103 protein-coding genes and 2 pseudogenes (2 of these 105 only partly in view) are annotated in these 113,406 nt (G+C 72.9%); 49 read left to right on the forward strand and 56 right to left on the reverse strand.

The window, feature by feature from the left end:
* The 4 genes from ACYVDO_RS00260 to ACYVDO_RS00275 form a co-directional block, all read left to right on the forward strand.
* Positions 1-792, forward strand: partial view of a M28 family peptidase gene (locus tag ACYVDO_RS00260; RefSeq protein ID WP_460931846.1) — the 3' portion only. 906 nt of this gene lie to the left of the window's left edge; only the last 792 of its 1,698 coding nucleotides appear in the window; its start codon lies beyond the left edge, outside the window; the stop codon is at positions 790-792.
* Positions 793-832: 40 nt separating this feature from the next.
* Positions 833-1,114 carry a hypothetical protein gene (locus tag ACYVDO_RS00265; RefSeq protein WP_460931848.1) on the forward strand — a complete coding sequence of 94 codons (282 nt, stop codon included), beginning with the start codon at positions 833-835 and terminating at the stop codon, positions 1,112-1,114.
* Between the two features lie 52 nt (positions 1,115-1,166).
* On the forward strand, positions 1,167-1,370 hold the full coding sequence (locus tag ACYVDO_RS00270) for a tyrosine-type recombinase/integrase (RefSeq protein WP_460932660.1): 204 nt from the start codon (positions 1,167-1,169) through the stop codon (positions 1,368-1,370).
* Positions 1,371-1,432: 62 nt separating this feature from the next.
* Positions 1,433-1,756, forward strand: coding sequence for a hypothetical protein (locus ACYVDO_RS00275; protein WP_460931850.1), 324 nt, complete (start codon positions 1,433-1,435; stop codon positions 1,754-1,756).
* A 257-nt stretch (positions 1,757-2,013) separates the two neighbouring features.
* Here the strand turns inward: ACYVDO_RS00275 and ACYVDO_RS00280 are convergent, their stop codons facing one another.
* Positions 2,014-2,520, reverse strand: a complete 507-nt coding sequence (locus tag ACYVDO_RS00280; protein WP_460931852.1) for a DUF6933 domain-containing protein — start codon at positions 2,518-2,520, stop codon at positions 2,014-2,016.
* A 265-nt stretch (positions 2,521-2,785) separates the two neighbouring features.
* Between ACYVDO_RS00280 and ACYVDO_RS00285 the strand changes: the two genes are divergently transcribed.
* Positions 2,786-3,163 (forward strand): hypothetical protein, encoded by a 378-nt coding sequence (locus ACYVDO_RS00285; RefSeq protein ID WP_460931854.1) that lies wholly within the window; start codon positions 2,786-2,788, stop codon positions 3,161-3,163.
* A 782-nt stretch (positions 3,164-3,945) separates the two neighbouring features.
* Here the strand turns inward: ACYVDO_RS00285 and ACYVDO_RS00290 are convergent.
* Both ACYVDO_RS00290 and ACYVDO_RS00295 read right to left on the reverse strand, forming a co-directional pair.
* Positions 3,946-4,155: a DUF6582 domain-containing protein gene (locus ACYVDO_RS00290; protein ID WP_460931856.1), complete on the reverse strand. Its 210-nt coding sequence runs from the start codon at positions 4,153-4,155 to the stop codon at positions 3,946-3,948.
* An 87-nt stretch (positions 4,156-4,242) separates the two neighbouring features.
* Positions 4,243-4,725, reverse strand: a complete 483-nt coding sequence (locus ACYVDO_RS00295; RefSeq protein WP_460931858.1) for a DUF6326 family protein — start codon at positions 4,723-4,725, stop codon at positions 4,243-4,245.
* A 162-nt stretch (positions 4,726-4,887) separates the two neighbouring features.
* Here ACYVDO_RS00295 and ACYVDO_RS00300 point away from each other — a divergent pair, with 162 nt between their 5' ends.
* The 4 genes and pseudogenes from ACYVDO_RS00300 to ACYVDO_RS00315 all read left to right on the forward strand — a co-directional run.
* Complete coding sequence (locus ACYVDO_RS00300) at positions 4,888-6,033, forward strand: sensor histidine kinase (RefSeq protein ID WP_460931860.1); 1,146 nt, start codon at positions 4,888-4,890, stop codon at positions 6,031-6,033.
* Positions 6,030-6,686 (forward strand): response regulator, encoded by a 657-nt coding sequence (locus tag ACYVDO_RS00305; RefSeq protein ID WP_460931862.1) that lies wholly within the window; start codon positions 6,030-6,032, stop codon positions 6,684-6,686. The genes ACYVDO_RS00300 and ACYVDO_RS00305 overlap by 4 nt, the downstream gene beginning before the upstream one ends.
* Before the next feature lie 103 nt (positions 6,687-6,789).
* Positions 6,790-7,413 carry a class I SAM-dependent methyltransferase gene (locus tag ACYVDO_RS00310; RefSeq protein ID WP_460931864.1) on the forward strand — a complete coding sequence of 208 codons (624 nt, stop codon included), beginning with the start codon at positions 6,790-6,792 and terminating at the stop codon, positions 7,411-7,413.
* Positions 7,414-7,485: 72 nt separating this feature from the next.
* Positions 7,486-7,566, forward strand: a pseudogene (locus tag ACYVDO_RS00315) (excalibur calcium-binding domain-containing protein); the annotation flags it as partial.
* 10 nt (positions 7,567-7,576) lie between these two features.
* On the opposite strand, the gene ACYVDO_RS00320 reads toward ACYVDO_RS00315, so the two are convergent.
* The gene (locus ACYVDO_RS00320; protein ID WP_460931866.1) at positions 7,577-9,025 is read right to left on the reverse strand and encodes a wax ester/triacylglycerol synthase family O-acyltransferase; all 1,449 of its coding nucleotides are present in this window, start codon (positions 9,023-9,025) and stop codon (positions 7,577-7,579) included.
* A 274-nt stretch (positions 9,026-9,299) separates the two neighbouring features.
* Here ACYVDO_RS00320 and ACYVDO_RS00325 point away from each other — a divergent pair, with 274 nt between their 5' ends.
* Positions 9,300-9,755 carry a nuclear transport factor 2 family protein gene (locus ACYVDO_RS00325; protein WP_460931868.1) on the forward strand — a complete coding sequence of 152 codons (456 nt, stop codon included), beginning with the start codon at positions 9,300-9,302 and terminating at the stop codon, positions 9,753-9,755.
* A 16-nt stretch (positions 9,756-9,771) separates the two neighbouring features.
* On the opposite strand, the gene ACYVDO_RS00330 is transcribed toward ACYVDO_RS00325, so the two are convergent.
* Positions 9,772-10,641 (reverse strand): alpha/beta fold hydrolase, encoded by an 870-nt coding sequence (locus ACYVDO_RS00330; RefSeq protein ID WP_460931870.1) that lies wholly within the window; start codon positions 10,639-10,641, stop codon positions 9,772-9,774.
* Positions 10,642-10,858: 217 nt separating this feature from the next.
* Between ACYVDO_RS00330 and ACYVDO_RS00335 the strand changes: the two genes are divergently transcribed.
* Both ACYVDO_RS00335 and ACYVDO_RS00340 read left to right on the forward strand, forming a co-directional pair.
* Entirely contained in the window at positions 10,859-12,232 is a 1,374-nt protein-coding gene (locus ACYVDO_RS00335; protein WP_460931872.1) for a wax ester/triacylglycerol synthase domain-containing protein, read from the forward strand.
* On the forward strand, positions 12,229-13,014 hold the full coding sequence (locus ACYVDO_RS00340) for a hypothetical protein (protein ID WP_460931874.1): 786 nt from the start codon (positions 12,229-12,231) through the stop codon (positions 13,012-13,014). The genes ACYVDO_RS00335 and ACYVDO_RS00340 overlap by 4 nt, the downstream gene beginning before the upstream one ends.
* A 578-nt stretch (positions 13,015-13,592) precedes the next feature.
* Here ACYVDO_RS00340 and ACYVDO_RS00345 read toward each other — a convergent pair.
* The 15 genes from ACYVDO_RS00345 to ACYVDO_RS00415 form a co-directional block, all read right to left on the reverse strand.
* Entirely contained in the window at positions 13,593-13,985 is a 393-nt protein-coding gene (locus ACYVDO_RS00345; protein WP_460931876.1) for a hypothetical protein, read from the reverse strand.
* 163 nt (positions 13,986-14,148) lie between these two features.
* The gene (locus ACYVDO_RS00350) at positions 14,149-15,987 is read right to left on the reverse strand and encodes a SpoIIE family protein phosphatase (RefSeq protein WP_460931878.1); all 1,839 of its coding nucleotides are present in this window, start codon (positions 15,985-15,987) and stop codon (positions 14,149-14,151) included.
* A 162-nt stretch (positions 15,988-16,149) separates the two neighbouring features.
* A complete protein-coding gene (locus tag ACYVDO_RS00355) occupies positions 16,150-16,710 on the reverse strand; it encodes an NYN domain-containing protein (protein WP_460931880.1) in 561 nt (186 codons plus the stop codon).
* A 9-nt stretch (positions 16,711-16,719) separates the two neighbouring features.
* Positions 16,720-18,675 (reverse strand): hydantoinase B/oxoprolinase family protein, encoded by a 1,956-nt coding sequence (locus ACYVDO_RS00360; protein ID WP_460931882.1) that lies wholly within the window; start codon positions 18,673-18,675, stop codon positions 16,720-16,722.
* Positions 18,672-20,861 (reverse strand): hydantoinase/oxoprolinase family protein, encoded by a 2,190-nt coding sequence (locus tag ACYVDO_RS00365; RefSeq protein ID WP_460931884.1) that lies wholly within the window; start codon positions 20,859-20,861, stop codon positions 18,672-18,674. The genes ACYVDO_RS00360 and ACYVDO_RS00365 overlap by 4 nt, the downstream gene beginning before the upstream one ends.
* A 58-nt stretch (positions 20,862-20,919) precedes the next feature.
* Positions 20,920-22,401, reverse strand: coding sequence for a serine hydrolase domain-containing protein (locus tag ACYVDO_RS00370; RefSeq protein WP_460931886.1), 1,482 nt, complete (start codon positions 22,399-22,401; stop codon positions 20,920-20,922).
* A 128-nt stretch (positions 22,402-22,529) separates the two neighbouring features.
* Positions 22,530-22,964 carry a VOC family protein gene (locus ACYVDO_RS00375; protein WP_460931888.1) on the reverse strand — a complete coding sequence of 145 codons (435 nt, stop codon included), beginning with the start codon at positions 22,962-22,964 and terminating at the stop codon, positions 22,530-22,532.
* A 5-nt stretch (positions 22,965-22,969) separates the two neighbouring features.
* Positions 22,970-23,662 (reverse strand): GH25 family lysozyme, encoded by a 693-nt coding sequence (locus tag ACYVDO_RS00380; RefSeq protein ID WP_460931890.1) that lies wholly within the window; start codon positions 23,660-23,662, stop codon positions 22,970-22,972.
* Between the two features lie 441 nt (positions 23,663-24,103).
* A complete protein-coding gene (locus tag ACYVDO_RS00385) occupies positions 24,104-25,000 on the reverse strand; it encodes a carbon-nitrogen hydrolase family protein (RefSeq protein ID WP_460931892.1) in 897 nt (298 codons plus the stop codon).
* A complete protein-coding gene (locus tag ACYVDO_RS00390; protein ID WP_460931894.1) occupies positions 25,000-25,653 on the reverse strand; it encodes an SRPBCC family protein in 654 nt (217 codons plus the stop codon). The genes ACYVDO_RS00385 and ACYVDO_RS00390 overlap by 1 nt, the downstream gene beginning before the upstream one ends.
* Positions 25,650-28,151: an aerobic carbon-monoxide dehydrogenase large subunit gene (cutA, locus tag ACYVDO_RS00395; RefSeq protein WP_460931896.1), complete on the reverse strand. Its 2,502-nt coding sequence runs from the start codon at positions 28,149-28,151 to the stop codon at positions 25,650-25,652. Before cutA ends, ACYVDO_RS00390 begins: the two co-directional genes overlap by 4 nt.
* Positions 28,148-28,660, reverse strand: coding sequence for a (2Fe-2S)-binding protein (locus ACYVDO_RS00400; protein WP_460931898.1), 513 nt, complete (start codon positions 28,658-28,660; stop codon positions 28,148-28,150). The genes cutA and ACYVDO_RS00400 overlap by 4 nt, the downstream gene beginning before the upstream one ends.
* Entirely contained in the window at positions 28,657-29,586 is a 930-nt protein-coding gene (locus ACYVDO_RS00405) for an FAD binding domain-containing protein (RefSeq protein ID WP_460931900.1), read from the reverse strand. The genes ACYVDO_RS00400 and ACYVDO_RS00405 overlap by 4 nt, the downstream gene beginning before the upstream one ends.
* Positions 29,587-29,690: 104 nt before the next feature.
* On the reverse strand, positions 29,691-31,268 hold the full coding sequence (locus tag ACYVDO_RS00410; RefSeq protein ID WP_460931901.1) for a uracil-xanthine permease family protein: 1,578 nt from the start codon (positions 31,266-31,268) through the stop codon (positions 29,691-29,693).
* A 192-nt stretch (positions 31,269-31,460) separates the two neighbouring features.
* Complete coding sequence (locus ACYVDO_RS00415; protein WP_460931903.1) at positions 31,461-33,266, reverse strand: PucR family transcriptional regulator; 1,806 nt, start codon at positions 33,264-33,266, stop codon at positions 31,461-31,463.
* 67 nt (positions 33,267-33,333) lie between these two features.
* Here ACYVDO_RS00415 and ACYVDO_RS00420 point away from each other — a divergent pair, with 67 nt between their 5' ends.
* From ACYVDO_RS00420 to ACYVDO_RS00440, 5 genes are all read left to right on the forward strand, one after another.
* On the forward strand, positions 33,334-34,134 hold the full coding sequence (locus ACYVDO_RS00420; RefSeq protein ID WP_460931905.1) for an oxamate carbamoyltransferase subunit AllH family protein: 801 nt from the start codon (positions 33,334-33,336) through the stop codon (positions 34,132-34,134).
* Positions 34,131-35,738, forward strand: a complete 1,608-nt coding sequence (locus tag ACYVDO_RS00425; RefSeq protein WP_460931907.1) for an FdrA family protein — start codon at positions 34,131-34,133, stop codon at positions 35,736-35,738. Before ACYVDO_RS00420 ends, ACYVDO_RS00425 begins: the two co-directional genes overlap by 4 nt.
* A complete protein-coding gene (locus ACYVDO_RS00430) occupies positions 35,735-37,141 on the forward strand; it encodes a YlbE family protein (protein WP_460931909.1) in 1,407 nt (468 codons plus the stop codon). Before ACYVDO_RS00425 ends, ACYVDO_RS00430 begins: the two co-directional genes overlap by 4 nt.
* Positions 37,142-37,217: 76 nt before the next feature.
* On the forward strand, positions 37,218-38,108 hold the full coding sequence (locus ACYVDO_RS00435; protein WP_460931911.1) for a bifunctional methylenetetrahydrofolate dehydrogenase/methenyltetrahydrofolate cyclohydrolase: 891 nt from the start codon (positions 37,218-37,220) through the stop codon (positions 38,106-38,108).
* Between the two features lie 12 nt (positions 38,109-38,120).
* Positions 38,121-38,390, forward strand: a complete 270-nt coding sequence (locus ACYVDO_RS00440; RefSeq protein ID WP_460931913.1) for a DUF3017 domain-containing protein — start codon at positions 38,121-38,123, stop codon at positions 38,388-38,390.
* Positions 38,391-38,495: 105 nt separating this feature from the next.
* Here ACYVDO_RS00440 and ACYVDO_RS00445 read toward each other — a convergent pair whose 3' ends face one another.
* On the reverse strand, positions 38,496-39,485 hold the full coding sequence (locus tag ACYVDO_RS00445) for a malate dehydrogenase (protein ID WP_460931914.1): 990 nt from the start codon (positions 39,483-39,485) through the stop codon (positions 38,496-38,498).
* A gap of 99 nt (positions 39,486-39,584) precedes the next feature.
* On the opposite strand from ACYVDO_RS00445, the gene ACYVDO_RS00450 reads away from it, so the two are divergent.
* Positions 39,585-40,646, forward strand: coding sequence for a GNAT family N-acetyltransferase (locus ACYVDO_RS00450; RefSeq protein ID WP_460931916.1), 1,062 nt, complete (start codon positions 39,585-39,587; stop codon positions 40,644-40,646).
* 303 nt (positions 40,647-40,949) lie between these two features.
* Positions 40,950-41,222, forward strand: a complete 273-nt coding sequence (locus ACYVDO_RS00455) for a hypothetical protein (protein WP_460931918.1) — start codon at positions 40,950-40,952, stop codon at positions 41,220-41,222.
* 35 nt (positions 41,223-41,257) lie between these two features.
* Here ACYVDO_RS00455 and ACYVDO_RS00460 read toward each other — a convergent pair whose 3' ends face one another.
* Positions 41,258-41,746, reverse strand: a complete 489-nt coding sequence (locus tag ACYVDO_RS00460) for a DUF2867 domain-containing protein (protein ID WP_460931920.1) — start codon at positions 41,744-41,746, stop codon at positions 41,258-41,260.
* A 37-nt stretch (positions 41,747-41,783) separates the two neighbouring features.
* Here ACYVDO_RS00460 and ACYVDO_RS00465 point away from each other — a divergent pair, with 37 nt between their 5' ends.
* Positions 41,784-43,412, forward strand: coding sequence for a cryptochrome/photolyase family protein (locus ACYVDO_RS00465; RefSeq protein WP_460931922.1), 1,629 nt, complete (start codon positions 41,784-41,786; stop codon positions 43,410-43,412).
* Between the two features lie 155 nt (positions 43,413-43,567).
* Here the strand turns inward: ACYVDO_RS00465 and ACYVDO_RS00470 are convergent, their stop codons facing one another.
* Entirely contained in the window at positions 43,568-45,778 is a 2,211-nt protein-coding gene (locus ACYVDO_RS00470) for an NADP-dependent isocitrate dehydrogenase (protein WP_460931924.1), read from the reverse strand.
* Positions 45,779-45,952: 174 nt separating this feature from the next.
* Entirely contained in the window at positions 45,953-46,744 is a 792-nt protein-coding gene (gene aqpZ / locus ACYVDO_RS00475) for an aquaporin Z (RefSeq protein WP_460931925.1), read from the reverse strand.
* Between the two features lie 317 nt (positions 46,745-47,061).
* Between aqpZ and ACYVDO_RS00480 the strand changes: the two genes are divergently transcribed.
* The gene (locus ACYVDO_RS00480) at positions 47,062-47,523 is read left to right on the forward strand and encodes a hypothetical protein (RefSeq protein ID WP_460931927.1); all 462 of its coding nucleotides are present in this window, start codon (positions 47,062-47,064) and stop codon (positions 47,521-47,523) included.
* Here the strand turns inward: ACYVDO_RS00480 and ACYVDO_RS00485 are convergent.
* The 3 genes from ACYVDO_RS00485 to ACYVDO_RS00495 are packed head-to-tail and all read right to left on the reverse strand — an operon-like array spanning position 47,520 to position 48,911.
* Positions 47,520-47,810, reverse strand: a complete 291-nt coding sequence (locus ACYVDO_RS00485) for a PqqD family protein (protein WP_460931929.1) — start codon at positions 47,808-47,810, stop codon at positions 47,520-47,522. The genes ACYVDO_RS00480 and ACYVDO_RS00485 overlap by 4 nt on opposite strands.
* A complete protein-coding gene (locus ACYVDO_RS00490; protein ID WP_460931931.1) occupies positions 47,803-48,063 on the reverse strand; it encodes a hypothetical protein in 261 nt (86 codons plus the stop codon). Before ACYVDO_RS00490 ends, ACYVDO_RS00485 begins: the two co-directional genes overlap by 8 nt.
* Positions 48,060-48,911, reverse strand: a complete 852-nt coding sequence (locus ACYVDO_RS00495; RefSeq protein WP_460931933.1) for a hypothetical protein — start codon at positions 48,909-48,911, stop codon at positions 48,060-48,062. Before ACYVDO_RS00495 ends, ACYVDO_RS00490 begins: the two co-directional genes overlap by 4 nt.
* A gap of 41 nt (positions 48,912-48,952) precedes the next feature.
* Between ACYVDO_RS00495 and ACYVDO_RS00500 the strand changes: the two genes are divergently transcribed.
* Positions 48,953-50,554, forward strand: coding sequence for a tyrosine-protein kinase domain-containing protein (locus tag ACYVDO_RS00500; protein WP_460931935.1), 1,602 nt, complete (start codon positions 48,953-48,955; stop codon positions 50,552-50,554).
* On the opposite strand, the gene ACYVDO_RS00505 is transcribed toward ACYVDO_RS00500, so the two are convergent.
* Positions 50,551-52,110 (reverse strand): S10 family peptidase, encoded by a 1,560-nt coding sequence (locus tag ACYVDO_RS00505; protein ID WP_460931937.1) that lies wholly within the window; start codon positions 52,108-52,110, stop codon positions 50,551-50,553. The two genes, ACYVDO_RS00500 and ACYVDO_RS00505, sit on opposite strands and share 4 nt — an antisense overlap.
* 49 nt (positions 52,111-52,159) lie before the next feature.
* Here ACYVDO_RS00505 and ACYVDO_RS00510 point away from each other — a divergent pair, with 49 nt between their 5' ends.
* A complete protein-coding gene (locus ACYVDO_RS00510; RefSeq protein WP_460931939.1) occupies positions 52,160-52,963 on the forward strand; it encodes an exodeoxyribonuclease III in 804 nt (267 codons plus the stop codon).
* Positions 52,964-53,088: 125 nt separating this feature from the next.
* On the opposite strand, the gene galK is transcribed toward ACYVDO_RS00510, so the two are convergent.
* The 4 genes from galK to ACYVDO_RS00530 are packed head-to-tail and all read right to left on the reverse strand — an operon-like array spanning position 53,089 to position 58,182.
* A complete protein-coding gene (galK, locus tag ACYVDO_RS00515) occupies positions 53,089-54,264 on the reverse strand; it encodes a galactokinase (protein ID WP_460931941.1) in 1,176 nt (391 codons plus the stop codon).
* On the reverse strand, positions 54,261-55,391 hold the full coding sequence (gene galT / locus ACYVDO_RS00520; RefSeq protein ID WP_460931943.1) for a galactose-1-phosphate uridylyltransferase: 1,131 nt from the start codon (positions 55,389-55,391) through the stop codon (positions 54,261-54,263). The genes galK and galT overlap by 4 nt, the downstream gene beginning before the upstream one ends.
* The gene (locus ACYVDO_RS00525) at positions 55,388-56,194 is read right to left on the reverse strand and encodes a DeoR/GlpR family DNA-binding transcription regulator (protein ID WP_460931945.1); all 807 of its coding nucleotides are present in this window, start codon (positions 56,192-56,194) and stop codon (positions 55,388-55,390) included. The genes galT and ACYVDO_RS00525 overlap by 4 nt, the downstream gene beginning before the upstream one ends.
* A gap of 2 nt (positions 56,195-56,196) precedes the next feature.
* A complete protein-coding gene (locus tag ACYVDO_RS00530) occupies positions 56,197-58,182 on the reverse strand; it encodes a beta-galactosidase (protein WP_460931947.1) in 1,986 nt (661 codons plus the stop codon).
* A gap of 278 nt (positions 58,183-58,460) precedes the next feature.
* Here ACYVDO_RS00530 and ACYVDO_RS00535 point away from each other — a divergent pair, with 278 nt between their 5' ends.
* The 7 genes from ACYVDO_RS00535 to ACYVDO_RS00565 all read left to right on the forward strand — a co-directional run bounded on the left by ACYVDO_RS00535 (position 58,461) and on the right by ACYVDO_RS00565 (position 66,587).
* Positions 58,461-59,810: an ABC transporter substrate-binding protein gene (locus ACYVDO_RS00535; protein WP_460931949.1), complete on the forward strand. Its 1,350-nt coding sequence runs from the start codon at positions 58,461-58,463 to the stop codon at positions 59,808-59,810.
* Positions 59,811-59,878: 68 nt separating this feature from the next.
* Positions 59,879-60,772, forward strand: a complete 894-nt coding sequence (locus ACYVDO_RS00540) for a carbohydrate ABC transporter permease (protein ID WP_460931951.1) — start codon at positions 59,879-59,881, stop codon at positions 60,770-60,772.
* Positions 60,769-61,698 (forward strand): carbohydrate ABC transporter permease, encoded by a 930-nt coding sequence (locus tag ACYVDO_RS00545; protein WP_460931953.1) that lies wholly within the window; start codon positions 60,769-60,771, stop codon positions 61,696-61,698. The genes ACYVDO_RS00540 and ACYVDO_RS00545 overlap by 4 nt, the downstream gene beginning before the upstream one ends.
* Complete coding sequence (locus ACYVDO_RS00550; protein WP_460931956.1) at positions 61,695-63,893, forward strand: alpha-galactosidase; 2,199 nt, start codon at positions 61,695-61,697, stop codon at positions 63,891-63,893. Before ACYVDO_RS00545 ends, ACYVDO_RS00550 begins: the two co-directional genes overlap by 4 nt.
* Before the next feature lie 20 nt (positions 63,894-63,913).
* Positions 63,914-64,945 carry a tryptophan--tRNA ligase gene (gene trpS / locus ACYVDO_RS00555; protein WP_460931958.1) on the forward strand — a complete coding sequence of 344 codons (1,032 nt, stop codon included), beginning with the start codon at positions 63,914-63,916 and terminating at the stop codon, positions 64,943-64,945.
* A 10-nt stretch (positions 64,946-64,955) separates the two neighbouring features.
* Positions 64,956-65,498 (forward strand): 2'-5' RNA ligase family protein, encoded by a 543-nt coding sequence (locus tag ACYVDO_RS00560; protein WP_460931960.1) that lies wholly within the window; start codon positions 64,956-64,958, stop codon positions 65,496-65,498.
* Positions 65,499-65,501: 3 nt separating this feature from the next.
* Positions 65,502-66,587, forward strand: coding sequence for a YihY/virulence factor BrkB family protein (locus ACYVDO_RS00565; protein ID WP_460931963.1), 1,086 nt, complete (start codon positions 65,502-65,504; stop codon positions 66,585-66,587).
* 103 nt (positions 66,588-66,690) lie between these two features.
* On the opposite strand, the gene ACYVDO_RS00570 is transcribed toward ACYVDO_RS00565, so the two are convergent.
* The 5 genes from ACYVDO_RS00570 to sdhC are packed head-to-tail and all read right to left on the reverse strand — an operon-like array spanning position 66,691 to position 71,409.
* Positions 66,691-67,938, reverse strand: coding sequence for a D-alanyl-D-alanine carboxypeptidase family protein (locus tag ACYVDO_RS00570; RefSeq protein ID WP_460931965.1), 1,248 nt, complete (start codon positions 67,936-67,938; stop codon positions 66,691-66,693).
* Positions 67,939-67,971: 33 nt separating this feature from the next.
* Complete coding sequence (locus ACYVDO_RS00575) at positions 67,972-68,736, reverse strand: succinate dehydrogenase iron-sulfur subunit (RefSeq protein WP_460931967.1); 765 nt, start codon at positions 68,734-68,736, stop codon at positions 67,972-67,974.
* Complete coding sequence (sdhA, locus tag ACYVDO_RS00580; RefSeq protein ID WP_460931969.1) at positions 68,736-70,514, reverse strand: succinate dehydrogenase flavoprotein subunit; 1,779 nt, start codon at positions 70,512-70,514, stop codon at positions 68,736-68,738. Before sdhA ends, ACYVDO_RS00575 begins: the two co-directional genes overlap by 1 nt.
* Before the next feature lie 35 nt (positions 70,515-70,549).
* The gene (locus tag ACYVDO_RS00585) at positions 70,550-71,020 is read right to left on the reverse strand and encodes a succinate dehydrogenase hydrophobic membrane anchor subunit (protein ID WP_460931971.1); all 471 of its coding nucleotides are present in this window, start codon (positions 71,018-71,020) and stop codon (positions 70,550-70,552) included.
* An 11-nt stretch (positions 71,021-71,031) separates the two neighbouring features.
* The gene (sdhC, locus tag ACYVDO_RS00590) at positions 71,032-71,409 is read right to left on the reverse strand and encodes a succinate dehydrogenase, cytochrome b556 subunit (protein WP_460931972.1); all 378 of its coding nucleotides are present in this window, start codon (positions 71,407-71,409) and stop codon (positions 71,032-71,034) included.
* Between the two features lie 365 nt (positions 71,410-71,774).
* On the opposite strand from sdhC, the gene ACYVDO_RS00595 reads away from it, so the two are divergent.
* The gene (locus ACYVDO_RS00595; protein WP_460931974.1) at positions 71,775-72,854 is read left to right on the forward strand and encodes a mannose-1-phosphate guanylyltransferase; all 1,080 of its coding nucleotides are present in this window, start codon (positions 71,775-71,777) and stop codon (positions 72,852-72,854) included.
* Between the two features lie 89 nt (positions 72,855-72,943).
* On the opposite strand, the gene ACYVDO_RS00600 is transcribed toward ACYVDO_RS00595, so the two are convergent.
* Both ACYVDO_RS00600 and ACYVDO_RS00605 read right to left on the reverse strand, forming a co-directional pair.
* A complete protein-coding gene (locus tag ACYVDO_RS00600) occupies positions 72,944-74,530 on the reverse strand; it encodes an ABC transporter permease (RefSeq protein WP_460931976.1) in 1,587 nt (528 codons plus the stop codon).
* Positions 74,527-75,456, reverse strand: coding sequence for an ABC transporter ATP-binding protein (locus ACYVDO_RS00605; RefSeq protein ID WP_460931978.1), 930 nt, complete (start codon positions 75,454-75,456; stop codon positions 74,527-74,529). The genes ACYVDO_RS00600 and ACYVDO_RS00605 overlap by 4 nt, the downstream gene beginning before the upstream one ends.
* 53 nt (positions 75,457-75,509) lie before the next feature.
* Here ACYVDO_RS00605 and ACYVDO_RS00610 point away from each other — a divergent pair, with 53 nt between their 5' ends.
* The 10 genes and pseudogenes from ACYVDO_RS00610 (at position 75,510) to ACYVDO_RS00655 (ending at position 87,525) form a co-directional block, all read left to right on the forward strand.
* Positions 75,510-75,992, forward strand: a complete 483-nt coding sequence (locus ACYVDO_RS00610) for a GbsR/MarR family transcriptional regulator (RefSeq protein ID WP_460931981.1) — start codon at positions 75,510-75,512, stop codon at positions 75,990-75,992.
* A gap of 84 nt (positions 75,993-76,076) precedes the next feature.
* Positions 76,077-77,672: an acyl-CoA mutase large subunit family protein gene (locus ACYVDO_RS00615; protein ID WP_460931983.1), complete on the forward strand. Its 1,596-nt coding sequence runs from the start codon at positions 76,077-76,079 to the stop codon at positions 77,670-77,672.
* Positions 77,673-77,726: 54 nt separating this feature from the next.
* Positions 77,727-78,944 (forward strand): amidohydrolase, encoded by a 1,218-nt coding sequence (locus tag ACYVDO_RS00620; protein ID WP_460931985.1) that lies wholly within the window; start codon positions 77,727-77,729, stop codon positions 78,942-78,944.
* A gap of 135 nt (positions 78,945-79,079) precedes the next feature.
* Positions 79,080-80,144 carry a BMP family lipoprotein gene (locus tag ACYVDO_RS00625; protein WP_460931987.1) on the forward strand — a complete coding sequence of 355 codons (1,065 nt, stop codon included), beginning with the start codon at positions 79,080-79,082 and terminating at the stop codon, positions 80,142-80,144.
* Positions 80,145-80,235: 91 nt separating this feature from the next.
* Entirely contained in the window at positions 80,236-81,867 is a 1,632-nt protein-coding gene (locus tag ACYVDO_RS00630) for an ABC transporter ATP-binding protein (protein WP_460931989.1), read from the forward strand.
* Positions 81,864-82,979, forward strand: coding sequence for an ABC transporter permease (locus tag ACYVDO_RS00635; protein ID WP_460931991.1), 1,116 nt, complete (start codon positions 81,864-81,866; stop codon positions 82,977-82,979). The genes ACYVDO_RS00630 and ACYVDO_RS00635 overlap by 4 nt, the downstream gene beginning before the upstream one ends.
* Positions 82,976-84,244 carry an ABC transporter permease gene (locus tag ACYVDO_RS00640; RefSeq protein ID WP_460931993.1) on the forward strand — a complete coding sequence of 423 codons (1,269 nt, stop codon included), beginning with the start codon at positions 82,976-82,978 and terminating at the stop codon, positions 84,242-84,244. Before ACYVDO_RS00635 ends, ACYVDO_RS00640 begins: the two co-directional genes overlap by 4 nt.
* Before the next feature lie 179 nt (positions 84,245-84,423).
* Positions 84,424-84,831 (forward strand): annotated as a pseudogene (locus ACYVDO_RS00645) (cytidine deaminase); the annotation flags it as partial.
* Positions 84,832-85,039: 208 nt separating this feature from the next.
* Positions 85,040-85,960, forward strand: a complete 921-nt coding sequence (locus ACYVDO_RS00650; protein ID WP_460931995.1) for a DUF559 domain-containing protein — start codon at positions 85,040-85,042, stop codon at positions 85,958-85,960.
* 275 nt (positions 85,961-86,235) lie between these two features.
* Positions 86,236-87,525: a thymidine phosphorylase gene (locus ACYVDO_RS00655; RefSeq protein ID WP_460931997.1), complete on the forward strand. Its 1,290-nt coding sequence runs from the start codon at positions 86,236-86,238 to the stop codon at positions 87,523-87,525.
* Positions 87,526-87,615: 90 nt separating this feature from the next.
* On the opposite strand, the gene ACYVDO_RS00660 is transcribed toward ACYVDO_RS00655, so the two are convergent.
* A complete protein-coding gene (locus ACYVDO_RS00660) occupies positions 87,616-88,563 on the reverse strand; it encodes an alpha/beta fold hydrolase (protein ID WP_460931999.1) in 948 nt (315 codons plus the stop codon).
* 191 nt (positions 88,564-88,754) lie between these two features.
* Positions 88,755-89,354 (reverse strand): TetR/AcrR family transcriptional regulator, encoded by a 600-nt coding sequence (locus ACYVDO_RS00665; protein ID WP_460932001.1) that lies wholly within the window; start codon positions 89,352-89,354, stop codon positions 88,755-88,757.
* Positions 89,355-89,421: 67 nt separating this feature from the next.
* Between ACYVDO_RS00665 and ACYVDO_RS00670 the strand changes: the two genes are divergently transcribed.
* Positions 89,422-89,784 carry a cupin domain-containing protein gene (locus ACYVDO_RS00670; protein ID WP_460932003.1) on the forward strand — a complete coding sequence of 121 codons (363 nt, stop codon included), beginning with the start codon at positions 89,422-89,424 and terminating at the stop codon, positions 89,782-89,784.
* 92 nt (positions 89,785-89,876) lie between these two features.
* On the forward strand, positions 89,877-91,010 hold the full coding sequence (locus ACYVDO_RS00675) for an adenosine deaminase (protein WP_460932661.1): 1,134 nt from the start codon (positions 89,877-89,879) through the stop codon (positions 91,008-91,010).
* Here the strand turns inward: ACYVDO_RS00675 and ACYVDO_RS00680 are convergent.
* The gene (locus tag ACYVDO_RS00680) at positions 90,989-91,891 is read right to left on the reverse strand and encodes an RDD family protein (protein WP_460932004.1); all 903 of its coding nucleotides are present in this window, start codon (positions 91,889-91,891) and stop codon (positions 90,989-90,991) included. The two genes, ACYVDO_RS00675 and ACYVDO_RS00680, sit on opposite strands and share 22 nt — an antisense overlap.
* Before the next feature lie 41 nt (positions 91,892-91,932).
* Here ACYVDO_RS00680 and ACYVDO_RS00685 point away from each other — a divergent pair, with 41 nt between their 5' ends.
* Positions 91,933-92,928, forward strand: coding sequence for a stage II sporulation protein M (locus tag ACYVDO_RS00685; RefSeq protein ID WP_460932006.1), 996 nt, complete (start codon positions 91,933-91,935; stop codon positions 92,926-92,928).
* Between the two features lie 115 nt (positions 92,929-93,043).
* Here the strand turns inward: ACYVDO_RS00685 and ACYVDO_RS00690 are convergent, their stop codons facing one another.
* Positions 93,044-93,175 carry a hypothetical protein gene (locus ACYVDO_RS00690; RefSeq protein ID WP_460932008.1) on the reverse strand — a complete coding sequence of 44 codons (132 nt, stop codon included), beginning with the start codon at positions 93,173-93,175 and terminating at the stop codon, positions 93,044-93,046.
* A 230-nt stretch (positions 93,176-93,405) separates the two neighbouring features.
* Here ACYVDO_RS00690 and ACYVDO_RS00695 point away from each other — a divergent pair, with 230 nt between their 5' ends.
* Positions 93,406-94,302: an oxidoreductase gene (locus ACYVDO_RS00695; protein WP_460932010.1), complete on the forward strand. Its 897-nt coding sequence runs from the start codon at positions 93,406-93,408 to the stop codon at positions 94,300-94,302.
* A 337-nt stretch (positions 94,303-94,639) separates the two neighbouring features.
* Here ACYVDO_RS00695 and ACYVDO_RS00700 read toward each other — a convergent pair whose 3' ends face one another.
* From ACYVDO_RS00700 to ACYVDO_RS00755, 12 genes are all read right to left on the reverse strand, one after another.
* On the reverse strand, positions 94,640-95,932 hold the full coding sequence (locus tag ACYVDO_RS00700; protein WP_460932012.1) for a DUF58 domain-containing protein: 1,293 nt from the start codon (positions 95,930-95,932) through the stop codon (positions 94,640-94,642).
* Positions 95,933-95,934: 2 nt separating this feature from the next.
* A complete protein-coding gene (locus ACYVDO_RS00705) occupies positions 95,935-97,008 on the reverse strand; it encodes an AAA family ATPase (RefSeq protein WP_460932014.1) in 1,074 nt (357 codons plus the stop codon).
* Positions 97,005-98,240 carry a DUF4350 domain-containing protein gene (locus tag ACYVDO_RS00710; protein ID WP_460932016.1) on the reverse strand — a complete coding sequence of 412 codons (1,236 nt, stop codon included), beginning with the start codon at positions 98,238-98,240 and terminating at the stop codon, positions 97,005-97,007. The genes ACYVDO_RS00705 and ACYVDO_RS00710 overlap by 4 nt, the downstream gene beginning before the upstream one ends.
* The gene (locus ACYVDO_RS00715) at positions 98,237-98,911 is read right to left on the reverse strand and encodes a DUF4129 domain-containing protein (RefSeq protein ID WP_460932018.1); all 675 of its coding nucleotides are present in this window, start codon (positions 98,909-98,911) and stop codon (positions 98,237-98,239) included. Before ACYVDO_RS00715 ends, ACYVDO_RS00710 begins: the two co-directional genes overlap by 4 nt.
* Positions 98,908-100,011 carry a glycerophosphoryl diester phosphodiesterase membrane domain-containing protein gene (locus ACYVDO_RS00720; RefSeq protein ID WP_460932020.1) on the reverse strand — a complete coding sequence of 368 codons (1,104 nt, stop codon included), beginning with the start codon at positions 100,009-100,011 and terminating at the stop codon, positions 98,908-98,910. Before ACYVDO_RS00720 ends, ACYVDO_RS00715 begins: the two co-directional genes overlap by 4 nt.
* Before the next feature lie 116 nt (positions 100,012-100,127).
* The gene (locus ACYVDO_RS00725) at positions 100,128-100,715 is read right to left on the reverse strand and encodes a uridine kinase family protein (RefSeq protein ID WP_460932022.1); all 588 of its coding nucleotides are present in this window, start codon (positions 100,713-100,715) and stop codon (positions 100,128-100,130) included.
* A gap of 11 nt (positions 100,716-100,726) precedes the next feature.
* A complete protein-coding gene (locus ACYVDO_RS00730; protein ID WP_460932024.1) occupies positions 100,727-101,647 on the reverse strand; it encodes an aldehyde dehydrogenase family protein in 921 nt (306 codons plus the stop codon).
* The gene (locus tag ACYVDO_RS00735; protein WP_460932026.1) at positions 101,644-103,092 is read right to left on the reverse strand and encodes an aldehyde dehydrogenase family protein; all 1,449 of its coding nucleotides are present in this window, start codon (positions 103,090-103,092) and stop codon (positions 101,644-101,646) included. The genes ACYVDO_RS00730 and ACYVDO_RS00735 overlap by 4 nt, the downstream gene beginning before the upstream one ends.
* Before the next feature lie 78 nt (positions 103,093-103,170).
* A complete protein-coding gene (gene deoC / locus ACYVDO_RS00740; RefSeq protein ID WP_460932028.1) occupies positions 103,171-104,175 on the reverse strand; it encodes a deoxyribose-phosphate aldolase in 1,005 nt (334 codons plus the stop codon).
* 141 nt (positions 104,176-104,316) lie between these two features.
* Positions 104,317-105,600: a S1C family serine protease gene (locus tag ACYVDO_RS00745; protein WP_460932030.1), complete on the reverse strand. Its 1,284-nt coding sequence runs from the start codon at positions 105,598-105,600 to the stop codon at positions 104,317-104,319.
* 179 nt (positions 105,601-105,779) lie between these two features.
* A complete protein-coding gene (locus tag ACYVDO_RS00750) occupies positions 105,780-107,489 on the reverse strand; it encodes a phospho-sugar mutase (protein WP_460932032.1) in 1,710 nt (569 codons plus the stop codon).
* A gap of 13 nt (positions 107,490-107,502) precedes the next feature.
* Positions 107,503-108,354 (reverse strand): purine-nucleoside phosphorylase, encoded by an 852-nt coding sequence (locus ACYVDO_RS00755; RefSeq protein ID WP_460932034.1) that lies wholly within the window; start codon positions 108,352-108,354, stop codon positions 107,503-107,505.
* A gap of 83 nt (positions 108,355-108,437) precedes the next feature.
* Here ACYVDO_RS00755 and ACYVDO_RS00760 point away from each other — a divergent pair, with 83 nt between their 5' ends.
* The 4 genes from ACYVDO_RS00760 (at position 108,438) to ACYVDO_RS00775 (ending at position 112,935) form a co-directional block, all read left to right on the forward strand.
* The gene (locus tag ACYVDO_RS00760) at positions 108,438-109,328 is read left to right on the forward strand and encodes a polysaccharide deacetylase family protein (RefSeq protein ID WP_460932036.1); all 891 of its coding nucleotides are present in this window, start codon (positions 108,438-108,440) and stop codon (positions 109,326-109,328) included.
* Positions 109,325-110,623: a YVTN family beta-propeller repeat protein gene (locus tag ACYVDO_RS00765; RefSeq protein ID WP_460932038.1), complete on the forward strand. Its 1,299-nt coding sequence runs from the start codon at positions 109,325-109,327 to the stop codon at positions 110,621-110,623. Before ACYVDO_RS00760 ends, ACYVDO_RS00765 begins: the two co-directional genes overlap by 4 nt.
* Before the next feature lie 112 nt (positions 110,624-110,735).
* Complete coding sequence (locus ACYVDO_RS00770) at positions 110,736-112,142, forward strand: NAD(P)H-quinone dehydrogenase (RefSeq protein WP_460932040.1); 1,407 nt, start codon at positions 110,736-110,738, stop codon at positions 112,140-112,142.
* Positions 112,143-112,362: 220 nt separating this feature from the next.
* Complete coding sequence (locus tag ACYVDO_RS00775) at positions 112,363-112,935, forward strand: antitoxin (RefSeq protein ID WP_460932042.1); 573 nt, start codon at positions 112,363-112,365, stop codon at positions 112,933-112,935.
* A 76-nt stretch (positions 112,936-113,011) separates the two neighbouring features.
* Here the strand turns inward: ACYVDO_RS00775 and ACYVDO_RS00780 are convergent, their stop codons facing one another.
* Positions 113,012-113,406: the end of an acetyl/propionyl/methylcrotonyl-CoA carboxylase subunit alpha gene (locus ACYVDO_RS00780; RefSeq protein WP_460932044.1), read on the reverse strand. It continues 1,375 nt past the right edge of the window; only the last 395 of its 1,770 coding nucleotides appear in the window; its start codon lies off the right edge, out of view; it ends in the stop codon at positions 113,012-113,014.

Here is a 113,406-nt window from a genome sequence, read left to right on the forward strand (position 1 = left end):
GACCCGGACAATGTCCTCGTCGTGGACGCCCACCTCGACGCCATCTACGGCGCGGGCATGCTCGACAACGCGTCAGGCTCGGCTGCCATCCTCCAGATCGCGCAGCAGCTGGCGAACACGCCGACCCGCAACCGGCTGCGCTTCGTCTGGTTCGGGGGAGAGGAGCTCGGGCTGCTCGGGTCGGACCACTACGTCAACAGCCTGTCGCCCCAGGAGCTCGCGAAGGTCAAGTACGACCTGGACGCCGACGTCCTGGCCACCCCGAACTACGTGGCCGGGGTGATCGACCCCAGGGACGGGGTCGGGCTCTTCCGACGCCAGCCGGAAACCCCGGTGCCGCCGAGCATCCTGGGGCCGTCCGGCGTCGCGCGGGACCACGCGATCAGCTACCTGGAGTCGACCCGGAAGAACCACCTGCTGTTCTCGGCCGACGGCACGGACGCCGTCATGTTCCAGCTCGCGGGAATCCCGGCCAGTGGGGTCCTCACGGGGCAGGACTGCTGCAAGCTCGCGTCCGACGTCGCACTGTTCGGCGGCCATGAGGGCAACTACGAGGGCGCCGTGCCCGGGGTGGACGGGGGTTGCGTGGACAACCCGTTCCGCTGGTGCGACAACCTCGCCGACAACGACCCCGAGGTGCTGACGTTCATGGCGAAGACCTTCGCCGACATGGTCGGCCAGATGGCGTGGGACAAGCAGGCGTTCGCCTCGCCGTCGGGGAGCCGCGGCGACGCCCTCCCGCACTCGACCCAGCAGCCGGTGGGCAGGCTCCGGGGAGCGACGGACAGCTGACGGTGCCACGCCTTTCGGGCCGGAATCGAGGAGGACGACGATGAAGCTCTACATCTGCTGGGGGACCGGCGGTAGCGACCACCACGACTGCCACAAGGCGCACCAGGCGCTCGTCGACGCCGGCCACCACCCCGAGGTGGTCAAGGCGCGAGGCCAGGAGCACCTGCCGTCGTTCCTGCAGTTCCGGGTGAGGCGGGAGGTCCACGCCCTCACCGGCTCCTACTTCGTTCCCGTGCTCGTCCTCGACGACGGCACGGCGATCAACAAGCCCGACGACATCGTCGCCTGGGCCCGGACCCACCCTGCCCAGTCCGGCCGGTGAGCCCGTCCCACTTCGCCGCTTCGGCGCTTCGGGCGGGGGTTACCGTCGTCGCATCGGGATCCCGCGACACATCAGCCCGCACTCATTGCGGCATGCCGCGATCACAAACGTCCTTGACGCCGGCGTCCCGCTGCGCGATGCACAGATCTTGGCCCGTCATGCCGACCCCAGGACGAACGAGCACTACGACCGGGCTCGCGGCAACCTCGACCGCCACGGCGGCCATGTCCTCACCGCATACGTCGCCGGCGTGTGAGCGCCCCCTGCTCAGTCCACCATTTCGTAGTACATCGTAGGACCATGACCTACACTGTTGGAGTGGGTGAAGAGCTCTGGTGGGACGCCGACTCCATCGCCTATATCCGCTCTCGCGGCCAGCGATACGCCGACGGGGTCGGAATCGAAAGAGAATGGACTGAGGAGGTCATGTCGGACGTTGACCTCTTGGCGCTGGAACCGGACCCGAAATCCCGGATCGGAGCATCCCGGTTCATCGGCCACTCCCAATCTGCAGGGCGGGTGCTGGTCGTGATCGCCTACCGCGACCTCGACGGTGACCTGCACGGCATCAACGCATGGCCGGCCACGGGGGCAGACCTAAGGCTCTATAGGCAAGGAGACGACGATGGCAAAGACGATTGATCCAGCACTGGCTGGACGGCTCCGGCGCGAATCCGAACAAACCAAGGACGACGCCTACCCCGCGGACTCTGCGGGTAGGCGGCCAAACCGCCAGAAGGTGTACTCAGTCCGACTCAGCGCCGAGGAAGAAGCCGAGGTTCAAAGAGTCGCAGCTGCCAAGCACCTGCCTGCATCAACACTGGTCCGGTCGTGGATCCTGGAACGACTCGACCGAGAACACTCCGCCTGACCTGCACCACTCCACCGCGCGGAGCCGTCTAGCCATCCGTGGTGGCGGACTGGACCACGGCAAGAAGCTCCCGGTCGGGACTGACATGTCGCCGGTACAGCGGGCCGCATGGAACCCTCGACAGCCGCAAAGACAACTCGAGCAGGTCTAGGTCCTCCTGGTCCGCACGGTAGGCACGTGCCAGGTGCGTGAACTCATTCATCGACCCGATCACGCTCCTGCTCTGGGTGACACCCACGCGATAGTCGACCATTTCGCTGCACTCCATCGCGATCACGGTCTCATCGACACGGTGTCGGCGAAGGACGGCAGCCAGCGAGGTCGGGAAGCGTTCCAGCAGTGTCGACGCCGGCGCCATCGGCACGATCACCGGCAGCAACGTGGTCTCGCTCACCAGCAGCGCGATCTGACGTGGGCGCCAGGGCAGCACGGTGGCGTACCAATCGCCCAGCATGGTTGTGGACCTTCCCGCCTCGCCTGCCACTGGTCCAGAGACACGCATCAAGAACTTGCGGGTGCCCCGGACGATGACCACGCGAGCCATCATCCACGGCTTTGCCGACGGGGGCACAAGCGCGTCTATCCGCCGCCTGCCAGCGCACCCGCCGCAGCCAAAGTGGCGGCAAACCTGCAAGCGTTCTGGGTGTCATGGGTGGACGGGTCACCGCCGCCGCCCCCACAAAAGGTGTGAAAACGCGTGCCAGAGTGCTCGGGCGTGCACCTCGCGAGCGCACTGTCGTGGTCGATGAGGTGCGCGTGCCAACGGCGTCCTGTCCATCGGGTGATCTACGTTGAGCGGCATGACGACTCCGAACCGCCAATCGTGGCCGCCGCGCACTCTTGCGATCGGCGTTCTCGTGCTGGTGCTTGCGGTCGCCGTGGGGGGCTATGCCGGTCTGCGAGCGCCGTGGGGCACCAAGCATCCGCAGGTGAAGCAAGGCATCGCTGTGCGAGCCAACAGCGAGAACGATCTCGTGATGTTCGACGCTGAGGACGGCACCCAGCTCACGCTCCACGCCGACAACCTGTGGTGGGAGACGGACAGCGCCGAAGGGGACGGCGATCCGCCGTGCCTCAAGGAACCCGGCAACAAGACCCCCGTCGAGGTGGGCTTCCTGTGGGTTGCCGGGGCCAACGGGGGTGCACGGCCCGTGCCACTGCGGGTCAAGTGCCTCTAGGCCATGCCCGCGAGCTTCGGTTCGATGGCTCCGGGTCGCATAGCGCGCCAGCGGTCCCAGCGCCGCAAGCAGGCGCCTGGTCCTGACGGCCATGCGCCGGGCTTCTGTTCAACTGCAGATGTGCTTGAAGTCCGTCGCGCCGGGCCGCAGCCTGAGCTCCTCCTGATGCCCCTTGGGGTCAGTGAAGATGACGAGGTCGCCGCGACGGCTGAGGCGGCCCGTCTCGTACGGGTTGTCCCATCCACGGGGGGATTGCCACTTCCGTCGTCGAGTGGACCACCCACGCGTTCGTAGAAGTGGTCACCGAGCCGGAGCTCGTCGATGCCGCAGTGCGTGTACAGCGAGAAGGGGCCGCCCGAGTCGGCCGGTCGAGTGACGACCTGGCTCGCGTCCGTATCGGCGTGGTTCACCTGGCCGCCGCTACAGGCGGTCAACGCGACCAACAACGCTGAGATGGTCGAGCCTCGTGCTGCGAGCCCCAACGTCGTCATACTGGCCGAGACGCCTCGGCACGGCCTTCGGTTCCCCGCCAGGTCGGACCAGCTCAGTTCCCGGACACCTGCAGCGAGTGTCGGCCGCGCACGCGGCCGGAGATCCGACGGGTGGCCTCGGAGACTGCCGCGACAGCGGTCACGCCCACGTGAGGGCAGCGAGGGCCAGGTCCCACGTGCTGTGGTCGCGCAGTCGCGCAGCCTTCATGTCCCCAGACCCTCCTGCCGCACCTCCATCGAACGGCCCAGCCGTCCGATGGAGGTGCGGGCCGTTGACGGGTGGTGAACCCCTCAGTCGTCGCTCTTCAGGCTCGGATACTTCTTCTCGACGGCCGCCCGGACCTTCTTCTTCTCGTCAGCGGATCCGTGTTGGGCCACCCTGGCCAGTGCGTTCCGCGCGTGCTCGATGTCAGGAATCGGGTACTTCTCCTGCTCTGGCAGCGCAAACGACGACTTCTTCAGCCTGTCGCGGTTCTTGCTGTTGCTGAGGTCCTTGGACACCATGGTCTCCCTTCCTGAGGATCTGGTCGTGTGTTACCCACTTGGCGCACCCCCAACCACCGGTCCTGCCCTTGTCGAGGCTCGGGTTCACGCGTGCTGCCGTGCGTGAACGGCTTGGCGGCCCGGGCTGGTCGCCACGGTCGCGGTACGGGGCCAGGTCCACGCATACCGCAGGATGAGGGCGAGGAGGACGAGCTCCAGCACGACGCCGCAGCCGTAGTAGTACAGGTAGAACCCGCCTGCGACGTTGAAGACCGTGGCGGGGACGTAGAGCGAGGCAACGACGAGGTTCGTGATGCGGTTCGCCCGGGCGGCCAGCGTCGTCGACAGCACGACCATGAAGATCGGGATGGCCACGAGGGCCAGCGCTGAGATCGAGAAGGTCTGCGAGAGGTCGAACGTGTGGACCTTGCCGTCGAGGATGTCGGTGATGGTGCCGGGCGTGTAGAAGCCGAGGATGTCCACGTAGGCGTAGAGGAACATGAAGCTGGTCCACGCGGCGGCGAGTCTGACCCGCAACGGGATCCGCTGGTCCTCGAGGGTGGTTGTGGTGGGTTGGCGGGTGCTCACGACGGGCTCCGTTTCGCTGGTGGGGATCGGTGCCTCCACGATGGCCGGAGCCGGCGGCGATCTCGTCGGCCCGGAGGCCGCAGTTCGCCTGGCCGATGGCAGGGTCGCCCTCTTGTACTTTCGGCGGGTACGCCGGGTCGCGCCGATCCCTAGGCTCGAGCCGTGGTCACTGTCCGGCGCCGGCGGTCCCTCTGGGACGAGCCACGACCTGCCGACGCCCCGCCCGTCGGTCGGCTCGACTGGCTGCTGGTGGGCGGGTTCACGCTCGCCGTCCTGGTCGAGGGCATCGCTCGGCCGGGCCTGGCCTGGCGCGCCCTGGTGACGGTGCTCGCCCTGGCGCTGGTGCCTGCCCTGCTCTGGCGCCGGCACCGCCCCCTGGTGGCCGCCCTGGTCGGGTGGGGCGTCGCCGGGCTGCTCTCGGTCCTCCAGCTGGCTGCGTCCCCCGGTGACCTCGACCTCTATTCCATGCTGGCCGTCCTGGTCCTGCTCTACTCCCTGGTCCGGTGGGGTTCGGGACGGGAGATGGTCCTGGGGGCGGCGTTCGTGACGGTGGTCGTCGCGCTGGGGATGGATGCCTCCTCCGCGGGCTGGGCGGAGGTCTTCGGCGGGAGCGTCCTCGTGCTGTTGGTCGTCGCCCTCGCGGCAGTGTTCCGCTACCGCGCGGACCTCTGGCGTCGCCAGCAGCGCGAGATCCGCAACGAGGAGCGGGTGGCGCTGGCGCGGGAGCTGCACGACGTCGTCGCCCACCACGTGTCGGCCATCGCGGTGCAGGCGCAGGCTGGTGGCGTGGTGGCCGGCCTCCAGCCCGAGAAGGCTGCAGAGGTGCTGGCTGCGATCGAGTCCGAGGCGTCGCGAACCCTCGCGGAGATGCGGTCCATGGTGCGGGTGTTGCGCGAGGAGGAAGCCGTCCACTACTCGCCGCTGCCGGGCGTCGCGGACCTGCCTGCCCTGGCACGTGTCGACGGGACACCCACCGTCGAGGTCTCGCTGGACGGTCCGCTGACCCGGCTGGCACAACCCGTCGACGCCGCGCTCTACCGGCTCGCGCAGGAGTCGGTGACCAACGCCATACGCCATGCCCGGAGCGTGACCCACGTCGGCATCGACGTACGCCGCGAGGGTGACGCGGTGAGGCTGCGGGTCAGCGACGACGGACAGACCCAGCCGGGGCCGGCCCCGGAGCCCGGGTTCGGCCTGCGGGGCATGGCCGAACGCGCCCAGCTCCTCGGTGGATCGCTGTCCGCGGGCCCGGGCGCCGAGGGCGGCTGGGTGGTCGAGGCCGTGCTGCCCGTGGAGGCGCCGGCATGAGCATCCGTGTCGTCGTGGCCGACGACCAGGACCTGGTCCGGACCGGGCTGGTGATGATCCTCGGAGCGCAACCCGGCCTCCAGGTCGTGGGGGAGGCGGCGGACGGGCTCGCGGCGCTCGACCTGGCGACCCGGCTGCGTCCCGATGTCCTCCTCGTCGACATCCGGATGCCCGGGCTCGACGGCGTCGAGGTGACGCGGCGCCTGGCCGGGCCGGATGTGGCGGACCCGATGGCGGTCGTCGTGATCACCACCTTCGACCTCGACGAGTACGTCCTCGGCGCCCTGCGCGCCGGCGCCCGGGGCTTCCTGCTCAAGGACGCCGGGCCGGAGCTCCTCGTGCAGGCCATCCATGCGGCTGCCAGCGGGGACGCGCTCATCGCCCCCAACGTCACCCGCCGGCTCCTGGCGACGTTCGCCGACCAGGCCCCGGTGGTACCGGTCCAGCCCATCGACCCGCTCACCCCGCGCGAGGAGGAGGTGCTCGCGCTGGTGGCACGGGGCCGGACCAACGCCGAGATCGCCACCGAGCTCTACGTCGGCCTGAGCACGGTCAAGGCCCACGTCGCCTCGTTGATGGCCAAGCTCGGCGCCCGCAACCGCGTCGAGATCGCGATGTGGGCCTACGCCACCAGGCGCGTGAGGGCCGACTAGCCCTTCCTGCCCCCGAGGGCAGGCGAGCCCGGTCGGGACGTCGGTATGCCGGGCCGTTGCCTGCGGCGCGTGTCTCTGGGGAGGCGGCGCTAGGGTCGAGCGCATGCACGAACACGAGGGTTTCGACGAGGTCGCGGCGACGTGGGACGACGACGCCGGCCACGAGAAGCGTCAGGTCGCGGTGGCCCGGGCCATCGAGGAGACGGTCACCCTCACTCCTGGGACGCGTGCGCTCGACGTGGGCGGTGGCACCGGTCGGCTGAGCATCCTGCTCTCCGACCGCGTGGGCAGTGTGGTCGTGACCGACCCGTCCGCGGGGATGGTGCAGGTGGCGCGAGAGCGGATCGCGGCGGCGGGGCTGAGCGACCGGCTGCGCGCCGTCCAGGCAGACCTCACGACGGACCCGCTCGACGGCCCGTACGACGTGGCGTGGAGCTCCATGGCCCTGCACCACGTCCACGACCTCGACGCGCTGCTGCGGTCCGTGGCGGGACTCCTGGTCAGCGGTGGTCGACTCGCCATCGCGGACCTCGACGAGGACCCCGACGGCGCCTTCCACGCCGACAAGGCGCACTTCGACGGGCACCACGGGTTCGACAGGCGCCGTCTCGCCGACCGGCTGGCAGACGCCGGGTTCGTCGACGTCGAGTTCATCGACGCGACGACCATCCTCAAGGGCGACCGCGAGTTCGGGGTGTTCCTGTGCACGGCGACCAAGGGCGCCTGAGGCGCTCGTAGTCCGTGCCCTGGCCGCTCGTGGTCGTGGGTCGCGAGCCGAGGAGGCTCACGCGCTGCCGGCGCCGCCCCGATCATGGCCGGGGAGCCCGGGTACTCGAGGAAGCTCGACCGCGACGGCGACGGTGTCGCCTGCGAGAACTAACGGCAGCCCCTCAGTCGGCCAGTCGGACGAGGGCGGCCGCCTCGTCCTCGAACGCGGCGAGCAGGGCCTCCGGGTCCGGGACCAGCGCGGCGTCGGCCATGAGACCGACCTGGACGCTCCCGGCATACGTGAAGATGCACGTCCCGAGAGTTTGGCGACCCGACCCGGGGACCCAGCCCAGCACGCCGCCCACCGGCACCCCCGCGAGCGCGCGTCGCGAGGTCGGGCCCATGACGTTGGTCGTCACGCCGATCGCCTTGTCGGCGAAGAAGTCCACCAGCGCCCGCTCCACCGGCGGCACGGTCCGCGCGATGAGGCCCATGAGCGCGAAGGTCAGTGGCGCCTCGGGTGACTGCTTGAGCCAGTCCATCCGGCGCTTGGTCTCCGCCAGCCGGGCCAGCAGCCGCGTGGTGCCGCTGGGGTAGGTGAAGAACACCAGCGCGAACCGGTTCCCGAGCGACGGCGGCAGCGGTCGGTCCGGCCGGCGCAGGTTCACGGGCACCATCGTCACGAGGTCCACAGGCGCTCGGCCGTGCTCCTGCTGGTAGCGGCACAGCGCGCCGGCCATGGCGCCCATCAGCACGTCGTTGAGCGTCCCACCCTCGAGGTGCGCCACCTCCTTGAGCGCGTCCAGGGGCAGCGGGCGGGTCCACACCACCCGCTTGTATGCCGAGGGCTCGCCACTGAGCACGCTCGGTGGGCTGTGCGTCAGCAACAGCTGGCCCACGACCTCGACGGTGCGGATCCCGCTCTGCACCAACGCAGCTCCGCCCGCCGGCGTGCCCAGCCGCCTCATCCGGCCGAGCCCGTCTCGCACCAGGGCGGCCCCTGTGGTGACCGTGGGCACCAGTCGGAGCTGGTGCAGGGCGTGGCCGTCGGCCGGGGCCGCCTGTGCCGCATCTTCGGCGGCCGCCACGTGCAGCCGCGGTGACGTGCGGCTCCGGCCGTGGGTGCCACCCCGGCTGGCCGCCCCCTCCTCGTCGGTGAGCGAGTCGGTGAGGGACAGGAGCACGCGCGCCAGCGAGATGCCGTCCGCCATGGCGTGGTGGGTCCGGCTGAACACCACCGCGCCGTCGCCGTGGCCGTCGATGAGGTGCACTTCCCAGAGCGGGTGGTGGGGGTCGAACGACAGGTGGAGGTGGTCCTCGACGTGCGACTGCAGCGCGTGGTCGTCACCCGGCTCGGCGAGGGTGAGCCGCTTGACGTGCCGGTCGAGGTCGAAGGCGGGGTCGTCCTCCCAGAGGGGCAGGCCCAAACCCAACGGCGCAGGCGCCGGGCGCTGGTGGAAGACCGGGTACCGGTCCAGGACCCTGGCCTGCAGCAGCCGGACGACCTCGTCCCAGTCGGGCCGTGAGTCCAGGAACATCAGCGCGACGATGACCATGCGGTTGCTCGGCCGGTCCATGCTGAGCCAGATGGCGTCGACCGACTCGGTGCGCCTGCGCGTGCTTCCGGCCATGGCGGCTCCCGGGCGTCGCTGTGTCTCCGGGGTCCGATCCGCCCCGGCTCCCGTCCCAGCCAGCCTCCGGCAGTCACCCCCCGGCGACGTAGGGACGATGGTCCCCGCGTGCCGGGCCACCTCGACAGCCGTGCGGACTCGACCCCAACCGGGCGGCCTCGCCGAGCGGACGCCAGGACCGGGCGGTTCGCCGTCTCTGTCGGACAGGGCAGGGGGAGGCGGATACTCGGGGGAACGGTTCGGTGGCTCGGCCGTGCGGGAGAGGAGGTGCGCCGTGAGGTCCAGCCCTGGCGCGTCCGGCGACCCGGCGGTGGTGGGAGCGATCGAGCAGACGGTCCGGGACTATTACGAGGGCTGGTTCGACCAGGACCCGGAGCGCATGCGCCGTGCCCTCCATCCCGACCTCGTGAAGCGCAGTGTCACCGAGCCGACCGGGGCGGTGGAGACCCTGGGCTGCGCTGACATGGTCGAGGCCACCGCCCAGGGGGCCGGAACCCGACACCCGCCGGACCGCAGGTGGATCCGGATCTCCGTCAACCACGTGCACGGCGGCATCGCCGACGTCCACGTCGTCGGCGACGTGTACGTCGACTACCTGCACCTCGCGCGGTGCGAAGGCCGTTGGCGCATCGTCAACGCGCTGTGGGCTCCCGCCGACAGCGACAGCGACAGCGACAGCGACAGCGACCCCGACCCCGATGCCCGGCCCGTGAGCCGCGCGCCCGAGTGAAACTCTCGAGTGAGCCTCAGGAGGACAGGAAGGTCCTGACGACGGGCAGCACGACGTCCGGCTGCTCGTCCTGGGGGTCGTGCCCGGCACCTTCGACGAGCACGAGCTGGGAGTTGCGGATCCCCTGCGCCAGCTGCGTCTGGCACTCCGGCGGGAAGACGAAGTCGCGGTCCCCGGCGATGACGAGGGTGGGCTGGCCGATCTCCCCGAGGCGGTCGACCACCGACCAGGCGGGCATGAGCACTCTGCCGGCCTGGAGCAGCGCCTGGGGCCGGATGCGTGACCGCCACCCGCCGCCCGCCACCTCCCGGACCACGCCGCGCAGGCCGGCCGTGCCGCCGTACAGGCTGCTGATCCGCCACATGATCAAGGGGTACTCGCGCGGCCTGAAGTCCCCGGTGAACCAGCGTCGGACCAGCGCCGCCCTGTCGGGCGAGACGCCTCGCCGGACCAGCAGCTCAGGCGCGTGGTCGCGCGCCCAGCCGCTGTCCGCGCCGGTGTCCATGAGGACGAGCCGGGAGACGCGGTCGGGGTGGCGCAGGGAGTACTCGAGGGCGACGTGCCCGCCGAAGGAGTGGCCGAGGACGGCCCACGACTCGAAGCCGAGGTGCTCGCGCAGCGCCTCCGCGTCACCGACGAGGTTCGGCCAGGTCATGGTGCTGGCCGGCACCCCGACGGACCGCCCGTTGCACCGGTGGTCGTAGAAGACGAGGGTGAACCGGTCGGCGAGCCGGCGGAAAGTGGAGAGCGTCCAGAGGTCGGCGCTCGGACCGCCGTGCATCAGCAGGAGGGGGTCGCCTCGACCGACCACGTCGACGTGGAGCGACACGTCGCCGAGCCGGATCCTCCGCGGCCACTGCCCCTTCCGCCGCTTCAGGGTGGGCATGCCGTCACCCCCGCCCGGCAGCGCGGCCCTCGCCCGGGTCCTCGACATCCTCGCCATCCCTCCTCCTGTCCGGTCACGGTGCGGGCGGACAGGGGGCGGCGGCCAGAGCCGAACGTCCCAGTGTCGGGACGATCGGCCCGGGAGCCCGCCGGGGGCTGTGGCGAGGCTGGGAGGACACCGGTGAGGGGATGACACCGACGAGGCGAGGGTTGCAGCGATGCGCGTGGACAGGTTGACCGCTGACGACCGGATCGTGCTGTGGATGGACGCAACGTGGGCGCAGGACGTCGGCGTGGTCGCCGTCCTCGAGGGAGGGCCGCTCCTGGACACCGGCGGCGACATCCGCCTCGACGAGGTGCGTGCCGCCGTTGGCCGCCGACTCCACGTCCTGCCCCGGTCGCGGCAGGTCCTCCTCACCCCGCCGCGCGGCCTGGGGTGGCCGCTGTGGGTCGACGACCCGTCCTTCGACGTGCGCAGGCACGTGCGTGAGGCGCACGTCCCGGCGCCCGGCGGGTATGCCGAGCTGCTCGCGACCGTCGAGCGGCTGCGGCGGCGACGCCTCGACGCCGCGCTGCCCCTGTGGCAGGTCTGGCTCCTGCCGGGCCTCGCCGACGGCCGGGTCGGGCTGTTCCTGCGCCTCCACCACGTGGTGGCCGACGGGATGGCCGGGCTCGCCACCCTCGCCGCCCTGCTGGACCCGGGCGAGGACCGGGGCGCCGCGCCGCATCCGTGGGTGCTGCGTGACCGACCGACGCCGACCGAGCTGTTCCTGGACAACGTGCGCCGCGCGGGCGAGTCGATCCGCCGGGCGTCGACCTGGGTCCGGCGGCCCGGGAGGTCCCTCCGGTCGCTGCGGGCTGCCGGGCCGGCGACCCGCGAGCTGATGACCGGGCCGCCGGGGCCGAGGACGAGCCTGGACGGGGTCATCGGCCAGGACCGGGCACTGGCCGTGGCCGCCTGCGACCTCGCCGACGTCACGACGGTGGCCAAGGCCCACGGGGCCACGGTCAACGACGTCCTCCTGGCGATGATCGCCGGGGGCCTGCGCTCGCTGCTGCTGAGCCGCGGCGAGGACGTCCAGGGGCTGGAGCTGCCCGTCGACGTCCCGACGTCGCTTCGCCGGGGCCACGAGGACCGGCCCCAGGGCAACGACATCAGCCAGATCACCGTTCGCCTGCCGGTCGGCCTGCCGCACCCGGAAGCACGCCTGCGGCGGATCACGTCCGCGATGACCCGGCGCAAGGCGCTGACCAGGCCCTCGCTGGGCACGACCTTCCGCAGCAGGGTGGTCAGCCGATACCTGCTCAAGCTCGTCATCCGCCAGCGCGTCAACGTCACCAGCGCAGACCTGGTCGGCCCGACCTCCCGGCTGCGGCTGGCCGGCGCAGAGGTGCTCGAGCTGTTCCCGCTCGTGAACCTCGTGGGCAACGTCACGCTCGGCGTCGGTGCGATGTCGTATGCCGGCCGGTTCGACCTCCTCGTGGTGGCGGACGCCGCGCTGCAGCCCGACGTGGACGTCGTCGCCGCGGGCGCGCTCGAGGAGCTGAGGGCGCTGATGGGCGCCCATGCACAGCAGGCGGGCTCGCGGTGACGCCACGACCGCACCGTCCACACCCGGCCACCACGGTGGCGGCGGCCATCACGGCCGCGGGCACCACGGCATACCTGCTCTGGGTGCGGCCGCGGATCCTCCGGTGGGGCGCGACGCCGGCGGAGCAGGCGGCCTCCTACCCGGGTGACGAACTGGTCCCCGTCCCCACGGGAGGAGCCACCATGGCGGCCACGCTGCCGGTCAGGCCTGAGGTCCTGTGGCCCTGGCTCGTCCAGATGGGTGGTGACCGTGGTGGCTGGTACAGCCGGGACTGGCTGGACAACCACGGCAGGCCGAGCGCCGACCGGATCGTGCCCGAGTGGCAACACCTCGAGGTCGGGCAGCGCGTGGCCCGCACGTCGGCCCCCGGTCGGGCGCCCGGCACCTTCGTCGTCGCTGCCCTGGAACCGGCCCGGACCCTCGTGCTGCGTTCCACCTACGGCATGTTCACCGGCCTCGATCTCGACCCCGGCGCGAGCCTGCGGCCCCGGGCCTGGGTGGACGCGATGTGGGGCTTCCACCTCCGTCCGGTCGAGGGAGGGGCGACGCGGCTCGTCGTCCGCACCCGGAGCCGGGGCTCGCCCTGTCCGTTGGGTCGTGCGCTGAACGTCGTGCTCGGTGAGCTCCTCCACCTCTTCCTGCAGACGCGCCAGTTCCGCAACCTCGAACGGCTGGCCACCGGTCCCGGGCAGCTGGCCGCGGCACAGCCCTCGCCTACCGGAGCGTGTGGGCCCCCGCACCCGGATCGGGCGGCGCCTCGGCGTCGCTGGTCGCAGGGGTGACGTGCAGAGCGCGGTCGATCTCCGCCTGGCCCAGCGGCTGCAGGGCGGCGGCAGCGCTCGCCATGAGCTCGCCAAGGAGCTCGATCTCCTGCCGGAGGGCGGAGTCCGTCAGCTCGGCCGCTGGGGTCGTCTCGTCCGCGTCGTCCATGTGCCAGGCCACTTCCGTCGGTGCTGTCGTGCGGACCTGTGCAACGAGGGTGGCCCGGCCAGGCTCCGGCCGCGGCGTCGAAATCAGCCGAACGGCCGATCCCATAACCCCTGAATGGCGGGGAAATCGGGCCGCCGAGAGTGCGCGGGGAGAGGGGGAGGGGGCGGGGGCGGGTCTGCGAGATGGCAGCCGCGGCGGCCCGCCGAGACCGCAGGTGGGGCGCAGGGGGGAGTCCCGGCGGCAACCGGTCGGGTGCGGGGGCCAGTGCCGTCGCCGCACCGGCCATCCCTCGTTGCCGGTGCGGCGACGCGTCCCGCAGCAAGCCCCTGAGCCGGCGGGACGGACAAGGCGCCCTGCCGCACCACGAGGATCCACCCTCCGTTGCAGCAGGTGCATCCACCATCCGGGTGAGAGGTGTGCCAGCTCTGGACTAGCCCCCGCCCCCACCCCCGCCATCTCCCCCGATTCCCCCACCGGTGTAGCCGACGATCCCGTCGGCGTCCACGGGGACCTGCCGGGCGGGGTTCCAGCGCCCGCTGTCGGGGTTGAAGCCGGCCTTCGCCCACTCGCCCTCCTCCTCCGGCTCGGGATCCAGGCCGTCCCACACGGCATACCGACCGAAGAGGCCGAAGCACTCCTCGCTGTGGATGACCGCCCGCGCCAGCGCCACCAGCGCGGCGGGTTGGCAGGCACCGAGGAAGGCGTTGGGGCTGCGCCGCTCGCCGAGGACGACGAGGCGGGCCAGCTGAGCGGTGTCGTCCGGGGTCAGGCGCTGGCCGGCGACCAGGCCGCCCTGGACCGCAGCCAGGACCGCGCGGCGCACCGCCGCTGTGGCTGGTCGTGGCCGGCCCCACCCGAGGTCCGGCACGAGGCCGACCACTGTCGACTGTCCTCCGTCGCGGGGCGGTGCGCACTCCACCATCCGTCGTATGCGTATCCGCTACCCCAGGCCTGCCGAGATGCAGGGGCAGGGCCCTCCTCCGCGGTCAGGCCGGTGACGGCTTCGGTGCAGCCCGTCGGCGGAGGGCCAGGACCGCCACGTCGTCGCGGCGCTCGGTGCCGAGCATGGAGTCCGCGACGGCTGCGAGGGTCTCGCCGAGGGGTTCGCCGGCCAGCCGACCGTCAGCTGCGCGTTCGCCGATCGTGCCGGCGAGCTGCTGGAGCCTTCGCTCGATGTCCTCACCCCGCCGCTCGACGAGCCCGTCGGTGAACAGGACCAGCGTGTCGCCTGTCCCGAAGGGGAACGCCGCGGCCGAGCGCGGGGTAGGCGCGACGGCCGGGTCGATGCCCAGCAGGGGGGACCGCGCCAGGTCCATGTACGCGGTGCTGCCGTCCGCGCGGACCAGCAGCGGCGGCGGGTGGCCGGCCAGGGTGACGGTCGCCAGGTCGGCCTCCGGGTCGAGCAGCAGGTAGGCCGCGCTGGCCAGGGGGATCAGCGCCTCGCGTTCCATGTACCGGTCGACCGCGCTGGCGAGGGCTGCGGGGTCGGAGTCCTGGGTCATGAGGATGCGGGTGGCGCCGCGCAGGCGCGACCCGGCGACGGCGGCGTCGACCCCCCGGCCCATCACGTCGCCCATGACGACGCCGAGCCGACCGTCGGGCAGGACCGCGACGTCGTAGAAGTCGCCGCCTACCTCCGTCCGGCCGGACTGCTGGTAGAGGTCGGCGAACTCCCACCCCTCGAGCACCGGGAGCTCCTGCGGTGACAGGGTGGCCTGCAGTTCCGCGGTGACCCGGCGGCTCTCGGAGTACAGCTCGGAGTTGTCGATCGCCAGGCCGCCCCGACGCCCGAGGTCCTCGGCGAAGGGCACGTCGGCCGCGGTGTAGCGCCGGCCCGACTCCGCCGCGACGAAGGTCAGGACCCCGAGGACGCGCTCGTGCGCCCGCAGCGGCACGGACAGCGCACTGCGCAGCCCCAGCTCGCGGGCGACGCGCAGGTGCTCAGGGTCGAGAGTGCCGGCCACGAGCATCTCGTCGGTGACCTCCTCGACGAGCAGGCTCTCGCCGGTGCGGGCCACCACGGCCGAGCCGCTGGGGCGTTCGGGGTCCGACGGCCAGCGCGACTGGACCTCGCGGGCCAGGGCCACCTTGTCCGGGTCGACGTGGGCCACCGTCAGGTTGCGCAGCACGCCGTCCTCCAGCACCTCGACGGCGCACCAGTCGGCGTGGAAGGGCACGGCGAGGCCGGCCACCTGGGTGAGCGTCTCATAGTAGTCCATGGTCGACGCGAGCACGGTCGAGGCGTCGGCGAGGAACTGCAGCCGTGCCTGCTGGTCCGCACGCTCCGCCTCGGCGGCGAGCCGCAGCACGGTCTGGGCGCAGACGTCGGCCAGCACGGACAGGACCGCGAGCTCGTCCTCGGCGAGGTGGACGCACCGGTCGTCGAACCGGAACGCCATGGCCCCCAGGGCCTGCGTGTCGCCGGCGCGTCGCAGGAGCGGGAGGGTGACCGACGACCGCTCCACGCCGTCGTCCAGGCTGGGGTAGCGGGCGACGAGCTCGGCCCGGTCGCGGATGCGGACGACCGACCCGGTGCGGACCGCCTCGCCCAGGGGTCCCTCGAGGTCGATGTCGAAGAGCGAGTACTGCGTGATCTGCTCGGGGTTGAGCCCGACCGTGCCGTGGGCGCGGAGCTGCCGGGCCCCTTCACGCACCACGACGATGGCGGCGTCGGCCTCGAGCACCCGGCCCGCCTCACGGGTGATGACGTCGGACAGGGTTGCCAGGTCGTCGGCCTCGGCCAGGTGCGCGGTCACCGCCGAGAGCGCCACGAGGCGCGACGGACCGCTGTCGTCACCCTCCGGCGCTGCCGTCCCTAGTGCCATCCGTCGTCCCTTGCAGAAGAACGAGGCAGCTGCGCACGTTCGCGCGTGGAGGCCATCGGGTTGAGGCATCCTCGACGCCGCCAAAATACCGCCTCGCGCCCTCATCGCACCCGGTTCTGCCCGGTTCCGGTCCCTTCGGGCCGGGTCGCGGCCACACGACCGTCAGAGGAACTGCGCCGGGTCGAACTCCTCGATCGGGATGATCCGGACGCGGGGGAGCCGCTCGTTGAACGCCGAGACGTCGTACTCGAGGTCGAACATCTCTAGCCCGTCCTCGGCGAGCTCGACGAAGTCCCGGTTGCGGAACTCGGTGAAGCCCACGAGCCCGACCCGGCGCCCGTCGAGCAGGTCCTCGACCTGGTCGACGAAGTCGCCGTCGTTGCTGACGAGGAGCACGTCCGCCTCCCGCGACCGCAGCTCGCCGAGGGTCCGCTGGATGGCGATGTCGACGACCTTCTCGCCGGCTGCCCCCGACAGGGCGATCGGCCGGTAACCGATGGCGAGCAGGGCCTGCACGAACGCCATGGGCAGCTCGGTGTTGGCCGCGAGGAAGAACAGGCCGGTCGCGTCCTGGCCCCAGCGCTCGCGGGCGAACTGCAGCAGCCGCTCCCAGCGCGGCCGCTCCTCCGGCCGCGGCCGCCGGCCCAGGATCGAGTTGCCGAGCGTGGCGTCGAGGTTCTCCCCGTCGACGAGGACGTAGGTGGTGCGCGGTGCCTGGGACATGACCCGAGGCTAGAGCCAGTCGACGTCCGCCGCCGCCCTCCCCCCGGCCAGCCGCGCGTATCCCGGGCCGCGGTCGAAGAACGGCTGGCCGCTGGCCTGACCGCCCGACTCCTCGCGCTCGCCGCGCATCCGGGCGCGGAGGGCGTCGCTCGCCGTCTCGTCGAGCACCGGCTCGTCCTTGGTCCCCGACGCGACGACGCCGTAGTCCCGTCGTGCGCCCTCGAAGGACACCTTGCCCCAGCGCAGGTCCTGCTCCACCTCGGCGTACGGGCGCTCGAGCGGGTCGCCCCACCCGCCGCCGCCGGTCGTGCGGATCCGGATGACCTGCCCGGCCCGCACCGGCTCGGCATCGGCCAGCGCGTCGACCTCCCGCTCGTCCGGCCCGCCGGGGTCGATGGTGACGCTGAACGGCATACCGGCCCTCCCGCCCTTGACCCCCCAGCAGGCGAGGATCGAGCGGTCGGCGATCGACATGAAGTGCGCGTCGCGCAGCATCCGGAGGTGCTTCTCGTAGCCCAGGCCGCCGCGGTGCCGGCCGGCGCCGCCGGAGTCGACGGCCAGGCCGAGCCGCTCCACCACGAACGGGAAGCGCGACTCGGTGAACTCGGTCGGCAGGTTCCGGCTGTCGGGGACGACGTGGATCGTGTCCTCGCCGTCGGCGTAGTAGCGGCCTCCGGAGCCGCCGCCGAGGACCTCGCGCATGAGGTAGTCGTCTCCGTTGCGGTCCTTGCCGTAGACGCCGGTGTAGCGGATCGTCTCCTGGTCGGCCGGCATCCGGCCGTCGACGGCCTTGGCGACGACCCCGGCGAGCACGCCGAGCAGCCGCAGGATGACGAAGGTGCGCGCGTTGGTCGGCGCAGGGTAGATCGGCGTGAGCAGGGTGCCCTTGTCGGGGAAGCGCATCTCGATCAGCGGCACCACACCCTCGTTGACGTCGAGCTCGGCCATCCGCTCGGGCGACTCGGCGAGGTTGCGCAGGATCGGCGCGAGCCACTTCTTGAGGAAGTTGCCGCCGACGAAGTCGCCGCAGTGGTTGATCGGCCCCTTGGCCTGCGGGCTGGTTCCGGTGAAGTCGATGATGAGCCGTGGCCCGGCGGGGCGCCCGTTCTCGGGGTCGGCCGGGGCGTCGCTGACCTTGGTGAGCGTGATCCGCTGGGTGTGCAGCTGCGGCTCGTCGACGCCGTCGTGCTCGGCGTAGTCCTCCCAGACGTAGGTGCCGTCGGGGATCTGCGACAGGATCTCGCGCCGGTAGGTCTCGGTCGTGCGGTCGAGGATCGTGTCGAAGGCCGCCTCGATGTCCTCCCGGCCGTAGCGCGCGAACAGCTCGCCGAGGCGCCGCGCCCCCATGAGGCAGGCCGAGCACTCGGCGTCGAGGTCGGCGGCCAGGCTGTCGGGCATCCGGCTGTTGCGGGTCATGATCCGCAGGGCGGCGCGGTTGGGGACTCCCTTGTCCCACAACCGGATCGGGGGCACCGAGAGGCCCTCCTCGAAGACCGTCCGCGCGTTGCTGGGCATCGACCCCGGCACCGCGCCGCCGATGTCGTCGTGGTGCCCGAACGCCTGCACGAACGCCACCACCTCGCCCTCGTGGAACACCGGCACCGTCACACACAGGTCCGGCAGGTGCCCGATCCCGCCCTCGGACTCGTAGACGTCGTTGTGGAAGAACACGTCGCCCTCGGACATCTGCGCAATCGGGAAGTCTCGGACGACCGGGTGCACCAGCGCCGAGTACGACCGCCCCGTGAGCTTGCGCAGCTGCCGGTCGTGGATGCCGGCGCGGAAGTCGTGCGCGTCGCGGATCATCGGGCTGCGGCTGGTGCGCGCGATCGCGGTCTCGACCTCGAGCTCCACGCTGGCCAGGGTGCCCTGGACGATCTCGACGAGGATCGGGTCGACGTCCGTGCCCTCGGGGGTCAGTCGCTTCCCGTGCTCGTATGCCGTGGGCAGGCCGGCGGGGTTCATCGGTCGCCTCCCGTCGTGGTCGCCGTGGCGGTTGTCGTGGCGGTCGCGGTCAGGGGCGCCGCGCTGGTCGCGGTCGTGCGGGTGAGGACCAGGTTGCCGATGCGGTCGACCCGGGCGGTGAAGCCGGGGTGGACCGGGACGGTCGAGCCGAACTCCTCCACGATCGCCGGGCCGTCGAAGGTGTCGCCGACCCCCAGGTCGGGCCGCCACAGCACCGGTGTCTCGACGTACCCGGCGTCCGCGTCGAAGCAGACCGGCCGGGTCGAGGTCTGCGCGCGATCCCCGGACGGGGAAGGGCCCGGACCGGCCGGGGACTCGGGGAGGTCGCGGGACTCGGGGAGGTCGCGGAGCTCGGGACGGGTGATCGGGCCGATCCCGGTGACGCGCAGGTTGACCCACTCGACGTGCTGGCTGGGGTCACCGGCGAAGTCATAGCCGTACAGCGCGCGGTGCTCGGCGTGGAAGGCCTCGGCGACGGCACCGGCATACGCCGCGTCGACCTGTCCCGAGCCACCCTCGGGGGCCGCGACGCGCACCTCGAAGGCCTGGCCGAAGTAGCGCAGGTCGACGGTCCGCACGTACCGGTGCCGGTCGCGGGGGAAGCCCTCGGCGTCGAGGGCCCTCGCGGCCCGGTCGGTCAGCTCGTCGAAGGTCTTCTGCACGGCGGCCAGGTCGAGGGCGTCGTGGCGGGCCACCATCGTCTGCACGTAGTCGTTCTTCACGTCGACCGTGAGCAGCCCGAAGGCGCTGACGTTCCCCGGGTTCCGGGGCACGACGACCCCAGCCAGGTCGAGGATGTCGACGAGCCGGCAGGCGAGCAGCGACCCCGACCCGCCGAAGGTGGCGAGCATGAAGTCGCGGACGTCGAGGCCCCGCTTCACCGACACCTGGCGCAGGGCGTTGGCCTGGTTCCAGGCGCTGATCTCCAGGATGCCGGTGGCGCAGCGGGTCGGGTCGAGCCCGAGCCGTTGCGCCAGCGCGTCGACGCCGGTGCGGGCGGCCTCGACGTCGAGCGGGATCTCGCCGCCGAGCAGGTGCGGCGGGATCCGTCCGAGGACGACGTGCGCGTCGGTGATGGTCGGCTCGGTGCCGCCTTGGCCGTAGCAGAGCGGACCCGGGTCGGCGCCCGCGGACTGCGGCCCGACCTTGAGCGTGCCCTCGGGGGAGACCCACGCGATCGAGCCGCCACCGGCCCCCACAGTCACGACGTCGATCATCGGGATCTTGCTGGGGTAGGCGCCGACCGTGCCCTCGGTCGTCAGCGTCGGCTCACCGTCGAGCACCACCGACACGTCGGTCGAGGTGCCACCGCCGTCGCACGTGAGCACCTTCGCGAACCCGGCGCGCGCGGCGACGAGCCCGGCGCCCAGGGCCCCGGCCGCCGGCCCGGACAGGACGGTCGTGATCGGCTGGTGGACGACCTCGTCGGCCGACAGGACACCGCCGTTGGACTTCATGATCGAGAACGGCACGCCGGGCGCGATCGCGTCGAGCCGCTCGTGGATGTTGGCGACGTACCGCGAGACGCTGGGCTTCACCGCGGCGTCGACGAGGGTCGTCATCGACCGCTCGTACTCGCGGTACTCGCGCAGGACCTCGCTCGAGATCGACACGACCGCCTCGGGGTGCTCGCGCCGCAGCACCTCGCGCATCGCGAGCTCATGGCCGTCGTCGGCGTAGGAGTGGAGGAAGCACACGCCGATCGTGGTGATCCCGCGCTCGCGGAACCACCGTGCGGCGGCCACGGCGGACGCCTCGTCGAACGGGCGGATCTCGTTGCCCTGGAAGTCGATCCGACCACCGACGGTGCGCACGAGGTCCGCCGGCACGATGCGTGGCGGCTTGACCCAGAAGTAGGAGTTGCCGTACCCGTCGGGGACGGCCTGCCGGGCGATCTCGAGCATGAACTCGTAGCCCTCGGTCGTCACGAACCCCAGCCGCTCGACCTTGCCCTCGAGCAGCTTGTTGGTCGCGACGGTCGTCCCGTGGCTGACCGAGCTGATGTCGGACCCGGTGGCCCCCATGAGGCCGAGCACCTTCTCGACCCCGGTGATGAACCCGTCGGCCGGGTTCGCCGGCGTCGACGGCGTCTTGGTCGTGACGAGGTCGCCGGTCTCCTCGTCGACCGCGACCACGTCGGTGAACGTCCCGCCGGTGTCGATGCCGATCCGGATCCGTCGCGCCATGCGTGCGATTCAACCGGCCGGTCAGGGACCCCGCGTCGTCACATGTTGCCAACCGGGCCTAGAGGGAGAGGTAGGCCGCGTCTCCCGGCAGGACCAGGGACAGCGGGTCCGACCCGTGCAGCGGCACCTGGTGCCACCCGAGCCACGCGGTGCCGTCCGGACGGGTGCGCACGAGCACCCGGTGCGGGGTCTCGACCAGCCGCAGGTCGGCCTCGAACCTCCCCTCGCCGGTCCAGCCGCCCGAGGCCGCCAGGACGAGCTCCTCGTCGCCCACCGCCACTCGCGTGTCCACCCAGTGCCCGTCGCCGACGTCCATGGTCGCCGCGGTGCCGTGCCCCTCGATCGTGAGCGTGTATGCCGCGGCGCCGGCGCGCTCGACCCGCACCCCGGCATACGCCGCGGGAAGCTGGCTGTCGGGCGACCGGGTCCACGCGCCCTCGTCGGGTCCGGTGCCGGTCGAGCGCGGCGTGGGCGCGGACAGCGCCGCCAGCCGCGACGCGAGCTCGTCGTCGGCAGCGGGATCGCCCTCGCGGTCGATCGCCGGCAGCACGTGCTCCCAGACGAGGTCGAGGACGGCCTGCATGTCGACCGTCTCGGACGTGATGGCGAGGGCGACGTCGTGCTCGGGCAGCACGATGGCGTACTGACCGTAGGCGCCGTCGCCGCGGTAGCCGTGGCTGGCGCCCCAGAACGAGCAGGCGTACCCGTGGGTCCAGTCGGGGTTGGGGTCGGGCTCGCGGTTGGGCAGCCCCGTCGGCCTCGTGGCGACGGCGACCCACTCCGGCGAGAGGAGCCGGTCGCCGGCCCACTGCCCGCGGTCGAGGTAGGTCTGGGCAAGCCCGAGCACCGCGTCGGTGCCGACGTGGATGCCGGAGAAGCCGAGCTCGCGGCCCGTGGCGGTCCGGTGCCAGCGGACCCGCTCGGCGCCGGCCGGGTCGAGGACGGCGAGCACCCGGGGGCCGAGCAGGTCGAGCACGCCATCGCCGGAGACCGCACGGACGCACGACGCGGCGAGGTAGGTCGCGAGCTGGTTGTACGCCCACGCGGTGCCGGGCTCGTGCTCGGGCTCGTGCGCCAGGATCGCGCCGAGGACCGGGTCGGTGCCGTCGTCGGAGGGAGTCGTGGCCGACAGGGCGACCGGCCCGGGCCAGGCGTCGACGTCGTGCCCGGTCGCCATGGTCAGGCAGTGCCCGAGCGTCAGCCGCCGGTACCGGTCGGACACCTCGGCACCCGGGGGCAGCAGCGTGGCCGGGAGGACGTCGAAGACCCGGTCGTCGAGCGAGAGCCGGCCCTCGTCGACGAGCAGCCCCACCGCGGTGGCGGTGAACGACTTGCTCAGCGAGTAGACGAGCTGGACGCGCTCGGCGGCATACGGCGCCCACCACCCGCGCGCCACAACGGTGCCGTGCCGGGCCAGCACGAGGCTGTGCGGGTCGTGCCCGTCGGCCTCGAGGGCGTCGACGAGGGCGAGGACGCCGCGGGCGTCGATCCCCTGCGCGGACGGGGTGCTGGACGGGAGGACGGGGGAGGGGGCGGTCACGCCCCGACGCTAGCCCGGCCGCGATCAGCACGCCGAGCCGGACCGGCGGCCGTGACCATCGGGGCCCGAACGGCGGCCGGGACGACCGCGCCGGACTGGCGGTCAGGACAACCGGGCCGTACCGGCGGTCAGGAGTCGGCGCCGAACCGGCCGCGGTGGTCGTGCGGGATGAGCGGCACCTCGCCGCGCACCCGGAGCTCCTGCACGGCCCAGGTGTTGCCGTCAGGGTCGGAGAAACCGAAGAAGGTCCCGCCGTCGCGCTCGTCGAACACCTGGACCTCGCTGCACTCGACGCCGCGTCCGACCAGCTCCGCGCGGGCGGCGCGACCGTCGGGGACCACCAGCTGGAGCCCGCGCATGGACCCCGGAGCCATCTCCTGCTGGCTCGGCAGGGTGCCGATGACGACGGAGCAGCCCGAGCCGGTGGGGGTCAGCTGGGCGACGTCCATGTGCTCGTTGGTGGTGCGGTGGTCGAGGTGGAAGCCGACCTGGTCGCGATAGAACGCAATGGCGCGCTCAAGGTCCGACACGGGCAGCACGACGACTTCGAGGGTCCAGTCCATGCCGGTCAGTGTGTCGGGCGGACGACGTTGAGGTCCACGGGGCCCCGGACGCCGTCGACCCGCGCGCGGTCGCTGGCCTGCCACCAGACCCAGCTCCCGGGCGGCCGCACCACGATGCTGCGCACCCAGCGCTCGCGGTCGCGCGTGGGCGGGTAGCGCGCGTCCCAGCTGTTGAGCACGTAGTAGCGCACGAGGCGGCCGGTGCCCTGCTCGACCATGTCGACGAAGGCGTCGACCTCGCGCTGCACGTCCGCCCGAGCCGGACGGGTCGAGCAGTTGCCGCTCAGCTCGAGGTCCACGACGACGGGCAGCGACCGGTCGTCCCGCCGGGCGCCCACCTCGTCGAGGGTGCGCAGGAGGTTCGTCGCCTGGTCGGCACCGCTGCGGCAGAGGGTGAAGAAGTGGTAGGCGCCGACGTCCAGTCCCGCCGCCCGCGCCTGCTGCCAGTTGCGCACGAACTGCGGGTCACGGAACGTCGCCCCCTCCGTCGCCTTGAGGTATGCCGCCGTGACGCCGTCCGCGGCGACCGCCGGCCAGTCGATGGTGCCCTGGTGGGCGGAGACGTCGACGCCGTAGGACTCCCCGTCGCGCAGCGCCGGCCGGTGGCTGGGCAGCCACAGCTCGATCGACAGGATGGCCGCCAGGGTGAGGGCGAGCACGGCGCCCAGGAGGACGACCACTCCCCGACGCCGTCGCATGCCGGAACCCTAGCCGCGCCGCGAGGGTGGTCGGTGCGGTGGGTCAGTGAGGAAAGGAGGTCTGCGCGGTGCCCTCGAGCTCGGCCCGGTGCCGCCGGATCAGCTCGAGGTTGCGGTCGCGCAGGGCACGGCGCTCGTAGTCCAGCCGCAATCGGGCCCTCGCGGAACCCTTACCCCTCCGGGGCGCGGGGGCGGCGCACGAAAGGGCCCCGTGCGGAACCGTTTCGCGCACGGGTGGTGGGTCGGGGTCCTGCGCACAAGACCGGCCATCCAGAACACTCGTGCACCCGGGCGTGGCGTACGAAACGGGCCGGTGCGGAACCGTTTCTCGCCCGAGACGGGGGCGTGGTGTGCGAAATGGGCCCGTGCGGAACCGTTTCTCGCCCGAGACGGGGGCGTGGCGTACGAAAGGGGCCCGTGCGGAACCGTTTCGCGCCCCGGTCAGTGAGGGAAGGAGGTCTGCGCGAAGCCCTCGAGCTCGGCCCGGTGCCGCCGGATCAGCTCGAGGTTGCGGTCGCGCAGGTGGTCGAAGCCCTGGCCGATGTTGGACCCGGGCGTGAGCGACGCGAGCGCGGTGTCGGGGTCGAGCAGCGCGCTGACCCAGCCCTCGTGCGAAGCGGCCTTGGCGACGATGTGCCCGACCGGCGTGACGATGTGGGAGTTGCCGAAGTAGAGGACGCCGGCCGGGTCGGTGCCGGTGGCGTTGGCGCCGACGACGAAGACGTGGTTGTCGTACGCCCGGGCCCGCGAGGTGAGCTCCCAGACGTCGGCCGAGCGCAGCAGGGCCGAGGGGCGGACGATGACCTCCGCACCCCGGACCGCCTGGATCCGCGAGAGCTCGGGGTAGTCGCCGTCGAAGCAGATGATCATGCCGATCCGCCCGAGGTCCGTCTCCACCACGGTCACGTCGTTGCCGGGGGTGACCCAGCCCCCGCCGTCGACGTGCTCGGTGCAGAACGGGTGGGTCTTGCGGTAGACGCCGGCCACCTCGCCGTCGCGGTCGACGAACACCGACGAGTTGTACACCACGCCCCGCTCGGGCCCGCGCTCGTACGTGCCGAGCACGACGTGGACGCCGAGGTCGCGGGCGACCTGCTGCACCGGCTCGGTGACCGGGCCCGGCACCTCGGAGACGATCTCCCAGAGGTCCTCGGTCGAGCAGTCCGGGGTGAACCCGGTCGTCGCGGTCTCGGGCAGGACGACCAGCTCGGCCCCGGTCGCGTCGACGCAGCGCCGGACCAGGTCGACGCACTTGTCGAGGTTCTTGCGCACGGTCTCGGGCGACAGCGGCCCGGGAACCGGCGCGACCTGGATCGCGGCCGTGGTGAATGCGCGCATCAGCGTCCTCCGATCGCCCATCCCACGATAACCCCGGCCAGCGCGACCACCCCGCCCGTCAGCACGCCCCAGCCGAAGTCCCGGTTGCCGCGGACGCCAGCCCCGGGCGCAGCCTCGGCCGCGGGCCTCGCCCGCCGCCCGGCATACACGGGGGCACCGGCGGGGGCGCCGGGGTGACGGGTCAGGACGGGCTGCTCGATCGGGATCGGGCGCACGCCCGCGATGTCGTCGTCCACGGCCGTGAAGAACTGGCCGGCCATCTTGCGGGTGACGCCCGTGAGCATCCGCTGCCCGACGCCGCCGAGCATGCCACCGACCGTCGCGTCGGCGTCGTAGGCGAGGGCCGTGCCGCCGCCGTCGCTGGGGGCCAGCCGCACGACGACGTCGGCGTCGACGGTGCCGGGACCGCCGGCGCCGCTGGCCTTCATCGTGAAGCCCTCCGGCGGGTTCGGGTCGTGCAGGGCGACCGTGCCGTCGTAGGTGCCCCTGACGGCGGCCACGCCGGCGGTGACGGTCATGGCGTAGCGGTGCGTGCCGACCTCGGTGAGCGCCTCGCACCCGGGCAGGCAGCGAGCGAGCACCGCCGGGTCGTGGAAGGCGTCGAACACCTCCTGTGGGCTGGCCTTGAGCTCCGCGGTGCCGGAGATCCTCATCCTTGCTCCTCGGGTCGGGTGGCGGTGGTGTCCTCGTCGCGCGGTCCGCTCGGGTCGCCGTGCGTGACGGCCCGGGACGGGTCATCGGGTATGCCGTGGGGGTGCCGCAGCGAGGGCCACTCGCCGCGCTCGTGCCGCTGCCGCAGCTCCCAGAGCTCGACCGGCGAGATCGGCATCGAGCGGATCGGGAAGCCCTCGGCGTCCTCGATCGCCGAGGCGATGACGGCCGAGACCGGGATGCAACCCGCCTCGCCGGCACCCTTGATGCCCAACGGGTTCAGCGGTGACGGCGTCTCGAGGTGGTCGGTCTCGATGAACGGGACCTCCGACGCGTACGGCATGAGGAAGTCCATGAAGCTCGCGTTGAGCAGCTGGCCCGACTCGTCGTAGACCATCCGCTCGTAGAGCGCGCCGCCGACGCCCTGCGCGACCCCGCCGTGGACCTGGCCCTCCACGATCATCGGGTTGATCATCGGGCCGCAGTCGTGGACGACGCAGTAGCGCAGGATCCGGATCTCGGCCGTCACCGGGTCGGTCTCGACGATCGCCGCGTGCATGCCGTTGGCGAAAGTCGCCTGGGTGGGGGAGTAGAAGTCCTTGCCCTCCAGCCCCGGCTCCTCGTCGTCGGCGACCGGCGGCTTGTCGGGGTCGTTGCTGCCGGCGAACTGGGTGGCCGCCTTGGCCGCCTCGTCGAAGGCGTAGCGCAGGGGGTTCGACATCACCGACACCGTGCCCAGCCCCAGGTGCGTGTCGGGGGCGCCCTTGACCCGGACGTCGCCGTCGACGATCTCGAGGTCCTCGGGGCTGACCTCGAGCGCCTCGGCCGCGATCCGCAGCGCCTTGGCGCGGACCTGCCGTGCGGCGAGCGCGATCGCGTTGCCGCTCATGACCGCCGCGCGCGAGGCGAACGTGCCCACCGCATACGGCATGCGCCGGGTGTCGCCGGTCGTGACGTGCACGTCCTCGATCCGCACGCCGAGCTCGCTGGCCACCACTTGGGCGAACACGGTCTCGTGGCCCTGGCCCTGGGAGGTCAGGCCGGTCGAGACGTTGACCCGTCCGCTGGTCTCGACCTGGATGTGGCCGCCCTCGTAGGGGCCGACGCCGGTGCCCTCGACGTAGCAGCCGATGCCGAGCCCGACCCTGCGTCCCTCGGCTCGCGCCCGCTCGGCGTAGGCCGCGAAGTCGTCCCAGCCGACGAGCCGTTCCAGCGTGGCGAGCGTGGCAGGGAAGTCGCCGCTGTCGTAGCGCAGCGGGCGGCCGTCCTGGAACAGCAGGCCGTGGTCGTACGGCATGTCCTCGGGCTGGATGAAGTTGCGGCGACGGACCTCGGTGCGGTCCAGGCCGAGCTCGTCGGCGATGGCGTCCATGGTGCGCTCCATGGCGAAGCAGCCCTGCGGCCGGCCGGCGCCACGGTAGGGCGTGACCAGGACGGTGTTGGTGTAGAGCGACCAGAACTCGACCCGGTAGGCGCCGGGCTTGTACGGCCCGAGCAGCTGGGTCGAGGTGATGATCGGGACGATGATGCCGTAGGGGGTGTAGGCGCCGTTGTCGTGCCAGAACCGCACGTCGAGCGCCAGCAGCCGGCCGTCGTCGTCGAAGCCGACCGTGACCTGCTGGAGCTGGCCGCGCTCGTGCGCGCTGGAGACGAAGTGCTCGCGCCGGTCCTCGGTCCACTTCACCGGGCGGTCGAGGAGCCGTGCGGCCCAGGGGACCAGCACCTCCTCGGGCCAGGGGTGGTTGATCTTCACGCCGAACCCGCCGCCGACGTCGGGCGCGATGCACTCGACCTTGGCCAGGGGCAGGTCGAGCTTGGCCGCGACCGCGGCGCGGACGCCGGTCGAGGTCTGGGTCGAGGAGTAGATCCGCAGCTCCTCGCGCTCGGTGTCCCAGCGTGCGTAGACGCCCTTGCCCTCCAACGGCGTGCAGGCGCTGCGCTCGATGGACAGGTCGAGCTCGAGCGTGTGCGGGGCGGCGGCCATGGCGGCCTCGACGTCGCCGACCTCCTGCAGCATGTGGGCCGAGACGTTGTCGGGGACGTCCTCGTGGACGAGGTGCGTTGCGGCGCGGGCGTTCTCGATGCCGACGACCGGGGGCAGCGGCTCGTAGTCGACGCGGATGCGCTGGCAGACGTCCTCGGCGACGTAGCGGTCGCGGGCGACGACGAGGACCACGGGCTCGCCGACGTGGTTCACCTCGTCGCGCGCCAGGGCGTACTGGGTGCGGCCGTGGGTCAGCGTGGGGTGGGGGATGAGGAGCGGGAGGGGCTCGCCGACGCGGCCCGGCAGGTCCTCGTGGGTCCAGATGCCGACGAGGCCGTCGACCTCGAGGGCGTCACTGACGTCGATGTCGCGGATGCGGGCGTGCGCGTGCGGGCTGCGCACCAAGGCCGCGGCGAGCGCGTCGCGCCCGAGGTCGTCGAGGTAGCGGCCGCCGCCGGTGAGCAGCCGTGGGTCCTCGCGCCGCTGGACCGGCGCCCCGAACATCGAGGTGGTCATGCCTCGTCGCCCCCGGCGTCCTCGCGGAGCTCGGCGGCGCGCAGGACCGACTTCACGATGTTCTGGTAGCCGGTGCAGCGGCACAGGTTGCCCGAGATCGCCTCGCGCGCCTCGTCCTGCGTGGGGCGCGGGTTCTCCTCGAGGTAGGCCGTGACGGTCGTGAGGAAGCCGGGCGTGCAGAAGCCGCACTGCAGGCCGTGGCACTCGGCGAAGGCCCGCTGCACCGGGCTCATCGCCTCGCGGCTGCCGAGCCCCTCGACCGTCGTGACCTCGTGGGTCTGGGCCGTCACCGCGAAGACGAGGCAGGCGCGGACGGGCCGGCCGTCGAGCAGGATGGTGCAGGCGCCGCAGACCCCGTGCTCGCACCCCACGTGGGTGCCGGTGAGGCCGAGGTCGTGGCGCAGGAAGTCCGAGAGCAGCCGCCGGGCCGGCACCCGCGCGTGGCGCGGGTGCCCGTTGACCGTCACCGTGACGTCGAGCAGCTGCTCGACCGTGGGCACGTCGCTCACGCGGCACCCCCGCTCAGCGGCGACGGGGAGGCGCTCATGGAACGGCTGGCCGAATCCGGCTGCGCCGCACCGGATCTCGATGCTGCCTCGGACAGGGCGATCCGGGACAGCTCGACCGCGAGCATCCGGCGGTACTCGGCGGTGGCGTGGATGTCCGCCTCCGGCGAGACCCCGGCGGCCACGAGGTCAGCAGCGCCCCCCCAGTCCACCACACCCGGCTCGGCCCCCGCGAACGGCTCGGTCACGTCGAGCACGGCCGGCACGTCGGTGACGGACACGAACGTCAGCCGCGCCCTCGACACCACCCCGTCGGCGACCGTGACGGCCGCCCCCACGCCAGCCAGGGCGTAGTCGCCGTGCCGCCGGGCCCGCTCCACGAACGAGGTCCCGGTGCCCGCAGGCAGGCGGCCGAAGCGCACCGCCACCACGAGCTCCTCGGCCGCCAGCGACGTCTCCAACGGTCCGAGGAAGAAGTCGTGCCAAGCGATCTCGCGCGCACCCGCGTCGCTGACCGCCTCGACCACACCGTCACAGAGCGCCAGCACCGACGGCATCTCGCCTGCGGCGTCGGCGTGCGCGATGGAGCCGACGGTGGTGCCGCGGTTGCGGATGGCGGGGTGCGCGACCTGGCGCAACGCCTGGCGCAGCAGGGGCAGCGCGGCATACGCCTCGTCGTGCCGCTCGAGCTCCGCGTGCCGCACCAGCGCACCCACCCGAACGTGGTCCGCGGCGACCTGGACCTCGTCGAGACCGGCGACGCCGTTGACGTCGACGAGGTGGGCAGGGGTGGCCAGGCGCATGTTGAGCATCGGCACGAGGCTCTGGCCGCCGGCCAGCACCTTGCCGTCGTGCCCCACCTCGGCCAGCACGCCCGTCGCCTCGGCCACGGTGCGGGGCGCGTGGTGCACGAACGGGGCTGGCTTCACGGACTGATCCTGCCTGCTGGGTCGGGGGCGGGGAAGGGAGTCGGGGAAAGGTGGGGAACGGCGTGGGCCCCCGAGCGGCGTCGGGGGCCCAGCCGGCAGACGGGTCAGGGGTTCCCGTCGCCGGTCTGTCCCGGCAGCGAGCCGGATCGCTCGGAGTGGTCGGAGTGCTCTGACCGGGGGCCGCCGCCGGTGGCCCGGTGGGTGCCGGCGTGGCCCGTGTGGGTGTCCTGGTAGAGGTCGTCGACGTCGCTCTCGCCGTAGGTGTCGCGACCCAGGACGATCGCGGCACCGCCCGGGTGGTTGGCGTTGGCGCGGTCGCGCAGCTCGCGCGGGGCGACGGCCTTGGCCAGGTGGTAGCCGGCGACGGCGACGATGGTGCCGAGGGCGATGCCGCTCAGGGAGAAGTTGTCGGTGAACTTCAGCGACACGTTGCCGATGCCCATGATGATGCCCGCGGCGAGCGGCACGAGGTTGATCGGGTTGCCGAAGTCGACACCGTTCTCCTTCCAGATCTTGGCGCCGAGCAGGCCGATCATGCCGTAGAGGACCACCGTGATCCCGCCGAGGACGCCGCCCGGCACGGAGGCGACCAGGGCGCCGAACTTCGGGGAGAGGCCGAAGAGGATCGCCACGAGCGCTGCGACGTAGTAGGCGGCCGTGGAGTAGACGCGGGTCGCGGCCATGACGCCGATGTTCTCGGCATACGTCGTGGTGGGCGAGCCGCCCACCGAGGAGGCGAGGGCGGTGCCGAGGCCGTCAGCCGCGATGGCCCGGCCCATGTAGGGGTCGAGGTCGTGGCCGGTCATCTCGGCGACGGCCTTGACGTGCCCGGTGTTCTCCGCGATGAGGGCGATGACGGCCGGGAGGACGAGCAGGATCGCCGCCGTGGAGAACGTCGGGGCGTGCCAGCCGACGACCTCCTTGCCGTCGGCGGCGATGGTGGTCTGGGAGGGGAACCCGAACCACGCGGCGTCCCGGACCGGTCCGAAGTTCGTGCGGAAGTGGTCGGTCGCCTTCGTCGCACCGCCGAGGACCGAGTTGATCTGCCCGGCGGTCTTGTCCAGCACCCACGACAGCACCGTGCCGAAGATCAGCGCGAGGAACACGGCGATGCGCCCGATGAACCCCCGGAAGGCGACCGCGAAGACGATCGTGAACACCATGACCGCGAGCGCCACCCACTGGTCCTGCGGCCAGTAGATGCCGGCGACCACGGGCGCGAGGTTGAACCCGATGAGCATGACGACGGCCCCGGTGACCGAGGCGGGCAGCACCTTGTGCAGCAGTCCCGAGCCGAGGAAGTGGACGAGCAGGCCCACGATCCCCAGGACGACGCCGGCGACGAGGATCGCGCCGGTCACCTCCTTGGAGTCACCGCCCTGCGCGCGGATCGCGGCGACACCACCGACGAACGAGGCGGAGGTGCCCAGGTAGCTCGGCACCCGGCCCGAGACGATGAGCAGGAAGACGATCGTCGCGATGCCGCTCATCATGATCGCCAGCTGCGGGTTGAGGCCCATGACGAGGGGGAAGACGAACGTCGCCCCGAACATGGCCACGACGTGCTGGGCGCCCAGGCCCACCGTCTTGCCCCAGCCCAGGCGCTCGTCGGGGGCGACGACGTCGTCCGGTCCGGCGAGGTTCCCGTCGCCGTGCAGCTTCCATCCCAGGCCCAAGCTCATCCGGACTCCTTCTCGCCGGCCGCGCCGGAGGGGTGGCGCGGCTCGTGGTCCCTGCAGATAGGCGGCAACCTAGCGGCCCGGGTACGGGCTGCATTGGGCAATTGTTGCTATCGGCGGGTCGGGTCCTCCGGCACACCGCCACCCGTGGCCCGGGTGCTCACGCCCCGCGCCTCCGCACGCGCGTCCGGCGGGTCAGATGCCACGCATCTGGTGCACCTTGAGGGCCAGTGCGAGCTTGAGCCGCAGCTGCGGGTCGGTCGTGAACGGGCCGAGCATCCGCTCGAGCTTGGCGATGCGGTAGCGCAGGGTGTTGTAGTGGAAGAACAGCAGCCGCGCGGTCTCGGCGACGTTGAGGTTGGTGTCGATCAGGACGCTCAGGGTGGTGCGCAGGTCGGCGTGCTCGGGCAGGTCGTCGGTCGCGAGCGGGCCCAGCGCCTCGGCGACGAACCGCCGCAGGTCCGCGCTGTCGGGGACGAGCGCCAGCAGCCTGAAGATCCCCAGCTGGTCGAAGTGGGCCACCGAGCCGTCGCCGTGCAGCTGCCGCCCGACGCTCACCGCGCTGAGCGCCTCCTCGTACGCGCGGGGCAGGTCCGCGGGTGACTCGACCGGCCGTGACACCCCCGTGGAGAACGACCGTCGGCCACCGCCCCCGTCACCGCGCACGACCCGCACCACCTCGCCGACCGACCGCATCACGGAGTCCGGGTCGGCGTCACCCGGCACCGCGAAGAGAGCCACGACCTCCTGGCTGAAGCCCATCACCGGGGCCCGGGGGTCGCGGACCGCCATGGCCTGCCCCCACGCCCGGGAGAACCGCTGCTGCAGGTCGGTGACCTCCTCGCTGGTCCGGCTCGTGTGCTCGTCGTCCTCGTCGGTCTCCGCCACGACGACGACCAGCGGGCGGTCGATGTCCCACCCGAGGGCGGCCGCGTGCAGCAGCGCCTCCGCCGGGCCCCCGGCCCGACCGGCCAGGGCGTCGCGGAGGAACTCGGCGCGGTACTTGCTCTCGACGGCCGACACCGCCTGCTCCTTGGTGATGGCCAGGGCCGCGACCGTCGCCGCTCGCTCGAGCAGGTGCACGTCGTCGGGCGAGAGGCTGCGGTCCTCGACGAACGCGGCGAGCAGGCCGTGGTTGAGCTGCCCCGCCACGATGCGCACCAGGGCCCGGCCCGCACCCGGCGTCCCCGAGGGGCGGATGCCGACGGCCTCGCGCTCGGTGACCAGGCGACCGGTCCGGTCGAAGCAGTCGAGGGCGAGGGCGGACGCGAGGGCAGCGTCCGACCCGGCCTGCGCCAGCACCCGCCCGTCGGTGCTCGTGACCATGGCCGCCCCGCCGAGGAAGCCGGCCAGCCGGTCGCACAGGTCCTCGAGGCCGCCGCCGCCCAGCACGATCCCGACGAGGATCTCGTGTGCCTCGTCGACCCGGGCGAGGATCGCGGTCTGCTGGTCGAGGAGGGCGCCGAGCACCTCCGTGACGACGGTGCCGGGGTCGCCGTCGTCGAGGACGAGGAGGGGTGTGCCGTGCAGGTCCGCGGCCTGCTGCCAGCCCTCGAGCGCGCTGCCGGGCACGCCGCGCGCGCCGGTGAGGAGCACCGCGGCGGCGCCCCCCTCGGCGAGCGCCGCGACCACCGCGGGTGCCGCGGGCCCAGCGGGTGCCGCGAGCGCGGTGTGCGCCGCGGCCTTGGAGTGCGTCGTGGCGACATCGGGCCCGGCGACCCCAGCGGGTGCCGCCCCCGCCCCCGGCGCTGCCCCAAGGTCCGGGGAGACGACGACGAGCTGGCCCGCGCACGGCATACCGGGACCGGTGAGGCGGCTCGCGCGGGTCACGACCCGGCCGGCTGCCGGTGGCCCCGCGAGGACGCGCGCCCCGGCCAGGGAGGGCAGCGTGAGCAACCGCTCGAGCGGCAGGCCGGCCACGAGCTCGCGCGCGGCCGGTGCGGTCGCCACCGATGGCAACTCCGCGTCACGGACGGCCCGATCGTTGGCAACATTCACCATGAGGGGACTGTAATCGCACTGGGTACGGTCGCAGGACCTGTCCGCGAAACCCCTCGGAGGTCGGTCGGTGTCCCTCCCCGCGACGGCCTGGCCGGCGTCCGCCTCGTCGCGCTCGACCGTGCTCGACGGCGCCGACCGGTGCGCGACCGTCCTGGCGGCGTTCGCGCAGGCGCTGTACCTCGACGTGGACGGCGCGCTGCTGCCGGTCGTCACGGCCCGCGCCCTGCGCCTGCCGACGGCCCTGGTCGTATCGCGGCCGCTGCCCCCAGCCGGCTGGGGACTGCGGCCCGGTGCCGTGGTCGCCGTGGGCTGGGGGCGCGTGCGGCTTCCCGGCCGCGACCTCGTCCGGGTGCGGACGTGGACGCCCCAACCGGTCCGGGCGGCCCCCGCAGGGCGGTGGTGGCTCGGCGCTCTCGAGGGCGTCACCGGCAGCCACGAGTGGCGCGCGGCCGCGGCCGACGCTGCCCGCCGGGCCACGGCCGGCGGCGACCTCGCCGGCACGGTCGGGGCGCTCGTCGGGGCCGGCCACGGGCTGACACCCAGCGGCGACGACGTCCTGTGCGGCGTCCTGCTCGGCCTGCGGCTGGCCGGCCGGCTCGACGCGGTCGCGCGCCTCCGCGGCGCGGTGCGCCCCCTGCTCGGCGCCACCACCACCCTCTCGGCCGCGCTGCTCACCGAGGCCGGGGACGGGTATGCCGTGCCCGAGCTCGTGCGCCTCAGCGCGGCACTCGCGGGTGGGGACCCCGCCGCTGCCGCCACCGCCGCGCGGGACGTGGCAGCCATCGGGCACTCCTCCGGCCGGGACCTGCTGGCCGGGTTCCTCGGCACCCTCGAGGCCCTCAGCCCTGCCCTGGAGGTGGCCTCGTGACCGACCACGTGGAGGTGCGGCGCGGCGCGTACCACGACTCCGTCAGCCTCATGCAGGTCTCGCGGCAGGTGGCGGGCACCCCCGGCGTGAGCGCGGCCCAGGTGGCGATGGCCACGGACCTCAACCTCGACGTCATCCGCGGCATGGGGTTCGCGGTCCCGGACGACGCGCGCCCCAACGACCTGCTGCTGGCGGTCCGGGCCACCGGCCCCGAGGCGCTGGAGGCGGCCCGCGCGGCAGTGGAGTCCGCCCTGGCCGGGCTGGCCTCCGCCGGCGCCCGGGACGGCGGCTTCGGCGAGGCCCCGCCACCGCGCACCCTGGGCCGCGCGGTCGACGCGGCCGGGGTGACGCTCGCGCTCGTGTCGGTCCCCGGCCCGAACGCCGTGGTGGAGGCGCTGGACGCCCTCGCCCACGGTGTCTCGGTGATGGTGTTCTCCGACAACGTCCCGGTCGAGGACGAGGTCCGGCTCAAGGACCTCGCCGCCGAGCGCGACCTGCTGGTCATGGGCCCCGACTGTGGCACCGCGGTCGTCGGCGGGGTCGCCCTCGGCTTCGCCAACGTCGTGCGCCGCGGCCCGGTCGGCATCGTGGCCGCGTCCGGGACGGGGGCCCAGCAGGTCATGGCGCTCCTCGACGCCGCCGGGGTCGGCGTCAGCCACTGCCTCGGCGTGGGGGGCCGCGACCTGTCCGCCGAGGTCGCCGGCCGGTCCACCCGCCAGGCGCTCGCCGCGCTCGCCGCCGACGAGGGCACCGAGCACATCGTCGTCGTGTCCAAGCCGCCGGCACCCGGGGTGCTCGCCGACCTCGAGGCGTATGCCGCCGGGCTCGGCACGCCCGTGCACTGGGCGACGCTCGGCCCGGGACGTCCCGACCTGACGGCCGCCGTCGAGGAGGTCGTCGCGGCCGCGGGAGGACAGCTTCGCGAGGGCTGGGCACCGCAGTGGGGACCGGTCGTCGAGCCGGGGCCCTGGCCCCCTGTGGGCGAGGTTCCTGATCGGGAACTGGGGTCACCCACCTGGTACATGAGGGGCGGCGTCCCCGTCGAGGGCGAGAGCCGTTCGGAGACAGGGCAGGGCGAGTTCCTGCGGGGGCTGTTCTGCGGAGGGACCCTCGCCGACGAGGCGATGCTGGTCGCGGGCGAGGCGCTCGGGCCGATCCGCTCCAACACCCCGCTGTCGCCGGAGCTGGCCCTGGGTGCGGACCTGCGCGCCGACGGGCACGTCGTCATCGACTTCGGCGACGACGCCCTCACCCGGGGGCGCGCCCACCCGATGATCGACCCGAGCCTGCGGATGGAGCGGATCGCCGTGGAGGCGGCCGACCCCACCTGTGGCGTGCTCCTGCTCGACCTGGTGCTGGGGCACGGAGCCCACCCCGACCCGGCCCCCGAGCTGGCCGCGGCGATCCGCGAGGCCCGTGGGACCGCCGGCGGGGCCGGCCGGGAGCTGCCCGTCGTCGTCTCGCTGACCGGCACGTCCGGCGACCCGCAGGGCCTGCCCGACTGTGCCCGGGCGCTGGCCGCCGCCGGGGCCTACGTCCACCTCTCCAACGCCGCCGCCACCCGGCACGCGCTCGAGCTGCTCTCCGGGAGGGCCGACCGATGACCGGGCCACTGCACGGGCTGCTGTCCGAGGACCCCGTGGTCGCGACGGCCGGGGTGGGCCTGTTCGCCGACGCGCTGCGCGACCAGGCAGTCAGCGTGACCGAGGCCGACTGGCGACCACCGATGGAGGGGACGGAGCGCCACCTCGTCACCGTGCTCGCCGACCGGCGGCGGTCCGAGGCCAACGCGCTCGCCTTCGCGCGGATGACGGCGGCCGGCGCGGACCTCGTCGACGTGCGCCCGGCCCACGAGGCGCTGGGGCTGGAGCGCGGGACCTTCCTGCACGCGGGTCCGCCGATCGAGTGGGAGCGGGCCTCCGGGCCGATGCGCGGCGCCCTCATCGGCGCCGTCCTGTTCGAGGGGCTGGCCGACACCCCCGAGGAGGCGGAGCGCCAGCTCGCCGCCGCGGCATACGAGCTCGAGCCGTGCCACCACCGGGGCGCGGTGGGGCCGATGGCCGGCGTCGTCTCCCCGTCGATGTGGGTCTACGAGCTGCGCGACGAGGTGCACGACCACACGTCGTGGTGCTCGCTCAACGAGGGGCTGGGGAAGGTGCTGCGCTACGGCGCGTACGGGCCCGAGGTGGTCGACCGGCTGCACTGGATGAGCGCCGTGCTCGGGCCGCTGCTGCAGCAGGCGGTGCGGGCGCGCGGGCCGGTGGACGTCAAGGCGATCCTCGCCCAGATGCTGCAGATGGGCGACGAGGGGCACAACCGCAACCGGGCCGGGTCGCTCATGCTGCTGCGCGAGCTGCTGCCGACCCTCATCACCGCCGACGGCAGCTCGACCGACATCGCCGAGGCGGTGCGGTTCTCCGGTGCCAACGAGCACTTCTTCCTCAACCTCGGCATGCCCGCCTGCAAGCTGTCGACCCTGGCGGCCGAGGGCATCCCGGGCTCGACCGTCGTGACGACGATGGCGCGCAACGGCACCGACTTCGGCATCCGCACGGCAGGCACGGGCGACCGCTGGTTCACCGGGCCGGCCAACACCCCCGACGGGCTCTTCCTCGGTGACTACGGGCCGGGCGACGCGAACCCCGACATCGGCGACTCGGCCATCACCGAGACCGCGGGCATCGGCGGCTTCGCCATGGCCGCGGCGCCCGCGATCGTGCGGTTCGTCGGCGGCGACGTCCCGCTCGCCCTGCGGGCCACGCGCACGATGTACGAGATCACCGTCGGGGAGCACCCGGCCTACCAGGTGCCGATCCTGGAGTTCCGCGGCACGCCCACCGGCATCGACGTCGTCGCGGTCGCGCGCACCGGGATCCTGCCCCAGATCAACACCGGCATGGCCGGCCGGGTGGCCGGCACCGGGCAGGTGGGCGCCGGACTCGTGACGCCGCCGGCCGAGTGCTTCACCGCTGCGCTGGCGGCGCTCGCGGACGCCACCGGCTCCTGACCCGGCGGGGTCAGGTCGCCGTGCCCGCACGATGCGCTGCCGGGCTGCGACCGGCGCCGTGGCAGGATGGGCGTTCGTGACGGCAGGCATCCTCGACGGCAAGGCGGTCCTCGCGACCATCAAGGACGAGCTGAAGGCCCGCGTCGCGGTGCTGCGCGAGCAGGGGGTCGTGCCCGGGCTGGGCACGGTGCTGGTGGGGGACGACCCGGGCAGCCGGTGGTACGTCGGCGCCAAGCACAAGGACTGCGCCGAGATCGGGATCACCTCGATCCGCCGCGACCTGCCGGCCGGGACGCCCCAGGCCGAGGTCGAGGCCGTCATCGACGAGCTCAACGCCGACCCCGACTGCACCGGTTTCCTCGTGCAGCAGCCGACCGGGCTCGACGAGTTCGCGCTCCTGTCGCGGGTCGACCCCGTCAAGGACGTCGACGGCCTGCACCCGACCAACCTCGGCTGGCTCGTCCTCGGCAAGCCCGCCCCGCTGCCCTGCACGCCGGCCGGCTGCATCGAGCTGCTGCGCCGGTTCGACGTGCCGATCGCAGGGGCACGGGTCGCCGTGGTGGGGCGAGGCATCACGGTCGGCCGCCCGCTGGGGCTCATGCTGACCCGCCGCTCCGAGAACGCCACCGTGGTGCTCTGCCACACCGGCACCCGTGACCTGGCCGCCGAGGTGCGCCGGGCCGACATCGTCGTGGCCGCTGCGGGAGTGCCGGGGCTGGTCACCGCCGACATGGTCAAGCCCGGCGCGGCGGTGCTCGACGTGGGCGTCAGCCGGATCGTTGCCGAGGACGGCCGCTCCGTCGTCGCCGGTGACGTCGCGCCGGACGTCGCCGAGGTCGCCGGCTGGGTCAGCCCGAACCCCGGCGGGGTGGGCCCGATGACCCGGGCCATGCTGCTGTCCAACATCGTCGCCGCCGCCGAGCGCCAGGTGGCCGACGGCCGCCCCGGCGCCGGGGCTGCGGGCTGACGCGGGCCGCTCGTGATCGCGCCCAAGCTCGGCTGGTGGTGGGTGACCATCCCCGTCCTGTTGCTCGGGCTCTATGCGTTCACGCGCGGCGAGGTCCGGCTCGCGGGCTACGTCATGGCCGCCAGCGTCGGGCTGGCCGCGCTGCTGCGGCTCGTCCTCCCAGCAGGGCGGGGCGGCGGCCTGGCGGTGCGCTCCCGGTTCGCCGACGTGGCCACGCTGCTGGTGCTGGCCGGGGGGCTGGCGGTCATCACCAAGGTCCTCGACCTGCGCCCCCGCGGCTGACCACCCCCCTGCAGCCCCGGCCCCCACGCAAAACAACGGTTGCTCGACAACCCGCGGGACGACAACCCGCGGTTCGTCGAGCAACCGTTGTTTTGCTCGGGTGGGTCAGATGAGGCCGAGACCCTTGACGGCCTCGCGCTCCTCGGCCAGCTCGGCCGTCGAGGCGTCGATCCTCGCGCGCGAGAAGTCGTCGATCTCCAGGCCCTGGACGATCTCCCAGGCGCCGTCCTTGACGGTCACGGGGAACGAGGAGATGAGGCCCTCCGGGACCCCGTAGGAGCCGTCGGAGCAGACCGACATCGACACCCAGTCGCCCTCGGGGGTGCCGAGAGCCCAGTCGCGGGCGTGGTCGACGGTGGCGGACGCGGCCGACGCCGCGGACGACGCGCCGCGCGCCTCGATGATCGCCGCGCCGCGCTTGGCGACCGTCGGGATGAAGGTGTTCTCGAGCCAGTCCTGGTCGCCGACGGCCTCCGCGGCGTTCCTGCCGGAGACCTCCGCGTGGAACAGGTCGGGGTACTGGGTCGCGGAGTGGTTGCCCCAGATGGTCATCTTGTGGATCTCGGTGACCGGCACCTGCAGCTTCGCGGCGAGCTGGGAGATCGCGCGGTTGTGGTCCAGGCGGGTCAGCGCGGAGAAGCGCTCGCGGGGGATGTCGGGGGCGTTGCTCATGGCGATGAGCGCGTTGGTGTTGGCCGGGTTGCCGGTGACGGTGACGTGGATGTCGTCGGCCGCGACCTTGTTGAGGGCCTTGCCCTGCGGGGCGAAGATGCCGCCGTTGGCCTCGAGCAGGTCACCGCGCTCCATGCCGGGGCCGCGCGGGCGGGCGCCGACGAGCAGGGCGTGGTTGACGCCGTCGAAGATCGTCTCGGCGTCGTCACCGATCTCGACCTTGGCCAGCGTCGGGAACGCGCAGTCGTCGAGCTCCATGACGACACCCTCGAGCGCCTTGAGCGCGGGGGTGATCTCGAGCAGGCGCAGCTCGACCGGGGTGTCCGGGCCGAACAGCGAGCCGCTCGCGATGCGGAACAGGAGGCTGTAGCCGATCTGGCCGGCTGCGCCGGTGACGGCGACCTTGACGGGGGTTGTGCTCACGGTGGGACCCTTCGCGTCGCTGATGGTGTCTGCGGCCGACGCTAGCAGGGTGGCCGCGTGCTCCGGCCGGGTGGTTCGCGGGTGGCTAGGGTCGGTGCCATGCCCGTCCCCGAGTTCATCGTGGCCCTGCGCGAGCGGGTCGGCACCGACCTGCTCTGGCTCAGTGGCGTCAGCGCCGTCGTCCGCAACGACCGCGGCGAGATCCTGCTCGTCCGCCGCGCCGACAACGGCGAGTGGGCCCTGGTCAGCGGCATCCTCGAACCCGGCGAGCAGCCCGCCGAGGGCCTGCGGCGCGAGATCGAGGAGGAGACCGGCGTGGTCGCCACCGTCGACACCCTCACGGGCGTGTGGACGCTGCCTCCCATCGAGTACCCGAACGGTGACCTGGCGCAGTACCTCGACCTCTGCTTCCTGGCGACGCACGTCTCGGGTGAGGCCCGCGTCAACGACGACGAGTCGGTCGAGGTCGGCTGGTTCGCGGTCGAGGCCCTGCCGCCGATGATGGAACGCTCCCGCATCCGGCTCGACCGCGCGCTGGCCCACGCCGGTGACGCGTGGTTCCACGCCGAGGAGCTCGACGCTCCCGACGCCGCGCGAGAGGACCGTGCCGTCGCCGGGCACCCTGGGACGGCGGCCGCGGAGCAGGGGTATGCCGGCGGGCCGGCCCGCGAGGCCGTCCTCACCACCCTGCGCGACGGCGGCCGCGAGGTCGTCGTGCGGCGCGCCCGCGAGGACGACCTGGCCGCCATCGTGCGGCTGCTCGCCGACGACCGGCTGGGGGCGACGCGCGAGGACGAGGGCGACCTCGCGGCATACCGAAGCGGGCTCGCGGCGATCGACGCCGACCCGAACCAGCTCCTCGTCGTCCTCGACGACGGCGGCACGGTCGTCGGCACCCTCCAGCTCACGTTCATCCCCGGCATCTCGCACCGCGGCGCCTGGCGCGCCCAGGTCGAGGCGGTGCGCGTCGCGTCCGACCGGCGCGGCAGCGGGCTCGGCGGCGCGCTGATGGAGTGGGTCGCGCAGGAGAGCAGGCGACGGGGGTGCCGGGTGGTCCAGCTCACGACGAACAAGTCGCGCACCGACGCCCACCGGTTCTACGAGCGGCTCGGGTTCGTCGGCTCGCACGAGGGCTACAAGCTGGACCTGGTGCAGCGGTGAGCGACCGGTCCGCGCAGGGGGAGGCCGGGGAACAGGCCGTGGCGCGGGCCAGCCACGGTTCCGCGACTTCAGGGTGGACTTCGAGCGGATCAGCAACGCCGGTTCCCGCGCCGCCAGGGAGGCCGGGTCGGACGACCTGGCCCTGGCGCTGTTCCTGGACACGGACTGGGCGGTGCGGCTGCCGCTGCAGCGGCGGTATGCCGCGCCCGTCAGTGGAGCACCGAGCCGTGGCCCGACGAGCCCGCCAGGGAGCTGCTCGACCTGTGCGCCGACGCCGGTCGCGCCGACCTCGGCATCGAGCTCGTGCGCGGGTACGTCGACGTCATGCTGAGGCGGCTTCGCAAGGACCTGTCGAAGCGCAACCCGCGGGGGGCCGGCCCGAAGTACGACGAGGGCACCCGTCGCGTCCTCTCGGCGATGGATGCGGCCGTCGCCGCATCGATCCCGGACCGCAAGCGAGAGCTCCTGCGCGACCTCGACAGCGTCGAGCCGTGGGTTGCGGCGCACGGTGGCGACGAGGACCGGGAGTGGCTGGGGTCGGTGCGTCGCGAGGTGTGGATGGAGTGCCGGGCCTGAGCCCGCTCGGGAGAGGCCTTCCCGCGGGCTGCGCGTCAGGCGCCCTGTGCGGCGCGGAGCATGGCGGTGCGCATCCACGCGTACAGCGCCTGGTCGCCGGCCGCGGTCGTCAGCCCGTAGGCCAGCCCGGCGGGGCCCGATGGCGTGAACCCATGCCGCACGGTGAGCCTGCTGCGTCCGCGACCCTCGGCGGTGACCTCCAGGTACAGCAGCATCGCGCCGGGCAGCCTCGTCAGCGGGCTCAGCACCAGCCGGCGGCGCGAGCCCGTGGCCACCACCTCCTCGACCCGCCAGAAGTCCAGCAGGTCACCTGCGCGCGGCGGACGGTCCGGCCGGGTGCGTCGCCGGCCGGGTCCGCCGAGGAGGCGGTCGACGCCGCACCGGGCGGTCCACACCGCCTCGGGGGTGAACCAGCCGGTGTCGCCGCCGACCGAGGTGACGACCTGCCACAGCCGGTCCACGGGCACGTCCGCCGTACCGGTGTGCGTGCCACGCAACGGGGCGGTCAGGTCCGGGAGGTCCACCGCGCCCACGCTACGGCGTCGTGCACGGACGTGCCGGGTGCGCCGGCGTCGCCGAGACTGGGCCGGTGAGGACGACCCGCGCCAGGACCGCGCCAGCCAGGACCGCACCAGCCGGGACCGCACCAGCCGCGACCGCGCCAGCCGGGACCGCACCAGCCGGGACCGCACCAGCCAGGACCGCACCGTGACGCGGCGGTGGCTGTTCGCCGACCAGCTCGGCCCGCACTTCGACGTGGGCCGCGACGGGGTGCTGCTCGTCGAGAGCCGCGCCGCGCTCGGGCGCCGGACCTACCACCGGCAGAAGCTGCACCTCGTCCTGTCGGCCCTGCGCCACCGCGCCGCCGAGCTCGGCGACTCAGCGGTCCTGCTGCGCACCAAGACGTATGCCGAGGCGCTGGCCGAGCTGGGCGAGCCGGTCCGCGTGTACGAGCCGACGTCGCGGTCGGCGGAGCGGTTCGTGCGGCGGCAGGTGGAGGCGGGCACGGTCGAGGGGCTGGACCCGACGCCCGGGTTCTCGTTGCCGCGCAGCGAGTTCCGGGCCTGGGCCGGCGGCCGGCGCCAGCTGCGGATGGACGACTTCTACCGGTTCCAGCGGCGCCGGCTCGGGCTGCTGCTCGAGGGCGACGGCCCGGTCGCCGGGTCGTGGTCGTACGACGCCGAGAACCGCGAGCCACCGCCGAACGGGGCCGAGCGGCTGGCCGTGCCCGCGCCGTACCGGCCGCGCGAGGACGACATCGACGCACGGGTCCGCGACGACCTCGACCGATGGGAGCGCGACGACGGGCTGCGGACGGTCGGCCGCGACGGCCCGCGCCTGTTCGCGGTGACCCGGCGGGAGGCGCTGGCCGCCCTCGAGCGGTTCGTCACCGAGCGGCTGGCCGCCTTCGGGCCGCACGAGGACGCCATGCTGAGGGGCGACTGGGCGATGGCGCACAGCCTGCTGTCGGTGCCGATGAACCTCGGCCTGCTCGACCCCGTCGAGGTCGCCGAGCGGGCCGTGGCGGCCTATCACGACGGCAGCGCGCCGCTGGCCTCGGTGGAGGGCTTCGTGCGCCAGGTCGTCGGCTGGCGCGAGTACGTCTGGCAGCTCTACTGGCACTTCGGCCCGACCTACCGCCGGCGCAACGCGCTCGCGGCCCGCCGGTCGCTGCCGACGTGGTTCGACGAGCTGGACGCCGACGCGGTCGAGGCGGCCTGCCTGCGCGACGTGCTCGAGGGCGTGCGGGACCGGGGGTGGGTGCACCACATCCCGCGCCTCATGGTGCTGGGGAACTGGGCGGCCCAGCGCGGCTACGACCCCGACACCCTGACCGAGTGGTTCCAGACCCGCTTCGTCGACGGGTACGACTGGGTCATGCCCGCCAACGTCGTCGGCATGAGCCAGCACGCCGACGGCGGCGCGATGGCGACCAAGCCGTACGTGTCAGGTGGGGCCTACGTGAACCGCATGTCCGACTACTGCGGCGGCTGCCGGTACGACCCGAAGGTCCGCGTCGGCGAGCACGCCTGCCCGTTCACGGCCGGCTACTGGGCCTTCCTCGACCGGACGGCCGACCGGCTCGAGGGCAACCTGAGGATGGCCCGGCCGCTGCAGCAGCGGCACCGGCTGGCCGACCTCGACGACGTGGTCGAGCAGGAGCGCCGCCGCGGGGCCACCGCCCCCTGAGGCGCCGTCCCCGTTGGGGCGCCGTCCTCGCTGGGGTGCCGCCGCCCGGCATACGCCTCCCGTCACGGACTCGGGGGTGCAGGAGTGACGGATCCGTCACTCCTGCACCCCCGACGTCGTCGAGAGGTGCGGCGGCGCTGGGGCCGCCTGCGGGGTCAGCGCAGGTCGGCGAGCACCTGGTTGAACGTCGCGGACGGGCGCATCACAGCGGACGCCTTGGCCGGGTCGGGCCGGTAGTAGCCGCCGATGTCGGCCGGGTGGCCCTGGACCGCGAGCAGCTCCTCGGTGATCTTCTGCTCGTTCGAGGTCAGCGCCTCGGCGACCGGGCCGAACGCCTCGGCCAGTGCGGCGTCCTCCGTCTGGCGCGCCAGCTCCTGGGCCCAGTACATCGCCAGGTAGAAGTGGCTGCCGCGGTTGTCGATCTGGCCGACCTTGCGGGCCGGAGACCTGTTCTCCTCGAGCAGGGTGCCGGTGGCGCGGTCGAGGGTGTCGGCGAGGACCTGCGCCCGCGCGTTGCCCGTCGTGGTGGCCTCGTGCCGGAACGACTCGGCCAGGGCGAGGAACTCGCCCAGGCTGTCCCAGCGCAGGTAGTCCTCCGCCACGAGCTGCTGCACGTGCTTCGGCGCCGAGCCTCCGGCCCCGGTCTCGAACAGGCCGCCACCGTTCATCAGCGGCACGACCGACAGCATCTTGGCCGAGGTGCCGAGCTCGAGGATCGGGAAGAGGTCGGTGTTGTAGTCGCGCAGGACGTTGCCGGTCACCGAGATGGTGTCCTCGCCCTTGCGGATCCGCTGCACCGACAGCGTGGCGGCCTCGACCGGCGACAGGACCTGGATGTCCAGACCGTCCGTGTCGTGCTCGGGCAGGTAGGCGTTGACCTTGGCGATGAGGTTCGCGTCGTGGGCGCGGGCCGCGTCCAGCCAGAAGACGGCCGGCGTCCTCGACGCGCGCGCCCGGGTGACGGCCAGCTTGACCCAGTCGCGGATCGGGGCGTCCTTGGTCTGGCAGGCGCGCCAGATGTCGCCCGGCTCGACGTCGTGCGACATGAGCACCTCACCGGCACGGTTGACCACCTCGACCCGGCCGGACTCGTGGATCTCGAACGTCTTGTCGTGGCTGCCGTACTCCTCGGCCTTCTGGGCCATGAGCCCGACGTTGGGCACCGACCCCATGGTCGTCGGGTCGAACGCGCCGTTCGCGCGGCAGTCCTCGATGACGGCCTGGTAGACGCCGGCGTAGGACGAGTCCGGGATGACCGCGAGCGTGTCGTGCTCCTGGCCGTCCGGGCCCCACATGTGGCCGGAGGTGCGGATCATCGCCGGCATGGAGGCGTCGACGATGACGTCGCTGGGCACGTGGAGGTTCGTGATCCCCTTGTCGGAGTTGACCATCGCGAGCTTCGGGCCGTCGGCGAGGGCCTGGTCGAAGGCGGCCCTGATCTCCGCGCCGTTCGGCAGCGCGTCGAGGCCTGCGAGGACCGCGCCGAGCCCGGCACTGCCGTCCAGGCCCGCCGCGAGCAGCGCCTCGCCGTGCTCGGCATACACGTCGGCGAAGAACGCCCGCACCACGTGGCCGAAGATGATGGGGTCGGAGACCTTCATCATCGTGGCCTTGAGGTGGACGGAGAAGAGCACGTCCTCGGCCTTGGCCCGGGCGACCTGGTCGCGCAGGAACGCGTCCAGCGCCGCGGCGCGCATGACCGTCGCGTCGACGACCTCGCCCTCGAGGACGTCCAGGCCCTCCTTGAGGACGGTCGTCCCACCCTCGGTGACGAGCCGGATGGTCAGCGTGTCGGCGCCCGGCATCACGACGGACTGCTCGTTGGAGCGGAAGTCGTCCTTGCCCATGGTGGCGACGTTGGTCTTCGAGTCGGGCGACCAGGCCCCCATCGAGTGCGGGTGCTTCCGGGCGTAGTTCTTGACGGACTCCGGCGCACGGCGGTCCGAGTTGCCCTCGCGCAGAACGGGGTTCACCGCGCTGCCCTTGACGCTGTCGTAGCGCGCGCGGGCGTCCTTCTCGGCGTCCGTCCTCGGCTCGTCGGGGTAGGCCGGCAGGTCGTAGCCCTGCGCCTGCAGCTCGGCGATCGCGGCCTTGAGCTGCGGCACCGAGGCCGAGACGTTCGGCAGCTTGATGATGTTCGCCTCGGGGGTGGTGGCGAGCTGGCCGAGCTCGGCCAGGGCGTCCCCGATGCGCTGCTCCTGCGGCAGCCGGTCGTCGAAGGCGGCGATGATGCGCCCGGCGAGGGAGATGTCACGGGTCTCGACGTCGACCCCGGCGGTGCCGGCGAAGGCCTCGATGACCGGGAGGAACGAGTAGGTCGCCAGCATCGGCGCCTCGTCGGTGAGGGTGTAGATGATCGTGGCCATGGTGCGCGTGGACGCTCCTCGCTGTGTGGTCGTGCCGATTATCTTGATGTCAAGACAAATCCTACCGGAGCGGCCGACGTCCGGGAAGCCGTGGCCCTCCGCGTCCCCCGCCTGGAGGCCCGTGCGAGCGGAGCCGTGGCAGCCGGGCTACGGGCCGCGCCCGACCGGCCGGACTCAGGTGGCGGGGGTGAGGTCCTCGGGGTCGACCACCCCGGTGATGTCCTCGTCGCGGCGGTCGATGCCGGTCACGAGGTGGTACGTCGCCCCGGCGATGGCCGCACCGACGAGTGGCGCGACCCAGAAGGCCCACAGCTGGCCGGGCGCACCGTTGCCGTTGAAGAACGCCACGGCCGTCGAGCGGGCGGGGTTGACCGACGTGTTGCTGATCGGGATCGCGACCAGGTGGATGAGCGTGAGCGACAGCCCGATCGCGAGCGGCGCGAAACCCACCGGCGCGCGCTGGTCGGTGACGCCGAGGATGACGTAGAGGAAGAACGCCGTGAGGATCGCCTCGGCGCACAGCACCGCCACGAGCGTGTAGCCGCCGGGGGAGTGCTCGCCGTACCCGTTGGCCGCGAGGTGGCCCGTGACCTCGAAGCCGCTGACCCCGCGGGCGATGCCCCAGAGCGCCAGCCCGGCCAGCAGGCCGCCCACCAGCTGGGCCACGACGTAGCCCGGGACGTCGCGCCACGGGAACCGCCTGGCCACGGCGACGCCCAGCGTGACCGCGGGGTTGAAGTGGGCACCGGAGACGTGCCCCACGGCGTACGCCATCGTCATCACCGTCAGGCCGAAGGCGAGCGCCACGCCCAGGAAGCCGATGCCGAGCTGCACGCTCTGGCCGGCCACCACGTTGGGTGCGAGGTACTTGGCGGAGAAGACGGCGCTGCCGCAGCCGCCGAAGACGAGCCAGAACGTGCCCAGGGCCTCGGCGGCCAGGCGTGAACGCAGAGCGGGGATGCGCATGGGGGTCCCTCCCGGTGCGGCGGGACCCCCGGCGGGTCCGACCGGCACCACTGTCCCGTATGCCGGCCGGTTGCACACCCCGGCGCCGGCACGGGCCGCTCGGCGCACGACAGGGCGTCGAGCCGCGCGTTCGGCGGCTCAGCCGAAAGGACGAGGCGGGGGTCGCCGCATACGGCGGATGAATGAGCCGCAAGCGGGAGGAAAAGGACGGGCGTCCTTACTCTTTCTTTACCAAAGCAAGGCATTCCTTTGACCAAGCGGCCTACATTGCCAGCACACGACGTGGGGCCGGCGGGGTCCCGGACAAGGGGTGGAGCATGGACGAGCGACCCAGCAGGGTGGGCGCCCGCGAGATCGGACTGGTCAGTCGACGGACGGTGAACCTGGGGGCGGCGTGGTCCGTCCCCGTGGTCCTGGCGGCGGTCGCCGCGCCGGCCGACACCGGCTCGCCGAACCCGGTGGGGCCGGGGGAGCCGCCGTCGGCGGTCCTCGGCACGAAGACGGCGACCAAGGGCACGAGCGTCGACAACAACCGGGCCGTGACCTTCACCCTGACCTTCACCGGGGTGGTCGGGACGAACGCCGTCGCGATCGTGGGGATCGACAAGGGGGGCCCCTGGAAGACGGTCCCCTCTCCGGCGGTCGACGTCACGGCGAAGAGCCCGTCGGCGACGTTCATCCTCACGCGACCGGACAACAACGCCAACGTCAGCAGCGTGACGGTCACCTACAGCGTCAACGGGAAGCTGTTGACGACCATGGTCGACATCGTCCTCTAGGCCGTGGGCGCGGGAGGGGCGACGAGTCCGACGGTCACCAGCTGCTCGAGGAAGGCCGAGACGTCGGCCTCCACCTCGGCGGCGGGCACGCCGACGGAGTCGGCGACCCGGACCGCGACCTCGGCGCCCGTCCCCGGCTCGGCCAGGGCGTGCCAGACCGCGGCCGCGGGCCCCTCGAGGACCATCGGCCGGGCGGAGGTGGGGTCGGCCAGCGCCAGCAGGACGACCCGCTCCCCCCGGTCGACGACCGCGACCTCGGGTGCGCGACACCACCGACCCTCAGCCACGTTCCACCAGCCCGTGCCGCGTGAGCGTGGCGAGGGCCTCGGACACCAGGACCGCGGCGTCGCCACCCTCGGGTGGTGCGCCGAACCGGTCCACCAGCACCGTCACGAGCCGTTCCTCCTCGGTCCACTCCGAGCAGGAGTCCAGCAGCGTCGTCGCCAGCGCCGAGAGGCGCACGACCTCACGACCCACCAGCACCACGGACTCACCGTCGCGGTCCACCCGGTCCGCGACCGGCAGCCGGCGCGCCCTCACCGGGGCACCGCCAGCCAGCCGTCCACCAGCTCCGCGAGATCCGCGGACTCCCGATAGGTCACCAGATGAACTCCACCGAGGGACTCCACCAGCGCCGCGACGCGCTGGAGGGGCCGGTCGAGCGCCGGCAGGTGCGACGCGTGGTGCGTGAGCGCCACGACCGCGTCGAGCGTGCCGAGCGTCGTGACGGCCGGGGCGCCGACGTGCTCGTCGTCGCGCCGCAGGAGGGCCAGGGCGGCGATCCGCACCGGGCCGGCCGGCGGCTGCAGTCCGGCGCTGCTGGGTGCGGTCTCGTCCTTCCACAGGCTCCCCGGCGCGCGCCTCAGGGACAGCGGCTTGGGGTACGGCTCGATGCTCCCGTCGGCGCGGATGACCGCGGTCTCGTCGGTGACGTACCAACGGCCGGGCCCGAGGGTGCGCACCAGCGTGGTCTTGCCCGTCCCGCCGGGGGCGACGAAGACGCCCGCGCTTCCGGTGGCCGGGTCGGCCAGGCAGGCCGCGTGCAGCATGAGGTGGCGCCCGGCGAGCGCGTCGATGGCGGCCACGGTCACGCGCTGGGTCAGCAGCTGCAGCAGGTCCTCGAGGTCGTCCGCCGTCACGGGCTCGGTGCGCTGCCGGACGGGGCCGCGCGTCCCGGCACCATCCGCGCCGTCCGCCCGGCGCCCGTCGAAGTGCACCGGCACCACGGCCTCGGCGGCTGCACCGGGGCGGGCCGGGCACCACTCCCACAGCAGGGGGATGCGCTCCAGCACGTCCTCGGCGCGAGCGCCCGTCAGCTCGATCCGCACCACGACCCCCATGGCCGTCACCGCAGTGCACAGTGCGGCGGTCGTCGGGTGGTCGCTCACAGCAGGCAGGGTAGAGGACGGCTCGTCGCGGGGGTGAGGACATGGAGCTGACCGACTACCTGCGCGTGGTCCGGGCCTACTGGCGTGGCGTCGCGGTGCTCGTGCTCCTCGGGATCGCGGCGGCGGCGGCCGTCAGCCTGACGACACCCAAGGTGTACCAGGCCGACGCGAGCGGGTTCGTCTCCGCGGGCTCGGCCACCACGACGGGGGAGGCCTCGGTCGGTGACAGCCTGGCGAAGTCTCGCGCCGCGTCCTATGTCGACCTCGCGACCTCACGCGCGACCGCCCAGTCGGTCATCGACGACCTCGGGCTCACGGCATCCCCGGCCGCGCTCATCGGCCAGGTCAGCGTGACCCAGCCGACGGACACGGTCCTCATCAAGATCAGTGCCCGGGCCGCCTCACCGGTGCAGGCGCAGCGCCTCGCCGACGCCTGGGTGCGGGCGCTGAGCGAGCAGGTGCGCAAGGTCGAGGACCCGGGCGGGACCGCCCAGCAGGCGCTGCGGCTGGAGCCGGTCGAGTCCGCCTCCCTGCCCACCGCGCCGATCTCCCCGAACCTGACCCGCAACGTCGGGCTGGGCTTCGTGGCGGGCATGCTGCTGGGCCTGGGGTATGCCGTGCTGCGCAGCCAGCTGGACCGCAAGGTGCGACGGCCCGAGGACGTCCAGCGGATGTTCGGCGTCACCGTGGCCGCCACCATCCCGCGCAGCCCCGCGATGGTCCGCAAGGACGGCGACCTCGTGCGCCTCGTCGTGGGCCCCGGCCGTCCCGAGGACCCGGCGCACACGGCGGAGGCGTTCCTCAAGCTGCGGACCAACCTGCAGTTCATGGACATCGACAACCCGCCCCGCATCATCGTGGTGACCAGCCCGCTGCCCGGCGACGGCAAGTCCAGCGTCGCGGCCAACCTCGCGGCGGCGCTCTCGCTCTCGGACCGCAAGGTCGTCCTCATCGACGGCGACCTGCGCCGCCCGGTGGTCGCCGAGTCCTTCGGCCTCGTCGAGGGCGCCGGCCTCACCGACGTCCTCATCGGCCGGGTGCGCTTCTCCGACGTGGCGCAGGGCGTGGGCTCGCTGCCGAACCTGACCGTCCTGGCCGCCGGTGGCACGCCGCCGAACCCCAGCGAGCTGCTCGGCTCCAAGGCCATGGGGCGGCTGCTGCGCGGCCTCGCCGACCGCGGCTACACCGTGATCGTCGACGCGCCGCCCGTGCTGCCGGTGACGGACGCCGCCGTGCTCACGGCCTCCGCGGACGGTGCGCTGCTCGTCGTGACGGCCGGCCAGACGCTCGACAGCCAGCTGGGCGCGGCCCTGGCCAACCTGGACGCCGTGCAGGGCCGCACCCTGGGGGTCGTCCTGAACCGGGTGGCGCCCCGGTCCACGGACAGCGGGCACTACGGCGGCTACTACGGCCGGGGGGAGGGTGGTCGCCCCGCCGCCGTCCCGGCGCTGCAGCCCGACGAGCTGGAGCTCCCCGGCCCCCGTCCGGCCCGCGCGAGCAACCCTGTCGCTGCCGCGCAGGCCGCTCCTGACGGGCACGGCCGGCCCACGGACCGTCGCCCCTCCAAGCCGACCAGGGGCCTGGGAGGCGGCGCCCATGTCGACGCCGCCCTCGTGCAGACCGTGACCGGGCGTCGCTCCTAGGCTGGCGCGCCCCGGCCGCCGCTGGCCGCCCGGGTGACGAACGCGGCCAGGTCCGCGCTCTGGGCCAGCCGGCTCGGTTCGTGGACGTACATCATGTGGCCCGCCTCGTAGTACGCGTGCTCGATGTTGGCGCGCAGCTCCGTCGGCAGGTCCAAGTGGGCCACGGCGTCCTCGGCCGCCCAGTAGGGTGTGGCCGCGTCGTGGTAGCCGTACGACACGTGGACCCGCAGGTGCGGGTTGGCGCGCATCGCCCTCGACAGCTTGGCACTGACGTCGACCGGCTTGCCCTCGAACTCCTTGAAGGACCACTCCTTGTACGCCCGCGACGAGCTCGCGGTGTACGCCAGGTCCTGCCGGTAGCCGAGCTCCTGGCGCAGGTAGTGGTTGAGCGCGGCCGAGTAGGACCCGAGGATCGCGTCCATCGACGGGTCGGCGTCCCACGTCGCGGCGTTGCCGTGGTGCAGGGGACCGGTGAAGCGGGTGTCCAGCCGGCCGACGGCCAGTCCCCGCTCGCGCAGCAGCTCGGTGAGGAAGTGGACGTGCTCGACCCGAAGGTCGGCACGGTCGACGTACTCCGGTGACAGGCCGGTCAGGCCGGCGACCCGCTGCACGTGCTCGGCGCGCTCCGCGGCCGTGAGGCGGGACCCGCGGGCCAGGGCCCACGGGTAGTCGCGCGCGGCATACTCCTCCGCCTCGGCGAGCACGGTGCGCAGCGCCTTGCGGCCGTGCTTGCCGTGGTGGTGCGCCGTCGCGGCGTACGTCGGCAGGTAGTCGACGTACGCGCGGTCGTTGCGGTAGTCGAAGTCCACGGTGTCGAGGTCGAGCACCGAGCTGATGAGCATGACGCCGTTGAGGTAGAGACCGTGCGCGCTCTGCAGGTGCTCGGCCAGCGCGGCCGCCCGCACCGTGCCGTAGGACTCGCCCGCGACGAACTTCGGTGACAGCCAACGGTTCTCGCGGCTCGTCCACATCCGGATGAGCTCGCCGACGCTCTCGATGTCGCCCGTGAAGCCGTGGTAGTCCTTGGCCTTCCCGCCCTGGACGGCGCGGGAGAAGCCGGTCGAGACGGGGTCGATGAAGACCAGGTCCGAGACGGCCAGCAGCGACTGCGGGTTGTCGAGCAGCCCGTAGGGCGGCGGGGTCAGGGCCCCCGCGTCGCCGGAGTCCACGCGCCGCGGGCCCAACAGCCCCAGGTGCAGCCACATCGAGCTCGACCCGGGGCCGCCGTTGAACGCGAAGGTCACGGGCCGGTTCGTGCCCGCCGGCGCGTCGAGGACGTATGCCGTGATGCTCAGCTCCGCCTTGGCGCGCAGGCCCTTGAACACGTCGTCCTCGAACACCTCCTCGCGCAGCACGACGCGGCCCGTGGTGGCCGTGTAGTGGAGGCGGCGCCGGCCGACGGCCAGGGTGTGCCGGCTGGTGACGAGGTCGTCCTCGGGTGGGGCCGGGGTCGTCGTGACGGTGGTCGTGTCGGTGCTCGTCGTCGTTGACGAACCTTCGGCGCGAGCGGTCTCGGCCGGGGAGGAGGTGGGCGCGGGTGCGGTGGCGTCGGCCATGGCTGCACCCTAGTGCTGTCCGAGGGGGCCTCACCCGGACAATGGCCGGGTGCGCCTGATCTCAGCCAACGTCAACGGAGTTCGGGCGGCCGCCCGTCGAGGCGGGATGGAGTGGCTCGCCGAGCAGCAGCCCGACGTCCTGTGCCTGCAGGAGGTCCGCGCGTCGGACCAGCAGCTCGCGCAGGCGCTCGAGCTCGGTGGCTTCGGGTCCTGGCACGTCGCGCACACCGAGGCCGAGGCCAGGGGCCGTGCCGGCGTCGCGGTCGTGAGCCGTGCCCCGCTGCTGCGGGTGGCTACTTCGGTGGGTGCCCGTGACTTCGACGGGGCGGGCCGGTGGGTGGAGGCGGACGTGGCCACGCCGGCCGGGACCGTGACCGTGGCGTCGACCTACGTGCACACGGGCGAGGCGGGCACGCCGCGGCAGGCGGAGAAGTACCGGTTCCTCGACGCGGTCACGGCCAGGCTCTCCGAGTGGTCCGGGGCGGGAGCCCTGGCGGTCGTCAGCGGCGACCTCAACATCGCGCACTGCGAGGCGGACCTGAAGAACTGGAAGGGCAACCTCACCAAGTCCGGGTTCCTGGCGGACGAGCGGGCCTACCTCGACCGGTGGTTCGCCGACGGCGACTGGGTCGACGTGCACCGGCAGCTCCACGGCCCGGGGCCGGGTCCCTACACGTGGTGGTCCTGGCGGGGCAAGGCGTTCGACAACGACGCCGGCTGGCGGATCGACTACCAGGTCGCCAGCCGCAAGCTCGCGGCCCGGGCGACCGGCGCGCGGGCCGGCCGCGCCGCGGCCTACGACCAGCGCTGGTCCGACCACGCCGCGGTCGTCGTCGACTACGACCTGGGCTGACCCGCCGGCCACCTGGGCGCCCCTGCGGGGCGGCCGCAACCGCGTTCGCGGCGTGCCCCGCGCCCGGAGTGGTGGAGGGGGTGGCACTGCCCGGCCGGGCTGGACGGCCGGCCGGGCAGGCCCGTCTAGGAGTCGCGCCCGGCGGAGCCCGAGGCCGTCACCGCGAAGGCCCGCGGAGCCCGGAAGCCCTTGTCCGCGAACGCCGCCTCCACGCGCTCGGTTGTCGCGTCGACGGCGTCGGCCTGCACCAGGGCGATGGCCGACCCCCCGAACCCCCCACCGGTCATCCGGGCGCCGAGGGCCCCCGCTGCCACGGCGCTCTCCACGACCGTGTCGAGCTCCTCGACCGAGATCTCGAAGTCGTCGCGCATCGACGCGTGGCTGTCCAGGAACAGCTGTCCCAACAGCTCGAAGTCGTCGTGCCGCAGCGCCTCACGCGCCCGGACGACCCGGTCGATCTCGGTGACGACGTGCCGGGTCCGGCGCCGCAGCAGCTCCGAGGAGAGCCGTCCCAGGGACTCGTCGAGTCCCTCGACCGGCACCTCCCGCAGCGTCGGGACGCCGAGCTCGCTGGCCGCCCGCTCGCAACTGGCACGGCGCTCGGCATACTGCCCGTCCACGAGGGCGTGCTCCGCGCGGGTGTCGACGACGAGCAGGGCCAGACCCGCCCGCGTCAGGTCGAAGGGGACCTGCTCGGTGTGGTGGTCGCGGCAGTCCAGCAGCAGGGCGTGGCCGGCCTCGGCGAGCATGGCCGCCGACTGGTCCATCCCGCCCGTCGGCGCCTGGGCGATCGAGTTCTCCGCGTCGACGCAGGCGGCCGCCAGCGCCGCCCGGCCGTCGCGGTCGGCCAGCAGGCCCTGACCGAACAGGTCGGAGGCCGCGGCAGCCACCGCGCACTCCAGGGCGGCCGAGCTCGACAGGCCGGCCCCGAGCGGGACCCGGCCGTCGACGGCCACGTCCAGGCCTGCCACCTCGTGGCCCGCCCGCCGCAGCGCCCAGGGGACGCCGGCCACGTAGGCCGCCCAGCCCTCGGGGCGTCCGGGGCCGACCTCGTCGAGCGGCAGCTCGACGAGGTCGGAGCCCTGCGCGGACACCATCCGCAGCAGGCCGTCGTCGCGGCGCCGCACGGCGGCGGACGTGCGCTGGGGCAGCGCGATCGGCAGGCAGAGCCCGCCGTTGTAGTCGGTGTGCTCGCCGATGAGGTTGACCCGGCCGGGGGCCGACCAGACCCCCTCGGGCTCGCCGCCGAACGCGTCCCGGAAGACCGTGGTGGCCGCCTCGGTGCCCGACCCGGCGCTCATGCGCCGACCTCCCGCAGCCGGGCCGCGATGTCCTCGGGAGGGACGTCGTTGACCCAGCCGCCCACCCCGGACTCCGAGCCGGCGAGGTACTTGAGCTTGCTCGGCGACCGCAGCACCGACATGACCTGCAGGTGCAGCCGTGACACGTCGCGGCCCTCCTTCGCCGGGGCCTGGTGCCAGCCGGCGATGTACGGCAGTCGCACGTCGCGTCCGTCCTTCTTCAGGTAGTAGCGGTCGAGCCGCTGCAGCAGGTCGAGGTAGACCACCGCGAGCTCGTCGCGCTCGTCGTCGTCGAGCGCCGGCAGGTCGGGGACGTCGCGGTGCGGGGCGAGGTGCACCTCCACCGGCCACCGCGCGGCATACGGCACGTAGGCGGTCCAGTGCCGCCCGCTGAGGACGACCCGCCGGCCGTCGCGGCGCTCGGCCTCGAGCAGGTCCGCCCCGAGGAGCCGCCCGGTGGCGGCGTGGTGCTCGCGGGCCCGGGCGAGGATCCCGGCCGAGCGCTGGGGCACGTAGGGGTAGGCGTAGATCTGGCCGTGGGGGTGGTGCAGCGTGACCCCGATCTGCTGGCCGCGGTTCTCGAAGCAGAACACCTGCTCGACCTCCGGCAGGGCGCCGAGCTCGGCGGTCCGGTCGGCCCAGGCGTCGACCACGGTGCGGGCCCGCTCGGGCGTGAGCTCGGCGAAGGTGGAGTCGTGGTCGCTGGTGAAGCAGACGACCTCGCACCGGCCGAGGGCCGGACCGGAGCGCACCAGGTCGGAGTGGACCTCCGGGACGAAGTCGGACACCGGGGCGTAGGAGGGGAACCGGTTCTCGAAGACCACCACGTCGTAGGAGCTCTCGGGCACCTCGGACGGGACCGTCCCCGTGCCGGTCGGGCACAGCGGGCACTCGTCCTTGGGCGGCAGGAAGGTGCGGTTCGACCGGTGGCCGGCGATCGCCACCCAGTCGCCGACGAGGGCGTCGTAGCGGACCTGCCCGGCCCTGGCCCGGGGACCCAGCGGCCGCTGGTCGACGGCCTCGCGAGCCGGGGCCCCGACGCTGTCGTCGAAGTAGATGATCTCCCGCCCGTCGGCCAGGGTGCGGCTCGTGCGACGGATACGGACGCGCTCACCGTGCGTGGTCATGCGGTGCCCTCCCGGTGGTCGGTGCGGGCCGGTTCGCGGGCGACGACCAGCGTGTCGACGACGTCGGCGATGGTGGACCGGGCCCGCGGCGAGAGCTCGTCGTCGGTGACCAGGACGTCGACCTCGTCGAGGTCGAGGAAGGTGCTCAGGCCGATGACCCCGAACTTCGAGTGGTCGACGAGGACGCAGGTGCGGCGGGCGCACGCGACGAGGGCGCGGTTGGTCTCGGCCTCGACGAGGTTGGGGGTGGTCAGGCCCGCCCCCGCGTCCACCCCGTGGGCGCCGAGGAACAGCAGGTCGACGTGCAGGGAGCGCAGCGCCGCCACCGCGACCGGGCCCACGAGGGCGTCGGACGGGGTGCGCACCCCGCCGGTGAGGACGACGGTCTGGCCGGCCGTGCCGGACTCGTGCAGCAGCTGGGCCACCGGCACCGAGTTGGTCACCACGGTGATGTCGGGGATGCCGCGCACCGCCCGGGCCAGCTCGTAGGTCGTCGTCCCGGCGGAGATGCCGATCGACGAGCCGGGCTCGACCAGCGCGGCCGCCGCCTCGCCGATGGCGCGCTTCTGGGCGGTCATCAGGGCCGACTTGGCCCGGAAGCCGGGCTCCTCGCTCGTCGGCGTGCTCACCGCGACGGCCCCGCCGTGGACCCGCTCGAGCAGCCCCTGGTCGGCCAGCTGGTCGATGTCGCGCCGGATGGTCATGTCCGAGACGCCGAGCTCGGCGACGAGGTCGGAGACGCGGACGGCGCCGGCCTGCGCGACCAGGTCCGCGATCCGGCTCCGACGCTGGCTGGCGAGCACGGCTACGGCTCCCGCACGACGGCGACGCCACCGGCGGCGAGCGTCACCAGGGGTCCGACCGCCCCGCCGCTCACCAGGTCGGTGCCCGTCGCCGGCACGGACTGCTCTGCGTCGGTGTGGTTGACGAGGAACAGCCAGGAGCCGTCGGCACTGCTGCGGCGGACGGCCTCGACCCCGCGCGGCACCTCGGCGGCCGGGGTCACCCCGGCATCGGCGAGGACGCGGTCCAGCAGGCGCCCCAGCAGCTCGTCGTCCGGGAGCGTCGCGAGGTACCACGCGCTGCCCTCGCCCACGACCGCCCTCGTGACGGCGGGCCTGCCCGCGAGGGGGCCCGAGGCATACGTCTCGACGGTCTCGGCCCCGACGATCGTGAGGTCCTCGCTCCACAGGCTGCCGGTGCCGCCGCCGACGGCCACCGTCTCGCCGACGCGCAACGGGAAGAACTCCTCGCTGCGGACCTGCAGCAGCTCGCGGAACGCCCCGGGGTAGCCGCCCAGCCGGACGTGGTCGTGCTCGTCGCTGATGCCCGAGAAGAAGCTGACCACGACGTGCGCCCCGCCGGCGGCGGCGTCGGCCACCGCCTGCGCGTGCGCGTCGGTCACCGAGTACAGCGTGGGCACGACGACGACGCGGTATGCCGAGAGGTCGGCTCCCGGGTGCACGACGTCGGCCGTCACGCCACGGTCGCGCAGGACGCGGTGGACCGCGTGGGGCACGGCGGTCGGGTGCAGGGCGCTCGACGGCATGGCCGGCCCGGTGGCCGCCCAGTTGGACTGGTAGTCCCAGAGGATCGCGACCTGCGCCTCGACCGTGCTGCCCACCACCTCGCCCAGGCGCTCGGCGATCGCGCCGAGCTCGGCGACCTCCCGGAAACGGGCGCTGTCGCGGCCGGCGTGCGGCACGAGTGCCGAGTGGAACTTCTCGGCCCCGGCGCGGGACTGGCGGAACTGGAAGAAGCCGAGGGTGTCGGCACCGCGGGCGACGTGGACCAGGCTGTTGCGGGTCATCTCGCCGGGGGCCTTGGCCGGGTTGACCGGCTGCCAGTTGACCGCGCTCGTCGAGTGCTCCATGAGCAGCCACGGCCGCCCGCCCGCGAGGCCGCGGGTGAGGTCGCCGCAGAAGGACAGCTCGGCCTGGGGGTGCTCGAGGGCGTCGACGACGTAGTGGTCGGTGCTGACGACATCCTGCTCGGGGGCCCACTGGGCGTAGTCGAGGTGCTCGAAGTGCGCCAGCGTCATGAAGTTCGTCGTGACGGGCACGCCGGGGGAGGCGTCGGTGAGGACGGCCTTCTCCGCGCGGAAGAAGTCGAGCAGCTGGTCGGACTGGAAGCGGCGGTAGTCCAGGAGGTGCGTGGGGTTGTGGAACGTCGTCGTCCGGCGCGGGGGGAGGACCTGGTCCCAGTCCGTGTAGCGCTGGCTCCAGAACGCGGTGCCCCACGAGTCGTTGAGGACGTCGAGGCTGCCGTGCCGGCGGCGCAGCCAGACCCGGAAGGCGGCCGCACAGGTGTCGCAGTAGCAGGGGACGTTGTGGCAGGCGTACTCGTTCGAGACGTGCCACAGGGCCAGGGCCGGGTGGTCGTGGTAGCGCTGGGCGAGCTGGCGGGTCAGGGCGAGCGAGTACTCGCGGTAGACCGGCGAGCTGGGACACCAGGCCTGGCGGCTGCCCGGCCACAGGGTGTGGCCGTCGACGTCGACGGGGAGGATGTCGGGGTGTGCCGCGGACAGCCACGGGGGAGGGGTCGCGGTCGCGGTGGCCAGGTCGACCGCCACGCCGTTGGCGTGCAGCAGGTCCATGACCTCGTCCAGCCAGCCGAACTCGTACTCGCCCTTGGCCGGCTCGAGCCAGGACCAGGAGAAGATGCCGAGCGACACGAAGCTGACCCCCGCCTCGCGCATCAGGGCCATGTCCTCGTCCCAGACCTCGCGAGGCCACTGCTCGGGGTTGTAGTCGCCACCGAAGGCGATCCGGTCACTCGGCCATGAGCGCATGACGGCCAGTGTCGGGACTGGTCAGGCAAATGTCAACAGAAACCAACACGTGCGGCCACCCCGTTGCGCACAATGCTGACATCTTCGGCATCCGGCACGGAACTCGTTGTCGCAGCGTGGGATGGGTGCGCACGAAGAACAGGTGACGAATCGGTTCCAAGCCCTTGACAGAAATATGGCGGGGAGTCATTCTCGGTTCGGAGTTGATGGTTTCTGATCGAAAGTGTGGCTTCGATCGGGGCCGTCGGCACACCGTCGTCGCGTCAAAGGAGACCGTCATGACCCGCCCCGCTTCCGAGGCCGAGTACCTCGCCAGCCTCGTCCCACCCTCCGTCCGTGGCGTGGACCGCCGGACCCTGCTGCGCGGCGCCCTCGGCGCCGGGACCCTGCTCGCCGCCCCCTCCCTGCTCGCCGCCTGTGGCGGTGGCGGGAGCTCGAGCGGTGGCAGCGGCAAGGCCACCGGCACCGTCACGCTCGGCTCGAACCAGTCCGACGCCGTGCCGAAGGCGGCCGTCCAGTCCGTGATGGACGCGTTCCAGAAGGCCAACTCCGGCCTCACGGTCAAGATCAACACGATCGACCACAACACGTTTCAGGAGAACATCAACAACTACCTGCAGGGCTCGCCGGACGACGTCTGGACGTGGTTCTCCGGGTACCGCATGCGCTTCTTCGCCGACAAGGGCCTCGCCGGTGACATCTCCGACGTGTGGAAGAACCTGTCGGGCATGTCGGACGCGCTGAAGAAGGCCTCGACGGGCGACGACGGCAAGCAGTACTTCGTGCCGTCGACCTACTACCCGTGGGCCGTCTTCTACCGCAAGAGCGTCTTCCAGGACAAGGGCTACCAGGTGCCCAAGACGCTCGACGAGTTCAAGGCCCTCGGCGCCCAGATGAAGAAGGACGGCCTGGTCCCGATCGCGTTCGGCGACAAGGACGGCTGGCCCGCCATGGGCACCTTCGACCAGCTCAACCTGCGGGTCAACGGCTACGACTTCCACGTCAGCCTGATGGCCGGCAAGGAGGCCTGGAACGGCGACAAGGTCAAGAAGGTGTTCGACACCTGGGCCGGCCTGCTCGACCTGCACCAGCCCGACTCGCTCGGCCGCACCTGGCAGGAGGCCGCCCAGGCCCTGCAGCAGAAGAAGGCCGGCACCTACGTGCTGGGTGCCTTCGTGGCCCAGCAGTTCCAGAAGGGCGCCGAGCAGGACGACCTCGACTTCTTCAACTTCCCCGAGGTCGACTCCACCATCGGTGCGGACGCCATCGAGGCGCCGATCGACGGCTACATGATGGCCAAGCGGCCGAAGAACGAGGCCGGCGCCAAGAAGCTGCTCGCCTACCTCGGCTCCGCGGACGCCCAGAACCTCGCGGTCAAGGCGGACCCGTCCGTCATCGCGACGACCGACAAGGCCGACCAGGCGAGCTACACCGCGCTGCAGAAGAAGTCGGTGGAGTTCGTCAAGCAGGCCAAGTCGATCGCCCAGTTCATGGACCGCGACACCCGGCCCGACTTCGCGTCCACCGTGATGATCCCCGCGATCCAGACCTTCATCAAGAACCCGAAGGACATCGACGGGCTCTGCAACAGCATCGAGAACCAGAAGAAGAGCATCTTCGGCTCCTGAGCCACCGGGGTCCGGGCGGGGCTGCAACCCGCCCGGACCCCGTGCTCGCCCCCACCCAGGAGGTTCTCGTGGCGAGACGCAGTTACAAGGGCATCGACCACCTCAGCCCGGTCGACCGGGTCGTCGTGGCCCTCATGATCGTGGTCCCCACCGCGCTGGTGCTGTGGCTGGTGTGGGTCCCGGCGATCGGGTCGGTCCTGCTGTCGTTCACCGACTGGGACGGCATCGGCCCGATCTCCTCGGCCAAGGTGATCGGCCTGAAGAACTACCACGACGTCGTCAGCATCTACCCGCCGTTCTGGCCGGCCGTGCAGCACAACCTCATCTGGCTCGCGGTCATGTTCCTCGTGGCCACGCCGTTCGGGATCTTCCTGGCCGTGCTGCTCGACCGGGAGCTCAAGGGCAGCCGGGTCTACCAGACCGCGATCTACCTGCCGGTCGTGCTGTCGCTGGCGCTCGTCGGCTTCATCTGGCAGCTCATCTACAGCCGGGACCAGGGCCTGATCAACCAGGTCACCGGCAGCACCATCGACTGGTACGGCGACCAGCGCTACAACCTCTGGGCCGCGCTCGTCGCCTCCAGCTGGCGGCACGTCGGCTACATCATGCTGCTCTACCTGGCCGGGCTGAAGGGCGTCGACCCCAGCCTGCGCGAGGCCGCCAAGGTCGACGGTGCCAACGAGCGGACCACCTTCTTCAGGGTCGTCTTCCCGGTGATGGCGCCGATCAACATCATCGTCCTGGTCGTGACCGTCATCGAGTCGCTGCGCGCCTTCGACCTCGTCTGGGTCATCAACAAGGGACGCAACGGCCTGGAGCTCATCTCCACGCTCGTCACGAGCAACATCGTCGGTGAGGCCAGCCGGATCGGCTTCGGCTCGGCCCTGGCGACGATGATGCTCCTGATCTCCTCCGTCTTCATCGTGTTCTACCTGCGCATCGTCATGAGGGAGCAGCGATGACCGCCTCCAGCGATATCCCGCTCGTGGCCGTCCCGGGCGCCAACCCGCTCACGGCCAAGCGCGCCAAGCCGTCCGGCGGCACCCGTGGCCACCTGCTCGTCCAGGTCTTCCTCGGCGTGGTCGGGCTGTTGTGGATCTTCCCGGTGGCGTATGCCGTCCTGGGCAGCTTCCGCGACTACGCCTACACCTCCAAGAACGGGTACTTCTCGTTCGGCGGGTTCACCCTGCAGAACTACAAGAGCGCCTGGCAGCAGGCGAACTTCTCGCACACGATGCTCAACTCCGCGATCATCACGATCCCGGCCGTGCTGCTCACGCTGTTCCTGTCGTGCTGCATCGCGTTCGTCGTGGCCCGGTTCTCGTGGAAGTTCAACCTGGCCCTGCTGGGCCTGTTCACGGCGGCGAACCTGCTGCCCCCGCAGGCCCTGCTCATCCCGGTCTACCGGATGTTCCGGTCGATCGAGGTGCCGTTCTGGTTCAGCGAGTCCGGCACCCTGCTCAACAGCTACTGGGGCCTGATCGCCGTCAACGTCGCCTTCCAGACCGGGTTCTGCGCCTTCGTCCTGTCCAACTACATGAAGACGCTGCCGCGCGAGCTCTACGAGTCGGCCGTGGTCGACGGGGCCGGGGTGCTGCGCCAGTTCTTCCAGCTGACGCTGCCACTGTGCCGGCCGCCGCTGGCCGCGCTGGCGACGCTCGAGGTCACCTGGATCTACAACGAGTTCTTCTGGGCGACGGTGCTGCTGCAGTCCGGTGACAAGTTCCCCGTGACGAGCTCGCTGAACAACCTGCGCGGCCAGTTCTTCACCGACAACAACCTGGTCGCGGCCGGCTCGGTGGTCGTCGCCCTGCCGACCCTGATCATCTTCTTCCTCCTGCAGAAGCAGTTCGTCGCCGGCCTGACGCTGGGAGCCACCAAGGGATGAGTCCCGACCTCGAGGTCCTCCGATCCGCCGGCACCCTCGTGGTGCTCGACACCTCGGGGCCGGGCCTCCCGCGTGTCCTGCACTGGGGCGCGGACCTGCCCGACACCTCCGTCGCGGCGCTGCCCCTGCTCGCGCAGGGCCCGGTGCCACCCAACGCCCTCGACGAGCCGTGGCCGCTCACGCTGCTGCCCACCGGTGGCGACGGCTGGCTCGGGACCCCCGCGTATGCCGCCCACCGCGGCGGCGGTGGCACGGCACCGCGGTGGCGGGTCACCACGCGGCGTGAGGGGGCGGGCACCCTGCACACCGTCGCCGAGGACGGCGGGGTCCGGGTCGAGCTGGTGATCGAGCTCGACGACCACGGGGTCCTGCGGTTCGGGCGCTCGGTGACGAACGCCTCGGTGACGAACGCCTCGGTGACGAACACGGCCGGTGTCGGTGGTGGCGCCGGTGACGACGCCACGGCCCTCCTCGACCTCGCGGCGCTGCGCGCCGTGCTGCCCCTGCCGGCCCGCGCCGCCGAGGTCCTCGACCTCACCGGCCGCTGGTGCCGGGAGCGCTCGCCCCAGCGGTCGGCCCTCGACGAGGGCACGCACCTGCGGGCGTCCCGCCGCGGCCGCACCGGCCACGACGCGACGCTGCTCCTGGTGGCGGGGACACCGGGTTTCGACTTCAGCCGGGGGGAGGTGTGGGCGGCCCACGTCGCGTGGAGCGGCAACCACGAGCACCTCGTGGAGCGGCTGCCCGAGGGCGCCGGCATGCACGGCGCCGTCCTCGGCGGCGGCGAGCTGCTGGAAGCCGGTGAGGTGCGGCTCGCGCCGGGGGAGACCTACACGGCACCCGACGTGCTCTTCGTCCACGCGCCAGACGGGCTCGACGGCATCTCGCGCCGGCTGCACCGGCGCCAGCGTGCGCTGCGCTCGCGGGCCACCGGCCCCCGGCCGCTCGTGCTCAACACGTGGGAGGCCGTCTACTTCGACCACGACCTCGACCGGCTCAAGGGCCTCGCCGACACCGCGGCGTCGATCGGTGTCGAGCGGTTCGTCCTCGACGACGGCTGGTTCGGCGGCCGCCGCGACGACCACCGGGGCCTCGGTGACTGGGTGGTCTCCGACGAGGCCTGGCCGACCGGGCTCGAGCCGCTCGTGCGGCACGTCAAGGGGCTCGGCCTGGAGTTCGGCCTGTGGTTCGAGCCCGAGATGGTCAACGAGGACTCCGACCTCGTGCGCGCCCACCCCGACTGGGTGCTCGGCCCGCGCGCGGGCCGTCCCCGGGAGTCGCGGCACCAGCAGGTGCTCGACCTCGCCAACCCCGAGGCCGCCGCCCACGTCGAGCGCCAGATCAGCGCGCTTGTCGGCTCGCTCGGCATCGACTTCATCAAGTGGGACCACAACCGCGACCTGCACGAGGCCGTCCGCAGCGACGCCCGCGGCACGGACCGGCCGGCCGTCCACGAGCAGACGCTGGCGTTCTACGCGCTGCTCGACCGGCTCCGGGAGGCGCACCCCGACCTCGAGATCGAGTCGTGCTCCAGCGGGGGCGCCCGCGTCGACCTCGGGGTGCTGGCCCGCACCGACCGCGTCTGGACCAGCGACTGCAACGACGCGCTCGAGCGGGTGCAGATCCAGCGCTGGACCTCCCTGCTCGTGCCGGCCGAGACGATGGGCACCCACGTCGGCCCGGCGACGGCGCACACGACCCACCGCACCTTCGACCTGCCCTTCCGGACGCTGGTGGCCCTGCAGGGCCACGCGGGCCTGGAGTGGGACGTCAGCGCCTGCACTCCCGAGGAGCTCGACGCCCTGCGCGCCTGGTCGGGCCTCTACCGCGAGCTGCGCGGGCTGCTGCACACCGGCGACCTCGTGCGCGACGCCGTCGACGACGGGACGCTCCTGGTCACGGGCACGCTCGCCGCCGACCGCGCCCACGCGGCATACACGGTGCTGCGCACCGACAGCGCGCGCCGGGCGACCCCCGGGCTCGTGCGGCTCCCCGGCCTGGACCCCGAGCGCACGTATGCCGTGCGCGTCCGTCCCGAGGCCGGGATGCCGGCGCTCGTGCAGCACGTGGCGCCGGGGTGGTGGGAGGCGGCACTGTCCGGCGAGCTCCGCCTCGACGGCGCGCTGCTGTCACGGGTCGGGCTGCCGATGCCGGTGCTCGCACCGGCCCAGGGGTTCCTGCTCCACCTCACCTGACGCTCGAGCCACCTGACACAATGGCGCCCATGTCCGCCACGCCCACCCAGCAGGCGCTGCCCCGGATCCTCTCCGGCATGCAGCCCACCAGCGACTCGCTCCACCTCGGCAACTACCTCGGGGCGCTGGTCAACTGGGTCAAGCTGCAGGACGACTTCGACGCCTTCTACTTCGTCGCCGACCTGCACGCGCTCACCGTGCCCACCGACCCCGAGGTGCTGCGCCGGCGCACCCGGGTGACGGCCGCGCAGTTCATCGCGGGTGGCGTCGACCCCAAGCGCTCGGCGGTGTTCTGCCAGAGCCACGTCACCGAGCACGCCGAGCTCGGCTGGGTGATGAACTGCCTCACCGCGTTCGGCGAGGCCAGCCGGATGACGCAGTTCAAGGACAAGACGGCCAAGGGCCAGAACGCCAACGTCGGGCTGTTCACCTACCCGATGCTCATGGCGGCCGACATCCTCATGTACGACGCGGCCTACGTGCCGGTCGGTGAGGACCAGCGCCAGCACCTGGAGATCACCCGCGACCTCGCCGAGCGGTTCAACACCCGCTTCGGCGGCGGTCTCGTCGTGCCCGAGCCGTACATCGTCAAGGGCTCGGCGAAGATCCAGGACCTGCAGGACCCGACGGCGAAGATGAGCAAGACGGGCTCGTCGCCCAAGGGACTCATCGACCTCATGGAGGACCCGGCCCGGATCGCCAAGAACATCCGCTCGGCCGTCACCGACACCGAGGCCGAGGTGCGCTATGACCCGGAGACCAAGCCCGGCGTCTCGAACCTGCTCGTCATCCACTCGGTGCTCTCGGGTACGCCGGTCGAGCAGGTCGCGGACTCGTTCGCAGGCAAGGGCTACGGCGACCTCAAGAAGGAGGTCGCCGACGTCGTGGTCGCGGCGCTGACGCCGTTCCAGGACCGGATGCGCGAGCTGCTCGACGACCCGGCCGAGCTCGACCGGATCCTGGCCGACGGCGCCGAGCGGGCGCGCGAGGTGGCCCAGGGCACCATGGCCCGGGTCCGCGACCGGGTCGGACTCCTGCCCGCAGTTCGGTAGGGTCGCTCGGGTGCCGACCATCGGTGTGTCGATCGCCATCCCCTCCCCCCACGCGGAGATGCTGCAGGCCAAGCGGGCTTCCTTCGGCGACCCGCTGGCCGCCTCGATCCCGACCCACGTCACCCTGCTCCCGCCCACCGAGGTGGCGCCGGAGCGGATGGACGCCGTCACCGACCACCTGATGCAGGCGGCCGCGAGCCGGAAGCCCTTCCCCATGGTGCTGCGCGGCACGGGCACCTTCCGCCCGATCTCGCCGGTGGTGTTCGTCCAGGTCTCCGGCGGAATCGGCGAGTGCGAGCTGCTCGAGCGCGCGGTGCGCCGCGGCCCCCTCGAGCGGACCCTGGACTTCTACTACCACCCGCACGTGACCGTGGCGCACCACGTCCCCGACGAGAACCTCGACCGCGCGTTCCGCGACCTCTCCGACTTCGAGTGCACGTTCGAGGTGACGCAGTTCCAGCTGTACGAGCACGGTGCGGACTCCGTGTGGCGCCCTGTGACCTCCTTCCCGCTGGGCGGCTGCCCCAGCGCGCCCCGACCGAGTGGAGCCTGACCCGTGGGAACCCTCAAACAGTGGTGGGCCCGGTTCCAGGCCACGCCCGCCTGGCGCGCCTGGAAGCGGTACGGCGACGCACGAGGCAACCTGCTCGCCGGCGGCGTGGGCTACTTCGCGTTCTTCTCCGTCTTCCCGGCGGTGGTCCTCGCCTTCACGATCTTCGGCTTCGTCCTGCGCGGCCAGCCCGCCCTGCTCGAGGAGACCAAGAACGCGATTAACGACCTGCTGCCGGGCTTCGTGCAGTCCAAGGCCACCCCGGACGGCATCATCAAGGTCGAGATGCCGAGCCCGGCGACGCTGTCGGTCAGCGGGATCGTCTCCGTGGTCCTGCTCGTGCTCGCGGGGACGGGCTGGCTGAGCGCGCTGCGCGAGGGCATCCGCGCCGTCTTCGGTGTGGAGGGCTCCGTGGGGAACCCTGTCGTGGCCAAGCTGCGCGACCTGGCGGTGCTCGCCCTGCTGGGCGTCGGCATCGTGGTCTCGGCGGCCGTCGGTGGCGTCGCGGGTGCGGCCGCCCGGTGGCTCGCCGACCTCGTCGGGCTCGGCAGCCAGAGCTGGGTGCTCACGGTCGTGTCCCTGCTCGTCGGCGTCGCCCTCGACGGGGCCATCGTGCTCGTCATGCTGCGACTGCTGTCGGGGGTGGACGTGCCGTGGCACGGGCTGCGCAACGCCGCGGTCTTCGGGGGGATCTCGCTGACCCTGCTCAAGAAGTTCGGCTCGGTCCTGCTGGCGAGCACCACGAACAACAAGCTCTACTTCGGCTTCGCGCTCGTCGTCGGGCTGCTCGTGTGGCTCAACTTCATGTCGCGGGTGCTGCTCATCTCCGCGGCCTGGGCGGCCAACGACCTCGACGAGAGCGCCGGCACCGCCCGGCAGCTGTCGGCGGCCCAGCGGGAGAAGCTGCGCGAGGGTCCTGCGCCGGAGCCGCTGGACTCCGTCCGCGCCCGCACCGACGCCGGTCTGCCGACGTTCGGCCCGGTGGCCGCCGACCGCACCACCCTGGCCGCCGGACTCGTACTGGGCGCGGTCGGCGCGACCGCGCTCGGGACCGCCCGCCGCGGCCTGCGCGCCTTCCTCCGCCGCCACTGACCCGCCCCCGCGCTGCCGCAAAACAACGGTTGCTCGGCGACACTCGCGTTGACAGCCCGCGGCTTGTCGAGCAACCGTTGTTTTGCCGGGAAGGGGTGGGGAGTCAGGGGTGGGCGCGGTGGCGGCCGCGGATGGCTCGCCGGGCGCGCAGCCGCAGCCCGGCCACCGCGCCGACGAGGACGGCGAGCACCCCGAAGCCCAGCCACGGCGTCGCGGACGTGACCGGCCCGAGCTCGTTGGAGGGGACCGCTGCAGCGGCGGCCGTCCGCGGGCCCTGGGCCGCCGCCGGGTCCTCGGGTGACCCCGCCACGGCGGTGGGTGGGGCCGTCGGGGGCGTGGTGACCTCGCCCGGCTCGACGAGCCGGCCCACGGGCCTGGCCTGGGCGGCATACCGGAACGCCCAGTCGTACATCGCCGCCTGGGGGCGCCACGAGTGGTCCAGGCCGTACATCTCGGTGAGCAGGTAGGTGCGACCGCCGCGGCTCACCGCCGAGATGAAGGTGCGGTGGGCCGCCTCGGTGTAGCCGTTCTTGACGCCGATCGTGCCGGGGTAGTTGTAGAGCAGCGCGTTGTGGTTGTTGATCTTGAAGGTCTTGCGCTTCTTCGTCTGCGGGTCGACCAGGGCCGGGAAGTCGGCCTGCTTGGTGGTGACGTACGCCCGGAAGTCCGGCAGCTGCAGTGCAGCGCGGGCGATGAGGGCCAGGTCGTAGGCGCTGGACGTCTGCCCGGGCGCATCCAGCCCCGAGGGGTCCTTCGCGACCGTGTCGTGGGCGCCGAGGTGCGCGGCGTTGGCGTTCATCTCCGCCACCACTCGCTCCCGGCCGCCGGCGGCCTCGGCAAGGGCGTAGGCCGCGTCGTTGCCGGAGGACATGAGCAGGGCCTGGAAGAGCTGCCTGCCGGTGTACGTGAGCCCCGGGACGATGCCGACCCGGGTGCCGTCGGCGGCGGCGTCGGCCGGGGTCGCCCTGACGACCTCGTCGGTGGGGACCTGCGGGATGAGGGTCAGGGCAGTGAGCGTCTTGAGCGTGCTGGCTGGCAGCAGCCTGGCGTGCGGTGCCTTGGCCGCGACGACCTCACCGGTCTGCAGGTCGGCGAGCAGCCAGGAGACGTCGCGCAGCGCCGGCGGCGCGGGGACGCCCGGTGGCAGGTCGGTGACGACACCGGTGGCGGCGAGCCGCGGCCCCCCGACGGACTGCAGCGGCTGCACCGTCGCCCGGGGGACCGGCAGGGTGGGGGAGGGCTTGGGCTTCGGGGCCGCGACCGCCGGTGCGGACAGGGCGGGGACGACGACGCCGCCGACCGCCAGCAGGGCGCTGGCGGTGGCGGCGGTGAGGTGTCGTCGTCGAGCCATCGGCGACAGTGTGCCCCAGAGGGGTGGCCCTCGTCAGAACCTGCTGGTCAGGAGGGCGCGCTTGACCTCCTGGATGGCCTTGGTGACCTGGATGCCGCGCGGGCAGGCCTCGGTGCAGTTGAAGGTCGTGCGGCAGCGCCACACGCCCTCCTTGTCGTTGAGGATCTCCAGGCGCTGGGCCCCGCCCTCGTCCCGGCTGTCGAAGATGAACCGGTGCGCGTTGACGATCGCGGCCGGGCCGAAGTACTGGCCGTCGTTCCAGAACACCGGGCAGGACGTCGTGCACGCAGCGCACAGGATGCACTTGGTGGTGTCGTCGAACCGGTCGCGGTCGGCCTGGCTCTGGATCCGCTCGCGGGTCGGCTCGTTCCCGGTGGTGACGAGGAACGGCATCACCTCGCGGTACGCGTCGAAGAACGGCTCCATGTCGACGATGAGGTCCTTCTCGAGCGGAAGGCCCTTGATCGGCTCGACGGTGATCGGCTTGTCCGGGTTGACGTCCTTGATGAGCGTCTTGCAGGCGAGCCGGTTCTTGCCGTTGATCCGCATGGCGTCGGAGCCGCAGACACCGTGGGCGCAGGAGCGGCGGAACGACAGCGAGCCGTCCTGCTCCCACTTGATCTGGTGCAGGGCGTCGAGGACGCGGTCGGTGGCGTGGGACGTGACCTGGTAGGTCTCCCAGTGCGGCTCGCTGTCCACCTCCGGGTCGTACCGCTGGACCTTGAGGGTCACGGTGAAGGTCGGGACGGCCCCTGCCTTCTGCTCCTCGGTGGTCTGCTTCTCGGCAGTGGCAGTCATCAGTACTTGCGCTCCATCGGCTGGTAGCGGGTCACGGTCACGGGCTTGTAGTCGAGGCGGACCTCGTCGGCGAAGGTCGGCCCCGCGCTGACGTCGCCGTCGACGGCCGGCCGGTAGGCCATCGTGTGCCGCATGAAGTTCACGTCGTCGCGCGCGGTGTAGTCCTCGCGGAAGTGGCCGCCGCGGGACTCCTTGCGGGCGAGGGCGCCCAGCGTGATGACCTCGGCGAGCTCGATGAGGAAGCCGAGCTCCACGGCCTCGAGCAGGTCGGTGTTGTACCGCTTGCCCTTGTCCTGGACGACGATGTTGGCGTACCGCTCCTTGAGCTCGTCGATGACGCCGAGGGCCTCCTTCATCGAGGCCTCGGTGCGGAACACCTGGACGTTGCGGTCCATCGTCTCCTGCAGCTCGCGGCGCAGGTCGGCCACGCGCTCGCCGCTCTCGCGGGTGCGGATGCCCTCGACCAGGCCGGTGACCAGCGCCTCCGGCTGCGCGGGCAGGTCGACCCAGGCGGCGTCGACGGCATACTCCGCGGCAGCGATGCCGGCGCGGCGGCCGAAGACGTTGATGTCGAGGAGGCTGTTGGTGCCCAGGCGGTTCGAGCCGTGCACGGACACGCACGCGACCTCGCCGGCGGCATACAGGCCGGGGACGACGTCGGTGTTGTTGCGCAGCACCTCGGCCTCGACGTTGGTCGGGATGCCGCCCATGGCGTAGTGCGCGGTTGGGTAGACCGGGACCGGCTCGGTGTACGGCTCGACCCCGAGGTAGGTGCGCGCGAACTCGGTGATGTCGGGGAGCTTGGCGTCGATGTGCGCCGGCTCGAGGTGGGTCAGGTCGAGCAGGACGTAGTCCTTGTTCGGCCCGGCGCCGCGGCCCTCGCGCACCTCGTTCGCCATCGACCGCGCGACGATGTCGCGGGGGGCGAGGTCCTTGATGGTGGGGGCGTAGCGCTCCATGAACCGCTCGCCGTCGGCGTTGCGCAGGATGCCGCCCTCGCCGCGGGCGGCCTCGGACAGCAGGATGCCGAGCCCGGCCAGGCCTGTCGGGTGGAACTGGAAGAACTCCATGTCCTCCAGCGGGATGCCGCGGCGGAAGGCCACCCCCATGCCGTCACCGGTGAGGGTGTGCGCATTGGACGTGGTCTTGAAGACCTTGCCGGTGCCGCCGGTCGCGAAGACGACCGACTTGGCCTGGAACACGTGCAGCTCACCCGTCGCGAGCTCGTACGCCACGACGCCCGCCGCGCGCTCGACGCCGTCGGCGCCGGTGTTGAGGAGCAGGTCGAGGACGTAGAACTCGTTGTAGAACTCGACGCCCTGCTTGACGCAGTTCTGGTAGAGCGTCTGCAGGATCATGTGGCCGGTGCGGTCCGCGGCGAAGCAGGACCGGCGCACGGCGGCCTCGCCGTGGTTGCGGGTGTGCCCACCGAACCGGCGCTGGTCGATCTTGCCCTCGGGCGTGCGGTTGAACGGCAGGCCCATCTTCTCGAGGTCGATGACCGCGTCGATGGCCTCACGGCACATGACCTCGGCGGCGTCCTGGTCGACGAGGTAGTCGCCGCCCTTGACGGTGTCGAAGGTGTGCCACTCCCAGTTGTCCTCCTCGACGTTGGCGAGGGCGGCGCACATGCCGCCCTGGGCCGCGCCGGTGTGGGAGCGGGTGGGGTAGAGCTTGGTCAGCACCGCGGTGCGGGTGCGTTTGCTCGACTCGAGGGCGGCGCGCATCCCGCCGCCGCCGGCCCCGACGATGACGACGTCGTACTTGTGCGTCTGCATGGGTGGTCTGCGTCCTTACTGCGCTGCGGAACGGGTCAGCGTGCGCACACGGAGAGGGTGGAGTTCGGGTCGATGCACGGGTCGAACGTGAAGATCACGAGGGTGCCGAGGACGACGGTCAGGAACGTCGCGGTCACCAGCAGGCCCTTGAGGACCCACCGCGTGTTCGCGCGCTCGGTGTAGTCGTTGATGATCGTCCGGACGCCGTTGAAGCCGTGCAGCATCGCCAGCCACAGCATCAGCATGTCCCAGACCTGCCAGAACGGGCTGGCCCACTTGCCGGCGACGAACGCGAAGTCGATCGCGTGGATGCCCTCGCCGAGCATGAGGTTGACGAACAGGTGCCCGAACACGAGCACGAGCAGCAGCAGGCCGCTGCCGCGCATGAAGACCCAGGACCACAGCTCGAAGTTGCCGCGACCCTTCGTGACGCGCTGGTAGCGCGACTTGGTCGCGGACACCGCGTCCGGTCCGGCGTGGTAGTTGGTCTCGGTGGTGGCGCTCATCATCGGCCCCTTCAGTGCGAGAAGACGTTGGTCAGGTGCCGGACCGCGAACGGGGCGAACAGCACGACGAACCCGACGACGACGCCCCAGAACATCTGCCGCTGGTACTTGGGGCCCTTGGACCAGAAGTCGACGGCGATGATGCGCAGGCCGTTGAGCGCGTGGAAGATGACGGCGGCGACGAGGCCGGCCTCGGCGATCCCCACGACGGGGTTCTTGTAGGCCGACATGATCTCGTTGTAGGCGCTGGGCGAGACGCGGACGAGCGCGGTGTCGAGCACGTGCGCGAAGAGGAAGAGGAAGAGGAGTACGCCGCTGATGCGGTGGGCCACCCACGACCACATGCCCTCACGGCCGCGGTAGAGAGTCCCCGTGGTTGCCTGCGCCACTGCGCGTCCCTTTCGAGAAAAGTGGTGACGGCGTCGCTCGCCCGGCGAGGGCGGCGGTTGCCGTGGTTCGTCGGTCAGGTTATCTGGCCGCTGCGCGGGGCCGCGCGCCGCCCGCCTGTGAGAAAGCAGACAGGCCCGGTTACCAGCCGGTATGCCGGGTGGTGCCGGCGGGAGGACGGGCCGCCGGGGTGGGCGCCCGCCGGCTCCCCACGCTCGTCTGCGCGCAGACGAGCGTCCCACTGCGCTCGGACCCGCTCTCCGCCCAGTGACACGCGGGTCTGTGCGCAGACCTCCGGGCGCGGCCGCAGCCGGCGAACTCGCGAGCGGCAGGTGACGGGAGGGTGGGGTCGGCTAGCGTTCCGGCCATGTCGACCGACCACTTCTGGGCCGTCATCCCGGCCGGGGGAGCGGGCACCCGCCTGTGGCCGTTGTCCCGGGCCGGTTCCCCGAAGTTCCTGCACGACCTCACCGGAAGCGGGCGCACCCTGCTCCAGGCGACCTGGGACCGGCTCGTGCCACTGACCGGCGACCGCGTGCTCGTCGTCACCGGCACTGCGCACGCCGAGGCCGTCGCCGGCCAGCTGCCCGACCTCCCGGCCGACCAGCTGCTCGCCGAGCCGTCGCCGCGCGACTCGATGGCGGCGATCGGCTGGGCCGCGGCGCTGCTCGAGGCGCGGGACCCCGAGGCGGTGCTCGGCTCGTTCGCCGCCGACCACGTGATCCGGGACGAGGACGCCTTCCGCGACTGCGTGAGTGCCGCCGTCGGGGCCGCCGCGGACGGCCACGTCGTGACGATCGGCATCGAGCCCACGCACCCCGCCACCGGCTTCGGCTACATCGAGCTGGGGGACCGGCTCGGGGACGGGCCGGCCCACGCGGTGGTGCAGTTCGTCGAGAAGCCGGACCGTGAGCGCGCGCAGGCGTACCTCGCCACCGGCCGGTTCCGCTGGAACGCGGGCATGTTCGTCGTCAAGGCCCGCGTGCTGCTCGACCTGCTCGCGCAGTGGCACCCCGACCTCGCTGCAGGCCTGAGGGCGCTCGCGGCCGACCCCTCGCGCCTCGAGGAGTCGTGGCCGGGGCTGGAGAAGATCGCGATCGACCACGCGGTCGCCGAGCCCGCGGCCGCGGCAGGTCGCGTGGCCGTCGTGCCGGGCGGCTTCGGCTGGGACGACGTCGGCGACTTCGCCTCCCTGGCCGCGCTGCTGCCCGACGACGCCGGTATGCCGGGCGTGCAGGTGCTCGGCGCCGCCGACCGGGTGCGGGTGGCGGACGCCACCGGGGTCGTCGTGCCGGGGACCGGCCGGGTGGTGGCGCTCGTCGGGCTCGAGGACGTCGTCGTGGTCGACACCCCGGACGCCCTCCTCGTCGTGGCCAAGGACCGCGCGCAGGAGGTCAAGGCCGTCGTCGACGCCCTGCGGTCCGAGGGCCGCACCGACCTGCTCTGACCCCCACCCTGGGTTCCTCGAGGTCCGTGAGCGATCCCGGCGGTGATCACCGCCGGGATCGCTCAAAGACCCGAGGGTGACCGACCGGGTCAGGTGACCAGGTCGCGGCGGCGGAACCCGGCATACCCGATCGTCCCGGCGGCCAACGCCACGACGAGCAGGCCGGTGAACCCCGGGAGGTTGGCATCGCCGCCCGGCAGGCTGCCGAGGTGGTCGAACGGTGACAGCCCCATCGCCCACCCGGGCAGGTCGACGAGCGGCCCGAGCTCGCCGATGAGGACGAAGGCCGCGAGCAGCCCCCACGCGGCAGCCGTCCACCGCGGGACCGTCCCGAAGAGCAGCACGGTGAGCGCCACGCACACGAGCACTGCGGGAGCCGTCGCCAGCGCGGCAGGCAGCACCTCCGCGACGCCGACCTCGCTGACCGCGCCACCGGACAGGCCCGCGGACACGCCCATGACGACGAGCAGCCAGAGCGACCCCAGCACGGCGACCAGCACGTGGCTGGACAGCCAGCGCCACCGCCCCACGTGCGTGGCGAGCGTGACCTCGGCCCGCCCGCCGCTCTCCTCCGACCGCAGGCGCAGGGCGGTGGTGATGCCGTAGGCCGCGGCGCCGACCGCGAGGAAGCGGATCTCCGTGCCGAAGAAGACCTCGAGCAGCGTGCCCTGGCCGCCGCTCATCTTGCGGAGCATCTCCTCGATGCCGGGGCTGCTGGCGATCTCGTCGACGGACCTGGCGATGCTGCCGACGACCAGGCCGAGGACCGCGTAGCCGATCGTCCAGCCCAGCAGGGTCCCGCGCTGCAGCCGCCAGGCCAGGCCGAGCGGGGAGCCGAGCGTGGCCGACGCGTGGGACGGCCCCGGGCGGGCGTCCCAGAGGCCGGAGCCGAGGTCCCGGCGCTGGAGCAGGACGTCGGCCACGACGAGCAGTGCGGCCAGGGTGGCGACCGCGGGCAGCACCAGCCACAGCCGGTTCTCGCCGAACGGGCTCACCCGCTCGGCCCAGCCGAGGAAGGAGGCGTACGCGTAGTGCTGGCCGTCGGTCGAGGTGTCGGCGGCGGCTCGGACGACGAAGGCGACCAGCAGGGTCGTCAGGGCCAGCCCCCCCGCGCCCCGGGCGGTCGTTGTCAGCTGGCACGCCACCGCGGTGATGCCGACCATGACCAGGCCGGCCACCACCTCGACGACGCCGAGGGCCAGCGACCCGGTCGCGTCGGCGCCCGTGCCGACGAGGCTCAGCGCGGACAGTCCACCGGTCGCCAGCACCGTCGTCGTGGCCAACAGGACCGCGGCCGCCAGGGGGGCCCGGCGGCCGACCACCCCGCCGGCGACCAGCTCGAACCGGCCCTCCTCCTCCTCGGTGCGGGTGTGCCGGCGGACCAGCGCGAACGCGAGGAACGCGGTGAACACGCTGCCGAGCATGATCGTCTTGAGCACGCCGACCCCGGCGGCGGTGAGCGAGGGCAGGGGACCGTACAGCGCCGTGATCGAGGGGTTGTCGGCCATGACCTTCGCCCCGGCGGCGGCCTCGGCGTCGGTCGGGTAGAGGTCGAGGGTCGCCACCATCGAGGAGTACGCCGTCACCACCAGCGCGAGCACGCTGGCCGTGACGACCCAGCGGTCGCGCCGCCAGGCCAGGCGCAGCAGGGTCCAGGTGCCGGCGAAGGTGCTCACGCCGTGACCTCCTCGCCCTGCGCCGGCGCGGCCGACAGGTCCTCGCGGTACTGCGACAGGAACAGCTCCTCCAGGGTCGGCGGCTGGCAGGTCAGGGCCTCGATGCCGAACGCGCCCAGCCGCCCGACCACGTCGCCCACGGCGCTGGACTCGACCGACATCACCAGCCGGTCGCGGTCGAGCCGGACCCCGTCGACGCCCGGCCAGCCCTGCACGTCGGCCGGGTCCGGGGTCCGGCCGAGGGTCGCGGTGACGCTGGTGCGGGTGAGGTGGCGCAGGTCGGCCAGGGTGCCGGAGTCGACGATCCGCCCGGCCCGCACGATGCTCACCCGGTCGGCCGTGGCCTCGACCTCGGAGAGGATGTGGCTCGAGAGCAGGACCGTGCGCCCCTCCTCGCGGGCCCGGGCGACCTGCCCCTCGAACACCTTCTCCATGAGCGGGTCCAGCCCCGACGTCGGCTCGTCGAGGACGAGCAGCGGGACGTCGCTCGCGAGGGCCGCCACGAGCGCCACCTTCTGGCGGTTGCCCTTGGAGTAGGACCGGCCCTTCTTGGTCGGGTCGAGCTCGAAGAGTCCGAGCAGCTCGTCGCGCCGCCGGCGGTCCACGCCACCGCGGAGCCGGCCGAGCAGGTCGATCACCTCCCCGCCGGTGAGGTTCGGCCACAGGACGACGTCGCCCGGGACGTAGGCGAGCTGCCGGTGCAGCTCGGTGGCGTCCCGCCAGGGGTCCCGGCCCAGGAGGGTGACCGTGCCGCCGTCGGAGCGCAGCAGCCCCAGCGCGATCCGGATCGTGGTGGACTTCCCCGCGCCGTTGGGTCCGAGGAAGCCGTGGACCTCGCCGCGGTGGACGGTGAGGTCGAGGCCGTCGAGCGCGACGGTGGAACCGAAGGTCTTGCGCAGGCCGGTGGCCTGGAGCACTGCATCCATGCTGGGAGTGTACACAGTTTTCAGAAATTACTGAATGCTCTAAAGTTGTCCCCATGACTCCCCCCGTGCGCCGACCCGACCCCGCCCGGTTCGTCGAACGGTTCGGCTCGGCCCTCACCGAGGCCGGGATGCAGCGGCTGCCGTCCCGCGTGTTCGCCGCCCTGCTCGCCGACGAGGACGGCCGGATGACGGCGGCCGAGATCGGGGAGGCGCTGTCGGTGAGCGCCGCCTCCGTGTCGGGGGCGGTGCGGTCACTGCAGCAGATGCGGATGATCCACCGCGAGCGCGAGCCGGGCACCCGGCGGGACGTCTACGTCGTGGCCGACGACGCCTGGCACGACGTCATGCTCAACACGCCCCGGATCTACGAGCCCCTCACCGTCGCCCTGCGCGAGGGCGTGGAGGAGGTCGGCGGCCGCGGGTCCGGTGCGGGGGACCGGCTGGCGCTCAGCGTCCACTTCCTCGAGTTCGTCACCGAGGAGATGCAGCTGCTCTCCGCCCGGTGGGACAAGCGGCGGGCCGAGCTGGGGTACTGACCGCCCCGGCGCGTGACCGAGCCCACGGTGAGGTCGGCCACGCAGGCCGCGCCCGCGGCATACCGGCTCACTATCGTGTGCGGCATGGCCGCCGACGTCCCCGACGCACGCTCCGAGTCCGACCTGCCGATCAAGGCGGTGTACGGCCCGGACGACCTGGCCGGCTTCGACGCGGCGGACCAGCTGGGGGAGCCCGGCGCCTTCCCCTACACCCGCGGGGTCTACCCGAACATGTACACGGGGCGGCCCTGGACGATGCGGCAGTATGCCGGGTTCGGCACCGCCAAGGAGTCCAACGAGCGGTACCACGAGCTCGTCGCCAACGGCACTGGCGGCCTGTCCGTCGCCTTCGACCTGCCGACCCAGATGGGCTACGACTCCGACGAGGCCATCGCCCACGGCGAGGTCGGCAAGGTCGGCGTGGCGATCGACTCCATCGACGACATGCGGACCCTCTTCGGCGGCCTGCCCCTCGGCGAGCTCTCGACCTCGATGACGATCAACGCCCCTGCCTCGACCCTGCTGCTGATGTACCAGCTGGTCGCCGAGGAGAACGGCGCCGACCCGGCGCGGCTGGCCGGCACCATCCAGAACGACGTGCTCAAGGAGTACATCGCGCGCGGCACCTACATCTACCCGCCGAAGGAGTCGCTGCGGCTGATCAGCGACATCTTCGCCTACTGCGCCAAGGAGCTGCCGCGCTGGAACACCATCTCCATCAGCGGCTACCACATGGCCGAGGCAGGGGCGACGCCCGCGCAGGAGATCGCGTTCACCCTCGCCAACGCCAGGGAGTACGTCCGCGCGGCGCTCGCAGCCGGGCTCGACGTCGACGACTTCGCGCCCCGCCTGTCCTTCTTCTTCGTGGCGCGCACGACCCTGCTCGAGGAGGTCGCCAAGTTCCGCGCGGCCCGCCGGATCTGGGCCCGGGTGATGCGCGACGAGTTCGGGGCGCAGAACCCCAAGAGCCAGATGCTGCGGTTCCACACGCAGACGGCCGGGGTGCAGCTCACCGCCCAGCAGCCCGAGGTCAACCTCGTCCGGGTCGCGCTCCAGGGCCTCGGGGCCGTGCTCGGCGGCACGCAGTCGCTGCACACCAACTCCTTCGACGAGGCCATTGCCCTCCCGACCCAGAAGGCCGCCCGCCTCGCGCTGCGCACCCAGCAGGTCATCGCGTACGAGACCGACGTGACCAAAACGGTCGACCCGTTCGCCGGCTCCTACGTCGTGGAGTCGATGACCGACGACGTCGAGGCCGCCGCGCTCGAGCTCATGCAGGCGGTCGAGGACCGCGGGGGAGCGGTGGCCGCGATCGAGCAGGGCTTCCAGAAGTCCGAGATCGAGCGGTCGGCCTACCGGATCGCCCTCGAGATCGACAGCAAGGAGCGCACCGTCGTCGGCGTCAACCGGTTCACCCTGCAGGAGGAGGAGCCGTACGAGCCGCTGCGGGTGGACCCGCAGATCGAGGTCGACCAGCGCGAGCGGCTCGCCGCCCTTCGCGTGGACCGCGACAACGCCGCCGTCGAGGCCGCCCTCGAGGCGGTCCGGGAGGCGGCCCGCGGCACCGACAACGTGCTCTACCCGATGAAGGAGGCGCTCCGCCTTCGCGCCACCGGCGGCGAGATCAGCCACGCGCTGCGCGACGTGTGGGGCCTGTACGTCCCGCGCGAGACCTTCTGACCTCCGTCTGACCTCGGGTCGCCGCCCGCGGGGGCGCGGGTACAGTGCGCCCTGATGCCTCCGAACCCCCTGCTCGACGCGGTCTGCGCCAGTGTCGACACCCTCGCCCCCCACCTGCTCGAGGTCCAGCGCGACATCCACGCGCACCCGGAGCTGTCCCGCGGGGAGCTGCGCACCACCGGCCTCGTCGAGCGGCGGCTGCGCGAGGCCGGGGTCGCCGTCACGACCCTGCCGGTCTCCGGACTGGTCGCCGACCTCGGCGCCGAGCAGCCGGCATACCGGGTCGCGCTGCGCGCCGACCTCGACGCCCTCCCGGTGAGCGAGCGGACCGGGCTCACCTGGTCCTCCACCACGGAGGGCATCTGCCACGCGTGCGGCCACGACGTGCACGTTGCGGCCGTGCTCGGCGCGGGCCTGGCGCTCAAGGAGCACGAGGAGGGCCTGCGCGAGCGCGGCATCGGCGTGCGGCTGCTGTTCCAGCCGGCCGAGGAGGTCATCCCCGGCGGCGCGGTCGACCTCATCGCCGCCGGCGCCCTCGACGGGGTCGACGCCGTCTTCGCGGTCCACTGCGACCCCACCATCGACGCCGGCAGCGTCGGCCTGCGCGAGGGCCCGATCACCGCAGCGGCCGACCGGGTGACCGTGCACCTCAGCGGTCGCGGCGGCCACACCTCCCGCCCGCACCTCACCGAGGACCTCACCTTCGCACTCGCCAAGGTCGTCACCGAGCTGCCCGCCGTCCTGTCGCGGCGCCTGGACCCGCGCACCGCCTTCGCCCTCGTCTGGGGGGAGGTCCACGCAGGTCAGGCGGCCAACGTCATCCCGCCGAGCGGCACCGCCGCCGGCACCCTGCGCATGCTCGATGCCACCGCGTGGACCACGATCGGCCCGCTGCTGTCCGAGGCGGTCCAGCACGTGGTCGCCCCGTATGCCGTGACGGCCGTGCTCGAGCACGTCCAGGGCGTGCCGCCGGTGGTCAACGACGTCGCGGCGATCGACGTGCTGCGCCAGGCCGCCGAGGGCGGTGGCCTGACCCCGGTCGGCACGCCGCAGTCGCTCGGCGGCGAGGACTTCGCCTGGTACCTGCGCCGGGTGCCCGGCGCGATGGCCCGCCTGGGGACCCGGACCCCGGGCGGCCGCACGTACGACCTGCACCAGGGGGACCTGGTCGTGGACGAGACCTCCGTCGCCCACGGCGCCCGGCTGCTGGCGGGGGCCGTGGTGGCCGGGATGGTCAAGAGTTCGGCTGAGGGGACCGTCGCGGATCGGTAACGGTTTGCGGGAATTGCAAGATGTACGGCCAAAGGCGGTCGGAGCGCGGAGTTCTTGCGGCTATCCTGCCGCCCTAGTGGCGCACCATGGCGCCTCGTGCAGACCAAAGAACAGGAGACAGCCTTGCGTCACACGATGAAGGTTGCAGCGGTCGTGTCAGTGGCAGCACTGGCCCTGGCCGCGTGCGGTGACTCGGGCAACGGCTCGGGCGGGACCAGCTCGAGCAGCGGCAGCAGCTCGAGCTCGGGCGGGAAGAAGTCCTCGCTCAAGGTGGGCATGGCCTACGACGTGGGTGGGCGTGGTGACCAGTCGTTCAACGACGCCGCCGCCGCCGGCCTCGACAAGGCCAAGTCGGAGCTGGGTGTCGAGACCAAGGAGGCCGCGGCCGTCAACGGCGAGAACGAGGCCGCCCGCGAGGAGCGCCTGCAGCAGCTCGTCGACGCCGGCTACACGCACGTGGTCGCCGTCGGGTTCGCGTATGCCGCCTCGGTCGGCAAGGCCGCCAAGGACAACCCCGACGTCCACTTCGCCATCGTCGACGACGCCTCGGCGGACTCCAAGGGCCCGAACGTCGACCAGATCACCTTCGCCGAGAACGAGGGCTCGTTCCTCGTCGGCGCGGCAGCCGCACTGAAGACCAAGACGAACCACATCGGCTTCGTCGGCGGCGTCAACGTCCCGCTGATCAAGAAGTTCGAGGCGGGCTACATCGCCGGCGCCAAGGCGGTCAAGCCGAACATCAAGATCGACTCCCAGTACCTCACCCAGCCGCCGGACTTCAGCGGCTTCGGTGACCCGGCCAAGGGCAAGACCGCAGCCGAGGGCATGTTCCAGAAGGGCGCGGACATCGTCTACCACGCCGCGGGCGGCTCCGGCGGCGGCGTCTTCACCGCGGCCAAGGCTGCGGGCCCGAACCACTGGGCGATCGGTGTCGACTCCGACCAGGCGCTGACCGCCCCGGCCGAGGTCCGCGACATCATCCTGACCTCGATGATCAAGAAGGTCGACGTCGCGGTGTACGACTTCATCAAGTCGGCAGCCGACGGCAAGGAGCTCACCGGCAACCAGATCTACGACCTGGCCAAGGGCGGTGTGGACTACTCCACGACCGGCGGCCACCTGTCGGACATCAAGTCCAAGCTCGACGACTACAAGCAGCAGATCATCGACAAGAAGATCACGGTTCCCACGACCCCCTGATCTTCGGCTGAGGGTTGGTTGCACGGCCCGGGCGGCGCGGTAGCGTCTGACCCGGGCCGTGTGCTTCCCCGACCCGAGGCCCTCGCCGGCCATGACCCGGCGACCCACAGCGCCACCCGCTCGCGACGCCGCGGGCCCGGACCAGGAGCGTGACCCCATCACCGCCTCTCCACCCCTGCCTCGGACCGCAGCGGAGCCGTCCTCCGCGGGCGTCCCCGCCGTCGAGCTCGAGGGCATCACGAAGCGGTTCCCCGGTGTCGTGGCCAACAAGGACATCACCTTCGCCGTCCGGCGCGGCACGGTCCACGCGATCGTCGGGGAGAACGGCGCCGGCAAGTCGACGCTGATGAAGATCCTCTACGGCGTCCAGCGACCGGACGAGGGGACCATCACCGTCGACGGCAAGGTCGTCGACCTGCACTCGCCGTCGGATGCCATCGCCGCGGGCATCGGCATGGTCTTCCAGCACTTCATGCTGGCCGACAACCTCACCGTCCTGGAGAACGTCGTCCTCGGCGCCGAGAAACTGCACGGCATCGGGGACGGCGCGCGGCGGGAGATCGCGCGCATCTCCGAGGCGTACAAGCTCGGCGTCGACCCCGACGCGCTCGTCGCCGACCTGGGCGTGGGGGACCGCCAGCGCATCGAGATCCTCAAGGTCCTCTACCGCGGCGCCAAGACCCTCATCCTCGACGAGCCCACGGCCGTCCTCGTGCCGCAGGAGGTCGACGAGCTGTTCGACCAGCTGGCCGAGCTCAAGGACGAGGGCCTCACCGTCCTGTTCATCTCGCACAAGCTCGACGAGGTCCTGCGGGTCGCCGACTCGATCACCATCATCCGGCGCGGCACCACCATCGACACGGTCGAGCCGCAGTCGGTCAACGCCCGCCAGCTCGCCGAGCTCATGGTGGGCTCGGAGCTGCCCTCCCCCACGACCGAGGAGTCGACGGTCACCGACCGGGTCCTGCTGCGGGTCGAGGACCTCGTCCTCGCGGGTGGCACCGGCCGGCCGGTCCTCGACGACGTCTCGCTGACGATCCACGCGGGCGAGGTCCTCGGCATCGCCGGCGTCGAGGGCAACGGCCAGGCCGAGCTCGTCGAGGTCATCATGGGGATGCGCGAGCCCACGTCCGGCCGGGTCTTCCTCGGCGACACGGACATCTCCGACTGGGGCGTGCGCGAGATCCGCGAGGCGGGCGTGGGGTACATCCCCGAGGACCGTCACCGCCACGGACTGCTGCTCGAGGCTCCGGTGTGGGAGAACCGCGTGCTCGGCCACCAGACCGAGGAGCCCAACGTCAAGGGTGCGCTGATCGACGCCGCCGCCGCCAAGGCCGACACCGAGCGGATCGTCAAGGAGTACGACGTGCGGACGCCGTCGATCTTCGTGACCGCCGGCTCGCTGTCCGGCGGCAACCAGCAGAAGCTCATCATCGGCCGCGAGATGAGCCACCACCCCAAGGTGCTCGTCGCCGCCCACCCGACCCGCGGCGTCGACGTCGGCGCGCAGGCCAGCATCTGGGACCACATCCGCGCCGCGCGCCGCGAGGGCCTGGCCGTCCTGCTCATCTCGGCCGACCTCGAGGAGCTGATCGGCCTCTCCGACACGATCCGGGTCATCCTGCGCGGCCGGCTCTCGGGCGACTTCGACCCCGACCACGTGACCGCCGAGGACCTCGGTGCCGCCATGACCGGCGCCGGTGAGAAGGAGCAGACCGCATGAACCGGCTCAGCCCCCGCCGGGTCCTGCTCGGCCTCGCAGCCCCGGTGCTCGCGCTCGTCGTCGCCTTCGTCATCACCTCGCTCATCCTCGCCCTGTTCGGCGACCCGGTCGGTGACGTCTGGAAGACCATCCTGCACGTCCCGAAGCCGCGCCAGACGGTGCAGATCGTCAACGCCGCCACCGTGTACTACCTGTCCGCGGTCGCCGTCGCGGTCGGCTTCCGGATGAACCTGTTCAACATCGGCGTCGACGGGCAGTACCGGGTCGCGGCGTTCGCCGCCGCGGTGTTCGCCGGCCAGGCCTGGCTGCCGGGCGTCCTCAACATCCTCGTCGCCATCGTCGTCGCGATGGTGGCCGGCGGGCTCTGGGCGAGCATCGCGGCATACCTCAAGGTGAAGCGCGGTGTCTCCGAGGTGATCTCGACGATCATGCTCAACGCCATCGCCACCGGCGTGGTCAGCTGGCTGCTGCTCAAGGTCGCCGACCGGCAGGAGGGGAGCAACGCGGTCAACACCAAGCAGATCCCCGACTCCTCCCAGCTCCAGGGCCTGCAGCTGGTCCCGGGCGCGACCAACCGTGTCTACACGCTCATCGTGCTGTCGATCGTCGTCGGCGTGGCGTACTGGTTCGTGCTGGGCAAGACCCGGTTCGGGTTCGACCTGCGCGCCACCGGACGGTCCGAGACCGCGGCGGTGGCCAGCGGGGTCAGGGTGCCCCGGATGGTGATGACGGCGATGATCGCGTCGGGCGCGCTCGCCGGCCTCATCGGCATGCCGCTGCTGTTCGGGCAGGACCACAACTACGGCACGACGTTCCAGTCCGGGCTCGGGTTCGCCGGCATCGCGATCGCCCTGCTCGGGCGCAACAACGCCGTCGGGATCGCGTTCGCCTCGGTGCTGTGGGCGTTCCTCGACATCCAGTCCAACGCGCTGCAGATCACCGCGGGCGTGGCCCAGGAGATCGTCTTCATCATCCAGGGCGTCATCCTGTTCGCGGTCGTCATCGCCTACGAGCTGATCCGCCGCACCGACAAGCGGCTCGAGCAGCAGCGGGTGGCCAGGGAGCTGGCCGCCCCGACGGCGACCCCCGCGACGGAAGGAGCCGCGGCATGAGCGCCGCCGGACTCGAGGTCGGCACCAAGCCCGTCACCGACCGGGTGCCCAGGCGGCGCCGGTTCGGCCTGCGCGAGTGGGCCGTCGTCGCGGTCGGCGCGCTCGCTGTCGTGTCGGTCCTGCGCGTGGTCACCGGCGCCAACGACATCATCAGCTCCGGCGCGCTGGCTGCCGCGATCGGGCTGGCGGTGCCGATCGGCCTCGCCGGCCTCGGCGGCCTGTGGTCCGAGCGCGCGGGCGTCGTCAACATCGGCCTCGAGGGCATGATGATCCTCGGCACGTGGGGCGCCGGGTTCTTCGGCTACCACATGGGTCCGTGGATGGGCGTGGTCGGCGCGATCCTCATGGGGATGCTCGGGGGCCTCATCCACGCGATCGCGACGGTGACGTTCGGGGTCGACCACATCGTCTCCGGTGTCGCCATCAACATCGTCGGCCTCGGTGTGGCCAAGTACCTCGCGGCGCGCTTCTTCACCGGCCTGCCCGGTGGCGGCCCGACCCAGTCCCCGCCGATCAAGGACCTGCCGGCGTTCACGCTGCCCGGGGTCTCCGACGCGCTGGGCACGGTGGAGCGCAAGAACTGGTTCTTCGTCAGCGACCTCGCCGCCGTGCTGCGAGCGGTCTGCACGAACCTGTCGATCCTGACGATCATCGCCGTCCTGCTGTTCGTGGGGACGTGGTGGGTGCTGTGGCGCACGCCGTTCGGCCTGCGGCTGCGGTCCGTGGGCGAGTCGCCCGTGGCAGCGGAGTCGCTCGGCGTGCACGTCCTGCGGTACAAGTTCCTCGCGGTCCTCGTCTCGGGCGGTCTCGCCGGCCTCGGTGGCGGGTTCCTCGCCCTCGTGGCCGCGAACATCTACCGCGACGGCCAGACCGGCGGCCGCGGCTACATCGGCCTCGCGGCCATGATCTTCGGCAACTGGCGGCCCGGCGGCCTGCTCAGCGGCGCGGCCCTGTTCGGCTACACCGACGCGGTGCAGCTGCGCGGTGGCGCGACCGTGCACGCGTTCCTGCTGCTGTTCGCCGTGATCCTCGTGGCCGTCGGCGTGTGGCAGATCGTGCGCAACCGCCGCCTGGTGCAGGGCATCCTCGCCCTCGTCGTGGGCGTGCTCGTGGCCTGGTGGTACTTCGCCGCGGACGCGGTGCCCGCCGAGCTCACCGGCACGACGCCGTACGTCACGACGCTGCTGGTCCTCGCGTTCGCCTCGCAGCGACTGCGGATGCCGGCCGCCGACGGCCAGATCTACCGCAAGGGCGAGGGGGCCTAGTGCCGGGCACCGAGCCTCAGCCGTATGCCGTGGAGCCCGGCGGCGAGCAGGGCGGCGCCCCCACGCCGGATGGCGCCGCGCCCGGCAGCGACGCGGGCGGCAGCGACGCGGGCTCCAGCGACGCGGGCGGCGGGCACACGCCGGCACCGGTCCACGGCGGTCCCCACGGCGCCGAGCACGTCGACTGGGAGGTCCTGCGGGAGCAGGCGGTCGCCATCATGCGCAAGGCCTACGCGCCGTACTCCCGCTTCCCGGTGGGGGTGGCCGGCATCGTCGACGACGGCCGCGTGGTCGTGGGCTGCAACGTCGAGAACGCGGCCTACGGAGTCGGGCTCTGTGCCGAGTGCGGCATGGTCTCGTCGCTGCACGCCAGCGGCGGCGGCCGGCTCGTCGCGGTGTCGTGCGTCGGCGGTGACGGTCAGCCGCTGATGCCGTGCGGCCGGTGCCGGCAGCTGCTGTGGGAGAACGGCGGCCCGGACTGCCTGCTGCTCACCCCCGAGGGCGTCCTGCCGATGCGTGAGGTGCTGCCCCAGGCGTTCGGCCCGGACAACCTGACCGCCGCTGCCGCAGCCGACCACCCCGCCTGACCGCCGCGGCGTCGCCGAGCCAGGGGGCGATTCGTGGCGGAACCGTCGTGGATCGCCCCGGGCCTGGCGCGCGAGGGGCGATTCGCGCCAGATCGGCCACGAGCCGCCCCACCGCGCCGGTTCCGGGGACGACTCCTGCCGCGACCTACAACGGCCCGAGACTGTGGACAACGTCCGCCGACCTGTCCGGGTCCGTCACTCTGGACCGATGCCGGACGCGCTGCCCCAGGTGTTCACCACGGCTGAGGCGGTCGCGGCGGGGATGAGCGACAAGGTGCTGCGCGGACCGCAGGTGCAGCGCGTCTTCCGCGGCGTGTACGTGCGACGCGACGTGCCGCTCGACACCCGTGTCCGCACCCTGGCGGCCCTGCGACTCGCCCCCGAGGGCTCGGTTGCCGCGTCCGCGACCGCGGCGGAGCTCCTGGGCGGAACCGTCCCGCAGGAGACCCGGATCCACCTTCGCGTCCCGAGCGGTCGGCTACGGGTCCCGGGAGTCGCGGCTCAGGTGCGCTCCCGCAGCCGGCTGCGCGCCCGCGTCGGCGGGCTGCCGGTCACGACGGCGGAGGACACGTTCGTCGACCTGGCCGGCGAGCTGGGGTTGGTGGACCTCGTCGTGCTGGGGGACTCGCTCGTCGCGCGCCGTCGCACGACACCCGAGGCGCTCGTGGCGGCCGCCGGGCGGGTGCGCGGGCGCCATGCGGCCCTCGCCCGGCGCGGGGCCGGCCTGGTGCGGACCGGGGTGGACTCGCCGATGGAGTCGCGGCTGCGGATGCTGCTCGTGCTTGCCGGGCTGCCCGAGCCGGTGGTCAACCACATCGAGTACGACGAGTGGGGCGCCTGGGTGCGGCGGTACGACCTGTCGTACCCCGACCTGCGGCTGGCAGTCGAGTACGACGGCCGGCAGCACGCCGAGTCGCAGCGCCAGTGGGAGCGCGACGTCGAGCGCCGCGAGGAGCTGGAGGCCGAGGGGTGGCGGATCGTCGTGGTCCTTGCCAAGGGTGTCTACCGCGAGCCGGAGCGCACCCTCGAGCGCGTGGCCGTGGCGCTGTCCGAGCGCGGGCGCCCCGCGCGGGTCACGTCGCAGGAGTGGCGGTTGCACTTCCCCTCCCGGACCACACCCGGATCGTGACTGGCCGGTATGCCGGGGCCACGCGGCATACCGGAGAGCTCGGCTCCCACGGGCGGCTGGTGCCACGACGGGCACGAGCCGCCCCACGTCCTCTCCGCAGGGGGCGATTGGTGCCACAACGGGCACGAGCCGCCCCACGTCCTCTCCGCAGGGGGCGGCTGGTGCCGCAACGGGCACGAGCCGCCCCGGGTAATGCTCGGACAGGGCGGTTCGTGCCGGAAGGGGGACGAGTCGTCCTGTGCCGGGTGCATGCCTCGGTCTGACACGATGAGCCCATGAGCGAGTCCTTCGATGCCGTCGACGTCATCATCACCAAGCGCGCCAAGGGGGAGCTGTCGGACGCGCAGATCGACTGGGTGATCGACGCGTACACCCGCGGGGCCGTCGCGGACGAGCAGATGTCGAGCCTGGCCATGGCGATCCTGCTCAACGGCATGAACCGGCGCGAGATCTCGCGCTGGACCGCGGCGATGATCGCGTCCGGCGAGCGGATGGACTTCTCCTCGCTGTCCCGCCCCACCGCCGACAAGCACTCGACCGGTGGGGTGGGCGACAAGATCACCCTGCCGCTGGCCCCGCTCGTGGCGGCGTGCGGGGTCGCGGTGCCGCAGCTGTCCGGCCGCGGGCTCGGCCACACCGGTGGCACCCTCGACAAGCTGGAGTCCGTCCCCGGCTGGCGGGCCTCGCTGTCGAACGAGCAGATGTTGCGCCAGCTCGAGGACGTCGGTGCCGTCATCTGCGCCGCGGGCGAGGGACTGGCCCCGGCCGACAAGAAGCTCTATGCCCTGCGCGACGTGACCGGCACGGTCGAGGCGATCCCGCTCATCGCCTCCTCGATCATGAGCAAGAAGATCGCCGAGGGCACGGGCACCCTCGTGCTCGACGTCAAGGTGGGCAGCGGCGCGTTCATGAAGACCGTCGACGACGCCCGTGAGCTGGCCCGGACCATGGTCGACCTGGGCACCGATGCCGGGGTGAAGACGGTCGCGCTGCTCACCAACATGCAGGTCCCGCTGGGCCTCACGGCGGGGAATGCGCTCGAGGTCCGCGAGTCGGTCGAGGTGCTTGCCGGCGGGGGGCCCGAGGACGTCGTCGAGCTCACCCTGGCCCTGGCCCGTGAGATGCTCGCCGCGGCCGGGCGCGACGACGTGGACCCTGCTGACGCGCTGGCCGACGGGCGGGCGATGGACGCGTGGAAGGCGATGATCCGCGCGCAGGGCGGCGACCCCGACGCGGAGCTGCCGGTGGCGAAGGAGACGCACGAGGTGCTCGCCCCTGCCGACGGGGTGCTCATGGAGCTCGACGCCCTCAAGGTCGGGGTGGCCGCGTGGCGGCTCGGGGCCGGCCGGGCGCGCAAGGAGGACCCGGTGCAGGCGGGTGCCGGCGTCGAGATGCACGCCAAGCCGGGAGCGGTCGTCCGCGGTGGCGAGAGGCTGCTGACCCTGCACACCGACACGCCGGAGCGGTTCGAGCGCGCGCTCGAGTCGCTCGAGGGCGCGTTCACCATCGCCCCCGAGGGCTCCCGACCCGACCTGCTGCCGCTCGTCATCGAGAAGATCTCCTGACGGTGGGCCGGTGACCCCGAGCGCCTGACGAGCGGGGCCGGACCGGGCGGTTGGACTGGCGTACGGGCGGGCGGACGCGGCGGCGGGCCCCTACGCCGAAGCTTCCGGAACTGCGGCGAACGCCGCCACCCGGCGCACCACGGCCGGGTCCCACATCACGCGACGGTGGCCGAGGCCGTCGGTCAGCAGCAGCCGTGCGTCGTGCCAGGCCGTCGTGAGCTCGACCGATCCGGCCACGGGTACCTCCGCGTCGGACCGGTCGTGGACCACGAGCAGTCGCGGGAGCGAGGGTCGACGCGCCGCGAGCGGCACCAGGTCCAGGCCGTCCATGGGCAGTCCGACCCGTCGCTCCGCGCGCGCCAGCATGACCCGCCGCGAGCGGGGTCCTGCACCGAGGGCATTCGCGACCATGGCCGCGATCGAGGCGACCGACACCGGGGGCGCGATGAGCACCAGCGCCTCGACCGGCGCCCCCGAGTCCACCGCGAGCATGCTCGCCATGGCGCCCGCGGAGTGGGAGACGACGAGGGCCGGCCGGCCGAAGTCGCCGATGACGGCCTGCAGTGCCTCGCCCATCTCCACGAGGGTGGTCGAGCGCGGGCCGAACGAGCCCGCGCCGGACGCGCCGTGGCTCGGGGCGTCGAAGGCGACCACGCACAGGCCCGCGTCCACCAGCGGTCGTACGTGGGCGCCGAGCTGCTGCCACCACCCACCCCAGCCGTGGACGAGGTATGCCGTCGGCAGCCCCCAGTCGCCGTACGCCCGGCCGCGGACGATCCCGCCACTCCACACGGTCTCTAACGGCTCGCCGCCGTCCGGGGTGCGGCGCTCGCGGACCGCCGCCGCAGGGGTCGGGGGCAGCCGGAACCACAGCCTCTCGGCGAGCCACCCGCCGAGGGCGGGACTGCGCTGCTCGAGCTGCCGGAACACCGGTCGCAGGCGCCCGGCCGAGGCCAGCAGGCCCCCCGTGGCCGCCGGCCCCTTGGCCGGCACCGCGGGCACCGCCGGCGCCACGCCCTTGGCCGGCACCGCGGGCACCGCCGGCGCCACGGGCCTCGACGGCGCAGCCGGTTCGGCCGTGTCCGCGGACCTGTCACCCACGACGGAACCGACCCGGCCCGGGAGCGGCAGGGAAGCGGCTGGGGAGATGGCGACAAAAATACGATCGATCGTGCTTTTTTCTGCCGACATGCCAGCTCCCTACGGGGTGGGTGGGGTGGGGTGGTCGATCAGGCGCGGACGTGGTCGAGCAGGCGCTCGAACGAGGCGCGGGTGCGTGCCTCGGCGGCGCCGTCGCGCAGCAGGCGGGCGGAGAAGTTGTAGCCCAGGACGATGGCGAGCATGTCCTGGGCGAAGGCGGCGGTGTCGGTGTCGGCGCGGAACTGCTCCTCGGTGACGCCCCCCCGGACGATGGTCTCGATGGTGTCGAGCAGGTCGCGCTCGGTCTGGACCACCTTGGTGCGCACCGGGCCGTCGGGCTCGTCGTCGAACTCGCTGGCGACGGAGACGAAGATGCAGCCTCCGGGAAGGGCATAGTCGCTGTAGCCGCCCCAGCCGAGCCAGCGGTCGAACAGCATGCGCAGGCGCGGCTCGCCGCGCGGCTCGCGCAGGGCCGGCCGGATCACGAGCCGGGCGAAGTGGTCCGCAGCGAAGTCGAGGACCGCCGTCTGCAAGCCCTCCTTGGAGCCGAAGTGCGCGAAGAGCCCGCTCTTGGACATGCCCATCGACTCGGCCAGGCCCCCGATGGTGATGCCCCGCAGCCCGACCCGGCTGGACTGTGCCAGCGACTCGGCCAGGACCGCCTCGCGGGTCTGCTCACCCTTGCTCACGGAACCATAAAAGCACGATCGTTCGGATCCCGGCAAGCGGCCGAACCGCACGCACTAGGGTGGGACCGTGCCTGAGCTCATCGCGTCCCCCACCACCATCCCCGTCCCCGGCGGCAAGGTCATCGACGAACACGTGGGCCGGGTCAACACCGGCTCCGAGGGTGTCTCGATCGCCCACATGAAGGCCCCGGCCGACTGGACCGAGCCGTTCCAGGCACCCGCGTTCGACGAGTACACCCTCGTGCTCGCGGGTGCGGTGCTCGTGGACCACGACGGCGGCCGGCTGCGGGTCGAGGCCGGGCAGAGCGTGCTGACGCGCGCGGGGGAGCGGATCCGCTACTCGACCGGTTCCGAGGGCGCCGAGTACGTCGCCGTCTGCCTCCCGGCGTTCTCACCCGACACGGTGAACCGCGAGGAGGAGGGCGCGTGATCTTCGGTCGCAAGGACGGCGCCGCTGACGGCGAGCGCGACGACACGAGCGACGGCGTTGGAGACCGTGCCGACGCCGGCCCCGGGGCGCCGCTGCGCGAGTCCCTCAGCACGGGCGAGCTGATCGCCAGGGCCCCCAAGGCCCTGCTCCACGACCACCTCGACGGCGGGCTGCGGCCGCAGACGATCGTCGAGATCGCCGACGAGGTCGGCTACACCGGCCTGCCCACGACCGATGCGGGCGCCCTCGGGGACTGGTTCCGCGAGAGCGCCGACTCCGGTTCGCTCGAGCGCTACCTCGAGACCTTCGACCACACCCTCGCGGTCATGCAGACCGCCGACGGGCTGCGCCGGGTCGCGCGCGAGTGCGTCGTCGACCTCGCCGCCGACGGTGTCGTGTATGCCGAGAGCCGGTACGCCCCGGAGCAGCACCTCACGCAGGGGCTCGAGCTCGAGGACGTCGTCGAGGCCGTCAACGAGGGTTTCCGCGAAGGGGAGAAGGAGGCGGCCGAGGCCGGCAACCCCATCCGCGTCACGGCACTGCTCACCGCGATGCGGCACGCTGCCAAGAGCACCGAGATCGCCGAACTCGCCGTGCGCTACCGCGACCGTGGGGTCGCCGGGTTCGACATCGCCGGGGCCGAGGCCGGGTTCCCGCCCACCCGTCACCTCGATGCGTTCGAGTACCTGCGCCGGGAGAACGCGCACTTCACCATCCACGCCGGTGAGGCGTTCGGGCTGCCGAGCATCTGGGAGGCGATCCAGTGGTGCGGCGCCGACCGGCTCGGCCACGGCGTGCGGATCGTCGACGACCTGCTCGTCCGGGGCCGCCCTTTCGCCGACGACGTCGCGGCGGCCGTCGCCGCCGACCCCGGCGACGTGCACCTCGGCCGGCTCGCGGCATACGTCCGCGACATGCGCATCCCACTCGAGATGTGCCCGAGCAGCAACGTCCAGACGGGGGCGGCGGAATCCGTTGCGCTGCACCCGATCTCGCTCCTGAAGCGCCTGCGGTTCCGCGTCACGGTCAACACCGACAACCGGCTCATGAGCGGCACCTCCATGAGCCGGGAGATGGGGCTGCTCGTCGCGGAGGCCGGGTGGTCGCTGGAGGACCTGCGCTGGGTCACCATCAACGCGATGAAGTCCGCGTTCATCCCGTTCGACGAGCGCCTCGCCATCATCGACGGCGTCGTGAAGCCGGGTTACGCCGAGCTGCTGGGCTGACCGGCGGTCGCTCCGCCGGAGCTCGTCCCCCAGGATGGTGGCGGTCCCGGCCGCTGGGAGGCGACGCCGCCCACCGGGTCGGGCGGGAGGAGCCGCTCGCGCAGGCGCGCCTCGCGGGCGAGCCGGTCGGCGTCGCGGGTGCGTCGCTCGGCGAGCACGGCCATGAGGACGTACTCGGCGTGGTGGCCGGGCGGTGGCGCGGGCGCGACGTACGGCCGCACCTCCTCCAGCAGGCGGGCACCGAGCTGCTCGCGCGCCGAGGGGGCGAAGGTGCTCGCCCGGCCCAGGAACTGACGGACCGCCACCGCGAGCGGGTCGGGCAGCGGCGCCAGGTCGGCCGTGGACGCCCAGCCGGCGAGTTGCTGGGGCATCGGGGTCGGTGGCGTGAGCCGAATCCGCTGCCGGTCCCGGACGACGTAGGTGCCGGCGAGGAGATCGCCGAGCCGCTTGCCACGCGCCGACAGCGCTGCGCAGACCAGCGCGGGCACACCGAGGCACCCGTAGACCTCGACCACGCCGAGCATCGCCCGGGTCAGGGCCTGGCGGAAGCCGATCGGGCCGGCGTCGTCGCGCACGGTACGCAGTCCCAGCGCGAGGTGTCCGAGGGTCTTGCCGCGGGTGAGGGTCTCGAAGGTCGTGGGCAGGGCGACGAGCGCGGCGATGGTCGCGAGCGTGGTCATGGCCAGGGTGAGGGCGGTGTCGACGCCGCCGAACACCGCGTCGGCCCCGATCTGCAGCGCGATGAGGACGAGCATGCCGAGCACGTAGTCGATGAGACCGGAGACGACGCGCAACCCGATGCCCGCGCTCGGCAGGTCCAGGGCGACGGCCTCACCCGTCACCAGGTCGTCCGCACCGACCCCCACGGTGCTGCTGCTCATGTCGGCCACTGTAACGGCGGCCGGCGGCTAGGGTGGCCGATGTGGACCTGGACGCCTTCGTGGCCGCCCACCGGGGGGAATGGGAACGGCTCGACGAGCTGACCAGGCAGCGACGGCTGACCGGGGCCGACGCCGACGAGATCCTCGACCGCTACCAGCGCGTCGCGACGCACCTGTCGATGATCCGCTCGACCGCGCCCGACGCCTCGCTGGTCGGCTACCTGTCGATGCTGCTGGCCCGTGCGCGATCGCGGTCGGCCGGCACCCGGACGCTGTCGTGGTCGGACGCCGGCCGCTTCGCCGCGGTGTCGTTCCCGGCTGCGCTGTACCGGATGCGCTGGTGGTGGCTCACCGTCCTGGTGGTCAACGTCGTCCTCGCGTTCGTCATCGGCTGGTGGCTGCTCGACCACCCGCGAGTCGAGAGCTCGTTCGCGACCCCGCAGGAGATCGACCAGCTCGTCAACAACGACTTTGCCAGCTACTACAGCGAGTACGCCGCGACGTCGTTCGCGCTGCACGTGTGGACCAACAACTTCTGGCTCGCGGCCCTGTGCGTGGCCCTGGGGATCTTCTGCCTGCCGGTCGTCTACCTGCTGGTGACCAACGTGCTCAACGTCGCGGTCGTCGGTTCGATCATGGTGCGGCACGGGCGGGGTGACCTGTTCTTCGGGCTGATCCTCCCGCACGGGATGCTCGAGCTCACCTGCGTCTTCGTGGCGGCAGGGGTGGGGTTGCGGCTGTTCTGGGCGTGGGTGTCGCCGGGACCGCGCTCGCGCGTGCGGGCGCTGGCGGAGGAGGGCCGCGCCGCCCTGGGGGTGTCGCTCGGGCTCGTGGTGCTGCTGCTCGTGTCCGGGCTGATCGAGGCGTTCGTGACGCCGTCCGGCCTGCCCACCTGGTCGCGGATCGGCATCGGCCTGGTCGCCGAGGCCGCCTTCTTCGCCTACGTCTTCACCCTCGGCCGGTGGGCCCACCACCGCGGCGAGACCGGGGACCTCGCCGAGGCCGAGCGCGGCTTCGACGTGCCCGTCGCCGGCTGACGCCGCGCCGGCTCGCTGGGGACCGGCGAAGCTCGAGTGCGACCGTCCACCAGGCGCAGCGGGTATGCCGTGAGCGCGAAGCCCCAGGACTGATCGCCCGGTTCCTCGACGAGACCTATTTCTTGCGGATCTCGCCGATGTCGAGGTGGTTCTTCGCCTCCGCCTTGGCGTGCTTGTCGGCCCGCTTCTCCTTGATCGACTTGCTCGCCTTCTTGGCCATGTGCTGTCGAGGTGACTTGTCGGCCATGACTGTGCTCCCAGCGCTAGGAAGCCTGGATGGCTCCGTACCTCACAGTACGCCCTGCTGCTGCGGGCGCCCCCGCTCCCGCGTTCGGTCCGCGGATCAGGAGCCACCTTGCGTCGGGCCCCACCGGTCCTCGACGAATGCGTACCGTCCGGCGAGACCTGACCTCGCACGGCATACGCTGCCGGGGCCGGCGATCACCCGCGGGCGCCGACGACCCGCAGGAGTGGACCATGGCTTGGAAGCCCACCGAGATCGCCGACCTGAGCGGTACGACGGCCATCGTCACCGGCGCCAACTCTGGAATCGGGTTCGTGGAGGCCCGAACCCTGGCCGAACATGGCGCTCACGTCATCCTCGCGGTCCGCAACCTCGACGCGGGCCGCGCGGCCGCCGCAAGGATTGCTGGCAGCACCGCCGTCGAAGCTCTCGACCTGGCGTCCCAGGAGTCGGTGCGCGAGTTCGCAGCGCGGATCGACGGACCGGTCGACCTGCTCGTGAACAACGCCGGCGTGATGGCGCCCCCGACGTGCCGGACCACCGTTGACGGGTACGAGCTCCAGTTCGGGACGAACCATCTCGGGCACTTCGCGCTGACGGCTCGACTGCTGCCCGCACTGCTGGCGGCTCCCTCGCCGCGAGTGACGACCGTGGCCTCGCTGGCACACCGCCAGGGTGACGAGCGGGTCGTCGACGGCAATCCCCCGGAGGACTACGACCCGCGGGTCTCGTACGGTCGCACGAAGCTGGCCAACCTCCTGTTCGCCCTGGAGCTCCACCGCCGGGCCACTGCTGCGGGATCACCACTGACGTCGACAGCGGCACATCCGGGGGTGGCCGTCACCAACCTCGTCGCGAGTCGCGACGGCATGGGTGCGCGATGGATCGTGCGCACCTTTGCACCGCCCCTCATGCGTCTCGTGCTTCCGGGGTCCGAGGGCGGAGCCGAGGCGGTCCTGTATGCGGCGACTGCGGCTGCCGCGGGCTCGTACAGCGGTCCCCAAGGACCTGGTGAGGTCCGTGGCAAGGTGGGCCCAGCGAAACTCAGCTCGCTGGCGACCGACCCCGACCTCGCCCATCGACTGTGGACCGTCAGCGAGGAGCTCACGGGCGTGCCGTTCGAGATCTGAGGCGAGGACCGGCCCGAGAGCCTATGAGGCCGGGCTCCAAGCTCGAGGCGTCGCCCGTTGGGCCGCAAGGTGCAACACCGACTCGCCGCATCAGCTGCATCGACAACCCTGCCTGTCGATGCATCGAAGAGGGCCCCAGACACACCCGGCCGGCGTCAACATCGTCGGGCGGTCCTCGCAGTGCCGAAGCAGGCGGTATAGAGCCCGAGGGGCTTACCGTCGGGTGGCGTCTGTCGGTAAAGCATCGGTCCGGCTGACAGGCGGCGGAGTGGGGCGCCCCTCGTCGCCGTGACAATGGGTCCCTTTCCTGAGTCCCTTCGCAGCCGTCTATGCCCAGTCAGAGGAGGCCGCGGGACTTCAGCATCAGGTAGTGGTCGGCGAGGGCGACGGGCAGCTGCTCGGGGTCGGCGTCGAGGACGTCGACCCCCAGTCGTCCGAGGGCTGCGCCGGTGCGCTCGCGCAGCGCAATGGTGCGCGCTGCGGCTGCGGCGTCGTAGGCCGCGCGCCCGTCCTCGTGTGACTCCACCATCGTCGTCAGCGCCGGGTCGGACACCGACGCGAGCACCACGCGGTGGCGCTGCGCGAGGACGGACAGCGGCGCGAGGAGGGACTCCTCGACCGCGGACGGCTCGAGCGGCGTCAGCAGCACCACAAGACCCCGCTGGCGGCTCACCCGCGAGACCTCGGAGACCAGCAGTGACCAGTCGGCCTCGACCAGGGCCGGTTCGAGCGGGGCCATCGCGGTGACGAGGTCCGGGAGCAGCTCGGTGCGGCTGGCCCCGACGACCTTGCGGTGCACCCGGCGGTCACCCGCGACGAGGTCCACGCGGTCGCCCGCCCGCGACGCCAGGGCCGCGAGGAGCAGCGCGGCATCCATGGCCGAGTCGAGGCGCGGTACGTCACCGACCCGGCCGGCCGAGGTCCGTGACGTGTCGAGCACGAGGATGATGTGGCGGTCCTTCTCGGGTTGCCACGTGCGCACGACGGTGGTGCGGCGGCGGGCCGTCGCGCGCCAGTCGATGCTGCGCACGTCGTCGCCGTCGACGTAGTCGCGCAGCGAGTCGAACTCCGTGCCCTGACCCCGGGTCCGCACCGCGGAGCGGCCGTCGAGCTGGCGCAGCCGGGCCAGCCGCGACGGCAGGTGCTTGCGGGAGTGGAACGGCGGCAGCGCGCGGACGTGGCCGGGGACGACGACCGACGCCTGCCGCCCGACGAGGCCGAGCGGACCGAGCCGGCGGACCGTCACGCGGTCGGCGAGCCGGTCGCCGCGCCGGGTCGGCAGCAGCGAGGTGGTCACCTGCCGGCGCTCGCCGGCCGGGACCGAGAGGCGGTGGCGCGTGCCGGTGGCCCCCGCCGACGGCTGCCACGCGTCGCGCAGGGAGCCGCGGAACCGTCGGCTCCCTGGGTTGTCCACGAGCAGCGTCGTCGACGTGCCCTCGCCCAGGCGCACGGGCGCGACCGGCATACGGTCGACCCGCACCGCGCGCGGCGAGCCGGTGAGCGCGAGGTCGAGCGCGGCCGCGACCAGGCACACCCCGACCCACGCCCAGACCGTGGTGGTGTCCGGGCGCACGAGGACGGGCACGGCTCCCAGGAGCACGAGCGCGAGGAGGCGGCCGGTGACGAACACGGTCAGCGGGGGACCGGCACCGAGCCGATGGCGGCGTCGAGCACGGCCGACACGGCGACGCCCTCGAGCTCGGCCTCGGGACGCAGCGACAGGCGGTGCGCGAGCGTCGCCTGCGCCAGCGACTTCACGTCGTCTGGGGTGACGAAGGTGCGGCCGTTGAGCCAGGCCCAGGCACGGCTCGTCGCCAGCAGCGCGGTGGCGCCGCGCGGGCTCACCCCGAGGGACAGGGACGGGGAGCTCCGCGTCGCCCGGGCGATGTCGACGATGTAGGCCGCGACCTCCGGGCTCACCTGCACGTGCCGGACCCGCGCCGCACCGGCCTCGACGTCCTCGGCGCTCGCGACCGCCCGGAGCCCGGCCGCCGCCAGGTCCCTGGGGTCGAAGCCGGCCGCGTGGCGACTGATGACCGAGATCTCGTCCTCGCGCGGCGGCAGCGGCAGGACGGCCTTGAGCAGGAAGCGGTCGAGCTGGGCCTCGGGCAGCGGGTAGGTGCCCTCGTACTCGACCGGGTTCTGGGTGGCGGCCACGAGGAACGGGGTCGGCAGCCGGCGCGGGGTGCCGTCGACGGAGACCTGGCGCTCCTCCATCGCCTCGAGCAGGGAGGCCTGTGTCTTGGGGGGCGTCCGGTTGATCTCATCGGCCAGCAGGAGGTTGGTGAAGACCGGCCCCTCGCGGAACGAGAACTCCGAGGTGCCGTTGTCGTAGACCAGCGACCCGGTGACGTCGCCCGGCATGAGGTCGGGAGTGAACTGCACCCGCTTGGTCTGCACGTCCAGCGCCGCGGCGACGCTGCGGACCAGCAGGGTCTTGGCCACGCCCGGCACCCCCTCGAGCAGGATGTGTCCGCGGCACAGCAGCGCGATGAGGATGCCGGCGACGGCAGCGTCCTGACCCACGACGGCCTTGCCCACCTCGGTGCGGACCGCCATGAGCGCCGCGCGGGCGCGCTCGTCGCGCTCGTCCCGCGCACCCGTGGGCTGGGCGGCGTATGCCGCGGGGGCGCCGGCCGGGCCAGCGCCCATCGATGCGGCGCCGGTCCCGGTGGACGGGGCTGGGGTGGTCGGGTGGTCGGTCATGCGCGGCGCACATCCTTCTCGAGTTGCGACAGGTCGTGGGCGAGGTCGACGAGGGCCGACTCCGACGTGGGGGCAGGTCCGGCGAGGGTGGCGGCGACGAGGACCGGGTCCCGGCCGGTGGCCTCGGCGGCGGCCGCGGCCACCGCCGCAGGGGACGCGCCGGTGGGCAGGCCCAGCCGGGTAGCGAGCCGGCGCACGGCCCGGGCACGCAGCGCCTCCCCGGCTCGTCCGGCGTCGCCCGCCTTGCGGTAGAGCCGGCCGCGGCTCTGGGTCGTCTCGATCGCCTTGACCACGGCGGGCAGCGGCTCGGTCACCAGCGGCCCGAAACGGCGACCCCGCCAGATCATCAGCACCAGCAACGCCCACAGCGCCAGGAACGCCAAGGGACCGATCGCCCTGGGGACCTCTGAGGTGGCGGTTGTGTCGCTGCTGGTGATGTCGAGGTACGACGGGACGTACCAGACCACCGAGTCCCCGCGGGCGAGGAGCCGTACGGCCACGCCCGCTGCGTCGAACCGGGTGATCGAGTCGTTCCGCAGCAGGTCGGTGTCGCCGAGGACCACGACCTCGGGGCGTCCGCCGGATGCCGGCAGGGCCACGAGGCCCGAGCCGTCGCCGACGGTGAAGCAGGACGTGGCCCCGGGGGCATCGCTCGTGTACCGGTCGGGACCCCCGGCCAGCGTGTCGGTCGGCGACAGCCCGTCCAGGGTGCACCCGGCCGGCACGACCCGCGGACCGGTCGCCGCGGGGGCGGGCGCGACGGACAGCCCGAGCTCGCGCAACAGGAACCGGCTGGGGCCGACGAGCACGAGACGCCGGGCGCCGCGGGCGTGGTCGAGCAGCGAGCGGGCGGTCTCGGCCGACAGTGCGTCCGTGCGGGTCACGACCACGGTGGTGCCGCCGTCGATCTCGGCGCCGTCGAAGGCGCCCTCGCTCCGGACGACCCGCACGCGCGTGCCGTGGTCGTCGACGACCCGAGCCACGGCACGCGCACCCTCGGGACCGGTGTTCTGGGGGTCGAGCTCCTGGCCCCGGTGGGCCGACCGGGTGAGACCCACCTGCACGGCGATCGCGACCAGTGCAAGAGCCGCCAGGACCGCCGCGGCCCAGAGCAGCCGCCCGCGCCAGCGTCGCCGGCCGCGAGGAGGTGCCTCGCCACCACCAGGCGACCCCGAGTCGGCGTCCTGCGTCGCCTCGTGCGCCGCTGCGCGTTCCCACACCTGCAGCGTCACGGCAGCACCACCGCGCCGACGGGTTCGTGCTCCACGCGCACGGGACGGGTCGCGGACACGTCCCGCTCCAGCCGCAGCAGCTCGGCGGCCTCCTCGCGCGACGCGGGCGCCTCGCCGTACGCCACCGCGTCGAACAGGTCGGCGGCCTCCCGCAGGCCGGTCGCGTGCTGGGGGAAGACGGGCCCGAGGCGTGCGGCGATCTCGTGGGCTGTGAGCGACGGCGCGTCCTGCAGGAGGGTCCGCTCGACGGCACCGGCCGCGACCGCGCGCACGGCGTCGAGGACGCACGCGGCATACCGGCCCTCGTCCATTGCGCGGGTGGCGCCGGCGCGGTACTCCGCAGCGGTGAGCGTCTCGGTGCCGAGCACCGGCAGGGGGCTGTCGTCGGCGCGGCGCGCGGTCCGCCGCACGTACCGCAGGGCGACGAGCCCGAGCACCAGCAGCAGCACCGCCACGACGCCGGCGGCCACCGACGGCAACGGGTTCGAGGGGCCGTGGACCCCGCTGAGCAGGTCCGAGAGCCACCGGCCGAAGGCGTCGAGCGCCCGCTGGAGCGGATCGCGGGTGTCGCGGTAGACCGGGTCGGACAGCTCCCGGCTCAGCCACGCGCGGGCCTCGTCGTTGCCGGGGTCGAGCCGGGCGGGCAGCGCGGCGAGGGCCGACAGGGTCACAGACCCACCGGGGCGCCGGAGACCGCGCGGGCCAGGGCGAGGTCGAAGCCCTCGGCCCGGATGCGCGCGTCGGTGTAGAGCAGAGCGGAGACGGCCGCCGAGAACGGCTGGGTGAGCAGGGCCGCCAGACCCGCACCGAGCACCGAGGTGCCGACCGTGACCACCGCGAGGAGGGGACCGTTCGGGTCGCCGTGCGTCGTCGACACCATTCCGAACCCCAGCGCCATTCCGGCGAACTGGAAGCCGAATCCCAGCACCTGCTGGACGATCCCGACGAGGAGGCCGGTCACGATGAGCACGCCGAGGGTGCGCCAGAAGCGACCCTCGGTCAGCCGCCACGACCGCTTCAGCGACGCGACGACGCCGAGGTCCTCGAGCACGAGCGCCGGCGTGGCCAGCACCAGGCGGATCGAGAGGTACAGGGTGAGCGCCACCGCGACGAGCACCGCGAGCAGCGCCACGACCCCACCGGCGTCGGACCCGCGGCTGAACGCCAGGACGACCAGCGCGATGAGCCCGCCGAAGACGGCGACGACGGGGACCAGCAGGAGCAGGCAGAGCCCGGTGAGCCGGGGGATCATCCGCCGGGTGTGCCGCCAGACCTCGCCCGTGGTCGGCTTACGGCCGAGGACCGCCTCCCCGACGGGGTAGGACAGCATGCCGGTGAGGACGACCCCGGTGACCGCGCTGAGGGCGTAGAGCAGGGTGAGGCCGCCGACCGCGCCCACCGCGAGCACGGCGTCGCTGGCGGAGCCGCCGAGTGTGGTCGCGGCGAGGTAGCCCAGGGCGCCGAGGGCCCCGAGCAGGACGACGACGGCCAGGGTGACGAGCAGCGCCAGCCCGAAGAACGTGCGAGGGTTGCGACGCATCGCGGCGAAACCGCCCTCGATCATGTCGCCGAGCCCTAGGGGCCGCAGCGGGATGATGCCAGGCTTGTGCGCCGTGAGCGCGGTGGACCAGTGGGGCGTGCCGTATGCCGGTCCGCCGCCCTGCGGGGTGCCGGGGCCGTACGGCAGGGGTTGCGGCGGTGGAGTGGGACCCCCGGGCGCGGACCAGCCGGGCGTCGCGGCGCCACCGGCCCCGTCCGCGGGTTGTGTCATCGCGACCTGCCCCTCCTGCTCCACCTCGTGGTGTCCCCCCGTGCGTGGTGCGAACCTACCAACTGGGCGGCCGTCGGCTGGGGCATTCGGCCGTCCCGGGCCGGCACGGCGCGCGCTCAGAGGGCCAGCGCGGAGAGCAGCGGCTCGAGCTCGCTGGCCCGGGCCGGCCGGGCGCCGAGCGACTCCTGCCGGGCGACGACCCTGGGCTCGTCGCGCATCAGCGCCAGCCCGCGGCGGACCAGCGTCCACGGGGGCTTGCGCCGCTCCGACAGGTCGCGCAGCAGCCGGTAGGCGAAGGTCAGCAGCCGGTGGTGGTGCACGCAGTACGCCCCGGCGAGCAGCCCGCGCTCGCGCAGGTCCGCGATGATCTCGGCGGCGAAGATGCCCTCGGTGAGGACCAGGTCGTCCGGGCCGGCGCTCACCACCGTGGACCCGACGGCCCGGCTCAGGCCGATGTCGTAGACCGGCGTCGTGGCCGACCCGGTGGCGACGAGGGTCTCCAGCGCCGCCACGGCTGCCTCCCGGTTCCACGAGTCGGGGTGGTCCCAGTCGACGATGCCGAGCTCGGCCGAGCGCGGCATGGCCGGGTCGTCCTCGTCGCGGTAGAAGTCGTCCAGCCGGACGATCGGCCACCCGTGCGCGTCGTGCAGCCGGGCGGCCAGGCGCGACTTGCCGGCCCCGCTGGGGCCGGCAAGGACGACCACGCGGGCCGCAGTCAACGGCCCTTGGGGTGCCAGACCGTCTTGGTCTCGAGGAAGGCGGTGACGCGGGACAGGTCGGGCTCGCGGGTCCAGTCGGGTTCGACCGCCTCGGGGCCCTCACCCGCCGGGCGCACGACCCTCTTGAGGTTCTCGGCCGCGGCGAGCTCTAGGTCGCCCCAGCTCACTCCGTCGGCCTCGGCCGCCCCGGCGAGGTCGATCGCGTTGACGTCGCGGTGCGAGGCGATCCACGGAGCCACCTCGGCGGTGCGCCCGGTGACGAGGTTGACGACGCCGCCGGGGACGTCGGAGGTCGCCAGCGACTCGGACAGGGTGATCGCCGGCAGCGGCCGCAGCTCGCTGGTGAGCACCACCGCGGTGTTGCCGGAGACGATCACCGGCGCAAGGACGGACACGAGGCCGAGCAGCGAGGAGCGTTGCGGCGCAAGAACGCCCACGACGCCGGTCGGCTCGGGCGCCGAGATGTCGAAGTACGGGCCGGCCACGGGGTTGAGGCCGCCGAGGACCTGGGCGAGCTTGTCGGCCCACCCGGCATACCAGACCCAGCGGTCGATGGACGCGCTCACCAGCGCCTCCGCACGACGCTCGGTGACGCCCTCCCCGGCGCGCACCTCGGCGACGAACTGGGCGCGACGCCCTTCCATCACCTCGGCGATGCGGTAGAGCACCTGTCCGCGGTTGTAGGCCGTGGCGCCGGCCCAGCCGGCGAACGCCCCGCGTGCGGCGACGACGGCGTCACGGGCGTCCTTGCGCGAGCCCTGCGCGGCGTTCGCGAGGAACCGGCCGCGGGAGTCGACGACCTCGTAGGAGCGGCCCGACTCCGAGCGGGGGAACTTGCCGCCGATGTAGAGCTTGTAGGTCTTGCGGACGTCCAGGCGGGTGTCCGCCGCGGTGGACCTCTGGGCGGTGGGGCTCACTTGGCGTCTCCCGTCGTGACGTAGGCGGACAGGCCGTGGCGCCCGCCCTCGCGGCCGTAGCCGGACTCCTTGTAGCCGCCGAAGGGGCTGGTCGGGTCGAACTTGTTGAAGGTGTTGGCCCAGACCACACCGGCGCGGAGCTGGTCGGCCATCCAGAGGATGCGCGAGCCCTTCTCGGTCCAGATGCCGGCGGAGAGGCCGTAGGGCGTGTTGTTGGCCTTGGCGACGGCCTCGTGCGGCGTGCGGAACGTCAGCACCGACAGCACCGGCCCGAAGATCTCCTCCTGGGCGATCCGGTGCGTCTGGCTGACGCCGGTGAAGACGGTGGGGCGGAACCAGAAGCCCCGGCTCGGGAGCTCGCAGCCGTTGTCCCAGCGCTCAGCGCCCTCGGCCTCGCCGACCGCGGTCAGCTCGGTGATGCGGTCGAGCTGGGCGCGGGAGTTGATCGCGCCCACGTCGGTGTTCTTGTCGAGCGGGTCACCGACCCGCAGGGTCGCGAGGCGGCGCTTGAGCCGCTTGTCGACCTCGTCGGCGATGGACTCCTGCACGAGCAGCCGTGACCCGGCGCAGCAGACGTGGCCCTGGTTGAAGAAGATGCCGTTGACGATGCCCTCGACGGCCTGGTCGATGGGCGCGTCGTCGAAGATGATGTTCGCCGCCTTGCCCCCGAGCTCGAGGGTGGCCTTCTTGCGGGTGCCGGCGATCGAGCGCGCGATCATCTTGCCCACCCCGGTCGAGCCGGTGAACGCGAGCTTGTCGATGCCCGGGTGGTCCACGATCGCCTGACCGGTCGCGCCGGCGCCGGTGACGATGTTGACGACACCCGGGGGCAGCTCGGCCTGCTGGAGGACCTCGGCGAACAGCAGCGCCGACAGCGGCGTGGTCTCGGCGGGCTTGATGACGACGGTGTTGCCGGTGGCCAGCGCGGGGGCGATCTTCCACGACAGCATGAGCAGCGGGAAGTTCCACGGGATGACCTGGCCGACGACGCCGTGCGGTCGCGGGTTGGTGCCGAGGCCGGCGTAGTCGAGCTTGTCGGCCCAACCGGCGTGGTAGAAGAAGTGCGCCGCGGCCAGGGGGACGTCGACGTCGCGGCTCTCCTTGATCGGCTTGCCGTTGTCGAGGCTCTCGAGCACCGCGAACTCGCGGGCGCGCTCCTGCAGGATGCGCGCGATGCGGAAGAGGTACTTGCCCCGGTCCGCGCCGGACATCCGGGCCCACACGCCGTCGTACGCGCGCCGGGCCGCGGCGACCGCGCGGTCGACGTCGGCCTCGCTGGCCTCCGTCACCTCGGCGAGGACCTCCTCGGTGGCGGGGTTGGTCGACTTGAATGCCGACCCGCCCTGGGACTGCGTGAACTCGCCGTTGATGAACAGCCCGTAGGAGGGCTGCAGGTCGACGACGGCACGCGACTCGGGCGCCGGTGCGTACTCGAAGGTGGCCATCGGGTTCGTGTCCTCGGTTCGGTGCGGATGGAGGATGGACGGGTGGGGCCGCGAAGGGGTGGCGCGCGGCCGGGGAGGTCAGTAGAGGCTGGGGGAGTCGTCGGTGACGTAGTCGGAGCCCGAGTAGGCGCCGATCCGCATGCGCTGGCGCTGCAGCAGCAGGTCGTTGAGCAGGCTGGAGGCGCCGAAGCGGAACCAGTGGTTGTCGAGCCAGTCCTCGCCCGCGACCTCGTTGACGGTCACGAGGAACTTCAGGGCGTCCTTGCTCGTGCGTATGCCGCCGGCGGGCTTGACGCCGACCATCTCGCCGGTGAGGTCGCGCCAGTCGCGCACCGCCTCGAGCATGACCAGCGTGACGGGCAGGGTCGCCGCGGGGGAGACCTTGCCGGTGGAGGTCTTGATGAAGTCGCCACCGGCCAGCATCGACAGCCAGGACGCGCGACGGACGTTGTCGTACGTCACGAGCTCGCCGGTCTCCATGATGACCTTGAGGCGCGCCGACCCGCAGGCCTCCTTCACGGCCGCGATCTCGCGGAAGACCGTGAGGTAGTCGCCCGACAGGAAAGCCCCGCGGTCGATCACCATGTCGATCTCGTCGGCCCCCGCGTCGACCGCGGCGGCGGTGTCGGCCAGCTTCACCGGCATGATCGCGCGCCCGCTCGGGAACGCCGTGGCGACGGCGGCGACCTTGACGCCGCTGTCGGCACCGAGGGCCGCCTTGGCGGTGGTGACCATGTCGCCGTAGACGCACACGGCGGCCGGGCGCGGGGTCGTCAGGTCGGTGGCGTCCGGGGTGAGGGCCTTGGCCGCCAGGCCGCGCACCTTGCCGGGGGTGTCGGCGCCCTCGAGCGTCGTGAGGTCGATCATCGAGATCGCGGTGTCGATGCCCCACGCCTTGGAGGTCGTCTTGATCGAGCGGGTGCCGAGGGACGCGGCCCGGACCTCACACCCCACCTGGTCGACGCCCGGCAGGCCGTGCAGCCAGCTGGTCAGGGCGCTGTTCGAGAGGCGGGAGACGCCGAGGAGGTCACGGGCCCGAGTCGTCGCGTCGACGATGGGTGCCGCGGCGGGGGAGGTGCTCACCGACCAATCCTAGCCGTGCGGTGGGAGTGTCCCGCCCGCGTTGCGGCCGGGCGTCCCGGGTGCTCGGCCGGGAGGGGACGGGCGCAGGTGGTGGGCCGGGAGGGGACGGGCGGAGGTGGTGGGCCGCCTGGCCGCCGCTGCTCAGTCGGCGGGACCAGCCCCGAGCGTGACGGTCGCGTGGTGGGCCGCCCCACCGGCGTCGGTCCAGGAGACGGGGACCCGGTCGCCGGGCGACCGCTTCGCCAGGGCGTCGGTGAGGTCGGAGGTCGAGGAGACGGCCTTCCCGCCGACCGCGGTGATCGTGTCCCCGGCCGCCAGTCCGGCCCGCTGGGCGGCCGACCCGGCGACCACGCCGACGACCGGCGCGCCCGCGGCATACGAGCTGTCAGTGGTCTGCACGCCGAGGAAGGCGGGCAGGCCCTGGTGGTACGTCGCGTCGTCGGTGCCGGAGAGGATCCGCGCGGCGACGTCGAGGGCGTGGTCGATCGGGATGGCGTAGCCGGCGACGGTCTGGCCGCCGTACCCGCTCGTCTCGGCGGCGGTGTCGATGCCGACGACCTTCCCGGTGCGGTCGAGCAGGGGGCCCCCGGAGTCGCCGGACCGGATGGGGGCGGTCGTGCGGATCAGGCCGGTGACGGTCTCGCTCGTACCGTCGCCGTCGCTCGCGGTCACCTGCTGGTCGAGCGCGGTGACGGTCCCGGTGGCTGCCGAGGTGCCCGGGTCGTTGCCCGCGTTGCCCACGCCCGTGACGGTGTCGCCGACGGCGACCGTCGAGGACCTGCCCATGGGGGCGGTCGTGAGGCCGCCGGCCCCGACGAGCCGCAGCACGGCGAGGTCGTTGGTGGGGCTGGTGCCCACGACGCGCGCGGGGTAGGAGCGCCCGGTCGACAGGACGGTGACGGTGATGGTCGTGGCGCCGTCGACGACGTGGTTGTTGGTGAGCACCTCGCCGCCGGACGTCAGGACGATCCCGGTGCCGGCGGCCTGGGACCGGCCGTAGTCGACGGTGGTGACGATGTCGACGACGCCACGCAGCTGCCGTGCCGTGGCCTGCGCGGTCGAGCCGGTGGCCGCCGCGCTGCCCGCGCCGGCGGTGCCGGTCCCACCGGTGCCGGTCCCGCCAGTGCCGCCGTCCGGGGCCGTTCCGGCGCCCGGGCCTGCGCCGCTGCCGGTCCCGCCACTGCTGGTCCCGCCGTCCGTGGCCCCGCCGCCCGGCGCACCCTGCTGGACGTCCCAGCCGCCGTCCCACCGTCCGTGCCCCCAGCGGACCGGGGTGGCACCCTCGGCGCCGTTCGCCGCGGCCACCGTGTCGGTGGAGGACCGGACGGCCTCCTCGAGCTGGTAGCCGCCGTAGCCGACGGCGCCCAGGCCCGGGGCTCCGGCGGTGACGAGGGAGAGGGCGGCGGCACGGCTGAGGGCTGGCATCGGGGTCACCTGCGGTTCGGGTCGGGGTCGATGCACCCACGACACACCGCCTCGGTGACAGTGCCCTGTACGCCGGTTGTGACGGGGCTGTGCCTCCTCAGGGGACCGGGCGACGTCGGTCTCCCGGCCCTGCCACGGTCACGGGGCCGGGCGACGTCGGTCTCCCGGCCCTGCCGCGGTCAGGGGGCCGTCAGCGCACCCATCGCCTCGCGGATCGCTGCCAGGCGGTCCGCCGCGACGGACTTGGCCTCGGCCAGCGCGGCCTCCCCGGCCACGGGCTCGACCACCTCGAGGTAGACCTTGAGCTTGGGCTCGGTGCCGGACGGCCGCACGATGACCCGGCTGCCGTCCTGCAGGTGGTAGCGCAGGCCGTCGGTCGGCGGGAGTGCCTCGCTGCCCGCGGCGAGGTCGTCCGCCCGGGCGACGGCGGTCCCGGCGATGTCGGTCGGGGGATGCTCGCGCAGCCGCGCCATCACGGTGTCGATGAGGGAGAGGTCGGCCACCCGCACCGAGAACGAGTCGGTGGCGTGGACGCCGTGCTTCACGGCGAGCTCGTCGAGCAGGTCGGTCAGGGTGCGGCCCTCGGCCTTGAGGGTGGCCGCGAGCTCGGCCATGAGCAGGCAGGCGCTCACGCCGTCCTTGTCCCGCACCGTCGCCGGGTCGACGCAGTAGCCCAGCGCCTCCTCGTACCCGTACCGCAGCCCCCCGACCCGCGCGATCCACTTGAAGCCGGTCAGGGTCTCCTCGTGCCGGATGCCGGCCTCCCGCGCCATCGCCGCGAGCAGGCGAGACGACACGATCGAGTTCGCGAACACCGCGTCCTTCGCCACTCCCCGGGCCAGGAGGTGCGCCCCCAGCAGCGCGCCGACCTCGTCGCCGCGCAGCATGTGCCACTCGCCACCGTCGGGCACCGCGACGGCGCACCGGTCGGCGTCCGGGTCGTTGGCCAGCACGAGGTCGGGCCGCACCTCGGCGGCCAGCGCCAGGGCGGCGTCGATGGCGCCGGGCTCCTCGGGGTTGGGGAAGGACACCGTCGGGAACGCCGCGTCCGGGTGCTCCTGGCTGGCCACCGGGGTCGGCGTCGGGAAGCCGGCCCGTGCGAAGACCTGCCTGAGGGTGTCGCTGCCGACGCCGTGGAGAGCCGTGTGCACCACCGACAGGTCCCGCGGGCTGTCGGGCGACACGACCCGGGCCGTGGCGTCGAGGTACGCCTCGAGCACGTCGTCGCCGAGCGTCTCCCAGCCGTCGTCGGCCAGGGGGACGTCGGCCACGCGCGCGACGCGGGCGATGTGCCCGGCGATCCGGCTGTCGGACGGCGGGACGATCTGCGAGCCGTCGCCGAGGTAGACCTTGTACCCGTTGTCCTGCGGCGGGTTGTGGCTCGCCGTCACCATGACCCCGGCGTCGGCGCCGAGGTACCGGATCGCGAAGGCCAGCACCGGCGTGGGCAGCACGTGCGGCAGGACCGCGGCGCGGCCCCCCGCGCCGACGACGACCGCGGCGGTGTCGCGGGCGAACACGTCGGACTTGGTGCGCGCGTCGTAGCCCACCACCACGAAGGGCTGGGGCCTGGACTCCTGCAGGTATGCCGTGAGGCCGGCTGCGGCGCGGATGACCACCGCGCGGTTCATCCGGTTCGGGCCGGCGCCGAGGGCGCCGCGCAGGCCGGCGGTGCCGAACTCGAGCATCCCGGCGAAACGGTCGGACAGGTCCGCCAGGGCGGCCTCGTCACCGTCCTTGGCGCGGGCCAGGACGTCGCCGAGCTCGACCCGCGTGTCGTGGTCGGGGTCGTCGTCGATCCACTGCTGGGCGGCCTCGGCGAGCTCGTCCCCGGGGGCCTGCGGCACAGGCGCGGTCTCCTCGCGACCGTGGCGGGCGGCATACGGCATGGCGGTGCTCCTCTCAGATCCGGCCGACCACGGCGGCGAGCAGCCGGCCGCACCGCTCCGCGGCGGCCTGGCCGGCCTCGAGGACCTCGGCGTGGGAGAGGGGCTGGTCGCTGATGCCGGCGGCGAGGTTGGTGACGAGCGAGATGCCCAGCACCTCGAGTCCGCTCTGGCGGGCGGCGATCGCCTCGAGGGTGGTGGACATTCCCACGAGGTCGCCCCCGAGGACCTTGGCCATCTGCACCTCGGCCGGGGTCTCGTAGTGGGGCCCGCGGAACTGGACGTAGACGCCCTCGTCGAGCCCGGGGTCGACGGTGCGGGCGAGCTCGCGCAGCCGCGGGGAGTACAGGTCGGTGAGGTCGACGAAGTTCGCGCCCTCGATCGGGGAGTGGGCGGTGAGGTTGATGTGGTCCCGGATGAGGACGGGGGTGCCGGGGCGCCACGCCGGGTTGAGCCCGCCGCAGCCGTTGGTCAGCACGATGGTCGAGCAGCCCGCGGCGGCGGCGGTGCGCACGGCGTGGACGACGGCGCGCACGCCCCGGCCCTCGTAGAAGTGGGTGCGGGTGCCGTAGACGAGGGCCCGCCGGCCGGTGTCGCCGATGGCGACCGAGCGCATGGTGCCCGAGTGGCCGGCGACGGCGGCGCGGCCGAAGCCGGGGACGTCCTCGTTGTCGATGGTGGCGAGGGTCTCGCCGATGAGGTCGCCGGTCTGGCCCCAGCCCGAGCCGAGGACGAGGGCCACGTCGTGGCGCCCGGCTCCGGTGCGGTCGGCGATGACGGCGGCGGCCGCCCGAGCCACCTCGAAGGGGTCCACGGTCGGGTCCGACAGGTCAGGGGTGCCCACCGACGGGCGGATCTGCTCGCTCACCCGGGAAGCGTAGCGATGGGCAGCCCCACCTGCGCAGCCATGTCTTGATCGACTTCCCAACTTGACCTGCGAGCATGCCCGCCGTGAACAGCAGCGACGCAGAACAGGTCCCGCCCGACCCGAATCCCGGCGCCGGCCCCGCTCCCACCCGCCGGGCCGTGCTCGGCGCCGCAGCCGTCGCGCTGACCGCCGCTGCCTGCTCGGCCCCCGACCACCCGGCTGCGGGCGGGTCCGCGTCGGGCGGCTCCGGCGGCTCCGCTTCCTCGGCGGCCTCCGCCTCGCCGTCCGCCTCGTCGGGGACGGGCACCCCCTCGGGGACGGCCACAGGGGGAGGCGGCCTCGTCCGTCCCGGCATCGCGTCCCGGCCCGGCGACGACATCGTCCACGGGCCCCGGGACCGCTCGGAGGTGGCCCTCACGTTCCACGGGCAGGGCCCGGAGTCGCTCACGCGCCAGGTCCTCGACGCCTGCCGCGCGGCGGACGCCCACATCACCGTCTTCGCGGTGGGGACCTGGGTCCAGGCCTCGCCGGACCTGGCCCGTGCCGTCCTGGCGGCCGGCCACGAGCTCGGCAACCACACGTGGAGCCACCAGCAGATGAAGACGCTCGACGCCGCCACCGCCGACGCCGAGGTCGCGCGCGGCGCCAAGGCCCTGGCGAAGGCCGTCGGCACGGCCGGCTGGTGGTTCCGGCCGAGCGGCACGCTGCACAGCACCGCGCGGATCCGTGCCGCGGCCCGTCGGGCTGGCTACGCTCGGTGCGTGTCCTACGACGTCGACCCCCAGGACTTCCTCGACCCCGGCGCAGCCGCGGTCCGCCAGCGCACCCGCGCCCAGGTGCGGGCCGGCTCCATCGTGAGCCTGCACCTCGGCCACGCGGGGACGGTGGAGGCGCTGCCGGGCATCCTCGGCGACCTGTCCCGGATGGGGCTGCGCCCGGTCGGGCTGAGCACCCTGATGCGGGACGTGGCGTGACGGCACCCCGACGCGCCCCGGCCCCCCGACGCGCCCCGGCCCGCACGCGCCACACGCTCCTCCGGCGCCCCGGCCTCGCTGCCGTCGCCGCGGTCGTGGCCGCCGGCTGCCTGCTCAGCGCGTGCAGCCCCTCGATGGGGGAGACGTCCGGCACGCCGACGAGCAGCGGCACCGCGCGCTCGGCGACCTCGTCCTCGCCCGGCACGACCACGACCGCCACGACCAACGTCTACGAGCACGACGGCGCGGGCATGCTCTCGCCGGAGGCGGCGAAGGCCAAGCCGCTCGTCTACGTGCCCAACACCATGTCCGACACCGTGCAGGTCATCGACCCGAAGACCTACAAGGTCATCCGCCGGTTCAGCACCGGGCGCGAGCCGCAGCACGTCGTGCCGTCCTGGGACCTCAAGACCCTGTGGGTCAACGACGACCTCGGCAACGACCTCATCCCGATCGACCCGACGACGGGGCGCCAGGGCAAGCCGGTGCCCGTCACCGACCCCTACAACCTGTACTTCACGCCGAACGGCAAGCACGCCCTCGTCATGGCGGAGCGGCTGCGGCGGATCGACGTGCGCGACCCGCAGACCATGAAGCTCCAGCGGTCCCTCCCGGTGCCGTGCCACGGTGTCAACCACGCCGACTTCAGCGCCGACGAGAGCTTCTTCGTGGCCAGCTGCGAGTTCAGTGGCAAGCTCCTCGTCATCGACGCGGATGCCACCAAGGTCCGCAAGGTCATCGACCTCAACAAGGTCAAGACCCCGGGCGCGACGTCACCGCACGAGGCCATGAACATGCCGGGCAGCCCCAAGCAGGGCCTGATGCCCGGCGCCTCCGCGATGCCGCAGGACGTCCGCCTCACCCCCGACGGCCGCTGGTTCCTCGCCGCCGACATGCTGCGCAACGGCGTGTGGGTGATCGACGCCAGGACGCTGAAGATCTCACGCTTCATCCGCACCGAGATGGGCGCGCACGGCATCTACCCTTCACGCGATGCCAAGCGGCTGTTCATCTCCAACCGTGACGCAGGCTCCATCACCGTGCTCGACAGCCGCACCCTCGCGAAGCTGGCGCTGTGGAAGATCCCCGGCGGGGGCTCGCCCGACATGGGAGGGGTCACGGCTGACGGGTCCGAGCTGTGGCTCGCCGGGCGGTACGACCACGTCGTCTACGTCTTCGACACCACGACCGGCAAGGTCACCCACAAGATCAAGGTCGACAGCGGCCCGCACGGCCTGGCGGTCTGGCCGCAACCGGGTCGGTTCTCCCTGGGCCACACCGGCAACATGCGCTGACCGGTGCCCTGACGCGGTGGCGGACGCTCCGACGCGGGGCGACCGCTCCGACGCGGGGCGACCGCTCCGACGCGCTGACGGCCGCCGACGGCCCCAGTGGTTGGATGGGGCCGTGAACACGCCCCAGCCCTCGGTCGTGATCCTCGGTGGCGGTCCCGGCGGCTACGAGGCCGCCCTCGTCGCCGCCCAGCTCGGTGCCGCCGTGACGGTGGTGGACCGCGACGGCCTCGGGGGCGCGGCCGTGCTCACCGACTGCGTCCCGTCCAAGGCGCTCATCTCGACGGCCGACTTCCGGTCCCAGTTCGAGACGGCCTCGGAGCTCGGTCTGCACCTCGAGGACCACGAGGGCGACGAGGTGTCCGACTCGGTGGCCGAGCTCGTGGCCGTCAACCGTCGCGTGCTCGCACTCGCCGCTGCCCAGTCGCGTGACATCGGCGAGCGGCTCGCGAACGACGGCGTCGAGGTGCTCCGCGGCACCGGCCGCCTGTTGTCGGCCGGGCAGGTGGAGGCCACCCTGGAGGACGGCTCGACCCGCACCCTGGCCGCGGACGTGGTGCTCGTCGCCACGGGTGCCACGCCGCGCGTCATGGCCAGCGCCCGCCCCGACGGTGAGCGGATCCTCACCTGGCAGCAGATCTACGAGCTGCCCGAGCGGCCCGAGCACCTCGTCGTCGTCGGGTCCGGCGTCACCGGCGCGGAGCTCGCCCAGGCGTACCTCGGCCTCGGCGCGCGCGTCACCCTCGTGTCGTCGCGCGAGCGCGTCCTGCCCGGGGAGGATGCCGACGCGGCCACGGTGATCGAGGACGTCTTCCGCAAGCGCGGGATGCAGGTCCTCGGCCGCTCCCGGATGGAGTCGGTCCGGCGCACCGACGCGGGCGTCGTCGTCCGCCTCGTCGACGGGCGCGAGGTCGAGGGGTCGCACGCCCTGCTCGCCGTCGGCTCGGTGCCGCAGACCTCCGGGCTCGGCCTGGAGGAGGCGGGGGTGGCCCTCAGCGAGTCCGGGCACGTCGTCACCGATCGGGTCTCCCGGACCTCCGTGCGAGGTGTGTATGCCGCGGGCGACTGCACCGGGGTGCTGCCCCTGGCGTCCGTGGCCGCCATGCAGGGGCGGATCGCCATGGCGCACGCGCTCGGCGATGCCGTCGCCCCGCTCAACCTGCGCGGCGTCTCCGCCAACATCTTCACCGACCCGGAGATCGCCACCGTCGGCTACTCGCAGAAGGACGTCGACGAGGACGTCGTCGACGCGACCTGCGTGCTGCTGCCCCTCGCGACGAACCCCCGGGCCAAGATGCAGGGGATCACCGACGGCTTCGTCAAGCTGTTCGCCCGGCGCGGGGTCGGCACGGTGGTCGGCGGGGTCGTCGTGGCGCCGCGGGCCTCCGAGCTCATCTACCCCGTCACCATCGCGGTGCAGCACGGGCTGACCGTCGACCAGCTCGCGGGCACCTTCACGGTGTACCCGTCGCTGTCCGGCTCGATCGCCGAGGCGGCCCGCCAGCTCCACCCCCGCGGCTGACGCGCCTCCTTCCTCCCACTTGTTGCCACCTCGTGGTCACGAGGCGGCCCTACTGCCGGCGCGGTGACCATCACTTGGCAACAAGTCGTGAGTTGTCGGGTGGGGAGGCGCCGCGGGTGGACCGGCTGCACGACGGGCCGGGTCGGCCGAGCCTCGGTAGGGTCGAGCGGAACGGGTGCGACTGGACGCCCGGACGACCTGATCGCACCGGAGGCAGACGATGGCTGGCGAGTGGCTCGACAAGATCAAGGACTTCGCGAAGGGCAACCCCGACAAGGCCGACTCCGCGATCGAGAAGGTCGAGGACCTGATCGACCAGCGCACCGGCGGGAAGTACGCCGACCAGGTCGACAAGGGCGGCGACGTGCTGCGGGACAAGCTGGGCCTGCCGCCCCAGGACTCCACCGTCGACCCCGCCCCGGGGGAGCCCGTCCCGGCACCGGCGCCCGTGCCGCCGGCGGAGCCCGTCCCGACGCCGGCACCGAACCCCAGCCCCGGCACCGGCGACCCGGAGCCGGGCAGGCCGCTCGACCCGGGGCCGGGGGGCGAGGAGGTTCCCACGACGCCCGAGCCCGCCGACCGCGACGCCGACCCGCTGCCCCAGGGTGGCCCGACCCAGCAGGGCGAGCCACAGGGGGACCAGCCGGCACCGGGCGGTGACCAGCCCGACACCGGTGGTCCCGTCCAGGTGCCCACCGACGAGCCGGGCACCTCCAGCACGCCCGGCCCCGGGCCGGACACCGGCGATGCCGGCGCACCGGAGAAGGAGCTGCCGCCGTTCGGCCGCCCCTGACCGGCGTGGACGACGAAGGGCGCCTCCCGCGGGAGGCGCCCTTCGTCGTGCGTGCGGCCGCACGGCCGCGCCGTGGTCAGTCCTTGATCTCGGCCAGGACCGCACCGTTGGTGACGGTCTGCCCGACCTCGGCAGCCAGACCGGTGATGGTGCCGGCCTTGTGGGCGTTGATCGGCTGCTCCATCTTCATCGCCTCGAGGACCACGACGAGCTCGCCGGCCTCGACCTGCTGGCCCTCCTCGACGGCGATCTTGACGATGGTGCCCTGCATGGGCGCGGTGAGGGAGTCACCGGACGCAGCGCCACCACCCTTGGCGGCCGACGAGCGCCGGGGTGCCTTCTTCCTGGTGGCAGTGCCACCGCCACCGAGGGAGAGCCCACCGGGCAGGACGACCTCGAGGCGCTTGCCGCCGACCTCGACGACGACCGTCTGGCGCTCGCCGGCGTCCTCGGGCGCCTCGGCGACCGGCC

The organism is Phycicoccus ginsengisoli (assembly GCF_054779295.1).

What these genes read in the sequence shown, in the direction of transcription:
- trpS (WP_460931958.1), top strand. Translation starts at nt 63,914, where the DNA reads ATGGCGCCCATGTCCGCCACGCCCACCCAGCAGGCGCTGCCCCGGATC.
- ACYVDO_RS00610 (WP_460931981.1), top strand. Translation starts at nt 75,510, where the DNA reads ATGACTCCCCCCGTGCGCCGACCCGACCCCGCCCGGTTCGTCGAACGG.
- ACYVDO_RS00350 (WP_460931878.1), bottom strand. Translation starts at nt 15,987, where the DNA reads ATGGCACTAGGGACGGCAGCGCCGGAGGGTGACGACAGCGGTCCGTCG.
- ACYVDO_RS00470 (WP_460931924.1), bottom strand. Translation starts at nt 45,778, where the DNA reads ATGGCCACGATCATCTACACCCTCACCGACGAGGCGCCGATGCTGGCG.
- ACYVDO_RS00735 (WP_460932026.1), bottom strand. Translation starts at nt 103,092, where the DNA reads ATGGCCACCTTCGAGTACGCACCGGCGCCCGAGTCGCGTGCCGTCGTC.
- ACYVDO_RS00285 (WP_460931854.1), top strand. Translation starts at nt 2,786, where the DNA reads ATGACGACTCCGAACCGCCAATCGTGGCCGCCGCGCACTCTTGCGATC.
- ACYVDO_RS00570 (WP_460931965.1), bottom strand. Translation starts at nt 67,938, where the DNA reads ATGGCTCGACGACGACACCTCACCGCCGCCACCGCCAGCGCCCTGCTG.
- ACYVDO_RS00305 (WP_460931862.1), top strand. Translation starts at nt 6,030, where the DNA reads ATGAGCATCCGTGTCGTCGTGGCCGACGACCAGGACCTGGTCCGGACC.
- ACYVDO_RS00695 (WP_460932010.1), top strand. Translation starts at nt 93,406, where the DNA reads ATGGCTTGGAAGCCCACCGAGATCGCCGACCTGAGCGGTACGACGGCC.
- ACYVDO_RS00635 (WP_460931991.1), top strand. Translation starts at nt 81,864, where the DNA reads ATGAACCGGCTCAGCCCCCGCCGGGTCCTGCTCGGCCTCGCAGCCCCG.
- ACYVDO_RS00330 (WP_460931870.1), bottom strand. Translation starts at nt 10,641, where the DNA reads ATGCCCACCCTGAAGCGGCGGAAGGGGCAGTGGCCGCGGAGGATCCGG.
- ACYVDO_RS00720 (WP_460932020.1), bottom strand. Translation starts at nt 100,011, where the DNA reads ATGACACAACCCGCGGACGGGGCCGGTGGCGCCGCGACGCCCGGCTGG.
- ACYVDO_RS00430 (WP_460931909.1), top strand. Translation starts at nt 35,735, where the DNA reads ATGACCGGGCCACTGCACGGGCTGCTGTCCGAGGACCCCGTGGTCGCG.
- ACYVDO_RS00680 (WP_460932004.1), bottom strand. Translation starts at nt 91,891, where the DNA reads ATGAGCAGCAGCACCGTGGGGGTCGGTGCGGACGACCTGGTGACGGGT.
- ACYVDO_RS00750 (WP_460932032.1), bottom strand. Translation starts at nt 107,489, where the DNA reads ATGCCGTATGCCGCCCGCCACGGTCGCGAGGAGACCGCGCCTGTGCCG.
- ACYVDO_RS00630 (WP_460931989.1), top strand. Translation starts at nt 80,236, where the DNA reads ATGACCCGGCGACCCACAGCGCCACCCGCTCGCGACGCCGCGGGCCCG.
- ACYVDO_RS00650 (WP_460931995.1), top strand. Translation starts at nt 85,040, where the DNA reads ATGCCGGACGCGCTGCCCCAGGTGTTCACCACGGCTGAGGCGGTCGCG.
- galK (WP_460931941.1), bottom strand. Translation starts at nt 54,264, where the DNA reads ATGAGCGCCGGGTCGGGCACCGAGGCGGCCACCACGGTCTTCCGGGAC.
- ACYVDO_RS00705 (WP_460932014.1), bottom strand. Translation starts at nt 97,008, where the DNA reads ATGACCGACCACCCGACCACCCCAGCCCCGTCCACCGGGACCGGCGCC.
- ACYVDO_RS00265 (WP_460931848.1), top strand. Translation starts at nt 833, where the DNA reads ATGAAGCTCTACATCTGCTGGGGGACCGGCGGTAGCGACCACCACGAC.
- galT (WP_460931943.1), bottom strand. Translation starts at nt 55,391, where the DNA reads ATGACCACGCACGGTGAGCGCGTCCGTATCCGTCGCACGAGCCGCACC.
- ACYVDO_RS00575 (WP_460931967.1), bottom strand. Translation starts at nt 68,736, where the DNA reads ATGACTGCCACTGCCGAGAAGCAGACCACCGAGGAGCAGAAGGCAGGG.
- ACYVDO_RS00500 (WP_460931935.1), top strand. Translation starts at nt 48,953, where the DNA reads ATGGAGCTGACCGACTACCTGCGCGTGGTCCGGGCCTACTGGCGTGGC.
- ACYVDO_RS00620 (WP_460931985.1), top strand. Translation starts at nt 77,727, where the DNA reads ATGCCTCCGAACCCCCTGCTCGACGCGGTCTGCGCCAGTGTCGACACC.
- ACYVDO_RS00775 (WP_460932042.1), top strand. Translation starts at nt 112,363, where the DNA reads ATGGCTGGCGAGTGGCTCGACAAGATCAAGGACTTCGCGAAGGGCAAC.
- ACYVDO_RS00415 (WP_460931903.1), bottom strand. Translation starts at nt 33,266, where the DNA reads ATGGTGAATGTTGCCAACGATCGGGCCGTCCGTGACGCGGAGTTGCCA.
- aqpZ (WP_460931925.1), bottom strand. Translation starts at nt 46,744, where the DNA reads ATGCGCATCCCCGCTCTGCGTTCACGCCTGGCCGCCGAGGCCCTGGGC.
- ACYVDO_RS00655 (WP_460931997.1), top strand. Translation starts at nt 86,236, where the DNA reads ATGAGCGAGTCCTTCGATGCCGTCGACGTCATCATCACCAAGCGCGCC.
- ACYVDO_RS00615 (WP_460931983.1), top strand. Translation starts at nt 76,077, where the DNA reads ATGGCCGCCGACGTCCCCGACGCACGCTCCGAGTCCGACCTGCCGATC.
- ACYVDO_RS00530 (WP_460931947.1), bottom strand. Translation starts at nt 58,182, where the DNA reads ATGCGCTCATGGCCGAGTGACCGGATCGCCTTCGGTGGCGACTACAAC.
- ACYVDO_RS00335 (WP_460931872.1), top strand. Translation starts at nt 10,859, where the DNA reads ATGCGCGTGGACAGGTTGACCGCTGACGACCGGATCGTGCTGTGGATG.
- ACYVDO_RS00390 (WP_460931894.1), bottom strand. Translation starts at nt 25,653, where the DNA reads ATGAGGATCTCCGGCACCGCGGAGCTCAAGGCCAGCCCACAGGAGGTG.
- ACYVDO_RS00410 (WP_460931901.1), bottom strand. Translation starts at nt 31,268, where the DNA reads ATGAGCTTGGGCCTGGGATGGAAGCTGCACGGCGACGGGAACCTCGCC.
- ACYVDO_RS00385 (WP_460931892.1), bottom strand. Translation starts at nt 25,000, where the DNA reads ATGCGCGCATTCACCACGGCCGCGATCCAGGTCGCGCCGGTTCCCGGG.
- ACYVDO_RS00745 (WP_460932030.1), bottom strand. Translation starts at nt 105,600, where the DNA reads ATGCCAGCCCTCAGCCGTGCCGCCGCCCTCTCCCTCGTCACCGCCGGA.
- ACYVDO_RS00310 (WP_460931864.1), top strand. Translation starts at nt 6,790, where the DNA reads ATGCACGAACACGAGGGTTTCGACGAGGTCGCGGCGACGTGGGACGAC.
- ACYVDO_RS00535 (WP_460931949.1), top strand. Translation starts at nt 58,461, where the DNA reads ATGACCCGCCCCGCTTCCGAGGCCGAGTACCTCGCCAGCCTCGTCCCA.
- ACYVDO_RS00375 (WP_460931888.1), bottom strand. Translation starts at nt 22,964, where the DNA reads ATGGACTGGACCCTCGAAGTCGTCGTGCTGCCCGTGTCGGACCTTGAG.
- ACYVDO_RS00380 (WP_460931890.1), bottom strand. Translation starts at nt 23,662, where the DNA reads ATGCGACGGCGTCGGGGAGTGGTCGTCCTCCTGGGCGCCGTGCTCGCC.
- ACYVDO_RS00640 (WP_460931993.1), top strand. Translation starts at nt 82,976, where the DNA reads ATGAGCGCCGCCGGACTCGAGGTCGGCACCAAGCCCGTCACCGACCGG.
- ACYVDO_RS00545 (WP_460931953.1), top strand. Translation starts at nt 60,769, where the DNA reads ATGACCGCCTCCAGCGATATCCCGCTCGTGGCCGTCCCGGGCGCCAAC.
- ACYVDO_RS00355 (WP_460931880.1), bottom strand. Translation starts at nt 16,710, where the DNA reads ATGTCCCAGGCACCGCGCACCACCTACGTCCTCGTCGACGGGGAGAAC.
- ACYVDO_RS00360 (WP_460931882.1), bottom strand. Translation starts at nt 18,675, where the DNA reads ATGAACCCCGCCGGCCTGCCCACGGCATACGAGCACGGGAAGCGACTG.
- ACYVDO_RS00625 (WP_460931987.1), top strand. Translation starts at nt 79,080, where the DNA reads ATGAAGGTTGCAGCGGTCGTGTCAGTGGCAGCACTGGCCCTGGCCGCG.
- ACYVDO_RS00550 (WP_460931956.1), top strand. Translation starts at nt 61,695, where the DNA reads ATGAGTCCCGACCTCGAGGTCCTCCGATCCGCCGGCACCCTCGTGGTG.
- sdhA (WP_460931969.1), bottom strand. Translation starts at nt 70,514, where the DNA reads ATGCAGACGCACAAGTACGACGTCGTCATCGTCGGGGCCGGCGGCGGC.
- ACYVDO_RS00505 (WP_460931937.1), bottom strand. Translation starts at nt 52,110, where the DNA reads ATGGCCGACGCCACCGCACCCGCGCCCACCTCCTCCCCGGCCGAGACC.
- ACYVDO_RS00585 (WP_460931971.1), bottom strand. Translation starts at nt 71,020, where the DNA reads ATGAGCGCCACCACCGAGACCAACTACCACGCCGGACCGGACGCGGTG.
- ACYVDO_RS00595 (WP_460931974.1), top strand. Translation starts at nt 71,775, where the DNA reads ATGTCGACCGACCACTTCTGGGCCGTCATCCCGGCCGGGGGAGCGGGC.
- ACYVDO_RS00480 (WP_460931927.1), top strand. Translation starts at nt 47,062, where the DNA reads ATGGACGAGCGACCCAGCAGGGTGGGCGCCCGCGAGATCGGACTGGTC.
- ACYVDO_RS00450 (WP_460931916.1), top strand. Translation starts at nt 39,585, where the DNA reads ATGCCCGTCCCCGAGTTCATCGTGGCCCTGCGCGAGCGGGTCGGCACC.
- ACYVDO_RS00320 (WP_460931866.1), bottom strand. Translation starts at nt 9,025, where the DNA reads ATGGCCGGAAGCACGCGCAGGCGCACCGAGTCGGTCGACGCCATCTGG.
- ACYVDO_RS00605 (WP_460931978.1), bottom strand. Translation starts at nt 75,456, where the DNA reads ATGGATGCAGTGCTCCAGGCCACCGGCCTGCGCAAGACCTTCGGTTCC.
- ACYVDO_RS00690 (WP_460932008.1), bottom strand. Translation starts at nt 93,175, where the DNA reads ATGGCCGACAAGTCACCTCGACAGCACATGGCCAAGAAGGCGAGCAAG.
- cutA (WP_460931896.1), bottom strand. Translation starts at nt 28,151, where the DNA reads ATGACCACCTCGATGTTCGGGGCGCCGGTCCAGCGGCGCGAGGACCCA.
- ACYVDO_RS00365 (WP_460931884.1), bottom strand. Translation starts at nt 20,861, where the DNA reads ATGGCGCGACGGATCCGGATCGGCATCGACACCGGCGGGACGTTCACC.